Source organism: Amycolatopsis samaneae (genome assembly GCF_039541975.1).
Taxonomy (GTDB): domain Bacteria; phylum Actinomycetota; class Actinomycetes; order Mycobacteriales; family Pseudonocardiaceae; genus Amycolatopsis; species Amycolatopsis samaneae.
In genome coordinates this window covers 1-115,343 of record NZ_BAABHG010000008.1, presented here as the reverse complement: position 1 = coordinate 115,343, position 115,343 = coordinate 1, and the positions used below count along the sequence as shown (strand labels likewise).

General features: G+C 68.9%; 97 protein-coding genes and 4 tRNA genes (1 of these 101 running past the window's edge). 41 read left to right on the top strand and 60 right to left on the bottom strand.

Annotated features, from left to right (window positions below):
- The 3 genes from nusG to ABD987_RS21820 all read right to left on the bottom strand — a co-directional run.
- Positions 1-507 carry the 5' portion of a transcription termination/antitermination protein NusG gene (gene nusG, locus ABD987_RS21830; protein ID WP_345396531.1) on the bottom strand. 297 nt of this gene lie to the left of the window's left edge, so the window shows 507 of its 804 coding nt (coding positions 1-507); it begins with the start codon at positions 505-507; its stop codon lies off the left edge, out of view.
- A gap of 80 nt (positions 508-587) precedes the next feature.
- Positions 588-1,016 (bottom strand): preprotein translocase subunit SecE, encoded by a 429-nt coding sequence (gene secE / locus ABD987_RS21825; protein WP_345396528.1) that lies wholly within the window; start codon positions 1,014-1,016, stop codon positions 588-590.
- 32 nt (positions 1,017-1,048) lie between these two features.
- Positions 1,049-1,121: transfer RNA gene (locus ABD987_RS21820), tRNA-Trp, on the bottom strand.
- Positions 1,122-1,318: 197 nt separating this feature from the next.
- Here ABD987_RS21820 and ABD987_RS21815 point away from each other — a divergent pair.
- From ABD987_RS21815 to ABD987_RS21805, 3 genes are all read left to right on the top strand, one after another.
- Positions 1,319-2,548 carry a pyridoxal phosphate-dependent aminotransferase gene (locus tag ABD987_RS21815; RefSeq protein WP_345396525.1) on the top strand — a complete coding sequence of 410 codons (1,230 nt, stop codon included), beginning with the start codon at positions 1,319-1,321 and terminating at the stop codon, positions 2,546-2,548.
- Complete coding sequence (locus tag ABD987_RS21810) at positions 2,545-3,435, top strand: TIGR03619 family F420-dependent LLM class oxidoreductase (RefSeq protein WP_345396522.1); 891 nt, start codon at positions 2,545-2,547, stop codon at positions 3,433-3,435. Before ABD987_RS21815 ends, ABD987_RS21810 begins: the two co-directional genes overlap by 4 nt.
- A gap of 98 nt (positions 3,436-3,533) precedes the next feature.
- Positions 3,534-4,439, top strand: coding sequence for an SGNH/GDSL hydrolase family protein (locus tag ABD987_RS21805; RefSeq protein WP_345396519.1), 906 nt, complete (start codon positions 3,534-3,536; stop codon positions 4,437-4,439).
- Between the two features lie 15 nt (positions 4,440-4,454).
- Here ABD987_RS21805 and ABD987_RS21800 read toward each other — a convergent pair whose 3' ends face one another.
- The 6 genes from ABD987_RS21800 to ABD987_RS21775 all read right to left on the bottom strand — a co-directional run bounded on the left by ABD987_RS21800 (position 4,455) and on the right by ABD987_RS21775 (position 8,555).
- Positions 4,455-4,853, bottom strand: coding sequence for a MaoC family dehydratase (locus ABD987_RS21800; RefSeq protein ID WP_345396516.1), 399 nt, complete (start codon positions 4,851-4,853; stop codon positions 4,455-4,457).
- Positions 4,850-5,299: a MaoC family dehydratase N-terminal domain-containing protein gene (locus ABD987_RS21795; protein WP_345396513.1), complete on the bottom strand. Its 450-nt coding sequence runs from the start codon at positions 5,297-5,299 to the stop codon at positions 4,850-4,852. The genes ABD987_RS21800 and ABD987_RS21795 overlap by 4 nt, the downstream gene beginning before the upstream one ends.
- Before the next feature lie 90 nt (positions 5,300-5,389).
- Complete coding sequence (rpmG, locus tag ABD987_RS21790) at positions 5,390-5,554, bottom strand: 50S ribosomal protein L33 (RefSeq protein ID WP_005152047.1); 165 nt, start codon at positions 5,552-5,554, stop codon at positions 5,390-5,392.
- Positions 5,555-5,603: 49 nt separating this feature from the next.
- A tRNA-Met gene (locus ABD987_RS21785) sits at positions 5,604-5,676 on the bottom strand.
- A 50-nt stretch (positions 5,677-5,726) separates the two neighbouring features.
- Positions 5,727-5,799: transfer RNA gene (locus ABD987_RS21780), tRNA-Thr, on the bottom strand.
- 80 nt (positions 5,800-5,879) lie between these two features.
- A complete protein-coding gene (locus tag ABD987_RS21775) occupies positions 5,880-8,555 on the bottom strand; it encodes a putative bifunctional diguanylate cyclase/phosphodiesterase (protein ID WP_345396509.1) in 2,676 nt (891 codons plus the stop codon).
- A gap of 245 nt (positions 8,556-8,800) precedes the next feature.
- Between ABD987_RS21775 and ABD987_RS21770 the strand changes: the two genes are divergently transcribed.
- The 4 genes from ABD987_RS21770 (at position 8,801) to ABD987_RS21755 (ending at position 14,641) form a co-directional block, all read left to right on the top strand.
- Entirely contained in the window at positions 8,801-9,739 is a 939-nt protein-coding gene (locus ABD987_RS21770; RefSeq protein WP_345396506.1) for a GNAT family N-acetyltransferase, read from the top strand.
- Between the two features lie 79 nt (positions 9,740-9,818).
- The gene (locus ABD987_RS21765; RefSeq protein WP_345396503.1) at positions 9,819-10,673 is read left to right on the top strand and encodes an SAM-dependent methyltransferase; all 855 of its coding nucleotides are present in this window, start codon (positions 9,819-9,821) and stop codon (positions 10,671-10,673) included.
- Between the two features lie 253 nt (positions 10,674-10,926).
- Positions 10,927-13,329 carry an endopeptidase La gene (lon, locus tag ABD987_RS21760; RefSeq protein ID WP_345396500.1) on the top strand — a complete coding sequence of 801 codons (2,403 nt, stop codon included), beginning with the start codon at positions 10,927-10,929 and terminating at the stop codon, positions 13,327-13,329.
- A 151-nt stretch (positions 13,330-13,480) separates the two neighbouring features.
- A complete protein-coding gene (locus tag ABD987_RS21755; protein ID WP_345396497.1) occupies positions 13,481-14,641 on the top strand; it encodes an alkaline phosphatase PhoX in 1,161 nt (386 codons plus the stop codon).
- Between the two features lie 52 nt (positions 14,642-14,693).
- Here the strand turns inward: ABD987_RS21755 and ABD987_RS21750 are convergent, their stop codons facing one another.
- Positions 14,694-15,347, bottom strand: coding sequence for a DedA family protein (locus tag ABD987_RS21750; RefSeq protein ID WP_345396494.1), 654 nt, complete (start codon positions 15,345-15,347; stop codon positions 14,694-14,696).
- Positions 15,348-15,483: 136 nt separating this feature from the next.
- On the opposite strand from ABD987_RS21750, the gene ABD987_RS21745 reads away from it, so the two are divergent.
- A complete protein-coding gene (locus ABD987_RS21745) occupies positions 15,484-16,632 on the top strand; it encodes a sensor histidine kinase (protein ID WP_345396491.1) in 1,149 nt (382 codons plus the stop codon).
- Complete coding sequence (locus tag ABD987_RS21740) at positions 16,623-17,267, top strand: response regulator (protein WP_345396488.1); 645 nt, start codon at positions 16,623-16,625, stop codon at positions 17,265-17,267. Before ABD987_RS21745 ends, ABD987_RS21740 begins: the two co-directional genes overlap by 10 nt.
- A 51-nt stretch (positions 17,268-17,318) precedes the next feature.
- Here ABD987_RS21740 and ABD987_RS21735 read toward each other — a convergent pair whose 3' ends face one another.
- Both ABD987_RS21735 and ABD987_RS21730 read right to left on the bottom strand, forming a co-directional pair.
- Positions 17,319-18,182 (bottom strand): class I SAM-dependent methyltransferase, encoded by an 864-nt coding sequence (locus ABD987_RS21735; RefSeq protein WP_345396485.1) that lies wholly within the window; start codon positions 18,180-18,182, stop codon positions 17,319-17,321.
- Between the two features lie 371 nt (positions 18,183-18,553).
- A complete protein-coding gene (locus tag ABD987_RS21730; protein WP_345396482.1) occupies positions 18,554-19,831 on the bottom strand; it encodes a GGDEF domain-containing protein in 1,278 nt (425 codons plus the stop codon).
- A 128-nt stretch (positions 19,832-19,959) separates the two neighbouring features.
- Between ABD987_RS21730 and ABD987_RS21725 the strand changes: the two genes are divergently transcribed.
- Entirely contained in the window at positions 19,960-20,103 is a 144-nt protein-coding gene (locus ABD987_RS21725; protein WP_345396479.1) for a hypothetical protein, read from the top strand.
- On the opposite strand, the gene ABD987_RS21720 is transcribed toward ABD987_RS21725, so the two are convergent.
- Together ABD987_RS21720 and ABD987_RS21715 are read right to left on the bottom strand one after the other, a co-directional pair.
- Positions 20,100-21,335, bottom strand: coding sequence for an MFS transporter (locus ABD987_RS21720; RefSeq protein WP_345396476.1), 1,236 nt, complete (start codon positions 21,333-21,335; stop codon positions 20,100-20,102). The two genes, ABD987_RS21725 and ABD987_RS21720, sit on opposite strands and share 4 nt — an antisense overlap.
- 98 nt (positions 21,336-21,433) lie before the next feature.
- Positions 21,434-21,515, bottom strand: a tRNA-Tyr gene (locus ABD987_RS21715).
- A gap of 181 nt (positions 21,516-21,696) precedes the next feature.
- Between ABD987_RS21715 and ABD987_RS21710 the strand changes: the two genes are divergently transcribed.
- Positions 21,697-22,188: a YajQ family cyclic di-GMP-binding protein gene (locus tag ABD987_RS21710; RefSeq protein WP_345396473.1), complete on the top strand. Its 492-nt coding sequence runs from the start codon at positions 21,697-21,699 to the stop codon at positions 22,186-22,188.
- Between the two features lie 3 nt (positions 22,189-22,191).
- Here ABD987_RS21710 and ABD987_RS21705 read toward each other — a convergent pair whose 3' ends face one another.
- Positions 22,192-22,905: a hypothetical protein gene (locus ABD987_RS21705; RefSeq protein WP_345396470.1), complete on the bottom strand. Its 714-nt coding sequence runs from the start codon at positions 22,903-22,905 to the stop codon at positions 22,192-22,194.
- 227 nt (positions 22,906-23,132) lie between these two features.
- Here ABD987_RS21705 and ABD987_RS21700 point away from each other — a divergent pair, with 227 nt between their 5' ends.
- Together ABD987_RS21700 and rfbA are read left to right on the top strand one after the other, a co-directional pair.
- The gene (locus ABD987_RS21700; protein WP_345396467.1) at positions 23,133-24,281 is read left to right on the top strand and encodes a sialidase family protein; all 1,149 of its coding nucleotides are present in this window, start codon (positions 23,133-23,135) and stop codon (positions 24,279-24,281) included.
- A gap of 54 nt (positions 24,282-24,335) precedes the next feature.
- Positions 24,336-25,220: a glucose-1-phosphate thymidylyltransferase RfbA gene (gene rfbA / locus ABD987_RS21695; protein ID WP_345396464.1), complete on the top strand. Its 885-nt coding sequence runs from the start codon at positions 24,336-24,338 to the stop codon at positions 25,218-25,220.
- 328 nt (positions 25,221-25,548) lie between these two features.
- Here rfbA and htpX read toward each other — a convergent pair whose 3' ends face one another.
- Positions 25,549-26,400 carry a zinc metalloprotease HtpX gene (gene htpX / locus ABD987_RS21690; protein ID WP_345396461.1) on the bottom strand — a complete coding sequence of 284 codons (852 nt, stop codon included), beginning with the start codon at positions 26,398-26,400 and terminating at the stop codon, positions 25,549-25,551.
- Positions 26,401-26,545: 145 nt separating this feature from the next.
- Here htpX and ABD987_RS21685 point away from each other — a divergent pair, with 145 nt between their 5' ends.
- The 12 genes from ABD987_RS21685 (at position 26,546) to ABD987_RS21630 (ending at position 39,221) form a co-directional block, all read left to right on the top strand.
- The gene (locus tag ABD987_RS21685; protein WP_345396458.1) at positions 26,546-27,514 is read left to right on the top strand and encodes a YncE family protein; all 969 of its coding nucleotides are present in this window, start codon (positions 26,546-26,548) and stop codon (positions 27,512-27,514) included.
- A gap of 40 nt (positions 27,515-27,554) precedes the next feature.
- Positions 27,555-28,418: an LLM class F420-dependent oxidoreductase gene (locus tag ABD987_RS21680; protein WP_345396455.1), complete on the top strand. Its 864-nt coding sequence runs from the start codon at positions 27,555-27,557 to the stop codon at positions 28,416-28,418.
- 491 nt (positions 28,419-28,909) lie between these two features.
- A complete protein-coding gene (locus ABD987_RS21675) occupies positions 28,910-30,163 on the top strand; it encodes a class I SAM-dependent methyltransferase (protein WP_345396452.1) in 1,254 nt (417 codons plus the stop codon).
- The gene (locus tag ABD987_RS21670) at positions 30,160-30,984 is read left to right on the top strand and encodes a sugar phosphate nucleotidyltransferase (protein ID WP_345396449.1); all 825 of its coding nucleotides are present in this window, start codon (positions 30,160-30,162) and stop codon (positions 30,982-30,984) included. The genes ABD987_RS21675 and ABD987_RS21670 overlap by 4 nt, the downstream gene beginning before the upstream one ends.
- Positions 30,981-31,628, top strand: a complete 648-nt coding sequence (locus ABD987_RS21665; protein WP_345396446.1) for a PIG-L deacetylase family protein — start codon at positions 30,981-30,983, stop codon at positions 31,626-31,628. Before ABD987_RS21670 ends, ABD987_RS21665 begins: the two co-directional genes overlap by 4 nt.
- A 7-nt stretch (positions 31,629-31,635) precedes the next feature.
- Positions 31,636-32,658, top strand: coding sequence for an NAD-dependent epimerase/dehydratase family protein (locus tag ABD987_RS21660; protein ID WP_345396443.1), 1,023 nt, complete (start codon positions 31,636-31,638; stop codon positions 32,656-32,658).
- Positions 32,658-33,923, top strand: a complete 1,266-nt coding sequence (locus ABD987_RS21655) for a DUF4910 domain-containing protein (RefSeq protein WP_345396440.1) — start codon at positions 32,658-32,660, stop codon at positions 33,921-33,923. The genes ABD987_RS21660 and ABD987_RS21655 overlap by 1 nt, the downstream gene beginning before the upstream one ends.
- 64 nt (positions 33,924-33,987) lie before the next feature.
- Complete coding sequence (locus ABD987_RS21650; protein ID WP_345397489.1) at positions 33,988-35,232, top strand: MATE family efflux transporter; 1,245 nt, start codon at positions 33,988-33,990, stop codon at positions 35,230-35,232.
- A complete protein-coding gene (locus ABD987_RS21645; RefSeq protein WP_345396437.1) occupies positions 35,229-36,176 on the top strand; it encodes a glycosyltransferase family 2 protein in 948 nt (315 codons plus the stop codon). The genes ABD987_RS21650 and ABD987_RS21645 overlap by 4 nt, the downstream gene beginning before the upstream one ends.
- Positions 36,173-37,354 (top strand): polysaccharide pyruvyl transferase family protein, encoded by a 1,182-nt coding sequence (locus ABD987_RS21640; RefSeq protein WP_345396434.1) that lies wholly within the window; start codon positions 36,173-36,175, stop codon positions 37,352-37,354. The genes ABD987_RS21645 and ABD987_RS21640 overlap by 4 nt, the downstream gene beginning before the upstream one ends.
- The gene (gene rfbC, locus ABD987_RS21635) at positions 37,351-37,902 is read left to right on the top strand and encodes a dTDP-4-dehydrorhamnose 3,5-epimerase (RefSeq protein WP_345396431.1); all 552 of its coding nucleotides are present in this window, start codon (positions 37,351-37,353) and stop codon (positions 37,900-37,902) included. Before ABD987_RS21640 ends, rfbC begins: the two co-directional genes overlap by 4 nt.
- Entirely contained in the window at positions 37,899-39,221 is a 1,323-nt protein-coding gene (locus ABD987_RS21630; RefSeq protein ID WP_345396428.1) for a glutamate-1-semialdehyde 2,1-aminomutase, read from the top strand. The genes rfbC and ABD987_RS21630 overlap by 4 nt, the downstream gene beginning before the upstream one ends.
- A gap of 72 nt (positions 39,222-39,293) precedes the next feature.
- On the opposite strand, the gene ABD987_RS21625 is transcribed toward ABD987_RS21630, so the two are convergent.
- Positions 39,294-39,503 (bottom strand): hypothetical protein, encoded by a 210-nt coding sequence (locus ABD987_RS21625; RefSeq protein ID WP_345396425.1) that lies wholly within the window; start codon positions 39,501-39,503, stop codon positions 39,294-39,296.
- Positions 39,504-39,522: 19 nt separating this feature from the next.
- Between ABD987_RS21625 and ABD987_RS21620 the strand changes: the two genes are divergently transcribed.
- Together ABD987_RS21620 and ABD987_RS21615 are read left to right on the top strand one after the other, a co-directional pair.
- Positions 39,523-39,720: a PASTA domain-containing protein gene (locus tag ABD987_RS21620; RefSeq protein WP_345397486.1), complete on the top strand. Its 198-nt coding sequence runs from the start codon at positions 39,523-39,525 to the stop codon at positions 39,718-39,720.
- Between the two features lie 627 nt (positions 39,721-40,347).
- Positions 40,348-41,685, top strand: coding sequence for an HNH endonuclease signature motif containing protein (locus ABD987_RS21615; RefSeq protein WP_345396422.1), 1,338 nt, complete (start codon positions 40,348-40,350; stop codon positions 41,683-41,685).
- Here ABD987_RS21615 and ABD987_RS21610 read toward each other — a convergent pair.
- From ABD987_RS21610 to ddaH, 16 genes are all read right to left on the bottom strand, one after another.
- Entirely contained in the window at positions 41,610-42,428 is an 819-nt protein-coding gene (locus tag ABD987_RS21610) for a hypothetical protein (protein WP_345396419.1), read from the bottom strand. The genes ABD987_RS21615 and ABD987_RS21610 overlap by 76 nt on opposite strands.
- A 73-nt stretch (positions 42,429-42,501) precedes the next feature.
- A complete protein-coding gene (locus tag ABD987_RS21605; RefSeq protein ID WP_345396416.1) occupies positions 42,502-43,125 on the bottom strand; it encodes a phosphatase PAP2 family protein in 624 nt (207 codons plus the stop codon).
- A 59-nt stretch (positions 43,126-43,184) separates the two neighbouring features.
- Positions 43,185-44,402: a glycosyltransferase gene (locus ABD987_RS21600; protein ID WP_345396413.1), complete on the bottom strand. Its 1,218-nt coding sequence runs from the start codon at positions 44,400-44,402 to the stop codon at positions 43,185-43,187.
- The gene (locus tag ABD987_RS21595) at positions 44,399-45,598 is read right to left on the bottom strand and encodes an O-antigen ligase family protein (RefSeq protein ID WP_345397483.1); all 1,200 of its coding nucleotides are present in this window, start codon (positions 45,596-45,598) and stop codon (positions 44,399-44,401) included. Before ABD987_RS21595 ends, ABD987_RS21600 begins: the two co-directional genes overlap by 4 nt.
- A gap of 40 nt (positions 45,599-45,638) precedes the next feature.
- Positions 45,639-47,165, bottom strand: a complete 1,527-nt coding sequence (locus ABD987_RS21590; protein WP_378214157.1) for a right-handed parallel beta-helix repeat-containing protein — start codon at positions 47,163-47,165, stop codon at positions 45,639-45,641.
- A 20-nt stretch (positions 47,166-47,185) separates the two neighbouring features.
- Positions 47,186-49,111 (bottom strand): alginate lyase family protein, encoded by a 1,926-nt coding sequence (locus ABD987_RS21585; RefSeq protein WP_345396410.1) that lies wholly within the window; start codon positions 49,109-49,111, stop codon positions 47,186-47,188.
- On the bottom strand, positions 49,111-51,300 hold the full coding sequence (locus ABD987_RS21580) for a bi-domain-containing oxidoreductase (protein ID WP_345396407.1): 2,190 nt from the start codon (positions 51,298-51,300) through the stop codon (positions 49,111-49,113). Before ABD987_RS21580 ends, ABD987_RS21585 begins: the two co-directional genes overlap by 1 nt.
- A gap of 80 nt (positions 51,301-51,380) precedes the next feature.
- Positions 51,381-53,315 carry an asparagine synthase (glutamine-hydrolyzing) gene (gene asnB, locus ABD987_RS21575; protein WP_345396404.1) on the bottom strand — a complete coding sequence of 645 codons (1,935 nt, stop codon included), beginning with the start codon at positions 53,313-53,315 and terminating at the stop codon, positions 51,381-51,383.
- Positions 53,316-53,357: 42 nt separating this feature from the next.
- Positions 53,358-54,869, bottom strand: a complete 1,512-nt coding sequence (locus tag ABD987_RS21570) for a Wzz/FepE/Etk N-terminal domain-containing protein (protein ID WP_345396401.1) — start codon at positions 54,867-54,869, stop codon at positions 53,358-53,360.
- Between the two features lie 65 nt (positions 54,870-54,934).
- Positions 54,935-56,278, bottom strand: a complete 1,344-nt coding sequence (locus tag ABD987_RS21565) for a GumC domain-containing protein (RefSeq protein ID WP_345396398.1) — start codon at positions 56,276-56,278, stop codon at positions 54,935-54,937.
- A gap of 133 nt (positions 56,279-56,411) precedes the next feature.
- Positions 56,412-57,584 (bottom strand): glycosyltransferase family 4 protein, encoded by a 1,173-nt coding sequence (locus ABD987_RS21560; RefSeq protein WP_378214164.1) that lies wholly within the window; start codon positions 57,582-57,584, stop codon positions 56,412-56,414.
- A gap of 16 nt (positions 57,585-57,600) precedes the next feature.
- Entirely contained in the window at positions 57,601-58,917 is a 1,317-nt protein-coding gene (locus ABD987_RS21555; RefSeq protein ID WP_345396392.1) for a nucleotide sugar dehydrogenase, read from the bottom strand.
- Between the two features lie 442 nt (positions 58,918-59,359).
- Positions 59,360-59,731 (bottom strand): hypothetical protein, encoded by a 372-nt coding sequence (locus ABD987_RS21550; protein ID WP_345396389.1) that lies wholly within the window; start codon positions 59,729-59,731, stop codon positions 59,360-59,362.
- Between the two features lie 734 nt (positions 59,732-60,465).
- On the bottom strand, positions 60,466-61,179 hold the full coding sequence (locus ABD987_RS21545; RefSeq protein ID WP_345396386.1) for a glycoside hydrolase family 75 protein: 714 nt from the start codon (positions 61,177-61,179) through the stop codon (positions 60,466-60,468).
- Positions 61,180-61,314: 135 nt separating this feature from the next.
- Positions 61,315-61,974 carry a polysaccharide deacetylase family protein gene (locus tag ABD987_RS21540; protein ID WP_345396383.1) on the bottom strand — a complete coding sequence of 220 codons (660 nt, stop codon included), beginning with the start codon at positions 61,972-61,974 and terminating at the stop codon, positions 61,315-61,317.
- An 80-nt stretch (positions 61,975-62,054) separates the two neighbouring features.
- Positions 62,055-62,852 carry a dimethylargininase gene (gene ddaH / locus ABD987_RS21535; RefSeq protein WP_345397477.1) on the bottom strand — a complete coding sequence of 266 codons (798 nt, stop codon included), beginning with the start codon at positions 62,850-62,852 and terminating at the stop codon, positions 62,055-62,057.
- Positions 62,853-62,982: 130 nt separating this feature from the next.
- On the opposite strand from ddaH, the gene ABD987_RS21530 reads away from it, so the two are divergent.
- The 4 genes from ABD987_RS21530 (at position 62,983) to ABD987_RS21515 (ending at position 67,545) form a co-directional block, all read left to right on the top strand.
- Positions 62,983-63,429, top strand: a complete 447-nt coding sequence (locus ABD987_RS21530) for an Lrp/AsnC family transcriptional regulator (RefSeq protein ID WP_345396380.1) — start codon at positions 62,983-62,985, stop codon at positions 63,427-63,429.
- Positions 63,430-63,515: 86 nt separating this feature from the next.
- Positions 63,516-64,277 carry an enoyl-CoA hydratase gene (locus ABD987_RS21525; RefSeq protein WP_345396377.1) on the top strand — a complete coding sequence of 254 codons (762 nt, stop codon included), beginning with the start codon at positions 63,516-63,518 and terminating at the stop codon, positions 64,275-64,277.
- Positions 64,278-64,564: 287 nt separating this feature from the next.
- Positions 64,565-66,484: a 2-oxoacid:acceptor oxidoreductase subunit alpha gene (locus tag ABD987_RS21520; RefSeq protein ID WP_345396374.1), complete on the top strand. Its 1,920-nt coding sequence runs from the start codon at positions 64,565-64,567 to the stop codon at positions 66,482-66,484.
- The gene (locus ABD987_RS21515) at positions 66,481-67,545 is read left to right on the top strand and encodes a 2-oxoacid:ferredoxin oxidoreductase subunit beta (protein ID WP_345396371.1); all 1,065 of its coding nucleotides are present in this window, start codon (positions 66,481-66,483) and stop codon (positions 67,543-67,545) included. Before ABD987_RS21520 ends, ABD987_RS21515 begins: the two co-directional genes overlap by 4 nt.
- Positions 67,546-67,632: 87 nt before the next feature.
- On the opposite strand, the gene ABD987_RS21510 is transcribed toward ABD987_RS21515, so the two are convergent.
- From ABD987_RS21510 to ABD987_RS21500, 3 genes are all read right to left on the bottom strand, one after another.
- Positions 67,633-69,321 carry a sunset domain-containing protein gene (locus ABD987_RS21510; RefSeq protein ID WP_345396368.1) on the bottom strand — a complete coding sequence of 563 codons (1,689 nt, stop codon included), beginning with the start codon at positions 69,319-69,321 and terminating at the stop codon, positions 67,633-67,635.
- Positions 69,322-69,343: 22 nt separating this feature from the next.
- A complete protein-coding gene (locus ABD987_RS21505; RefSeq protein WP_345396365.1) occupies positions 69,344-70,396 on the bottom strand; it encodes a polyprenyl synthetase family protein in 1,053 nt (350 codons plus the stop codon).
- Positions 70,397-70,550: 154 nt separating this feature from the next.
- A complete protein-coding gene (locus ABD987_RS21500) occupies positions 70,551-71,273 on the bottom strand; it encodes a hypothetical protein (RefSeq protein ID WP_345396362.1) in 723 nt (240 codons plus the stop codon).
- Between the two features lie 364 nt (positions 71,274-71,637).
- Here ABD987_RS21500 and ABD987_RS21495 point away from each other — a divergent pair, with 364 nt between their 5' ends.
- Positions 71,638-72,156: a DUF4365 domain-containing protein gene (locus ABD987_RS21495; protein WP_345397474.1), complete on the top strand. Its 519-nt coding sequence runs from the start codon at positions 71,638-71,640 to the stop codon at positions 72,154-72,156.
- Positions 72,153-73,280, top strand: a complete 1,128-nt coding sequence (locus ABD987_RS21490) for a hypothetical protein (protein WP_345396359.1) — start codon at positions 72,153-72,155, stop codon at positions 73,278-73,280. Before ABD987_RS21495 ends, ABD987_RS21490 begins: the two co-directional genes overlap by 4 nt.
- Here ABD987_RS21490 and drmB read toward each other — a convergent pair.
- From drmB to drmD, 5 genes are read right to left on the bottom strand one after another with little or no spacing between them, the layout of a single operon-like run.
- Positions 73,274-75,127: a DrmB family protein gene (drmB, locus tag ABD987_RS21485; protein ID WP_345396356.1), complete on the bottom strand. Its 1,854-nt coding sequence runs from the start codon at positions 75,125-75,127 to the stop codon at positions 73,274-73,276. The genes ABD987_RS21490 and drmB overlap by 7 nt on opposite strands.
- Positions 75,124-78,687, bottom strand: a complete 3,564-nt coding sequence (gene drmA, locus ABD987_RS21480; RefSeq protein ID WP_345396353.1) for a DISARM system helicase DrmA — start codon at positions 78,685-78,687, stop codon at positions 75,124-75,126. The genes drmB and drmA overlap by 4 nt, the downstream gene beginning before the upstream one ends.
- A 42-nt stretch (positions 78,688-78,729) precedes the next feature.
- Entirely contained in the window at positions 78,730-81,060 is a 2,331-nt protein-coding gene (locus tag ABD987_RS21475; protein ID WP_345396350.1) for a GmrSD restriction endonuclease domain-containing protein, read from the bottom strand.
- 32 nt (positions 81,061-81,092) lie between these two features.
- Positions 81,093-85,106, bottom strand: coding sequence for an Eco57I restriction-modification methylase domain-containing protein (locus ABD987_RS21470; protein WP_345396347.1), 4,014 nt, complete (start codon positions 85,104-85,106; stop codon positions 81,093-81,095).
- Positions 85,106-88,267, bottom strand: a complete 3,162-nt coding sequence (gene drmD / locus ABD987_RS21465) for a DISARM system SNF2-like helicase DrmD (protein ID WP_345396344.1) — start codon at positions 88,265-88,267, stop codon at positions 85,106-85,108. Before drmD ends, ABD987_RS21470 begins: the two co-directional genes overlap by 1 nt.
- A gap of 119 nt (positions 88,268-88,386) precedes the next feature.
- Here drmD and ABD987_RS21460 point away from each other — a divergent pair, with 119 nt between their 5' ends.
- Positions 88,387-90,477, top strand: a complete 2,091-nt coding sequence (locus ABD987_RS21460; protein ID WP_345396341.1) for a UvrD-helicase domain-containing protein — start codon at positions 88,387-88,389, stop codon at positions 90,475-90,477.
- Positions 90,478-90,503: 26 nt separating this feature from the next.
- On the opposite strand, the gene ABD987_RS21455 is transcribed toward ABD987_RS21460, so the two are convergent.
- Entirely contained in the window at positions 90,504-90,818 is a 315-nt protein-coding gene (locus tag ABD987_RS21455; protein ID WP_345396338.1) for a DUF6204 family protein, read from the bottom strand.
- A 158-nt stretch (positions 90,819-90,976) separates the two neighbouring features.
- On the opposite strand from ABD987_RS21455, the gene ABD987_RS21450 reads away from it, so the two are divergent.
- A complete protein-coding gene (locus tag ABD987_RS21450; protein WP_345396335.1) occupies positions 90,977-91,633 on the top strand; it encodes a hypothetical protein in 657 nt (218 codons plus the stop codon).
- Here ABD987_RS21450 and ABD987_RS21445 read toward each other — a convergent pair.
- A complete protein-coding gene (locus tag ABD987_RS21445) occupies positions 91,607-92,773 on the bottom strand; it encodes a hypothetical protein (RefSeq protein ID WP_345396332.1) in 1,167 nt (388 codons plus the stop codon). The two genes, ABD987_RS21450 and ABD987_RS21445, sit on opposite strands and share 27 nt — an antisense overlap.
- Before the next feature lie 306 nt (positions 92,774-93,079).
- Here ABD987_RS21445 and ABD987_RS21440 point away from each other — a divergent pair, with 306 nt between their 5' ends.
- The 4 genes from ABD987_RS21440 to ABD987_RS21425 are packed head-to-tail and all read left to right on the top strand — an operon-like array spanning position 93,080 to position 96,257.
- Positions 93,080-93,526: a hypothetical protein gene (locus tag ABD987_RS21440; RefSeq protein WP_345396329.1), complete on the top strand. Its 447-nt coding sequence runs from the start codon at positions 93,080-93,082 to the stop codon at positions 93,524-93,526.
- Complete coding sequence (locus ABD987_RS21435; RefSeq protein WP_345396326.1) at positions 93,523-94,179, top strand: DUF3558 domain-containing protein; 657 nt, start codon at positions 93,523-93,525, stop codon at positions 94,177-94,179. The genes ABD987_RS21440 and ABD987_RS21435 overlap by 4 nt, the downstream gene beginning before the upstream one ends.
- Positions 94,179-95,477 (top strand): PPE domain-containing protein, encoded by a 1,299-nt coding sequence (locus ABD987_RS21430; protein WP_345396323.1) that lies wholly within the window; start codon positions 94,179-94,181, stop codon positions 95,475-95,477. The genes ABD987_RS21435 and ABD987_RS21430 overlap by 1 nt, the downstream gene beginning before the upstream one ends.
- Before the next feature lie 24 nt (positions 95,478-95,501).
- Positions 95,502-96,257, top strand: coding sequence for an ESX secretion-associated protein EspG (locus ABD987_RS21425; protein ID WP_345396320.1), 756 nt, complete (start codon positions 95,502-95,504; stop codon positions 96,255-96,257).
- Here ABD987_RS21425 and ABD987_RS21420 read toward each other — a convergent pair.
- On the bottom strand, positions 96,210-96,413 hold the full coding sequence (locus ABD987_RS21420) for a DUF397 domain-containing protein (protein ID WP_345396317.1): 204 nt from the start codon (positions 96,411-96,413) through the stop codon (positions 96,210-96,212). The genes ABD987_RS21425 and ABD987_RS21420 overlap by 48 nt on opposite strands.
- 14 nt (positions 96,414-96,427) lie before the next feature.
- Positions 96,428-97,270 carry a helix-turn-helix domain-containing protein gene (locus ABD987_RS21415; RefSeq protein WP_345396311.1) on the bottom strand — a complete coding sequence of 281 codons (843 nt, stop codon included), beginning with the start codon at positions 97,268-97,270 and terminating at the stop codon, positions 96,428-96,430.
- Positions 97,271-97,357: 87 nt separating this feature from the next.
- Here ABD987_RS21415 and ABD987_RS21410 point away from each other — a divergent pair, with 87 nt between their 5' ends.
- Both ABD987_RS21410 and ABD987_RS21405 read left to right on the top strand, forming a co-directional pair.
- On the top strand, positions 97,358-97,639 hold the full coding sequence (locus ABD987_RS21410) for a hypothetical protein (protein WP_345396308.1): 282 nt from the start codon (positions 97,358-97,360) through the stop codon (positions 97,637-97,639).
- A 31-nt stretch (positions 97,640-97,670) separates the two neighbouring features.
- Positions 97,671-98,048, top strand: a complete 378-nt coding sequence (locus ABD987_RS21405) for a hypothetical protein (RefSeq protein WP_345396305.1) — start codon at positions 97,671-97,673, stop codon at positions 98,046-98,048.
- Between the two features lie 353 nt (positions 98,049-98,401).
- Here ABD987_RS21405 and ABD987_RS21400 read toward each other — a convergent pair whose 3' ends face one another.
- The 15 genes from ABD987_RS21400 to ABD987_RS21330 form a co-directional block, all read right to left on the bottom strand.
- Complete coding sequence (locus ABD987_RS21400) at positions 98,402-98,566, bottom strand: hypothetical protein (RefSeq protein ID WP_345396302.1); 165 nt, start codon at positions 98,564-98,566, stop codon at positions 98,402-98,404.
- A 124-nt stretch (positions 98,567-98,690) separates the two neighbouring features.
- Positions 98,691-100,277, bottom strand: coding sequence for an NADH-quinone oxidoreductase subunit NuoN (gene nuoN, locus ABD987_RS21395; RefSeq protein WP_345396299.1), 1,587 nt, complete (start codon positions 100,275-100,277; stop codon positions 98,691-98,693).
- Positions 100,278-100,279: 2 nt separating this feature from the next.
- Positions 100,280-101,863, bottom strand: a complete 1,584-nt coding sequence (locus ABD987_RS21390; protein ID WP_345396297.1) for an NADH-quinone oxidoreductase subunit M — start codon at positions 101,861-101,863, stop codon at positions 100,280-100,282.
- Positions 101,863-103,764 (bottom strand): NADH-quinone oxidoreductase subunit L, encoded by a 1,902-nt coding sequence (gene nuoL, locus ABD987_RS21385; protein WP_345396294.1) that lies wholly within the window; start codon positions 103,762-103,764, stop codon positions 101,863-101,865. Before nuoL ends, ABD987_RS21390 begins: the two co-directional genes overlap by 1 nt.
- Positions 103,765-103,775: 11 nt before the next feature.
- On the bottom strand, positions 103,776-104,075 hold the full coding sequence (gene nuoK / locus ABD987_RS21380) for an NADH-quinone oxidoreductase subunit NuoK (RefSeq protein WP_345396291.1): 300 nt from the start codon (positions 104,073-104,075) through the stop codon (positions 103,776-103,778).
- Positions 104,072-104,959, bottom strand: coding sequence for an NADH-quinone oxidoreductase subunit J (locus tag ABD987_RS21375; RefSeq protein ID WP_345396288.1), 888 nt, complete (start codon positions 104,957-104,959; stop codon positions 104,072-104,074). The genes nuoK and ABD987_RS21375 overlap by 4 nt, the downstream gene beginning before the upstream one ends.
- Positions 104,956-105,489 (bottom strand): NADH-quinone oxidoreductase subunit NuoI, encoded by a 534-nt coding sequence (gene nuoI, locus ABD987_RS21370; RefSeq protein ID WP_345396285.1) that lies wholly within the window; start codon positions 105,487-105,489, stop codon positions 104,956-104,958. The genes ABD987_RS21375 and nuoI overlap by 4 nt, the downstream gene beginning before the upstream one ends.
- Positions 105,476-106,825: an NADH-quinone oxidoreductase subunit NuoH gene (gene nuoH / locus ABD987_RS21365; protein WP_378214165.1), complete on the bottom strand. Its 1,350-nt coding sequence runs from the start codon at positions 106,823-106,825 to the stop codon at positions 105,476-105,478. Before nuoH ends, nuoI begins: the two co-directional genes overlap by 14 nt.
- Before the next feature lie 5 nt (positions 106,826-106,830).
- Positions 106,831-109,302, bottom strand: coding sequence for an NADH-quinone oxidoreductase subunit G (locus tag ABD987_RS21360; RefSeq protein ID WP_345396279.1), 2,472 nt, complete (start codon positions 109,300-109,302; stop codon positions 106,831-106,833).
- Positions 109,299-110,597 (bottom strand): NADH-quinone oxidoreductase subunit NuoF, encoded by a 1,299-nt coding sequence (gene nuoF / locus ABD987_RS21355; protein ID WP_345396276.1) that lies wholly within the window; start codon positions 110,595-110,597, stop codon positions 109,299-109,301. The genes ABD987_RS21360 and nuoF overlap by 4 nt, the downstream gene beginning before the upstream one ends.
- Positions 110,597-111,334 (bottom strand): NADH-quinone oxidoreductase subunit NuoE, encoded by a 738-nt coding sequence (nuoE, locus tag ABD987_RS21350; protein WP_345396273.1) that lies wholly within the window; start codon positions 111,332-111,334, stop codon positions 110,597-110,599. Before nuoE ends, nuoF begins: the two co-directional genes overlap by 1 nt.
- The gene (locus ABD987_RS21345) at positions 111,331-112,710 is read right to left on the bottom strand and encodes an NADH-quinone oxidoreductase subunit D (protein ID WP_345396270.1); all 1,380 of its coding nucleotides are present in this window, start codon (positions 112,708-112,710) and stop codon (positions 111,331-111,333) included. Before ABD987_RS21345 ends, nuoE begins: the two co-directional genes overlap by 4 nt.
- Positions 112,707-113,459 (bottom strand): NADH-quinone oxidoreductase subunit C, encoded by a 753-nt coding sequence (locus ABD987_RS21340; protein WP_345396267.1) that lies wholly within the window; start codon positions 113,457-113,459, stop codon positions 112,707-112,709. The genes ABD987_RS21345 and ABD987_RS21340 overlap by 4 nt, the downstream gene beginning before the upstream one ends.
- A 5-nt stretch (positions 113,460-113,464) precedes the next feature.
- Positions 113,465-114,013, bottom strand: coding sequence for a NuoB/complex I 20 kDa subunit family protein (locus ABD987_RS21335; protein WP_345396263.1), 549 nt, complete (start codon positions 114,011-114,013; stop codon positions 113,465-113,467).
- Positions 114,014-114,017: 4 nt separating this feature from the next.
- Positions 114,018-114,434, bottom strand: coding sequence for an NADH-quinone oxidoreductase subunit A (locus tag ABD987_RS21330; RefSeq protein ID WP_345397471.1), 417 nt, complete (start codon positions 114,432-114,434; stop codon positions 114,018-114,020).
- Positions 114,435-115,343: the final 909 nt, after the last annotated feature.

Below are 115,343 nucleotides of genomic sequence, written 5' to 3'. Positions count from 1 at the left end.
CGGGCGCGAGGTGGCGCCGACGAATCCGGTGACACCCGGGGTGTTGCGGACCGCGCTCCACGACTGGTCGTTGAGGTCCATCCGGACCAGGATGTAGCCGGGCAGCACCTTGCGCTGGACCTGCTTGCGCTGGCCGTTCTTGATCTCGGTGACCTCTTCGGTCGGGACCTCGATCTGGAAGATGTAGTCCTCGACGTCCAGGGTCTGGGTACGGGTCTCGAGGTTGGTCTTCACCTTGTTCTCGTACCCGGCGTAGGAGTGCACGACGTACCACTCGCCCGGCAGCGAGTTCAGCTCCGCGCGCAGCGCCGCGACCGGGTCGTCCGCCTGCTCGGCAGCGGCGGGGGCTTCGTCAGCAGCGGCGGCTTCGTCGACCTCTTCGCTGGCGGCGGGCACGTCGGCGGCCTCGGTGTCCACGGTCTCCTCGTCACCGAGTGCCGCGGGCACCTGCTCGCCGTCAAGCTCGGTCAGGTCCTGACCGGCTGCTGTGCCGTTGTCGGAGGTCACGTTCCGTCCTCTCAGTTGATCACTTGCCGTGTCCGGGCAGGCTGGCGCGGCTGCCTCCAGGCGCCGCGCCCGGCCGCTCGCTAGCCGAACACGAGCCCGATGACCTGCTTGAATCCCAGGTCAAGACCGCTCACCAGCGCCACCATGAACACCACGAAGATCAGCACCACCGCGGTGTAGGTGACCATCTGCTTGCGGTTGGGCCAGATGACCTTGCGCAGCTCCGCCCACACCTCGCGGATGAAGCGCAGGATCCGGGCGAACACCGAGGCCTTCTTCGGCTTGCGGTCCCGCTTCGGGGTCGCCGTCCCCTTGGCGTCCTTCGCTTTTTCGGTCTTGTCCCCGGCCTTGGCCGCCGGGCGGGTCTTGCCGTCCGAGCGCGCCTCGGACTTCCCGGACGGACGAGTGGACGCACGGCGTTCACGCCGGGCAGCGGCGGTGACCGGGCGGGACTGGGCCTCTGGTGCCTTGTCCTGCTCGTTTTCGCCGCTGGCGTCGCTGTCGCTCACGACCACTCCTCCGCTCCACCAGTTCCGTTGCGCAGGGGTGACAGGACTTGAACCTGCAACCTGCGGTTTTGGAGACCGCTGCTCTGCCAATTGAGCTACACCCCTGTGGAACACCGATCACTCGGAGCTCCGGAGGACGCATTCCATCATCCCCACCAACCAGGCGGGGTTGACCGTAGTGCGTTCCAAGTCCGGAAGTCTACGGCAAGCCCTCGGGTGCCTCGCAACCGCGCCCCTCAACGATCCCGATCATCGGGGAAACCCGCACGCGAAACGTCGTACCGCCGTGCCACGATGACCGCATGACCAGCCCCGGCAACGCCCCACGGCAACACCCCCGCGTGTCCGCGCGGATCGGCGGGATCACCCCGTCGGCGACCCTCGCGGTCGACGCCAAGGCACGCGAGCTCAAGGCGCTCGGCCGCCCGGTGATCGGCTTCGGCGCCGGGCAGCCCGACTTCCCCACCCCGGCGCACGTCGTCGAGGCCGCCGCCGCGGCGGTGCGCGATCCGGCCAACCACGGCTACACCGGTGCCGCCGGGCTCCCCGAGCTGCGCGAGGCCATCGCCGCGAAGACCGCGCGCGACTCCGGGCTCGTCGTCGAGCCCGCGCAGACGCTGGTGACCAACGGCGGCAAGCAGGCGGTCTATTCCGCGTTCGCCACGCTGCTCGACCCCGGCGACGAGGTGCTGGTCCCCGCGCCGTACTGGACCACCTACCCGGAGTCGATCCGGCTCGCCGGCGGCGTCGCGGTGCCGGTCGTCGCGGACGAGACCACCGGGTACCTGGTCGACGTCGAGCAACTCGAGGCCGCGAGGACACCACGGACGAAGGTGCTGCTGTTCGTGTCGCCGTCGAACCCGACCGGCGCGGTGTACCCGCGTGAGCAGGTCGAGGCGATCGGGCGCTGGGCGCACGAGCACGGCCTGTGGGTGATCACCGACGAGATCTACGAGCACCTGGTCTACGACGGCGCCGAAGCGCCGTCGATGCCGGTCGTGGTGCCTGAGCTGGCGGACCGGACACTGGTGCTGAACGGCGTCGCGAAGACGTACTCGATGACCGGCTGGCGGGTCGGCTGGATGACCGGTCCCTCGGATGTGATCAAGGCGGCCGCCGGGTACCAGTCGCACCTGTGCGGCAACGTGTCCAACGTCGCCCAGCGCGCGGCGCTCGCCGCGGTCGCCGGCCCGCTCGACGTCGTGCACGAGATGCGGGCCGCGTTCGACGGCAGGCGCAAGCGGATGGTTTCGCTGCTCTCGGCGATTCCGGGCGTCGAGATTCCCGTGCCACAGGGGGCTTTCTACGTCTATCCGTCGATGAAGGCGTTGCTGGGCAAGGAAATTCGCGGCGAGCGTCCGGAGGACACCGTGGCACTGGCGGATTTGCTGCTGCGCGAGGCCGAGGTCGCCGTGGTACCCGGCGAGGCGTTCGGCACCCCGGGGTACTTCCGGCTCTCCTACGCGCTCGGTGAGGACGCGCTCGTCGAAGGCGTCACCCGGATGGGTGAGTTCCTGGCAGAGGCCCGATGAAGCTCGGGCTGGCGCTGCCGCAGTACGGGAACCTGGCCGAGCCCGGCTCGGTCGCGCGCTTCGCCTCGGCCGCGGAAGAACTCGGCTTCGCGTCGCTGTGGGTGGGCGACCGCGTGCTGACCCCGAAGAACCCGTCGGACTTCTACTCCGGTGGCACGCCGGATCGGCCGTACCCGCCGGAGTTCACCCGGTTCGCGGACCCGTTCCTGACACTGGCCGCGGCGGCGGGCGCGACCACCACCGCGCGGCTGGGCACCAGCACGCTCGTCGCGCCGGTGTACTCGCCGGTGCTGCTGGCGCGGACGCTGACGACGCTCGATCTGGCCAGCGACGGCAGGCTGGACGCCGGTTTCGGCATCGGCTGGATGCGGGACGAGTACGCCGCGGCAGGGGCGTCGTGGGCGGGGCGCGGCAAGCAGCTGGACGAACTCCTCGACGTACTCGGGGAATTCTGGTCCGGCGCGCCCGCCGAGCGGACGAGCGCGCGGTGGCGGATCCCGGAGTCCACAGTGGACCTCCGGCCGGTGCAGCGACCCGGCCCGCCGGTCCTGCTGGGCGGGTCCTCGGAGACGGCGCTGCGGCGGATCGGGCGGCGCGCCGACGGCTGGCTCCCGGTGTGGCGGCCGCCGGGCAGGCTCGACGCCTCGTGGGCGGTCGTGGCGGCGGCCGCCGAGGAGGCCGGGCGCGACCCCGGCACACTGCGGCGCGTGCTGCGGCTCAACCCGACGCCCGGCACCGCGACGGGCAGTGTCGCCGACGCCGCCGCCCGGCTGGCCGAGACCCGCGACGCCGGGTACGAGGAGGCGTTCGTCGATCTGCACTACCTCGCGCGCGACGTCACCCACGCCCTCGACCTCGCCGCCGAGTTGCACGATCTCCTGAAGTGACACATCTCTCAAACCGTGGGAACGCTACCGCTCGGTAGTCCGGCGCGTCACCCGGATCGGCGAGGCGCGGAAGCCCGCGAATCGGTAGAAACGAAGACGTGGCGAACAAGAGCGGTGGGGGTGGCTGCCTGGCGTTCCTTGTCGTCGTCGGGCTGGTGGCGTTCGGGTACTACTACTGGCATCGCGGCTCGTCCACGAGCCCGCCCGCGGGCGCCGAGACCGGCGGCGGCAGCGGGCGCTATGTCGCGCTCGGCGACTCCTACACCTCCGCGCCCCGCACCGGGCAGGCCGCCGGGACACCGCAGGGATGCGACCGGTCGACCAACAACTACCCGCACCTGGTGTCCGCGCGGCTCAAGCCCGCCGAGTTCGCCGACGTCAGCTGCGCCGGTGCCACGACGGCGAGCATCACCGAGCCCCAGCAGACCCGCAACGGCACCAACTCGGCCCAGCTGGACGCCGTCACCGCCGCGACGACGCTGGTGACGCTGGGCATCGGCGGAAACGACGTCGGGTTCGTCGGGCTCGCGAGCCAGTGCTCGACGACGCACGCCGACAGCGCGCAGTGCCGGGACCGGTTCACCGCCGGCGGCCGCGACCAGCTCGCCGAGCGCGTCGACGCCACCGCGGGCAAGGTCGCGTCGGTCCTGCAGAAGATCCACGAGAAGGCGCCGAAGGCGAGGGTCGTCGTCGTGGGTTACCCGACCGTGCTCCCGGACGGGAACGGCTGCTGGCCGACGCTGCCGGTGGGCTCGGGCGACGTGAAGTACCTGCGGGAGTCGCTGGGCAAGCTCAACACGATGCTCGCCGCGCAGGCGAAGGCGCACGGCGCGGGCTTCGCCGACACCGCGACGCCCGGCAAGGGCCACGACCTGTGCGCGGCGGCGGACAAACGCTGGGTGGAAGGACTCTTCCCCGCCTCGCCCGCCGCCCCGCTGCACCCGAACGCGCGTGGCGAACAGGGCATGGCCGAGGCCGTCGAGGGCCTCCTGAAGCTCCCGTAGCCCCCGTGGCCGGGCTCAGACGCGGACGCTGGCCTGTGGCCTGCCGAGCACGGTCTGACCGTCGAACCTGGCCACCAGGTCGATGCGCGCGATCCCGTCGTCGGAGATGGCGGCGACCTTGCCGGTGAACTCGACGAGCGCGCCCTGCCCGTCGTTCGGGACCACGACGGGACGGGTGAACCGCGTGGAGAGGTCGAGCAGGCGGCCGGGGTCGCCGAGCCAGTCGGTGACCACCCGGCCGGCCAGCGCCATCGTCAGCATGCCGTGCGCGATGACGTCGGGGAGCCCGACGTCCTTCGCGAAGGTCTCGTTCCAGTGGATGGGGTTGAAGTCCAGCGACGCGCCCGCGTAGCGGACCAGCTGGTCCCTGGTGATCCGCACGCTCAGCGGCGGCAGTTCGTCTCCGACGTTCACGCGTCCTCCCCTCGCACGACGAGCTGGGCCCGTGTGGTGCACACCGGCGCGCCCCCGGCGTCGGCGATCTCGGCGCGGAGGTCGATGAAGTCGTTGCCCGCGCGCGTCATGATCTTCTCGATGTGGGTGGTCAGTTCGAGCACGTCCCCCGCGTACACCGGGCGGCGGTGGCCGAACGACTGGCTGCCGTGCACCATGCGCGAATAGTCCAGCCCCAGTTCGGGGTCGGCGACGATGGTGTTGATCGCGGCGAGGTTGATGATGGTGACGAAGGTCGGCGGCGCGAGAACGTCGGGGTGGCCCGCCGCGCGGGCGGCCTCCCGGTCCCGGTAGAGCGGGTTCGGATCGCCGATCGCGTCGGCGAACTCCCGGATCTTCTCCCGGCTCACTTCATACTTGCTGGCCGACGGATAGCTCCGCCCGCTGAACGACTGATCCAAGGGCACCCGACGAGGCTACCGGGCGCCGGAAGCACCGAAGCCGCCCCGGGTGCCCGGGACGGCTTCGGTAAAGCTGGATAGAGGAACCGCTCGACGTCAGCGGGTCTCTTTGTGAGTCCGGTGCGTACCGCAGTTCGGGCAGAACTTCTTCATCTCCAGGCGATCCGGGTTGTTGCGCCGGTTCTTCTTGGTGATGTAGTTGCGGTGCTTGCACTCCTCGCACGCCAGCGTGATCTTGGGTCGCACGTCGGTGGCAGCCACAGCATTTCCTTCTCTCTCAGGTCTGGGGTCGCACCCCAGGGTTACCGCGTAGCGGTGGCCGGACTTGAACCGGCGACACAGCGATTATGAGCCGCTTGCTCTGCCAACTGAGCTACACCGCCCTTACATGACCCAAGCCGCGACACGCAGGCGTGACGCGGCTGAGGTCGAGAGCCCCTTTACGGAATCGAACCGTAGACCTTCTCCTTACCATGGAGACGCTCTGCCGACTGAGCTAAAGGGGCCTTGCCTCTCGCGAGGACTTGGAAAGATTAGCAAGAGGGTTCATCCCGCCGTGCAGGTGGGTCCCGCTAGCGGCAAAACCTCAGGTCAGCAGGGTCAGGACCGTCTCCGAGTGCCGCCCCGGCGAGCGGGCCGTCCTGGCCTGCAGCCACGCCTCCAGCCGGTCCTCCGGCAGCGGCCGCGAGATGAGGTAGCCCTGCGCGACGTCACAGCCCATCGCTTCGAGCTGGTCGCGGGCGACGTCCTCCTCGACGCCTTCGGCCACCACGGTGAGCCCCAGCGAGTGGCCGAGTTCGACGATCGAGCGCACCACGGCGAGGTCGCCGAGGTCGGTGCCCATGCCCAGCACGAAGCTCTTGTCGATCTTGACCTGGTCCACCGGGAGCTGCCGCAGGTAGGCCAGCGACGAGTACCCGGTGCCGAAGTCGTCGACGGCGAGCACGATGCCGAGCGAGTGCAGCTCCCGCAGGATCGGCAGCGCCTTCTGTGGGTCGGACATCACACCGGACTCGGTCAGCTCGAAGGTCAGCAGCTCCGGCGGGACGTCGAAGCGCTCCAGCTCGCGCGCGACCTTCGCCGGGAAGTCCTCGTCGGCCAGGTTGCGCACCGACAGGTTGACCGCGACCGAGATCCGCAGGCCCTCGTCGAGCCACTTGCGGGCGCGCCGGAGCGAGGCCTCCAGCACGAACGAGGTCAGCACGCCGATGAGCCCGGCCGCCTCGATCGCCGGGACGAACTCGTCGGGGCCGAGCCTGCCGAACTCCGGGTGCACCCAGCGCACCAGCGCCTCGACGCCCTGCACCTGACGGTTGGGCAGGGTGATCTTGGGCTGGTAGTGCACGGAGACCTGTTCGTCCTCCAGCGACTGGCGGAACTGGGTGACCAGCTGGAAGCGCCGCAGGAAGATCTGGCCCATGCTCGGCACGTAGCCGCGGACCTCCTCGCCGCCGCGGGTGGCGCGGACGGCGACGTCGGCGCGCTGGAGCAGGCCGTCGATGTCGACCGCGTCGCCGTTGTCCTCCGGCGAAGTCGTGGCGTAGCCGACCATCGCGTTCGCCTCGACCGACAGCCGGTCGACCGGGTACGGCGCGGAAAGCTCGGTGCGCAGCCGCTCCGCGGCGTGGTGCGCGTTCTCGGGCGCGCAGCCGACGAGCAGCGCCGCGAAGGACGCGCCTTCGAGCCGGGCGAGCGGGACCTCCTCGCCGAGCGCGTCACGGATGCGGCGGCCCGCGGCGATCACCATCCGGTCGGCCCAGGCGTAGCCCAGCGCGTCGCTGACGGTCGAGAAGACGTCGAGGTCGATGCGCAGCACCACGGCGTTCGCGAAGTCCCGCAACGGTTCCTTCGCGACCTGCCGGAAGCCCGGCCGGTTGAGGTGTCCGGTCAGCGGGTCGTGGTAGGCGTCGTGCCGCAGCGTGGCGAGCAGGCGCCGGTTGTCGAGCGACGTCGCGAGGTGGCTGGCCATCGTGCCGAGCAGCTGGACGTCGTACTTGCCGAAGCCGCGCCAACGCGAAAGCCGGTCATGGGCCTCGACGACGCCGAGCAGCTGGCTGGCGCTGCGCAGCGGGACGACGAGCGCCTCCTGCGCGCCGCGGTCGATCAGCGCGGAGCGGACGTCCGGGTTCGCCTCGGTGATCCGGAAGTGCCGCACGTGCGCGCCGGGCAGCCGCAGCAACGGGTCGTCGGCGGCGGGATCGGCGAGCGGCAGCTCGTCGCCCGCGACGACCACGCGCATGGCGTCCTTGGGTTCCAGCCGCAGCCGCAGCACCACCCGTCCGGCGGCGAGCTGGTCCTTGATCCGTTCGGCGATGGTGGCCCACTCGCGGACGTCGACGCCGCCGACGAGCTCGTCCGCACGGTTCGCGGGCCGGGCGGCGGCCTGCTGGCCGGAGCGGGCGACCATCAGGCTGACGTCGGAGAGCGCCTCCATGTCGCGTTGTTCGCGCAGCAGGTCGGAGTAGGCCCAGTACAGGGCGGTCAGCCCGAGGAAGACGGCGAGCACCAGCGGCCACGCCTTGGGCGTGCTGGCGATGACCAGGTAGCCGGAGAGGCCGACCGAGGCGTTGACGAAGCCGACGACGAGGATGCGCCCGGTGAGCCGGACCGCGGTGCTGACGCGCATCCGGCGGCGCAGCACCCGCACCGCGGCGAGCGCGAGCAGCGTGCTGACCAGCGGCGCGGCCAGGGTGCCGGCGAGCGCGGCCACCCACGTCATGTCCACGGCGCCGGTGGCCTGCTTGACCAGGCCCGCGACGGCGAAGGCGCCGGTGATCTCCAGCAGGAACGCGCCCGCGTTGTAGAGGACGCGCCCGACGACCTTGCGGGCGAGCAGCGTCCCGATGCCCGCGACCAGGTGCGCGGCGAGCACGACCTCGAACGGGGCGACGAAGAAACCGATTACCAGCGGTATTTCAGTGAACGAAATCGTCCAGGAGATGCCGCTTCGGACGTCGACGTTGATGCCGAGCTGCTCGGCGAGCAGGAAGGCGACCGTGAGGACGAGGCCGATCCACCAGAGGTCGGCGTTGCCCTTGAACGGGAGCCACGCGCTGACCGCGAAGGCCGCGACGAGGCCCAGGGTGAGGACCACGAAGGTATAGGTGCGGAAGCGGCGTTCGTCGGTCCGTGCCTCCGATGACGACACAGCGGCTACAGACGACGCAGAGCGCACGGCCGCCCCAGCGGCCGCGGTCCCGGCTCCACCCGTACCCCGTTTCGCCTGCGCCGAGGCTGGGGTGTGGGCGTTGCTGTCCGGCATCCGACCTTCCTTCCCGGCTGCCCAACCGGTTGTTCATCCGTGACGTCAGGTGTGGACAAGGGCCATACCGTACCCCGTAGGGCGTACCCGTGTCCCTTTCGAGACACTAGGAGATCACCCCAGGGTTAACAATGACCAAGCCGCACTGACCTGCGTGGACCAAGGAGTGAAACATCCGGGGACGAAAGGGCCCCGGCCGCGCGGTGCGGTACGCGCGCCCGGCCGGGTAACGCTTGAATGGGCCCATGCACAGCGATGTGATTGCCACCGACCACACGAGCAGGCTCGCGGCGGTGGACCCGCTGCTCCCCGGCTCGATTCCCTTCGGGACCACCGAAAACGCCGCGGTGCTGACGGCAGGGGCCGGCGATTCCGCCGCGTCGGGCCTCGCCTCCCGCGTCCAGGTGGACCGGGACGCCCCGAACGCGCCGTGGCGCGCGCTGACCGAACACCGCCTCGACCTCCAGCTCGCCGGCCCGCGCCCGGCCGCGGCACTCGACGCCCTGCTCACCCGATGGGACGAACATCTGCGCGCGGTCGCCGAACCGGGTGACACCGAGACGGCCGCGATCGTGCCGCGCGCGAGCCGGGACGCGGCGGGGGCGCGCGAGATGCTGCACCACGGGTTCGCGCCCCTGCGCGTGATCGCGGTGCGGCCCGCCGAGCGGCTGGTCCCGGCCGGTCCGCGCGGGACGCCGGGCGTCAAGATCCGCCGCGCCGAGCCCGACGACCTCGACACCGCCGTAGCGCTGGGCATGGAGCTGCACTCCTACGACGCCCAGTTCGGCACGGTCAACCTGCGCGCGGGCGTCGAGGAGATCCTCGCCAAGGACCTCGCCGAGCAGCTGAAACGGCCGGAGCCGCCGCTGTGGATCGCCGAGCTGTACGGCCGTCCGCTCGGCATGGTGAACGTCCAGCACCCCGGCGAGACCGGCTGGATCAGCGACCGCGTCGCCGCGACCCGCGTCGGCTACCTGTCGTCACTGGCCGTCGCGGAGGCCGCCCGGTCCTCCGGCGTCGGCACCGCGCTGGCGGTCCACGCGCACCAGGTCCTCGACCAGGAGGGCGCCGACGTCGTGCTGCTGCACCACGCGGCGGCGAACCCGCGCTCGACGCCGTTCTGGTACGCGCAGGGCTATCGCCCGCTGTGGACGTACTGGCAGCGTCGCCCCGCGGTGCGCTGACCACGCGCGCGGCGGCTCCTCGCGGGGCCCGCCGTCGCTACTCTGAGCACGGGGGATGGTGCGAGGGAGGGGAAGCGACGTGAGTGAACAGGGGGATGCCGCGCCCACCGCGCCGGAGGGCGTGGACACCGAGAAGCCGTCCGCGGCACGCGTCTACGACTGGTATCTCGGGGGAAACCAGAACTGGGCCGTCGACCGCGAGTTCGGGCGCCGGATGGAACGGCAGTGGCCCTACGTCAAGCCGGGCGCGCGGCACAACCGGGAGTTCATGAACCGCGCGGTGCGCAGCGCGCTCGACGCCGGGATCCGGCAGTTCGTCGACCTCGGCTCGGGAGTGCCGACGGCCGGGAACGTGCACGAGGTGATCGCGGCCGAACTGCCCGAGGACGACACGGCGAAAGTGGTCTACGTCGATTACGAGCCGGTGGCCGTGGCACACGCGACGGTCATCCTCGAAGAGGAGGCCGCGACCGACTGGGCCGGGATCGTCCACGCCGACCTGCGGTCCCCGAAGACGGTCCTGCGGGACCGGCGGACGCGGGAACTGATCGACTTCGGCCGGCCGGTCTGCCTGATGCTGGTCGCCGTGCTGCACTTCGCCGGGCCGGACGACGACCCCGCCGGGATCGTGCGCGCCTACCAGGACGCGCTCGCTCCCGGCAGCCGCCTGGTGATCTCGCACATGAGCGAGGGCGACGGCGGGCCGGGCGAGGCCCTCGAAGGGCTGCGCTGGCTGGTCGGGCAGTACCGGAACACGAGCAACCCGATGTGGCTGCGCGAGCGCGACGAGATCGCGGCGCTGTTCGGGGACTGGCCGCTGTTGGACCCCGGCATCGTGCACCTTCCCGACTGGCGGCCGGACCGTTCGCTGAACGCCATCGAGGCCGAGGCACGCTCCTTCGCGTGGTGCGGCGTCGCCGAGAAACCCGCCTGACCCACCCCCATACCTCCGATGTCCGCGCCGCCCCCTGCCGCCGCCCGGTGCATTTAGCGGGCTAAACGCGCTCCGGGCCGCCTCGGCGAGTGCGTTTAGCCCGCTAAATGCACTCGGGGGCGCGATGGGGCGTGGGTGGGGGTCGGATGTTTGGGGGTGGACGGGGTGATCGCTGCGGGCGAACACTCCATCGGAAACAAACCCACCCATCGGAGAGTTGAGCTAGGCAGACTCAACTAACCGAGGAGTGCACATGACCGACACCCGCCTCCTGCCCGTGCTCCCGCTGGACGACGACGTCGTGCTGCCGGGCATGGTGGTCCCGCTCGATCTGACCGACAGCGAGACCCGGGCCGCGGTGGAGTCCGCCCAGGCCAAGACGCCAGCGCAGGCGTCCTTCCCCGGCATCCGCTCCGCCGCGGCGGCGAAGGCCGAGGTCCTGATCGTCCCCCGCGTCCACGGCGAGTACGCCGAGTTCGGCACCGTCGCGACTGTCGAGCGCGTCGGCCGGATCCCCGGCGGGAAGGCCGCGGTACTGCTGCGTGGCACCCGCCGCGCCACCGTCGGCCGTATCGCCGACGGCCCCGGCGCCGCCCGCTGGGTCCACGCCGAAGACGCCGCCGAAGTGACCGACGACCGCACGGCCCAGCTCGCCACCGAGTACAAGGCCGTCGTCATCTCCGTTCTGCAACAGCGCGGCGGCTGGCAGCTGATCGACGCCGTCCAGCAGGTCGAGGAGCCCGCCGCGGTCGCCGACCTGTCCGGCAACGCGCCGTACCTCAAGACCGAGCAGAAGCTCGAACTGCTCACCACGCTCGACGTCTCGACGCGTCTGGAGAAGGCGCTCGAGTGGAGCCGGGAGTACCTCGCCGAACTGGAGGTCACCGACACCATCCGCAAGGACGTCGCCGACGGGATGGAGAAGCAGCAGAAGGAGTTCCTGCTGCGGCGTCAGCTCGAAGCGATCCGCAAGGAACTGGGCGAGCTGGACGGGACCGCGGCCGACGACGACTACCGCGCGCGGGTCGAGGCCGCCGAGCTGCCCGAGCACGTCAAGAAGGCCGCACTGTCCGAAGTGGACAAATTGGAGCGGACGTCCGAGCAGTCACCGGAGGGCGGCTGGATCCGGACCTGGCTCGACACGGTGCTGGAGCTGCCGTGGAACGAGCGGACCACCGACGTCCACGACATCGCCGGCGCGCGGGCGATCCTCGACGCCGACCACGCGGGCCTCGACGACGTCAAGGAACGCATCATCGAGTACCTGGCCGTGCGCAAGCGCCGCGCGGAGTCCGGACTCGGGCCCGTCGGCGGACGGCGGTCCGGCGCGATGCTCGCGCTCGCGGGCCCTCCCGGCGTCGGCAAGACGTCGCTGGGCGAGTCGGTGGCGAAGGCGATGGGCCGCGAGTTCGTCCGCGTCGCGCTCGGCGGCATCCGCGACGAGGCCGAGATCCGCGGGCACCGGCGGACCTACGTCGGCGCGCTGCCGGGACGGATCGTCCGTGCGATCAAGGAAGCGGGCTCGATGAACCCGGTCGTGCTGCTCGACGAGATCGACAAGGTCGGCGCCGACTACCGGGGCGACCCGACCGCGGCGCTGCTGGAGGTCCTCGACCCGGAGCAGAACCACACCTTCCGCGATCACTACCTCGAGGTCGAGCTGGACCTTTCGGACGTGGTGTTCCTGGCGACGGCGAACGCGCTGGAGACCATCCCCGGCCCGCTGCTGGACCGCATGGAGCTGGTCACGCTCGACGGCTACACCGAGCACGAGAAGGTGACCATCGCCCGCGACCACCTGCTCCCCCGTGAGCTGGAACGCGCCGGGCTCGGCGAGGGCGACGTGGTGCTCACCGACGGCGCGTTCAGCCGGATCGCCGCCGAGTACACCCGCGAGGCGGGCGTGCGCGACGCGAACCGGACGATCGCGAAGGTGTTGCGCAAGATCACCACCAAGGTCGCGCTCGACGAGGTCACCCTGCCGGTCGAGGTCGACGCCGAGGGCCTGGAGACCTACCTCGGACGCCCACGGCACCTGCCGGAGTCGTCGCTGCCCGCGTCGACCCAGCGGACCGCGACCCCGGGCGTGGCCACGGGCCTCGCGGTGACCGGCGCGGGCGGCGACGTGCTCTACATCGAGGCGTCGCTGGCCGATCCGGAGTCCGGCGCGACCGGGCTGCAGCTCACCGGCCAGCTCGGCGACGTGATGAAGGAGTCGGTGCAGATCGCGCTGTCCTACCTGCGCTCCCACGGGGCGGAGCTGGAGCTGCCGGTCGGTGACCTGAAGGAGCGTGGCATCCACGTCCACGTGCCCGCGGGCGCGGTGCCGAAGGACGGCCCGAGCGCCGGGATCACGATGACGACGGCGCTGGCCTCGCTGCTGTCCGGCCGGGTCGTGCGCGCGGACGTCGCGATGACCGGCGAGGTGTCGCTGACCGGGCGGGTGCTGCCCATCGGCGGGGTCAAGCAGAAGCTCCTCGCCGCGCACCGGGCCGGGATGAAGACCGTGATCATCCCGCAGCGCAACGAACCGGACCTGGACGACGTGCCCGCCGAGGTGCTCGATCACCTGGAGGTGCACGCGGTGGCGAACGTCCGCGAGGTGCTCGACCTCGCGCTGGCCCCGGCGTCGGCGCCGCTGCCCCAGGCGGCGTAGCCGGTTGGTCCGAAGGGGACTTCCGGTGCGGTGGACGCACCGAAAGTCCCCTTCGGCTGCATCGCGCGTTCATCTCTTTGTCCCGTTTCGCCCGTAACCTCCGATCCGCTCCTTTACCGCCCCACCACGAAGCGGATCCTTGGAGGCTCGAGTGAAGCGACGGAACTTCCTGCGCGCGGCCGTGATCGGCGCCGGTGTCACCGCGTTCGGCAACACCCTGAGCTCGTCCGCGCTGGCCGCGCCCGCGCAGAACGGCCCCAGCCCCTACGGCCCGCTGGGAGCGGCCGACGCCAACGGGATCCAGCTGCCCGCCGGATTCACCAGCCGGGTCATCGCGCGATCGGGCAAGCAGGTCGCGAGCACCGGCTACATCTGGCACAGCGCCCCGGACGGCGGCGCGGTGTTCCCCGACGGCACCGGCTGGCTCTACGTGTCGAACTCCGAGATCACCCCCGGCGGCGGCGCGAGCGCGGTCCGCTTCGACGCGAACGCCGACATCGTCGGCGCGCACCGGATACTGAGCAACACCCGCCAGAACTGTGCGGGCGGCGCGATGCCCTGGGGCACTTGGCTTTCCTGCGAGGAGATCGATCGGGGGTTCGTCTACGAATGCGCACCGGCGGGCCCCGACTCCGCCGCCGTCCAGCGACTCGCGATGGGCCGGTTCAAGCACGAGGCCGCCGCGGCCGACCCGGTGCGCAAGGCCGTCTACCTGACCGAGGACGTCCCTGACGGCTGCTTCTACCGATTCGTCCCGACGACCTGGGGCAGCCTCGCGGCGGGGACGCTCCAGGTGCTCAAAGCGGGCACGGCGACATCGGGCAGCTTCACCTGGGCGACCGTCCCCGACCCCGGCGGCTCCCCGACCGCGACACGTAACCAGGTGTCCGGCGCGAAACGGTTCAACGGCGGCGAGGGTCTGCACTACGCCAACGACACCGCGTGGTTCACCACCAAGGGCGACAACCGCGTCTGGCAGCTCGACCTCGCGAACAACACGTACGAACTGGCCTACGACGACTCGCTGGTCACGAACGGCACGGCACCGCTGACCGGTGTCGACAACGTCACCGGCTCGGCCTCGGGCGATCTGTTCGTCGCCGAGGACGGCGGGAACATGGAGATCTGCCTCATCACCCCGGACGACATCGTCGCGCCGTTCCTGCGGGTCACCGGGCAGAGCGCGTCGGAGATCACCGGGCCCGCGTTCACCCCGGCCGGGAACCGGCTGTACTTCTCCTCGCAGCGCGGCACTTCCGGCTCCTCCTCGGACGGGATCACCTACGAGGTCACCGGACCGTTCCGCTCCTGACACCGCCGCCTCCCCGACGGACCCGGAGCCGGTCGTGGAGGCCCTGCGGATCTCAGCGGGCATCGGCTCGGCTCCGTTCACGCAGGCGGAAGAAGACGAACAGGCCCAGTGCGAGCGCGACGGCCGCGATCACCAGGTACTGGAACACCTCGGCGTAGCGGTCGACCAGGTGCCAGCTCTCCCCGAGCAGGTATCCGGCGACGACGAACGCGGTGTTCCACAGCAGGCTGCCCGCCGTGGTCAGCAGCAGGAACCGGCCGAACGGCATCCGTTCGATCCCGGCGGGCAGCGAGATCAGGCTGCGGAAGATCGGCACCATCCGGCCGAGGAACACGGCTTTGCCGCCGTGGCGGGCGAACCAGGCTTCGGTGCGGTCGAAGTCGGACGTCTTGACCAGCGGGATACGCCCCAGCAGCCGTCTCGTGCGGTCGCGGCCGAGCAGCAGCCCGAGGTAGTAGACGACCACCGCGCCCGCGACCGAGCCCAGCGTCGTCCAGCACAGCGCCCCGAAGAGGCTGAACGTGCCGCGGCTCGCGGAGAACCCGGCGAGCGGGAGCACGAGCTCGCTCGGGATGGGCGGGAACAGGTTGTCCAGCCCGACGATCACCGCGGCCCCCAAGCCGCCGAGCGAGTCCATCAGGCCGACGGCCCAGCCGGCGAGACCGCCCATCGGTTCGGTGGCGGCTTCGGCGAGTGTGAGATTCATGGCGGCCCTTCGTGGTCGTCTGCGGATGTCACCGAACGTACGAACCGCCGGGAGCCCACACACTGGGGTGAACCGGCAAGGATCACTGCGGAAAACCTCAGTACCGGACGCCGCCGCCCTCGCTAGCCTGGGCGTTGTGTCCGAATCCGCCACCTTCCGCACCCGGCTGCGCACCCTCGCGCGGACGACGCTGGGCCTCGTGCTCGGCGCGTTGACCGCCTGGGTGGAGTTCGCCTACGTCGTCGTAGGCGGCCTCGCGCTCGCGCTGCCCGTCGCGCGCGAGCCCGTGTTCGGTGGCGCCCGCTGGCTGTCCGAATGGGAAAGGCGACGTATCGAACGGTTCTTCCACACGGAAAACGCGACCGACTACACCGGCCGGCGGGCACTGAGCTACCTCGCCGTGCGCTGTGTCCTCGGGATGCTGAGCGCGGGAATCATCCTGCTGATCCTCTACGGCGCGGTGTCCGGCGTGATCGTCCTCGTGCAGTACAGCCACGGGAAGTCGCCACTCGGCACCGCCGTGCCCGCCCGGTGGTACGACCTCCTCCCGGTCGGGGCCCTCGGCATCCTGCTGCTGTTCGTGGCCCTCCAGGGGCTGGCCGGGACGGTGTCGCTGGACCGCAAGTTCGCCCGGCGCTTCCTCGGCCCGAGCAGCCAGGAGATGTTGCGCCGCCGGGTTTCCGAGCTGTCCGTCAGCCGGGCCGAGGTGGTCGAGGCGGTCAACGGCGAACGGCGGCGGATCGAGCGGGATCTGCACGACGGCGTCCAGCAGCGGCTCGTCGCGCTCGGGATGCTGCTCGGGCGCGCCCGCCGCGCCACCGGAGTACACGCGGCGGAGCTGCTGCGGCAGGCACACGAGGAATCCCAGGAGGCCCTGCGTGACCTGCGCGAGGTCACCTGGCGCGTGTATCCGATCGCGCTCGACGAGGGCGGGCTGCACACCGCCCTCGAAGCGCTCGCCGAACGCAGCGCCGTCCCGGTCCGGCTGCGCTACACGCTGCCGGAGCGCCCGCCCGCCGCGCTCGAGACGGTCGCCTACTTCGTCGCCTCGGAGGCGGTCACCAACACGGTGAAACACGCGGCGGCGGGCCGGATCGAGCTCGACGTCCGGCGGGAAGGGGGATCGGTGCTGATCGAGATCTCCGACGACGGCATCGGCGGGGCCAGACCCGGCGGCGGGCTCTCCGGCCTCGCCCGGCGCGTCGCCGCCGCGGACGGGAAGTTCACTGTGGACAGTCCGGACGGCGGGCCGACAGTGGTGCGGGCGGTGCTGCCGTGCGGGTGATCCTCGCCGAGGACTCGACGTTGCTGCGCGAAGGCCTGGTCCGGCTGCTCACCGAGGAGGGCCACGAGGTGGTCGCGGCCGTCGGGGACGGCGGCGCGCTGGTGTCGGCCACCGCCGCCTACCAGCCGGACGTCGTCGTCACCGACGTCCGGATGCCGCCGACGCACACCGACGAGGGACTGCGTGCCGCGCTGGAGATCCGGCGCCGCTGGCCGGGGATCGGGGTGCTGGTGCTGTCCCAGTACGTCGAAAAGCGTTACGCCGCCGAGCTGATCACCGGCGACGAGGAGCGGGTGGGCTACCTGCTCAAGGACCGCGTCGTCCAGGTCGGCGAGTTCCTCGACGCGCTCGCCAGAGTCGCGGCGGGCGGCGCGGCCTTCGACCCCGAGGTGGTGCGGCGGCTCCTCGCGCGCACCACGCACGGCGACCCGCTCGCCCGGCTGACCCCGCGTGAGCACGAGGTGCTGGCGAAAATGGCCGAGGGCCACACGAACGCGGGCATCTCCCAGACCTTGTTCGTGTCGCAGAGCGCGGTCGAGAAGCACGTCAACGCCATCTTCGACAAGCTGGAGCTGACCGGTACCGCGGGCTACAGCCGCCGGGTACTGGCGATCCTGCGCTACCTCGGTTCCTGAGCCATGGCCGGGCGGCCGGGCCACGGTCGCGCCCGGCCGCCCGGACACCGATCAGGCTCCCGCGGCGGAGTGCCGCGCGGTCATCAGGTACGCCGTGCCGAGCCAGCGCCGGGCGCCGCGGCTGACCGTGGTCTCCGGCGCGTCGCGCCACCCCCGCGCCCACCGGCGGGCGACGCGGTCGAACGGCGGCACCAGCGCCGTCACGTCGTAGAACGCGACGTCCTCCGGCCACAGCCCGGACTGCCACAGCATCCGCCGCAGCCGAGCCGGGCGGACCGCGTGGATCCCGGTTCTCCTGGCGGCGTGCCGCCGATCCGGCGGCACGCCGCACAGCCGTTCCGCGAAGCCCGCCGCCCGCCGGGCAGGCCAGAACACGCCCCACTCGAACAGCCGGTACGGACTGAGCGGGTTGAGCATCGTCGCGACGGCGAGCCCGCCCGGCCGCAACACCCGGGCGATCTCCCGCAGCGCGCTGCCCGCGTCGACGTATTCGAGCACTCCCATCGCGAGAACCACGTCGAAGCTCCCGTCGCCGAACGGCATGTGCTCGATGTCCGCCACCGAAAGCCGGACACCGGCGGTCGCGCCGACCCGTTCGGCGGCGGCCTCGACCATCGCGGGCGACTGGTCGCACGCGGTGATGCGGAAGTCGCCGGGTCGCTCGTCGAGCAGATTTCTGACCTGCATACCGGGCCCGCATCCGACGTCGAGCAGCGTGCCGCCGGGGCAGTCCTTCAGGACCTCGCCGACGATGTGCCGCCGTGACCGGTGGTAGCGGGCGGTGGGGCCCCAGTCCTCGAACGCCGCCGCGTAGTCCGCGGCCGCGGCCGTGGTCTCGTACTGCGCCTTCACCAAGGTCTTCCGCGCCGGGCCCCGCTGCCCGCGGGTCCGCTTTTCCGCCTCGGAAAACGACATACGCACCTCCTGAGGATTTCGGCCGTGAACCGCCCGCGCGACGCACGGGCCTGAATGCAGTCGAGTCGACCAATAAGGTTGTTACCGGACCGACACACCGGCATTACGAGTCACTTCTGGCCACCTCCGGAAGCAGGAGACAATTGTGCTCCAAAACGCCGAACTGGGGCGTCCAACTTCCGTCTACCGCTCAGTACCCGACGACCCAACCAGTGAGTTCGTCAGTTTGAAACACCTGTTACACATCGGAAAACAGCACATCGAAGACAAAAAGGAAAATGATCTGAACAGGACGGGAAACCACGAGAAAGCAGTCCTGACGAAACGATGACATTCACCGTCACCAGGCCCGGGAAATCGCAGCGGACGGCCTAGCGGCGGGTCGCGGAAACGGACTGATTGCGGCCGTTGCGCTTCGCGTCCAGTAGCGCGCTGTCGGCGGCCAGCACCAGCTGGTCGGCATCGACGCCGTCACCGGGGAAGGAGGCCAGCCCCATGGAGGTGGCCACGCCGGGGAGGACCTGCGCCGTCCCGGACTTGGTGCGGGTGAGCGTGATCGGGGTCGCCGCGAGGCGGAGGCGGATCCGTTCCGCGACGGCGTGCAGCTGCGCGCGCCCGAGACCGGGCAGCACGATCGCCAGCTCGTCCCCGCCCCAGCGGGACACCAGGTCGGCGCCGCGGACCTCGCCGCGCACGGTGTCGGCCACCGCCCGGATCGCCTCATCCCCGGCGGGATGTCCGTGGGTGTCGTTGATCCGCTTGAACCGGTCCAGGTCGAGGAAGATCACGCCGACGCTGGTGCCCGCGAGCCGGGCGCGGTCGAGCTCGGCGTTGACGACCTCGGTCCAGAAGGTCGCCGCGGCCAGCCCGGTCTTCGCGTCCGTGCGGGCCGCGCGCAGGTACTGCGGGAGCAGCAGGTCCCGGTGGACGGCGAGCACGGCCACCATCGGCGCGGGCAGTGCCCACGGCATCGTCACCAGCAGGGCCGCGACGGTGACGCCGAGCCCGAGCGCCGCGGCGACCACCAGCTGGTCGGCGGGGTCGCCGAGGGCCCGGCGAAGCGAGGCGTCCGCCGAGGACAGCACGATCGCGAACACCACGAGCGCGTAGTTGACCAGCCACCAGATCGCCGCGGCCGCGGCGATGACCAGCAGGGACACCGCGCTTTTCGGCAGCCTCGGCACCTGGTCGAGACCGCCCGCGTGCAGCACGACGCTCGCCGCCGCCGAGGCGAGCACGAACGTCGCGGCCGAGTAGGCCTTGCGGTGCGCGACCGACGGCCCGTACACGCGCGCCCAGCAGTAGCCGTAGGAAACCGCCGTCAGCACGACGACCAGGGGAAGCGGCACCAGCAGCACGGCCGCGAACACCCACAGCGACTTCAGGTTCGTGTACGGCACACCCTTGCTGGACTGCTCACGGCGTCGCTCGATGCTCCTGGCGATCTCCAGATGCGCCACCGAGCCGCAGACCAGCGCCGCGAACCACCACCACTGCGTGCCCGCTACCGTGAGCGACGTCGCCGTGACCACGGCGACCCCGATGGCGAGCAGGTCGACGGCCAGAATCAGCGCCAGCGCCCTGCCCGGCAGCGACCACAGCTGCCATCCGCCGGCGCCCGGTCTGTGTCCGTTCCGATCCACCTTCACGCTGTATCCATCCCCCGGATCGTGGTGAGCGAAGAAGGAGCATCCACGGTAACCGCATCGTCACCGGCTGTCGATAGCGTCAATCGGGAAACCCTCCAATGCACGAATCCTCCGGAAGGCAGCCCCTCATGAACACGACGATTTCCTCGCACCCGGCCTCGCGCGGCAACGAGTGGACCCGGCGGCACGGCAACGAATGGACCCGGTTCCATGGCAACGAGTGGGGCCCCGGAAACGAATGGAACCGGCACGGGAACGAGTGGGGCCGCTAGGCCGCCTCACGCTCGGCACTGCCGATCAGCGGCGCGCGGCGGGCCCGGTCCCACGCACCGCCCGCCGCGACGGCCGCGAGCACACCGAGCCCGCCGCACACCGCGACGACGGCCGAGGCGGGCAGCAGGGTCGCGGCCAGCCCGGCCAGCGCGATGCCGAGTCCCTGGCTGGTCTGCAGCGCGGTCGCCGCGAGCCCGTAGGCCTGGCCACGGTGCGCGTCGGGCACCGCGCGCACGAACGCCGCCGACGCCGGAAGGTGGTAGGCGCTGGCCAGGCCGGACACCGCCCACAGCAGCGCGGTCACCGCCAGCCCCGGTTCGGCCGCGCAGACGAGCAGCGGCGCGCAGGCCGCGATCGCCAGCGGGGTCAGCAGGCGTGGCCGCAGCGCGGTGGGGAGCCGCCGCACGATCAGCATGCCCACCACGGCCCCGGCTGGTCCCGCCGCGAGCAGCACCCCCACCGCCCGCGCCGTGCCGCCGACCTGCGCGGCGTAGGGGGCGGCCAGGCCCTCCACGGTGATGTAGAGGCCCGCCACGCACGCGAGGCCGACGAGCGCCCGCAGCCGAGGAGTCTCGGCGACCAGCCGGGCCCCCGCGGTCAGGTCGCCCCACCACCGGCGCGGCCCGGGGCCGGTCGCGGAGCGGGCCGCGGGCGCGGGCCGGGCCAGTAGCCCGGCGCGGAGCACGACGGCGGACACCACGAACGACGCGGCGTCGGCGAGCAGTGCCTGTGACGGTCCGAGCGCCGCGGTCAGGGTGCCACCCATGGCGAACCCGGCGACCTGCGCGAGCTGCACGACGATGTCGACGATCCCCTTGCCGAGCACGTATTCGTCCTCGCCGGGGAGCACCGCCGCCAGCGTCGCGGCCCGCGCGGCGTTGCCGGGTGCCCCCGCGGCCTGCACCAGCACCAGCAGCGCCGCGACGACGACGAGCGGCAGCCCCGGGATCGCCATCGCGACGAGCAGCGCCGCCCGGAGCAGGTCGGCGACGATCATCACCGCGCGGCGGGGCCACCGGTCGGCGAGCCCGGACAGCAGCGGCCCGGCCAGCACGTTCGGCACGTACGTCAGCGCGTACGCCGCCGCGGTCCACCCGGCGCTGCGGGTGCGCTCGAAGACCAGGACGCTGAGCCCGACCCTGGCGACCTGGTCCCCGGCGACGGAAACCACCACCGCCAGGAACAGCGCCCGGAACTCGGCGCGCGCGAACACCCGCCCCTTGTCTGTCATGTCTCCAGTGTGACCATCCGCCCACCGAGAGCAACCAAGCCGGGGAGACCAGACACGAAAAAGCCCCGGTGCGTGGGCACCGGGGCTTTCCGTCAGCGTGGCGAGTGAGGGATTCGAACCCCCGAAGGCAGTGCCGTCTGATTTACAGTCAGATCCCTTTGGCCGCTCGGGCAACTCGCCATGGCCGGACGAACCGGCCGAGGGAAAGCATACCCAACCGGTACCGGCGTCCCCTACCCGGGGTACACCCGGCGACGGGCGTCCGAACCCGCGTATACCCCGTCGCGTCGGGCGGCCGGGACGCGGCCGGGTGGGGCTAGGCTGGTGGCCCCTGACAAGCGAGCACGAGGTGTGAGAACACGTGGCGGATCCCTCTTTCGACGTGGTGAGCAAGGTCGATCGCCAGGAGGTGGACAACGCGCTGAACCAGGCGGGCAAGGAGTTGTCGACCCGGTTCGACTTCCGCGGCACCGGGACCTCGATCAACTGGGCGGGCGAGGAGGCCGTCGCGATCGAGTCGGAGACCGAGGAGCGCGCGCTGGCGGCGGTCGAGGTGTTCAAGGAGAAGCTGATCAAGCGCGGCATCTCGCTCAAGGCGTTCGAGGCGGACGAGCCCGCGCTGTCGGGCAAGATCTACAAGATCAGCGGGAAGATCCTGCAGGGCATCGCTTCGGACAAGGCCAAGCAGATCGCCAAGTTCATCCGCGACGAGGCGCCCAAGGGTGTGCAGGCGCAGATCCAGGGCGACCAGCTGCGGGTGTCGGGCAAGAAGAAGGATCACCTGCAGGAGGTCATCAGCCTGCTCAAGGGCAAGGACTTCGAGATCGCGCTGCAGTTCACCAACTACCGGTGAGCTTCAGGACGCGGTGAACGTCCACTTGGCGGCGGCCTCGATCTGGACGTAGCAGGGGCCCTCGACCGGGATGGTGTCCCGGAACGGCGGGCGCTGGTTGACCGCGAGCCTGCTACTGGAGTCGGTGGTGACCCAGACCGCGAGGTGGAAGTCACCGGTCGCGTCGAGCGCGGCCCTGTGCACGCCGCCGGGGATTTTGAGCACCGATTCGGCCTTGCCGGACAGCGCCTTGCCCGGCTCGGCGACCGGCAGGCTCCGCGCGTCGGCGATGGTCAGTGTCCACGCGGAGTTCGCCCGGATCGTGAGTGTCCTGGTCGGCCGGTGGGCGTGCGGCGACATGTTGATCCAGTGCGTGCCCCGGTACGAGCCGATGGCGTTGACCAGCGAATATTCGTCACCGTCGGTGTTCACGAAGACGTTGCTCACGCAGTTCGGGCACTCGAAGGTGACGAATCCCGGCTGGTCGCCCGGCCAGGAGATCGGGACGCTCGCGTTGCCCTTGCCGCTGTGGGTTTCGGGCGGCAGGTCCGCGGGCGCCGGCCGGGCGGGCGAGGGCGGCGGGGACGGCGGCATCGGCGGCGGCGTGGCGATCGCGCCCGAGCCACGCCCGCCGATGAGGTGACCGAAGCCGGTGGGGCCGTCCGCGCAGGCGGCCGTCGTCCCGAGCGCGAAGAGGGTCAGCACGCATCCAGCCCAGCGGCGGACGTTCCTGGTCAAGACGGTGTTTCCCCCTCATGAGCCGCCGGTCGGCCCGTGAGATCTTTCGCCGGGTCCCGGTCCCGCGTTACCCGCACGGACCGTGTCCCCGTTCACCCTTTCGAATCACGTGGTTTCCTCGGACGAGCGAAATCCCGCGACCCGTGTAGCTGCGCCAAACGCGGTGTCGATGTCTTTCCCGAAGTGCGTGGTGTAATCACGCCGCTACTGCGTGGAGAGGGTTCGAGATGCGCCGGTTCAGACTTCTGTTCGCTCTCCTGTTGTCACTGTCAGTGAGTGCGGCGACGCTCAGCCCGGCGGGGGCGGCGGAGCGCAAACAGCTCATCCCCGGCTTCGGCAACTACGCGCGGCTCATCCGGCTGGACCATTCGCCGGTCGGCCGCGGGCACATCCTCGCGTCGCTGAGCAGCGAGGACGCGAACGGCAAGTTCACCCCGATCATGGAAAGCACCGACGAGGGCACGACCTTCCACAAGCTCAGCGAGATCCGCGATCCCGACGGCCGGTCCGGCATGTGCTGCGGCACCCTGTACGAACTGCCGCAGCGCGTGGGGCATCTGCGCGCGGGCACTGTGCTGTGGGCGGCCAGCTACCGGCACGACGCCGGGCCGCAGCGCCGGATCGGCATCAAGATCTGGGCCAGCCGCGACGGCGGGCGCAGCTGGAACTTCCTGTCCGAGGCCGCGCGCTCGCACAACCACGACGGCATCTGGGAACCCGAGTTCACCATCGACGCCGGTGGCACGCTGTGGATGCACTACGCCGACGAGACGCAGGCGCCGCAGTACGCGCAGGTACTCAACCGGGTCGCCTCGACCGACGGCGTGAACTGGGGCACCAAGCAGCTGACCATGGCGATCCCGCCGCACCGCGTCCGGCCCGGCATGCCGATCATCCGGCGGCTGCCCGACGGGCGGTACTACTTCGCCTACGAGATCTGCAACTACGGCGACCGCTACTGCGACCCGTACTACAAGATCTCCGCCGACGGCGCGAACTGGGGCGATCCGGCCGACCCCGGCACCAGGGTGGTGACCGCGAACGGCAACTACTTCCAGCACGCGCAGACGATCACGCTGTTCCCCGGCGGCCCGCGCGGGGTGCGGATCGTCATGGTCGGGCAGATCTACACCAACGCCCAGGGCGCCCCGCAGTCCGGCAACGGCCAGGTACTGCTCGCGAACGACAACCTCGGCGCCGGCACCTGGTACGAACTGCCCGCACCGGTGCACATCACCGGCATCCACAACAACTTCTGCCCCAACTACAGCTCGACCCTGCTGCCGGTGGACAACGGGAAGAACGTGCTGGAGATCGCCACCGAGAACAACGACGGCTGCAAGGCGTACTTCGGCAAAGGCCCAGCGTTTCCCTAGCCGCGGCCAGTAGGGTCTGGCCTCGGCCCTACAGGTGTCGAGCGGAGGAGCGGGATGAAGGGGATCGTGCTGGCGGGGGGCAGCGGGACACGGCTGCATCCGATCACCCAGGCAGTCTCGAAGCAGCTGTTGCCGGTGTACGACAAGCCGATGATCTACTACCCGATCTCGGTGCTGATGCTGGCCGGGATCCGCGAGATCCTGATCATCTCCACCCCGGCCGACCTGCCGAACTTCCGCAGGCTGCTCGGCGACGGCAGCCAGTACGGGCTGGCGCTCTCCTACGCCGAGCAGCCCAGCCCCAACGGGCTCGCCGAGGCGTTCGTGATCGGCGCGGACTTCATCGGCGGCGACGAGGTCGCGCTGGTGCTCGGGGACAACATCTTCTACGGCCAGGGGTTCCGGGGCAGGCTGTACGAGGCGGTCTCCACACTGGACGGCTGCGTGCTGTTCGGGTACCCGGTCAAGGACCCCGAGCGCTACGGCGTCGGCGAGGTCGACGCGGACGACAAGCTGGTGTCCATCGAGGAGAAGCCGGAGAAGCCCCGGTCGAACAAGGCGATCACCGGGCTGTACTTCTACGACAACCAGGTCGTGGACATCGCGCGCGGGCTCCGGCCGTCACCGCGCGGGGAGCTGGAGATCACCGACGTCAACCTCGCCTACCTGCGGCAGGACCGGGCGCGGCTGGTCGATCTCGGCCGGGGTTTCGCCTGGCTGGACACCGGGACGCACGACTCGCTGCTGGAGGCGGGCCAGTTCGTACAGGTGCTGGAACACCGGACCGGGGTGCGGATCGCGTGTCTGGAGGAGATCGCGCTGCGGATGGGCTTCATCGACGCCGACCAGTGCTACGCGCTGGGCTCGAAGCTGGCGAAGTCCGGCTACGGCGAGTACGTGATGAACGTCGCCCGGACCGCGGGGGCCACCGGCGGCTGAGCTACTGGTGACAGTGCTCCGGAACGGGCCTTTCGGGCGGCAAGCACGCTCCCCGCATGAGCGAGGCTGATCCCGCCTGGCGGTCGGGCGCCGACCAGTGGACGGAGACGTTCCGGACAGCGGGGCCCGAACGCCCCAACGTGGCATTGGGTGCGTTGGACGCACCGAACGCCACATTGGGGCGCACGACCGCCGGGCTTCGTGAACCGCGGGGCGACCAGCGCCTGAAGTAGCGAACTCGCGTACCTGGACGGTCGACTCGCGTACCTGGACGGTCGGCTCGTCGGCCGACCCTCTGGGTACGCGAGTTCGCCGGAACGCGCGCGGGTCAGTAGGGGCGCTTCGCCATTTCTTCGAGGCGGCGGATGCGGTCCTGGATGGGCGGGTGGGTCGAGAACATCTTCGACAGGCCCTCCCCCGGACGGAACGGGTTCGCGATCATCAGGTGGGACTGCGAGACGACGGCGGGCTCGGGGGCGAGCGGCGCCGCGCGAGTCCCGCGTTCGAGCTTCCGCAGCGCGGAGGCGAGGCCGAGCGGGTCTCCGGTCAGCTCGGCGCCGGAGGCGTCGGCCTGATATTCGCGGGAGCGGCTGACGCCCATCTTGACGATCGCGGCGGCGATCGGGCCGATGAGGACCAGCAGCAGCGAGACGAGCGGGTTGCCGTCGCGGTTGTTGCCGCCGAAGAACAGCGCGATGTTCGCGATCACGGTGATGACACTGGCCAGCGCGCCCGCGACGCACGAGATGAGGATGTCGCGGTTGTAGACGTGGGACAGCTCGTGCCCGAGCACGGCCCGTAGCTCCCGCTCGTCGAGCAGGTCGAGGATGCCGGTGGTGCAGCAGACCGCCGCGTGCCGGGGGCTGCGGCCGGTGGCGAACGCGTTGGGTGCCTGCGTGGGGCTGAGGTAGAGCCGCGGCATCGGCTGTCGCGCGGTGGTCGCCAACTCGCGCACGATGCGGTACATCGCGGGCTGCTCGGCCTGGGAGACCGGCCGCGCGTGCATGGCGCGCAGGGCGAGCCGGTCGGAGTTGTAGTAGGCGAAGGCGTTCATGCCCAGTGCCAGTACGAGCCCGATGATCAACGCGCCGCGGCCGAAGAACCCGCTGATCACGATGATGATCGCGGAGAGCAGGCCGAGCAGGAGCGCGGTCTTCAGCCCGTTGTGGTGTTTGTGCACGAAGCTCGCCTCCTTCCCCGCGAACTCGCCGGTTACTCACCGGAAACAACGCGATCGGGCGATCCGAAGTTCCTTCGCGTGCTCCTCGCCCGGGTTAGGGTCGAACGGCAAGGCGAGGGTTCCACCCTTCTTCGCGGAGGCGCCGGTGCGTGGTCGGGAACTGAGCAGGCGCGGCCTGTTCACGCTGGTCGCGGCGGGCGCGGGCGCCGTGGCCGGGGCGGTCCCCGCACGGGCCGGGCAGGCCGTGGCGGTCGACGTCGGGGGCGCGCCGGCGGCGGTCGCGGTGAATCCGCTCACCGGCCTCGCCTACGTCTCCGACCCGGCCACCGGCTCGGTCGCGGTCATCGACGGTTTCAGCGCGACGCTCACCGCGGTCGTGCGCACCGGCGGCTCCCCCGGCGAGGTCGCCGTGGACCCGGTGGCCGACCGGGTCTACGTCGCCAATCCCCCGGCGGGCACCGTGCTGGTACTCGACGGGCGCACGCTCGAGGTGGTCAGCGTGATCGGCGCGGGCGCCGGGACGTCGTCGCTCGCGCTGGACGAGCACACCGGCCGGATCTACGCGGTCAGCGGCACGACCGGCGCGCTCGCGGTGCTCGACGGGAACAGCGCCACCCTGCGCGCCACGGTGGACGGCCCGGTGGGCGGGCTCGCCGGTATCGCCGTCGACAGCGGGCGCGAGCTCGCCTACTGCACCAGCGCGGAGACCGGCTCGGTGGAGGTCTTCGACATCGGCCGGACGAGGTTCACCGGGAGTGTCCGGGTCGGGCCGTCGCCGACCGGGGTGGCCGTGCACCAGGCCAGCGGCACCGTGTACGTGGCGAACTCGGCCATCCACCACATGTCCATTGTGGACTCGTCGACGCGGAGCGAGCGCGCGACCGTGTTGCTGCGCAGCGAGTCCTCCGCGGTCGCCGTGCACCAGGGGACGAACACCGTCTACAGCAACGGCGGCAGCAACGGGCTGGTCAGGATCGACGGCACGGCGGGTGTGCTCAGCGGCGAGCTCACGCTCGGTGTCAACCCCGGTGACGTCGCCGTCGACCAGCGGACGCGGACGGTGTTCGTGACCGATCCCCTGCACGGCCGGGTCTCGGTGATCCGCGACTTCTGAGCGCCACGAATGGTGCTACTCCAGGTATACGGTCGGCGAAATGGAACTGGGACTACACGTACCGAACTTCACCTGGGCGAACGGGCCCGCCGCGCTCGGCGCGGATCTGGCCACCCTCGCCCGCACCGCGGACCAGGCCGGTTTCGGCTACCTCTCCGTGATGGACCACTTCTTCCAGATCCCGTCCGTCGGCCCGGCCGAGCACGAAATGCTGGAGGCGTACACCACGCTCGGCTTCCTGGCCGCGCACACCGAACGCGTCAAGCTGCTGACCCTGGTCACCGGCGTGATCTACCGCCACCCCGGCGTGCTGGCGAAGGCGATCACCACGCTGGACGTGCTCTCCGGCGGCCGCGCGGTGTTCGGCGTCGGCGCGGGCTGGAACGAAGAGGAGTCGCGCGCCCTCGGCTTCGAGTTCCCCTCCACCAAGGAGCGCTTCGAGCTGCTGGAGGAGAACCTCCGGTACGTCCGGCAGATGTGGGACGAGGGCGACGCGCCGTTCACGGGCAAGCACTTCGAGGCACAGCGGTTGCTCAACGTGCCGCAGCCGCTGACCCGGCCGCGCCCGCCGATCCTGATCGGGGGCGGCGGCGAGAAGAAGACCCTGCGGTTCGTCGCCCAGTACGGTGACGCCTGCAATCTCGGCGACAGCCCGGAGCTGGAACACAAGCTGACCGTGCTCAAGCAGCACTGCGAGGACGTCGGCCGGGACTACGCGGAGATCACGAAGACCGTCGCCCGCGTCCTCGACCTCACCGCCAAGCCCGCCGACCTGCTCGGACATCTCGAACGGCTGCACGGTCTCGGCATCGACGCCGTCTTCGGCGTGCTCACCGGGGAGCCCGATCTGGCGGCGCTGGAACGGCTCGGCAGCGACGTCATCCCCGCCGCCGGAAAGTTCTGAGAAAAATCCGCCGAACCATGTATCTCCCGGGCCGGGCCCCCCTCCTGTCTTGCATAGAGGGGTGAGGCTGGGGGTGCGCTGAAGGGGACCTTCCCCGCAAGGGGGATCGAGGAAGGTCCCCTTCAGTACGTCCGCGGCCCGGTGGCCAGGGGGGCCGGGCCGCGGGCCCGCCCGGTCCGGCGCGAAGGGGGAGCTCGCGTCGCCGGTGCGGGGAGGGGGGCTTCTGTCGTGGGGACGCGACGGGAGTCCCCCTTCTTCATCTCCGGGAACGCGGCCGTTACCGGGCCGGAACCGGACCGTTGCGCTGCCGGGTGAACAGGCCCCGACGACGCGGTTCGGCCGACGCCGGCTACGGCAAGCGGCGGTATCCGGGGCCCCCACGTACGAAACGCGGGTGATGCGCCCGAACCCCTTGTAACGGGTACGCCGAGGGCAGCGAACCTATGGGCGACGCGGCCGGTTCCGGCGGCGAAAACGGGAGTTGCCCACTCATGACGAATTGCAGGTTGTGCGGATCGGCCGGAATGGCCAGTGTCGTCGATCTGGGCGCCACGCCCCCCTGTGAACGGTTTCTCACCGCGGCACAACTGGATGAACCCGAGGCGACCTATCCGCTGCATCTGCGTGTCTGCACGGAGTGCTGGCTCGCGCAGCTGCCGCCGTTGATCACCCCGGAAGAGACCTTCACCGAATACGCCTATTTTTCGTCGTTTTCCACCTCGTGGGTGGAACACGCGCGCCGGTTCGTCGAGGGCGCGCTGCCGCGGATCGACCGCGCCACACCGTTCGTGGTCGAGGTCGCGAGCAACGACGGCTATCTGCTCCAGCACGTCGTCGAGCGCGGGATCCGCTGCCTCGGCGTCGAACCCTCGGCGAACGTCGGGCAGGCCGCGCGGGACAAGGGCGTGCCGACGGTCACCGAGTTCCTCGGGCCGGACACCGCGGCCGCGATCCGCGCCGAGCACGGCCCGGCCGATCTCGTGGTGGCGAACAACGTGTACGCGCACATCCCCGACGTCCTCGGCTTCACCCAGGGCCTGCGCACGCTCGTCGCGGACGACGGCTGGGTCTCGATCGAGGTGCAGCATCTGCTCACGCTGATCGAACTCAACCAGTACGACACGATCTACCACGAGCATTTCCAGTACTACACCGTGGAATCCGCGCGCCGGGCGCTGGCCACCGGCGGGCTCACCGTGACCGATGTCGAACTCCTGCCCACCCACGGCGGTTCGATCCGGTTGTGGGCCCGTCCGGAGGCGGTCGCGGGCGGGCCGAGCGCGCGGATGACCGACGTGCTGGCCAGGGAGAAGGCCGCCGGGCTGCACGAACTGTCCGGGTACACCGAGTTCGCCGAGCGCGTCGCGCGCGTCCGGCTCGATCTCCTCCACTTCCTCATCGAGGCCGCGCGCGCGGGCAAGACCGTCGTGGGGTACGGCGCGCCGGGCAAGGGGAACACCCTGCTCAACCACTGCGGTATCCGTCCCGATCTGCTGGCCTACACGGTCGACCGCAACCCGTACAAGCACGGCCGGTTCACCCCTGGCACGCGGATCCCGGTGCTCCCGCCGGACCGCATCGACGCGGACCGGCCGGACTACGTCCTGGTCCTGCCCTGGAACCTGCGGGCGGAGCTGACCGCCCAGCTGTCCTATGTGGACGAATGGGGCGGGAAACTGGTCTTCCCCGTTCCTTCCCTGGAAATCGTCGAGCCACGGCTCGCAAACGTCGAGGTGACGTCGTGAAGGTAGTGCTCTTCTGCGGCGGGTACGGGATGCGGATGCGTAACGGCACCGCGTCCGACGTGCCCAAGCCGATGGCGATGGTCGGACCGAGACCCCTGATCTGGCACGTGATGCGGTACTACGCGCATTTCGGGCACACCGAGTTCGTTCTCTGCCTCGGTTACGGGGCACACCACATCAAGGAGTTCTTCCTCCACTACGAGGAAACCGCGTCGAACGACTTCGTGCTGCGCAACGGGAAACCCGAGCTGCTCTCCACCGACATCTCCGACTGGTCGGTCACCTTCGTGCAGACCGGCATCGAGTCCGCGATCGGGGAACGCCTGCGCCGCGTGCGCCCGTATCTCGGCGACGACGAGATGTTCCTCGCCAACTACGCTGACGTGCTCACCGACGCGCCGCTGCCCGAGATGATCGAGCGGTTCTCGCGCTCCGACGCCGGTGCGTCGATGATGGTCGTGCCGCCGCAGTCCTCGTTCCACTGCGTCGAGATGAACGAGGCCGGGATGGTCGGCGCGATCACCGCGGTCAGCGAGATGCCGCTGTGGGAGAACGGCGGCTACTTCGTGCTGCGCCAGGAGGTCTTCGACCACATCCCCGAGGGCGGCGACCTCGTCGCCGACGGCTGTGGGGAGCTGGCCAAGCGCGGCAGGCTGCTCGCCTACCCCTACCGCGGGTTCTGGAAACCGACCGACACGGTGAAGGAACGGTACGCGCTCGACGACGGCTACTCGCGCGGCGTGCGGCCGTGGGCGCTCTGGGAAACCACCAAGCGGGAATCCACCACCTGGGAAAACCGCGAACGGGAGCGCACGGCGTGATCCGGCTCGGGGCCGGACGGCTCGACGGCATCGTCGCGCTCGGCGCGCACTGCGACGACATCGCGATCGGCGCGGGCGGCACGCTGCTGGCGTTGTGCGCCGCCCGGCCCGGCCTGCGGGTCGACGCGCTCGTGCTCTCCGGCGGCGGCACCGAACGCGAGGACGAGGAGCGGGCCGCGCTCGCCGCGTTCTGTCCCGGCGCGGACCTCGGTGTCACGGTGCTGAAGCTCCCGGACGGGCGGCTGCCCACCCACTGGGAAGAGGCGAAGAACGCGCTCGAAGAACTGCGGCGCCGCACCGACCCCGGCCTCGTTCTCGCGCCGAGAACCGAAGACGCGCACCAGGATCACCAAGGGCTCGCGAAGCTCGTCCCGACGGCGTTCCGCGATCACTTCACGCTCGGCTACGAGATCGTCAAATGGGACGGCGACCTGGGCAGGCCGTCGGTGTACCAGCCGCTCTCGCCGGAGCTGGCCGAGCGGAAAGTCCTTTTGCTGCAAGAACACTACGCCTCCCAGCGGCATCGGCCCTGGTACGACCGGGAGGCGTTCCTCGGGCTGGCCCGTATCCGCGGCATCGAATGCGGCGCGCGGTACGCGGAAGCCTTCGACGCCAAGAAGCTGCTCCTCGACCTGGAGGGTTAGAAAAGCCATGCGTGTACTGCTGACCGGGCACCAGGGTTACCTGGGCACGGTGATGGCGCCGGTGCTGACCGCCGCCGGACACCAGGTCGTCGGCCTGGACTCCGGGCTGTTCGCGGGATGCCTGCTGGGCCCCGCGCCCGGGGACCCCGCCGGGTTCGAGGTCGATCTGCGCGACGTCACCGCGCAGCACGTGTCCGAAGTGGACGCCGTGATCCACCTGGCCGCACTGTCCAACGACCCGCTGGGCTCGCTCGCGCCGGAGCTGACCTACGACATCAACCACCACGCGTCCGTCCGGCTCGCCCAGCTCGCCAAGGAGGCCGGGGCGCGACGGTTCCTGTACGCCTCGACGTGCTCGGTCTACGGCGCTTCCGGTGGCGACGGCCTGGTGGACGAGGACGCCCCGCTACGCCCGGTGACGCCGTACGCGGAGTCGAAGGTCCGCGTCGAGGACGACGTCCGCGAGCTCGCCGACGACGACTTCTCCCCGGTCTTCATGCGCAACGCGACCGCGTTCGGCTACTCGCCCCGGCTGCGCGCCGACATCGTGCTGAACAACCTGACCGCGCACGCCCACCTGTCCGGCGAGGTGCTGGTGCTCTCGGACGGGACGCCGTGGCGGCCGCTGGTGCACGCCGCGGACATCGCCCGCGCGTTCACCGCCGCGCTGGACGCGCCGCGGGAGGCCGTGCACGCCAAGGCGTTCAACATCGGGACCGAGCGGAACAACGTCACCGTCGCCGAGATCGCGCGGGAGGTCGCCGAGGCCGTGCCCGGCTCGACGCTGCGGATCACCGGCGAGGCGGGCGCCGACCCGCGTTCCTACCGGGTGGACTTCTCGCGCTTCCGCGCGGCGGTCCCCGGCTTCGACTGCGACTGGTCGGTCAAGGACGGCGCGGTCGAGCTGATCGGCGCCTACCGGAGGTTCGGACTGTCCAAAGCGGACTTCGAGCGGAAGTTCACCCGGCTCGCGTGGCTGAAGGACCGGGGCGAAGAGGGACTCGTCGACGACACGCTGCGGCGCCGGTGATGAGAACCGGGGCGGAGATGCACGCGCTCGTCGAGCGCCTGTACCCGATCTGCCGGAGCATCACCGGCGACGGGGTGCGCCGCACCCTGGACGTCATCGGCGAGCACCTCGCGCTCGAACGGCACGAGGTGCCGACCGGAACGCCGGTGCTGGACTGGACGATTCCGCGGGAATGGAACATCCGCGACGCCTACGTCGCCGACGGCACCGGCCGCCGGGTGGTGGACTTCGCCGAGCACAACCTGCACGTCGTCGGCTACAGCGTCCCGGTGAACCGGCGGATGCCGCTGGCCGAGCTGCGCGAGCACCTGCACACGCTGCCCGACCATCCACAGTGGATTCCCTACCGGACGAGCTACTACGCACCCACGTGGGGTTTCTGCCTGTCCCAGGAGAAGCTCGACGCGCTGCCGGAGGCGGAGTACGAGGTCGTCATCGATTCGACCCTGGCGGACGGCGGTCTCAGCTACGCCGAGCACGTAGTGCCGGGCACGGTGACCGACGAGGTGATCGTCTCCTGCCACGTCTGCCATCCGTCGCTGGCCAACGACAACCTGGCCGGGATCGCCGTCGCGATCTCACTGGCCCAGGCACTGGCCGAGACGAAACCCCGGTACACCTACCGGTTCCTGTTCGCGCCCGGCACCATCGGCTCGATCACCTGGCTCGCCCGCAACGCCGAGCGCATCGACAGGGTCAAGCACGGGCTGGTACTGGCCTGCGCGGGTGACCCCGGCCCGCTGACCTACAAGGAGAGCAGGCGCGGGGACGCCGAGATCGACGAGGTCATGCGGTACGTGCTGCGTGAACGTCCACATCGGACGGTCGAATTCTCGCCGTACGGCTACGACGAGCGTCAGTTCTGCTCGCCGGGCTTCAACCTCGGCGTCGGCTCGCTCACGAGGACGCCGTACGCGGGCTATCCCGAGTACCACACGTCGGCGGACAACCCGGGCTTCGTCTCCCCGGAGGCGATGGAAGACACCCTGGCCGCGCTCCAGGACGCCGTCGGCGTGCTGGAGCGCAACCGCCGCTACGTCAACCTGAGCCCGTACGGCGAACCGCAACTGGGCAGACGTGGCCTGTACGACTCGCTCGGCGGGCGCAGCGACGCGAAACAGGCGCAACTGGCGATGTTGTGGGTGCTCAACCTCTCCGACGGCGAACACAGCCTGCTCGACATCGCCGAGCGTTCCGGGCTGTCGTTCGACGTCGTCGCCGTCGCGGCCCGTGCCCTGCACGACGCCGGCCTGGTCAAGGAGTGAGCCGGTGACCGCCGTCGGGGAGCGGCCGAAGCGTTCGCTGCTGCGGTCCGGTGCCGTCCGCGCCATGGCCGGGCGGCTGAGCTGGGGGCTGGGCGATCAGGCCGTGTCCAGCCTGACCAACTTCGTGGTGGGCATGTTCGTGGCCCGCTCGCTGGGCCCGCACGCGTTCGGCGTGTTCAGCATCGCCTGGGTGACCTACGGCGTGCTGCTCAACGTCTCGCGCGGGCTGGCCACCGACCCGCTGATGGTGCGCTACAGCGGGGTGTCCACATCGGACTGGCGGGCGGCGGTCGGCCGGTCCTCGGGCACCGCGCTCGCGGTCGGATGCGTGTCGGGAGTCGGCAGTCTCCTGGCCGGGCTCGCCATCGGGGGCGCGGTCGGGCACGCGTTCCTCGCGCTCGCGCTGGCGCTGCCCGCGTTGCTGCTCCAGGACAGCTGGCGGTTCGCCTTCTTCGCCGCGGGCGAAGGACGCCGGGCGTTCACCGCCGACGCCATCGCCGCGGTCGCGCTGATCCCGTCGATGTTCGTGGCGGCGCATTTCCGCAGCGTCGTCGCTTTTCTGCTGGCCTGGGGCGTGGCGAGCGCGGTGGCGGCCTGCTTCGGCCTGCTCCGCACCGGAATCGTCCCCCGGCTGGGCGCCGTCCGCGGCTGGGTCGGCGAGCACCGCGACCTCGGGCCGCGGTACCTGATCGAGAACGTCAGCAACAGCGGTGCCTCGCAGCTGCGCGCGTACGGGCTCGGCGCGATCGCCGGGCTCGCCGCCGTCGGCACCGTGCGCGGCGCGGAACAGCTGCTCGGGCCGTTCCTCGCGCTGCTGATGGGGCTTTCGCTGGTCACCGTCGCCGAAGGGGCGCGGGTGCTGCGCCGCTCCCCGCACCGGCTGCGGCTGTTCTGCGCGCTGCTCGGCACCGGCCAGGCCGCCGCCGCGTTCGCCTGGGGACTCGGGCTGCTGTTCCTGCTGCCGGATTCCTGGGGCCGCTTCGCGCTCGGCGAGGTCTGGACGACGTCCTCGCAGCTGATCCTGCCGGTGACCTTCTCGGTCGTCGGGGCGAGCCTCAGCACGGGCGCGGCGGCGGGCCTGCGCGCGCTCGGCGCCGCGCCGCGAAGCCTGCGTTCCCAGCTCGTCGCGTCGACCTTCTACCTGGGCGGCGGACTCGTCGGCGCCTTCCTCGGCGGCGCGGTCGGCTCGGCATGGGGTGTCGCCACGGCCACGCTCACCGGGTCGGTCGTCTGGTGGTACCAGCTGCACGCCGGGCTGCGTGAGTACGTCCCGCCGAAGACTTCTTCTGAGGAGATGACCTCGTCATGACCGCTCTTCCCCGGCTGAGCCTCGGCCTTCCCGTGTACAACGGCGAGGAGTACCTGGCCGAGTCGCTCGACGCGCTGCTCGGACAGTCCTACGGCGACTTCGAACTCGTCATCTCCGACAACGCCTCGTCCGACGGGACCGAGGAGATCTGCCGTCAGTACGCGGAGAAGGACACGCGGATCCGGTACGTCCGGCAGCCGGTCAACATCGGCGCGACCCCGAACCACAACTACCTGTTCGAGGTGTGCCGGACCGAGCTGTTCAAGTGGGTCTCGCACGACGACCTGTACGGCAGGGACCTGCTGCTGCGCTGCGTCGAGGCGCTCGACGAGCGGCCACACATGGTCGTGGCGCACTGCGGCACCGCGATCATCGACGGCGCCGGGGAGGTGACCCAGGTCTTCGACTACCGCATCAGAACGGACTCGCCGTATCCGCCGGACCGGTTCCTGAGCCTGCTGTTCGAGCCCGGCGGGGACGACTTCTACGGCGTGATCCGCTCGGACGTGCTGCGCCGCGTCACGCCGATGAACAGCTACCACCACGCGGACCGGACCTACGTCGCGGAACTGGCCCTGCACGGCCCGTTCCACCAGGTACCCGAGCTGTTGTACTTCCGCCGCGACCACCCGCACCGGGCAGAGCGGGCCAACCCGACCATCCGGAGCCGGTGTGCGAATCTGGACCCGCGGCGCGCGGACCGGCTCCGGAATCCCGCCGTCCGCCTGCTCGGCGAGTACGTGCTGGGCTTCGTCACGGCGATCCAGCGCGCCCCACTGTCCACTTCGGAGCGTCGGCAGTGCTACCGGCACCTGTGGACGTGGGCGTCGAGCCGGGCCCGCGCCCGCGGCGAGCGGATCGAGGACCGGGCGCCCACGGCGACCCCCGAGGAAGCGCTGACGGTGGGCGCGCTCGTCGCCGGGCAGGAAGGGCGGATCGCGTGACCACCCGCGTCGGTGTGTTCGGGCTGCTGGGCTCGGGCAACCTCGGCAACGACGGCTCGGCGGACGCGGTGCTCGCCTACCTGCGCGCCGAGCATCCCGACGCCGTCGTCAGCGCGTTGTGCGGCGGGCCCGAGTGGGTCGGCGCCCGGTACGGGATCGCGGCCACCCGGCTGAACTGGTACCGCGACGAGTACCGGACCGCGTCCGGGGTCCGCTCGATCGCGGTGAAGGGCTTCGGCAAGCTCGTCGACATAGTCCGTACCGCACGGTGGGTCCGCCGCCAGGACGCGGTGATCGTGCCGGGCATGGGCGTGCTCGAAGCCACCCTTCCCCTGCGGCCCTGGGGCTTCCCGTACGCACTGCTGTTGCTCTGCGCGTCCGGGCGGCTGCTCGGCACCCGCGTGGCGCTGGTCGGCGTCGGTGCGAACGTGATCGGCCACCGGGCCACCCGCGTGATCGTGCGGACGGCGGCGCGGCTGGCGGCCTACCGGTCCTACCGGGACGAACTGTCGCGGGACGCGATGCGGACCATGGGCGTCGACGTCGCGCGCGACCAGGTGTACCCGGACCTCGCCTTCGCGCTGCCCGTACCGGAGGTGACCACCGAGTTCGGGACCGTGGGTGTCGGGGTGATGGCGTACTCCGGCGGGAACGACGACCGGGCCCGCGGCGAGGAGATCCACCGCGACTACGTCGGCAAGCTGACCCGGTTCGTCCGGTGGCTGGCCGGCAACGGACGGTCCGTGCGGCTGTTCATCGGCGACCAGGCGGACACCGAGGTCGTGGACGCGATCCTCGCCGCGGTGGACTCGCCGCTGGTCACCACGAGTCCGATGTCCACTTTGGATGAACTGATGGCCGCGATGGCGAGCGTGGACACCGTGGTGGCGACGCGCTACCACAACGTCCTGTGCGCGCTGAAGCTCGCCAAGCCGACCGTCGCGATCGGCTACGCGAAGAAGAACGACGTGCTCATGGCGGAACTGGGACTCGGCGAGTTCTGCCAGTCCGCCCGCGCCATCGACCTCGACCGGCTGATCGCGCAGTTCACCGAGCTGGAAAACCGGTCCGCCGAGCTGCGGGCCACACTGGCCGAACGCAACGCCGCGCTGACCGAGCGGCTCAAGCACCAGTTCACCGCACTGTCCACTGTGGTGCTCCGAAAGGACCGCCGATGAAGGTTTCCATGGTCAGCACGATCGCCGGCGCCTGCCTCTTCGAGCCGACGCCCCATGCCGACGAACGCGGCTTCTTCAGCCGGACCTTCGACGCCGAGGTCACGCGGTCCGCCGGGATCGACCCGGACGCCTTCGTCCAGGACAGCGTGTCGCGCTCCCGCAGGGGGGTACTGCGCGGCCTGCACCTGCGCTCGGGGCGGGGCGAGGCGAAGCTCGTGCGCTGTTCGTACGGGGAGATCTTCGACGTCGTGGTGGACCTGCGGCCCGATTCGCCGACCTACCGCAACCAGGAGTACTTCCGGCTGTCCGGGGACACCCAGGTTTCGCTCTACATCCCCGCGGGATGCGCGCACGGGTTCCAGGCGCTGACCGACCCCGCCGACGTGTCGTACCGGATCGACCGGGAACACGACCCGGCGGAAGACGTCACCATCGCCTTCGACGATCCCGAACTCGCCATCCCCTGGCCGCTTCCGGTGACCATGGCGTCATCGCGCGACCGCAAGGCACCGAAACTCATCGACGTGATCGGGGGAAAACAGACATGACCGAGCACCGTCCGCTGCCGCGCTCAGCGGAGGCGAACGAACGGCTGCACGCGGCGATTCCCGGCGGCGCGCACACCTACGCCAAGGGGGACGACCAGTATCCCGAGAACCTGGCGCCGGTGATCTCGCACGGCGAGGGCGCCCACGTCTGGGACGTGGACGGGAACGAGTACATCGAATACGGGTCGGGATTGCGCTCGGTGAGCCTCGGGCACGCGCACCCTCGCGTGGTCGAGGCGGTGCGGCGCGAGATCGGCCGCGGCGGCAACTTCGTCCGTCCGTCCATTGTGGAGGCAGAGGCCGCGGAGCGGTTCCTCGCCGCGGTGCCGACCGCGGAGATGGTGAAGTTCGCGAAGAACGGATCCGACGCCACCACCGCCGCCGTCCGGCTGGCGCGCGCGGCCACCGGCAGGCCGCTGGTGGCCGTCTGCGCCGACCACGCGTTCTTCTCGGTGGACGACTGGTTCATCGGGACCACCGCGATGCCGGCCGGGATCCCGGCCGAGACGACCGCGATGACAGTGTCGTTCCCCTACGGCGACCTCGACGCCACCGAGGAGGTGCTGCGGGCGCACGAGGGCCGGATCGCCTGTCTGATCCTCGAACCCGCGACGCGGACCGAGCCGGCGCCGGGCTATCTCGCCGGGCTGCGCGAGCTGGCGCACCGGCACGGCTGCGTGCTGGTCTTCGACGAGATGATCACCGGCTTCCGCTGGTCGGATGCTGGCGCGCAAGGGCTTTACGGTGTCCAGCCCGACCTTTCGACGTTCGGGAAGGCACTGGGCAACGGGTTCGCCGTCTCGGCGCTGGCGGGACGGCGCGAGCTGATGGAACTGGGCGGGCTGCGTGACCAGCGCGAGCGCGTCTTCCTGCTCTCGACCACCCATGGCGCGGAAACCCACTCGCTGGCCGCCGCGATGGCGGTGTTCGACACCTACGCCGAGGAAGGCGTCACCGCGCGGCTGCACACCCTCGGCGGGCGGCTCGCCGCCGGGGTGCGCGAGGTGGCCGAGGGCGCGGGGGTCGGTGAGCACGTCCTCGTCCTGGGGCGGGCGAGCAACCTCGTGTTCGCGACGCTGGACGAACAGGGCGAGCCATCGCAGCCGTATCGGACCCTGTTCCTGCGGCAACTGCTCACCGGCGGCGTGATCGGACCGTCCTTTGTGGTCAGCAGCGCGCTGACCGAGGCCGACATCGACCGCACCGTAGACGTCGTGGCGCAGGCGTGCACCGTGTACCGGAAGGCACTCGACGACGGCGACCCGGCGGCGTTCACCGGCGGGCGCTCGGTGAAACCGGTGTTCCGGCGCTTCGCCTGAGGCCGCGTCACCGGTTTCCCTGGCAGACGTACTCACTCGTCCGGGCGGTAACGCTTGTCACCTCGAAGCCGACTACGGAAAGAGGAAAACGCCGCCAGGAGGGGACACCGTGGGATTCTCGTCCGCAGCCCGGAAAGCCGTGCCGGTGATCGCCCTCGCCGCCGTCGTGTCCGGCTGCACCATGCCCGGACCGCCGCGCTCTCCGGCGAGCACGACCCCGGCGGCACCGACCGCCCCGGCGAGTCCGGCGAGCACGCCCAGCGCGTCGGCCAGGTTGATCACCGTTCCCGACGTGTCCGGGATGAACCACCAGCAGGCGCAGGACGCCATGCAGGCGGCCGGGCTCTACAACCTCCGCGAGGTGGACGGTAAGGGGCTGGGACGCGCGCTCGTCGTGGACCGGAACTGGGTGCAGGTCGGACAGGATCCGGCGGCGGGCACGAAAGTCCCGCCCGGCACGGTGATCACCCTGACCGCGGTGAAGTACACGGATCGCTGATCCGTCCGACGCACGTCACCGGCCGGGTCAATGTCCGCGTCCTGGCGGGTTCTCTCGCTCCGTCTTCTCCTTCTTGCCCAGAACGCCATCCCGATGCCGACGGCCAGGCAGACCGCCCCGGAAACGCCGAGGACGAGCACAACGGTCCGAAGGAAGTTCAAACCCTCCGGACACGGACTCAGGCGCGCGACCGGCGACTTGCCAGGGCTGAAGACAATTCCGCAGCGAGGGGCGTCGCGACCGCGGGGGCCGGCGGGAAGAATCCCGGCCACCACCGCGCCCACCAGTAACGTACATCCGAAGCCGATAAGACGGCCAGAAGCTGTCCACTCGTCCGCGGGCTTCGGCTGCTCAGACTGATCGCGGTGCGGTCTGCTCATCCCGGCTACACACCTTCCCCGTTCGCCGCACACCTGATACCCCTCAGATGTCAGGCGCGGGCCCCAGAACCCGCATACCGGCGCGATAGGAACCTTAGCCCTCCAGAGCGGTCCTCTTCGAGAGCGTGAACCAGCTCACGTCAGATGTTCCAGCCTCCTGGGCCGGCGCGACCAGGTGAGATACCAGAACTTCAATTCACTCATTCGTGTCGAACGTATGTGCGAGTGTCTGCGGTAAGCTGGGGGTGTGTCCAGGAACCTGTCCACCCAGGAACCGCCACCACTGTGGCGGTTGTCCGGTCGCGAACTCGCCGATGAGGTGCGTACGCGACTGGAAGCCCTGTGGCGTCTGGACGCCGAACTCGGTCAGCTACTGATGGAGGTCGATTCTCGCGGGGTGTCCGAGCTGTACGGCTACGGATCCACCGCGGCATGGTTCGCACACATGGGGCGGATGTCGCGTGGTGAAGCCAAGAAGCATCTTGATCGTGCGCGTGGACTGAATCCTGGTCGTCACGTCGACGGTACCGAAACACCCGCCGCCGCGCCAGCAACCGGAGCAGCCGCACTCGCCGGAGAGATCGGACCACACCACACCAACCGGGTTCTCCTTTTCCTGAAGAAGATCCCAGTAGGTATGTCCGAAGAGGACAGAAACAACGCGGAGAAGATCCTGGTGGAGCTGGCACGTCAGGCGACACCACACGAGGTCGACAAAGCCGCCGACGAGATCCTGGCCCGCATGGACCAGGACGGGAAAGAACCGAAGGACCCAGACCCCTCCGAACGCAAACCCGAACTGCGGATGCGGCAACGGAAGGACGGCTGGTTCGATATCGACGGACAGCTCGACCCGATCACCGGGACCCGGCTGAGCACCATCCTCGACCCGCTGGCAACTCCTCGGCCTGCAGGGGAAGACAAGTGGCCCGACCTACGGACCACGTCCCAGCGCTACGGGGAAGCCTTCGGCGAAGCGATCGCGATGCTGGCCAACGTCCCGGACGTACCCGGCGGCGACCGCGCCCACCTGGTAGTCACTGTCGGCCTGAACGACCTCAAGACCAAGCTCGGCACCGCCTGCCTGGACATGGTCAGCGAACTCACCGCCACCGAGACACGCATGCTCGCCTGCGACTGCCAGATCATCCCAGCGGTACTGGGCTCGAAGGGTGAGCCACTCGACCTGGGCAGGGCCAAGCGTTTGGTCATCCCGGCACTGCGCAAAGCACTGATCATCCGAGACGGCGGCTGCTCCTTCCCCGGCTGCCACCGAAAACCCAGACACTGCGACGCCCACCACCTGATCGCCTGGGCACACGGCGGACACACGGTGCTCCGCAACCTCGTGCTGCTCTGCTCAGCGCATCATCGACTACAGCACAGTTCACCGTGGACAGTCCACATCGCCGAAGACGGACTACCCACCTTCATCCCGCCCGACTACGTGGACCCCTTACGCAAGCCCAGACGCAACAACCTTCACGTCGCGGGCCAGCCGATCCCGGCTCAGCAGACGTACCAGTCGCCGCGTGCCGCCGGTTTCCCGGAACCGGCCGGGGCCGCGGTGAAGGTGAGGCAGTAGCGCTTCGAGTCGGTGGCGAGGAACCGGAGATACCCCGAGTTCCCGTCCCGGGCATAGGTGAAGAAGAGGCCGCCGCCACCCGAGGCGGCGACCTTGCCCAGCGAGCTGAACGGCCCGTCGTTGTCCGCGACATACAGCTCGTAGCCCCAGCCGATCACCAGCAAGGTCTTTCCCCGGTCACCCCAGCCCGCCGTGAAATGAGTCTTCTCCCCCATGTTCCCGTTCTTGATCTCGCAACCCCGGTAGGAGCCGCTGTAGACGGGGTGCGCGGTGGGGCCGCAGTCGCCGAGCCCGCTCTCCTCGGAGGCGGGCGGGGCCACCGGAGACGACCGGGCCGGGGGCTGGCTCACCTGCGCGGTCGCCGAGCGCGACGGTTGCGCGGGTGGGGCTGACGACGGTGCAGGAGTCGGCGTGACCGGAGACGGCGAACTGGCCGCCTCCGGTCGTTCGGCCACCGGCTGCCGCGCGGACAGCCGCTCGTGTTCCAGGGAGACGAGAACGGCCGCGGCCACGAGGACGACGAGGAGAATCGTGCCCAGCAGCCACATCGGGCCCGAGCCGGACCTGCCCGCCGGCTGGTGGATGTGCACGTCCGACTTTTCCACCGGACCGTGATAGGCGGGCCCCACGGTGGTGTCGCCGTGCTGCTTCTCGATCTGCACCACGGCGCCCTTCACCCTGGACGCGCTGTTGCCCACCCCCACCGTGCGGGTATCCGCCCCGGTGTTCCTCTCCTCCGACATGTCTCCCCCTGAGCATTCGGCGCAAGACTTTGGACCCAACGGCCGTGTCTCGATGCTCAAGGTTAGCGACTGATCATCCAGCGTGACGGCGAGGCTGGTCCGCGACACGGTCCACGGCCCACGCCACCGTGAGCATGACGGTCAGTGCCACGAAGAACCCGCCCAGCGCGTCCGTCGGGTAGTGCGCGCCGAGCGCGACCTGCGCCCAGCCCATCAGCAGCCCGGCGAACAGCGCGAATCCCAGCAGCAGCGCCACGGCCGCGGTCCGGCCCAGGCGCTCGGCGAACAGCAGCGCGATCACCACCGCCAGCGCCGTCGCGAAGGCGGTGTGCCCGCTCGGGAAGGACAGGTAGTGCTCGTGGATCATCCGTCCGGCAACGGGTTTCAGCACGCTGGTCACCCCGACCGTCACGATCACCCCGGCGACCGCGGCCACCGCGAGCCGGGACCGGCGCCGCCACAGGCACACCGCGACCACGACGGCCACCAGCAACGGAGCGCCCCATGGCTCGCCGCCGAAGTCGAACACCAGCGCCACGTACCGCAACGGCGGTTCGACACCGTCGACGACGGGCAGGATCGCCGCGTCCACGCCACCGGCCGAGGTCTCGCCCGCGAAGACCACGGCGAGCACGAAAACCACGAGTACCCCGAGAACCGCCAGCACGAGCGCCGGAGTACGCAGCAAGGGCGGCAACGCCGCGGGTGTGGACGCGACAGCGTCGAAAGCCCTGCGGGCACCGTCTCGTAGCTCGGTCAGCGGAAGCTCCTCGCCCGGCCCGCACCGCCGGACGAGGCGTGCGCGGCGATCGCGGCGGCGTACCCGGCGACCAGCCGGTCCAGTCCGACCGACGGCGTGAAGCCCTTCTCGTAGCGCAGCCTCGCCGCTTCGCCCATCGTGCGGTTGCCCGCCGAGACGATCCGCCGCAGGCACTCCGCGAGCGACGCCGGGTCGTCCGGGCGGTGCAGCAGGCCCGTCTCCCCATCATCGACCAGTTCGGTGAAGGCACCGTGAGCCGACGCCACCGCCGGCACGCCCGCGGCCATCGCCTCGACCACGACCAGCCCGAACGCCTCCAGCCAGGACGACGGCGCGACCACCGCGGCGGCGTCCGCGGTCAGCGCCCGACAGTCCTCTTTGGACTTCAGGCCGACGTATCGGACGTCGTCGCGGCCCGCGGCCCAGCGCGAGACGTCGTCGGCCAGCGGGCCGGTGCCCGCGAGGACCAGCGGCAGCCCGAGGCCACCGTCGGCCGCCACGAGATCCCACGCGGACATCAGCGTCCGGACACCCTTCTCGGCGGTGATCCGGCCGAGGAACAGGAGGTGCGAGCCCGTGCCGGACCGGCGGACGCCGGGATCCGGGACGAAGTTGTGCTTCACGGCCAGCCGCTCGGCGGGCATCCCCGCCGCCACCAGTGTGGCGCGCTGCGCGGCCGAGATGCAGAAGAACCGGTCGACCCCGGACCACCAGCGCCGCCGGTTCACCACCGCGCTCACCGCCATCGGCGCCGTCGCGACCGCCGAGCCCCGGTAGCAGCCGTGCCGCACGGCGGGCAGTGGCGGGCCGCCGACGCAGTCGGTGCAGACGCGCCCGTCGCGGTAGAGCGTCCCCGGCGGGCAGACCATCGCGTAGTTGTGCAGCGTCGCGACCACCGGCACCCGCGCGTCCGCGCACGCGGCCACCACCGACGGCGAGAACAGCGGGAACGTGTTGTGCAGGTGCACCACGTCCGGGCGCTCGACCCGCAGCCGCGTCCGCAGGTCCCGCCGCGCGGCCGGGTTCCACGGCACCAGCAGCGGCACCGCGGCCTTGCGCGGCAGGGACATCGCCGCGATGTCGTCGCTGCGGCGTTCGGCGAGCGCGACCCGGTGCCCGCCCTCGGCCAGCAGCGCCACCTCCTGGTCGACGACGGCGTTCTCGCCGCTCGGCTGTTCGGACCGGTAGCGGTTGTGCACCACCAGGACCTTCATCGTGCCTCTCCCCCGGGAACGAACTCGTCCCTGTCGATGTCCGGGCCACGCGCCAGCAGGGACGCCGCGACCGCGAGGTGCAGCAGATACGGCGAGGCGTCGCCCAGCCCGGCCTCGGTGTAGGAGGCGCTCAGGCAGTAGGTGATCAGGAACAGCGCGCACGCCCGCTGCGGCGACGGCGGACGCAGCATCGCGACGACCACCAGCACCAGCAGGAACAGCGCGACCAGTGCGATCCCGATGAAGCCCTGCTCGTGGTAGACCGCGAGCCAGCTGCTGTCGATCGGCAGACCGGCGTAGGACTTGTCGGTCAGCCCGACGCCGAAGAGGTAACCGAAGGCCGAGCGCGGCGCGTCCAGCAGCGCGTCCCACACCTTCGCGCGGCCGGTCAGGCTGGAGAAGTTGTCCGCGCTCTGCCCGCGCAGGAACCACGCCTCCAGCGCCGAGGCCAGCACGACCGCCGCGAACCCGACCACCAGCGTGCTCCAGGCGAACACCTTCCGCGCGCGGACGCTGGTGAGCAGCAGCGAGCCGAGCGCGACCGCCAGCCCGGCGACCAGGCCGAGCGTCGCCGTGCGGGTGTGGGTCAGCAGCAGCAGGCCGAGGGACGGGACGACGACGGCGAGCGCGCTCCACCGGTCGGTGCGGCGGGCGAGCCAGAGCAGCAGCGAAAGCCCGGCGATGACCGCCGCGTACTGGCCGACCTGCGGCGGGGTGAGCGGCCACACCGCGCCGGAGAGCCTGCCACCGTAGATGTCCGGGAACGCCTTGCCCGGCGCGACGACGAGCCCGATCGCGACGGTCACCAGCACGGCGCCGTACGCGCGGATGTGGTGCCGGACGAACGCGACACCGCCGTCCCACCACCGCGTCAGCAGCCACAGCGTGGCGAGGAAGACCGAAAACCGGAAGCAGCGGAACAGCGCGCCGAGGCCCGACTGGAGATCGGCGCTCGCCACGACGCTGGTGACCAGCAGGAACGTGAGCAGCAGCAGATAGGCGCTGGGCCGGATCCGGATGCGCGGGTTGAGCAGCAGCGCCAGCACGAACGCCGTCATCAGCGAGCCCATGGTGACCAGCTGGCTCACCGAACGCGGCAGCGGGATCACCGTCTGCGCCCCGGTCGAGCCGAGGGTGTTGACGATCAGCAGCGTCCACGCGGCGCCCACCAGCTTCGGCGGCCTCGGCTCGTCCACAGTGGACTCCGGAGCGCGCGCGGCGGTCGCTTCGGTCACCTCAGCCACCCCCGCCGAAGGTGCTGTCCCTGTCCTGCCCGTACGGCGCGCCCCGCCACTCCCCGAACTCGACGACATGGCCGGGTTCGTGGGCCACGAACGTCCACGGGCCGGTGTAGGTGTTGTGGTACCAGCGGTTTCCCTGGCCGAACGTGATCGCGTCCTGCACCGTGCCGCCCCGGTAGGGCGACCAGTCCGGGTAGGTGCCGTAGTTCGACAGCAGCGCCATCCGGCCGCAGGCCGTGGTGCAGCCGACGACGGCGGGATCGAGCAGGAACCGGTTGTCGTGGATCTCGACGCGCGCGGTCTTCCAGCGGCAGTCGGCACGCAACGGCGCCACGTCGATGCCGGGCGCCGCGCACCGGGCGCGGTCGGGGACCAGGCGGGTGCAGGAGTCGGTGGAGGTGTTCGCCGGGCTGTTGCAGAAGCGGTCGGCGTTCTCCCACAGCGTCACCCCGGACCAGTTGTCCTGCAGCACGTTGCCGGAGAAGTCGATCCTGTCGGTGCGGGCGGGCACCCTCGGCTCGCCGCCCGCCTCGGACAGGTAGACCGTGCCCGCCGGGAAGTTGTCGCCGCCGTCGGCGCGTTTGCGGCCCTCCACCCAGTTGTTCCGGCGGATCGTGTTGTCCCGGATGATCGCGTTGTAGCTGATCTCGTAGAAGATCGCCGGGCCGTCGTTGCCCTCGATGACGTTGCCCTCGATGACGAAGTCGTTGTTGTTCGTGTCCGCCCACAGCGCGGTGCCCCGGTTGTCGTGCACCCAGTTCCCGCGCACGTCGGCGCCGTTGACCGACCAGAACTTGACCCCGCCGGTGCAGCCGCAGCCATCGACGCGCTTCTCCCAGTCGCCGGTGTTGTTCCCGGCGATCTCGTTGCCCTCGACGACGAGCCCGGTGATCCGGTTGCCCTCGGCGAACGCGTTCATCCCGTACTGGCCGTTGCGCCGCAGGCAGTCGCCCCTGACCTGCTGACCGGCGCCCGCCATCAGCCCGGCGCCGTCGTTGTCCTGGATCGCGCTGTGCTCGATCACCCAGCCGTCGCCGGAGTCGTGGTTGACCACGCCCTCGTCACGCGGCGCGGTGAATCCCTGGACCGTCAGGTACTGGATCCTGACGTTCTTCGCGTGTCCGGTGAACGCGTAGTTGTTGGTCTTCCTGCCGTCCACGACGGCCCCCGGTGCGCCGAGGTAGACGTCCCCGTCCTTCGGCTCGACCTGGTGGTACCGGTCGTCGCCGAGCAGGTGCGTGCCCGGCGCGAGCCAGAACGTCGTGCCCGGCGGGCTCGCCTTGGTCTTCTCTCGCAGGTCGCCCTTGACCGCCGGGTCGACCGCCACCGCGCCCGCCGGCGCGGTGGCCGGGCCGGGCGGCAGCCGGTCGCACATCGCGGCGACCTGCCCGGACGGCGCCGCCGATGGCGGCCGGTTCGCGGCGTCGCCGTCCTGCCCGGCACACGCGCCCGACACCAGCGCGACGGTACCGAGCGCCACCGCCAGGCTCCTCGTCCGGAACACCGCGAACCTCCTTTCCATCGTGGACTGTCCGTTGTGGACTAAGCGTCGAACGTCAGGCGCGTCGTCACACCGCCCACACCGCCACTGCCGACGAGCGTCGTCGTGGGCTCACGGCGGCCGAAACCCGCCGAGTACCAGCCCAGCGGCGGATCCTCCTGCCCCCGGTGCGCCGTCCAGGCGAGCTGTTCCGGCAGTGCCAGCACCGCGGTGTGGTCCGTCCACTTCAGACGTGCCGTGCGGCCGTCGAGATCGACGTCGACGGCGGGGCCGAGGTGGAAGGCGAGCCGCCCCCAGCGCCCCGCCGCGCCGTCCACCTCGTCGCGGATGGTGAGTGTCCCGCCGTCGAGGGTCACCGAGCGCCGGTGGACCGCCGGGCGGTAGCCGTCGTGCTCGGCGCTCCACCGCGACGGGCCGCCCTCGGGGGTGTGCACGTCGAGGACCGTGGTGTGCGCGTGCCGGACCCACAGGAACGGGCCGCCCGAGGCGGACTGGTCGGCCCCGTCCAGTTCCAGGGTGTTGTGCCCGAGGGTGGACCGGAAGTACGACCGCCAACGGGGTTCCCCGTGGTAGCAGTACGTTCCCGGGTCGACGAGGATCTCGACGCCGTCGTGGCGGACCTCCACCGACAGCGCGTCGGCGTGGGCGTGCGCGGCGATCGAGCCGAACCCGTGCGGTCCGGCGTCGCACCGGCACCAGACCTCGCCCGAGTCGGCCCGCGAGCGCAGGATCGTCATCCCGGCGTCGGCGAGGTGCGCGGCGCGGCGTGCCGGCCGCGCGGACGTCGGCCGGGGAGCCGGGCCGAGCGCGGTGAGCAGCGGGGTCCGAACATCCTTTTCGGACACTTCGGGCCACCAGTCGCGACGACCGAACAGCACGTCCCCGGTGGCAAGCAGCGACGCCCAGCGGCTGGTGCCCGCGCCATCGACGACCAGGCCGAACCCGTCGTCGGCGTCGCCCTGTCTCGGCGGGCGCAACGATGAGTCCACAATGGATGCCAGGGCGTCGCACATCCGCCGCAGCACCAGCCAGGTCGAGTCCGGGACGTGCACGCCCGCCGCCTGCGCTTCCACCGCGGCCGCGAGGCCCAGCTCCATGACGAGGCCGTGGTACTCGGTGGCCAGCTCGCGGTTGAGGCCGGAGTCGAAGGTGTTGGCGCGCAGGTGCCCGTCGAGCGACCGCAGCGCGTCCGCCCGCCACTCCGGCGATTCCGGGAACCAGCCGAACGCGGACGCGGCGGCCAGCCGCCCGGCCGCCTCGGCGACGGCGTGGTTGTTCGCCGAGGATCCCCGGCTCGGGAAGTCAGCCAGCCAGCGCTGGTGGTACCAGATCTGGCGCAGCGCCTCGGGGTTGTCCTCGAACAGCTCGCGCACACCGGGCCAGCCGTCGAGCAGGCGGCGGACCCAGACCCAGGACAGCAGCCGGATGCCCAGTTCGATCCCGCTCACCCAGTGCACGCCGCGCATCGGCGGGTTCGCCGACCACCACGACCGCAGGTGCTCGGCGACGCGCCGGGCGTAGCGCTGTTCCCCGGTCAGCGCGAACGCCGCGGCGAGCACGGTCAGGTGCTGGTGGCGGGAGGGCTCCCAGATCTGCTTGATGTCCCCGACCGTTTCCTCACTGCGGTAGTCGATACCGAAGGAGTACACATCGGACGGTGCACGCCGGCCGGTCTTCGGATCGGCCGACCAGTCCGGCGCGACCAGATCCGTCCGTGCGACACCGAAGTACTCGCCGTGCCCGGCCAGCAGCCGGTCCGCGGTCGCGACGAGGCGGGCGACGGCGTCCTCGGCGACGTTCTTCAGCACGTCGTCGCCGAGCACCGTCGCGAAGGTACGCCGGGGCAGCGGCGGGGACTGGGCGGGCGGTTCGCGCCACTGCCGCTTGCGGACGACGTCGGTGACGCGCCCGGCGATCTCGGCCGGTCCCATCCGGGACAGCCGGCGCAGGTACCACGCGGGATCCATCACACACCCTCGATCCGCACCGGGGCGCCGGTGGTGAGGCTGCGCTGCACGGCGAGGGTGGCCAGCGTCGTCGCGACCAGCGAGCCGAGCGAAACCGGCATCGGTGAACCGCGCCGGACCGCACGGACGAACGCCTCCAGCTGGGCGCGCTGTCCCTTGTCGCGTCCCTTCGGGATCCGCGAGCTGGCCCACTTCTTCCGCGCGAACACCGAGGCGCGGACGAAGTCGTCGAACTTCAGCACCTTCCCGTCCGCCACGACGTCGAGCGTCTCCTTCGGAAACCCGCTCGACCCGCTGGTGGTGTAGCCGATCGAAGCCGTCGAGCCGCCCGGGTAACGCAGGAGGATCTGGAGGTCGGCACCACCCGGCGTCGCGCACGCGTACACCGACTCCGGATCGGCGCCGAGCAGCCAGCTGACCGTGTCGACGAAGTGCCCGCCCTCGCCGGCGAACCGCGAGCCCTCGGTGTCGGCCTGGTTGTACCAGCTCTTGTGGTCGAGCTGCCCGGCGTTGACGAGGTAGCGGACCGAGGCCGCGCCGACCCGCGGGCCGAACCGGCCCCGCGCCTCGGTCAGCAACGGCGCGAAGCGGCGGTTGAAGCCGACCTGGAGCCGGTCGTTGCCCGACTCTTCGATCGCTTCGAGCACAGTGGACAGTTCTTTTTCGGACAGTGCGAGGGGTTTCTCGACGAACACCGCCTTGCCCGCGAGCAGCGCGCGCCGGGTCAGCTCGGCGTGCGAGCTGTGCCGGGTCACCACGAACACCGCGTCGATCGCCGGGTCCTCCAGCACGTTGCCGACGTCGGTGGACGCCTCGGCGAACCCGAACTTGCGCTGGGCGTTCGCGCCGGAAAGCGCCGAGGTGGTGGCGACCTGCGCGAGCCGGACGTCGGTCATCTCGGCCAGGTGCGGCAGGAGCATCGAGGACGCGTAGTTCCCCGCGCCGACGAACCCGACCCGCAGCGGCTGTCCCAGCGGAAGTGCCTTCGCGGCCTTGGCCGCCGGTACCGCGCGCGGTGCCGCGAGCACCGGCTTTCCGACGCGGGTAGCTCCGAGCGCCGGGTGCTCGACGGGATAGCGGAAGAGCACCGCCACCGCCTTCAGCTCGCCCTCGTCGAGACTGCGGTACGTCTCGACGGCGGTGTCGAAGTCCGCGACGTGCGAGATCAACGGCTCGACGTCGATGCGCTTCCTGGCGATCAGGTCGAGAACGCTTTCGAGGTTGCGGCGTTCCGTCCACCGCACCTGACCGATCGGGTAGTCGCGGCCGCCCAGTTCGTAGTCCGGGTCGTACCGGCCGGGACCGTACGAGCGGGAGAACCGGACCTCGAGTTCCTTTTCGTAGTAGGCGTTCCACGGCAGGTCGAGCTTGCACTTGCCGATGTCGACGATCCGGCCGCGGTCACGCGCGAGCTTCGCGGCCAGCTCGACCGGCTCGTTCGTGCCGCCGCCCGCGGCGAGGTAGACCTGGTCGACGCCGTGACCCGCGGTGATCTCGGCGACCGCGGCCTCGATCTGCTCGGACGCCGGGTTCCCGCACGCCAGCGCGCCGAGCCGCTCGCCGAGTTCGCAGCGGGCCGGGTCCGGGTCGACACCGACCACGCGGGCACCGGCCGCGGTCAGCAACTGCACCACGAGCTGGCCGATCAGGCCGAGCCCGATGACCAGCGCGACGTCGCCGAGCTGCGGTTCGCCGCGCCGGACCCCCTGCATCGCGATCGCCCCGACCGTGCCGAACGCCGCGTGCCGCGGATCGACCCCGGCGGGCACCCGGCGGTAGAGGTTCTTCGGCACCCAGTTCAGTTCGGCGTGCAGCGCTTGCTCGTTGCCCGCGCACGCCACCAGGTCACCGACGGCGACGTCCTCGATCCCGTCGCCGACCTGTTCCACCACCCCGCACAGCGAATAGCCGAGCGGGGTGTAGGAGTCGAGCTTGTTGATGGCCTTGCGGTAGGTGGCGGCGAGACCGTTGGTGGCCACGCTCTGCACGACCTTCGCGACCTGGTCCGGCCGGGCGCGGGCCTTGCCCACCAGCGAAAGGCTCGCCTCGGAGACCTTCATCATCTCGGTGCCGGTGGAGATCAGCGAGAACAGCGTCCGCACGAGCACCCCGCCCGCCTTGCACGCCGGCGCGGCGACTTCGAGAAGGGCCAGCTCACCGCTCTTGTAGTTCTGCACTACCTGTTTCACGTCGCTCCTACAGTGCCAGTAGATACCAAACCGATCGAAAGTAAGCGGCTTCGCAAGTCCGCCTGCCTTCTGTGGTTGGCTTACTTTCGGTCTCCTTGGTATGTGCCGCTGCCCGCGCCCGCGGCGATGGCGCCGCGGTACCAGTGTTCGAGAGTCAGTACGTGCCAAAGGTGTTTCGACCGGTCCTGCTGCCCGGACGCGTCCTGGTCGACCAGCCGCCGCAACGCCTCGCGCCGCAGGAACCCGGACTTCACCAGTTCGCCGGACTCGACGACCTCCCGCACCATCGGCGCGAGGTCCCGGCTCATCCACGCCCGCAGCGGCGCGCTGAACAACCCCTTGGGCCGGTGCACGATCTCACCGGGCACCAGGGACAGCGCGGCCTGTTTGAGGGCCATCTTCCCCTTCCGCCCCACGATCTTGCGGTTGCCGGGGATCCGGAAGGCGGCCCGGACGACCTCGACGTCCACGAACGGCACCCGCACCTCGGTGGAGGCGGCCATGCTGGCGCGGTCGGTGTAGGCCAGGTTCAGGCCGGGCAGGAACATCCGGGAATCGGCGAGGCACATCCGGTTGACGAAGTCGTCGAGGACGGTGTCGTGGTAGGTGTCGGCGTGCTCGGTCAGCACGTCGTCCACAGTGGACGCGAGGTCCGGGTCGAGGAGGTCGAGCAGCTCGGCCCGGTCATACATCGTGTAGCTGCGCCGGAACGCCGTCTCCTCCGGCAGCTCGGCGAAGGAGAGGAACCGCTTCGCGAACCGCACCGAACGGAACCCGCGCTTCGCCGTCGCGACCGGCATTCTGTCCACAAGGGACTGGACCGGCCGTCTCAGCATGCCGGGAACGCGCTGGTAGCGCAGCGCCAGTACGTTCGCGAGGTGCTTGCGGTACCCGGCGAACAGCTCGTCGGCGCCCATCCCGGACAGCATGACCTTGATCCCCGCCTCCCGCGCGGCGGTGCAGATCAGGACCGTGTTGATCGCCGCCGGGTCGCCGATCGGCTCGTCGAGGTGATAGGTCATCCTCGGCAGCAGGTCTAGGACCTTCGGCGCGATCTCGATCTCGTGCAGGTCGACGCCGAACTTCGCGGCGACCTGCCGGGCGTAGCGCAGATCGTCGGGCATGGCCTCGAACTTCGCGTCCTCGGCGCGGAAACCGATGGTGTAGGCCGAAATCCCCGGACGCTCGCGCGCGGCGAGCGCGGTCAGGTAGCTCGAATCGAGCCCACCCGACAGGAACGTCGCGACCGGGACGTCGGCGAGCAGGTGTTTCCTTGTCGACTCGGCGACAACGGCGTGCAGGTCGACGTCGCCCTCGTACTCGGCGCCTTCGGCCGCGACCTCGCGCAGGGACCAGAACCGGCCCTGCTCGGTACGGCCGTCGGGGCGGAAGCGCAGCCAGCTGCCGGGCGGGAGCTTTTCGGCCTCGCGGAACGCACACCGGCTGTCCGGCACCCAGTAGTAGAGCAGCGAGGCCACCAGCGCGGCCTCGTCGACGCGCAGCGAGCCGCCGAGTTCGGACGCGAGCGCCTTCAACTCCGAGGAAAACACCACCCCGCCGCCCCGGCGCACCAGGAACAGCGGTTTGACGCCCAGCTGGTCGCGGGCCAGCACGAGCTCACCGGTGCGCTCGTCGAACACCGCGAACGCGAACATGCCCCGCAGCCGGGGCAGGCAGTCGACGCCCCACGCCCGCCACGCCCACAGCAGCACCTCGGTGTCGGAGGTGCCGCGGAACCGCGCGCCCGCCGCCGCCAGCTCGGCACGCAGCTCCGGCGCGTTGTACAGCTCGCCGTTGTAGGTCAGCGCGAGACCGTCGGAGACCATCGGCTGCGCGCCGGTCTCCGACAGGTCGATGATCGCCAATCGTCTGTGTCCGAAGTGGACTTCTCCGGGGCCGGCGGGGTGTTCGTAGTGCCCCGTTCCGTCCGGGCCCCGGTGGGCCAGCGCCTTCGTGAGCCGCTGCGTCAGCGGGCCGCCGTCGGGCCACTGGTAGGTGCCTGCGATGCCGCACATCTGCGTGGCGTCCCCTTCACATCGTGGAGCGCGGCGCGGTCGTCACGAGACTTCCGCGTTGACCGGTGCCAGGAACCGGGTCGGTGCTTCGGAATTCGAGAGGTCGCGAGACCGCGCGCCCGCCCGCCCGCGCAGCGCGGTGTGCAGGCCGTCCCACAGGGTGCCGTCGGTGCGGTCGCGGGGATCGGGGTCGACGAGCACGACACCGATGATCGGGATGGCGCGGTCGGCCAGCTGCCGCGCCACGGTGTGCAGCCACAACGTGCTTTCCCGCCCGGCCCGCACGACGAGCACGGTCTCCTCGCCGAGCGCGTCGAGGTCGGTCCACGCCGCCCCCGGCGAGACCGAGCCGACCCCGACGCGGCGCACCCCGGACCCGTCCGGTATCTCACCGACCGCCACGATTTCGGCCGTGCTGCCCGAGGCGGCGGCGAGCGCGCGCAGTTCGCCGCCCGGCAGGTCGTCGACGAGCACCACGGGAGTGCCGGGTTCGCCGAGTTCGGCGGCGATGTCGAGCGCGAGCGCCGCGGTGACCTTCGCGCAGCCGAGTTCCAGCAGCGACACGGATTCGTTGTCGGTCCGGATCGCGCGCACGAGCGTGGTCGCGATTCTCTTCCGATCGGTGACCCCGCGCGTCCGCCGCCAGAGTTTGACCGGCCCTCGCGGCGGCGAGGAAAGCTGGGCGATGACCGACGCGCCGAGGTGTTCGGAGATCTCGCGGCGCAGCACCGGCCGGTCCCGTACGACGCCGCGGACCATGGCGAGCGCGAGCCCGAGTGCCAGGCCCAGCGCGAGGCCGATGCCGCTGTCGAGCGCACCGGTCTTGAGCAGCGAAACGGGCAGTGCGCGTGGCGTCTCGATGATCTGGGTGCCCGCGGCGACCTGCGGCGTCCCGATCCCGGCCTGTTGCGCGCGCTGTTCGAAGTCGGAGATCTGCGCGGTGAGCGCGGCCCGTCTGCCATACAGCGTCTCGAGTTCCGTCGCGTCGCCCGCGGTGCGGCCCCTCGCGTTCGTCTTCTCCTTTTCGGTGATCTGCGCGTCGACGGAGTTGAGCTGTGCCTGGACCTGGCCGCGCTGGTCGCTCAGCGCCTTGGCCTGCGCGGACGCGGCGGCCTGGTTGCGTTGCGCGTGATCGGCGATGAACGCGTCCGCGAGCGCCTTCGCCCGCGCGGTCGCGTCGCCGGGGCTGGTGCCCTTGACCGTCACCTGGAGGACGTTGTTCGTCAGGCCGAGACCCTGGTAGTCCTTCAGGAAGTCTTCCGGTTTCTGCGTGCTGTTGACGGCTTTCAGCGCGGCGGCGGCGATCTGCGTCGTCTGCAGCAGGGCGACGTCGGTGCGGATCAGGGTGCCGCTGTCGGTCGGGGAATCGTCCTTGTGCAGCACGATGATCTTGGTGACCGCGGTCGGCGGGGCGGGCAGCACGACCGCGACCGCGCCACCGATCAGGAAGCCGAGCAGGGCGAGCGACAACCACAGCCCGCGGCCCCTGCGGACCGAGGAGATCAGCCGCGGCAGGTCGAGCAGCGGCTGTGAGGAGGTCTGAGACGGGGGCATGCGACGCTTTTCCCGCATGTCCCCGTCGATCGGGTGCGGGTGTCCCGCAGGACTCTGCCGGGCCGTCACGCCGAACCCACCATCGCGTCCGCCGCCTTCACCGTTCCGGCGTGCGGCCGCACCGGGCGGGCCAGCAGCGCGCCGACGATCTCGTGCCCGGCGTCCGCGCAGGCCCCGGCGATCCCGACCAGGTCCCACGCGGTCCGCGAGCCCGCGCTGAGCGCGACGAGCACACCCGTCACGCCCTCTTCGTCCGGGACGATCGGCCGCGTGGCGTCGATCTCGGCGCGCAGCAGCGCCGATGACGGGACGGACTCCGCTTCGGCCGTGCCGGTGAGCCGGTCGACAGCCCCGCTCGCGGGCCCGTCGCCGGCCGCGGTGAGCACAAGGATCCGCTCGCGGGTACGGCCGGAAAGCCCCAGCCGGGACAGGACACGCCGGTAGCGGACGTCGCGATCGAGGTCGTCCGCGGGAATCCCGAGGCGCGGGACGTCCCACGGCCGGTCGCCGCCCACCGCCCGGCGCAGGGTGCCGCGCAGCCCACGCCCGGAGTCCGGCGCCGCGGTGCCGGGAACCTCGACCCCGGCGAGGATCGGCGCGCCGAGCGCGGCGGCGATCTCCCGCTCGCCGCGGAGCCTGCGATCGGCGCGGGCGGCGAACAGGTGCCCGAGGACACCGGCGAGGAAGAACAGCAGGGCACCGCCCGCGACGAGCTGGGGCAGGGTCGGCGCGGCCGGGGCACTCGGCAGCGCGGCCGGGCCCATCACGACCATGTTGCCCTGCGCGGTGGCGGCGTCGGCCTGGTTGAGGTTGTTGATCGCCTGTTCCAGCGAGGTGCGCAGCCCCTCCAGCTGGGTCCTGGCCTGGACGCTTTCCACGGTCAGGTCCCGGCCGGTGACCGCGCGCGCCAGGTCGGAGATCTTCTGGTTCGTCTGCGTGACCTGCTGGCGCAGCGTCTCCCGCTGTTCCCGCGCGAGCTGGCCCGCTGGGTCCATGCTGTTGGCCAGCAGCTGGGTCGAGTACTTCACGAACTGGTCCGCGACCTGGTCGGCGAGCTGCCGCGCGTGCTCGGCGGTGTCCCCGGAGACCTCCAGGTTCACCACGTTGCCCTGGGAGGCCGACGCGGCGACCCGCTTGCGGAGCTCGTCGGAGGAGACGTGCCAGCCGAGGTTGGCCGCGGCCCGGTCGAGCACCACGGAACTGGTCGCGACCTGCGCCTGGGTCAGCAGTTCGTCGGCCTGCCGGGGGCCCTGCATGAGGACGCTCGCGGTGGTCTTGTACCCGGGGGAGAACAACAGGGACGCCCCGGCCCCGGCCAGGGCCCCCGCCACGACGAGCACGGCGAGCAGCCGCCATCGCCCGCGGAGGACCTGCCCGACCTTGGCCAGGCGCACCGTATCGTCACGCACCGCCGGGTTCTCCCGTCCTGAGAAGGCATTTCGCCGCCAGCAGCGCGGCTTTCCACCACACCCGTCGTCGTGTTCACGACATTGGTTACAGCTATGCCGGAGATTTGTTCAAAGCTTTGTCGAGCCGCCGGTTTCAGGCGGTGGCACGGTCGTAAGCGGCCAGCAGCGCGATACGGGAGTTGTCCCAGGAAAGGGGTCCGTTCACCCGCGCCTTGCCCAGTTCGCCCATGCGGGCGCGCTCGGCGGGATCGTCGAGCAGTTTCGCGATGAGCTTCGCGAACTCCCCGACGTCGTTGGCGGGCGCGTAAAGCGCCGCGTCGCCCGCGGAAACCCGCGCCTCACGCAGGTCGAACGAGACGAGCGGACGGCTCATGGCCATGTACTCCATGATCTTGTTCATCGTCGACACGTCGTTGAGCGGGTTCATCGGGTCCGGCGCGAGGCAGACGTCGGCGGCGGACAGGTACCGCACCAGGTCGGCGTCCGGGATGCGTCCGGTGAACTCGACCCGCTCGGCAAGGCCCAGCCGCTTCGCCAGCGCGACCATTTCGTCGAAGGTGTCGCCGGAGCCGACGAACGCGGCGTGCCAGTCGTCGCGGCCGTGCTCGTCACGCAGCGAAGCCAGCGCGCGCAGGGCGTAGTCGACGCCGTCCTGCGGTCCCATGACCCCGAGGTAGCAGAGCAGATGTGGCTTGCCGCGCTTGAGTTCCGGCTCGGCGGGGACCTGCCGGAAGCGGTCGATCACCGGCGCGCTGCGCACCACGAAGACGTCGTCCGGGGACTTCCGTCCTCGGGTCAGTGCCGCTTCGCGGTAGCTTTCGTTGGTGGCGATCACGACGTCGGCGGCGCGGTAGGTGGCGCGTTCGAGCGCGCACACGCCCCGGTAGAGCAGGTCCTCGCCGCGGTCGAAGCGGGACAGGTACAGCTCGGGGCACAGGTCGTGCTGGTCGAAGACGAACCGCGTGCCACGGCGCTTGAGCAGCAACGCGACGAGGAACAGCAGGTCCGGCGGGTTGCAGGCGTGCACGACGTCGATGTGGCCCAGCCGCGCGACCTTTCTGGCGAGCCGGATCGTGTGCCACAGCGCGGATCCGTACTCCTGGAGATATCCGGCGGGGCCACCCGTCGCGGCCTTCAGCGGATAGCGGTGGACACGGACGCCGTCGATTTCCGCGTAGGGCTCGGTGTCCCGTTTCGTGCCCTGTGGGCAGATGACGTGCACCTCCCACCCGGCGTCGCGCAGGGTGGTGCTTTCCTGCCACACCCGGCGATCGAACGGGACCGAAAGATTCTCGACGAGGATCAGAGCTCTCTTACCGTTTTCACCAGGCAAGGCCGACGTATCCCTTTTCGTTCCGACGCGTGGCCGCGTCGGGGAGGCGGACGAGATCGATGAGTACCTGGTCGCCGCCACGCGGGAGCGCAGCGGAAACCGCGGCGTCGGTGCAGCCGACGAGGCACACGTCGGCGTGGGCGAGCACCTCGCCGATGGAGCCCGCGAGCAGCTGGCCGAGGTGCGGAAGCCTGCTCTCGATGTATTCGCGATTGGCGCCCATCAGCCGGGACAGGCTGACGTTGGCGTCGTAGATCTTGAGGTCGTAGCCCTTGCCAAGCAGGCGTTCCGCCAATTCGACGAGCGGGCTTTCGCGGAGGTCGTCGGTCCCGGGCTTGAACGACAGCCCGAACAGGCCGATCTTGCGTTTCCCGGTGCGGGCGACGAGTTCGTACGCGCGCTGCAGGTGCTCGTCGTTCGACGGCAGCACGTGCGCGAGGATCGGCACCGACACGTCGGCGCGGTGCGCGGCGTAGACGAGACCGCGCAGGTCCTTCGGCAGGCAGGATCCGCCGAAGGCGAAGCCCGGCCGGAGGTAGGCGGGGCTGATGTTGAGCTTGCGGTCGGCGAGGAAGACGTCGACGACCTGGTGCGAATCAAGCCCGAGCGCGCGGCAGACGGCGCCGAGTTCGTTCGCGAAGCCGATCTTCAAGCCGTGGAAGGCGTTGTCGGCGTACTTGGTCATTTCGGCGACCGGGATCGGCACACGGAACACGTCACCCGGCAGGCCCTCGTACAGTTTCGCCACGGCGTCGCCGCTTTGCGTGTCGAATTCACCGATGACGGTTTTGGGCGGGTCGAAGAAGTCGCGGACACTGCTGCCCTCACGCAGGAACTCCGGGTTCACTGCGACGCCGAAGTCGACCCCGGCGGTACCGCCGGAAGCCTTTTCCAGAATGGGAACCAGCAGGTCGAGGCAGGTGCCGGGCAGCATGGTGCTGCGGAAAACGACCGTGTGGCGGGTGTCCTTCGCGCTCAGCGCGCCGCCGATCTCCTCCGCGACGCGTTCGAGAAACGCGGTGGAGAGGCTGCCGTTGGGCGCCGACGGCGTGCCGACGCAGACGAGGGAGATTTCGCTGCCCGCCACGGCTTCCGCGACGTCGGTGGTGGCGCGCAGGGCACCGGACGCCACCACCTCCTCGGTCAGTTCGCCGATGCGTTCCTCGACCACCGGCGCCTTTCCGCGGGTGACGAGATCGATTTTGATCGGGTTGACGTCCACCCCGACAACCTGATGGCCACGACTGGCGAGGCACGCGGCGGACACGCAGCCCACGTAGCCCAGCCCGAAGACGCTGATCTGCACGACACACCCTCCAGCCGGAATCGCTGCACCCTTGGTCGGCGACCGCACGCGGTTCGTTACCGCTTCTCGCGCGTCGATTCGGCGAAGGCGCGTGTCGTTACGCTTCCTTGACTCTCAATACGGCTGTTCGGCCCATTCCCCTTGGCGCGCAACGGAACAACCGGCTCCGGGAAACGCCCGGCCCGGTGTCGGCCCCCCAGGGTTCCGGTAAAGTTGTTATGCTGGTCAGGTGGGGATTCCGTAGAGTTTGCATGATCGGGTGGTGTCGCGGCCGCGGTGGCGGAGTGCTCTTGCCGTGTGCGAAGCAGCCGATGCCAACCACCGCAGCCGGAAACCCGGGAACCACAACAGAGAAGGGCACCGGCGTCATGCCGGTGCCCTTCTCTTGTTACCACGCCGTTCGTGACGCGGGCGTCCGCGAACCCGCGTCAGAACTGACGCCTCAGCACTGCGGAATGTAGCCCGCAGTCGTGCGGAGCAGTTCGTAGTACATGTAGCCCGTACGACCGCCCCACAGGTTGCCGTAGTACCAGACCCACCCGTTCGGGTTTAGATCCTGATGAGTCCAGCAGTAGACGGTGAAACCGTTGCCCTTGTTCGCGGAGTCGATGATCCTGCCGTGCGTGGTGCTCGGGGCGTCGCGCAGCCGTGCGCCGTTGACGGTGACCCAGTAGGTCGGGGATGCGGCGGCCGAGGCAGCCGGCGCCGTCGCCGCCAGGGTTCCGGCCGTCGCGGCGCCCGCGAGGGCCACAGCCGCCAGCATGCGCGGTGCCCGTCCCTTGGCGATCCCGCGGATCTTGGTCCGAATCTTCACTGAATGTACCTTTCGTCGGTGTTGTTGTGGTGCAGGGTTGCCCGGGACCGCGTGACATGTGTTCCGGGCAGGGCGGCGCCGTCGATGCGACGGTCCGCTCGTCGGGGTGCGGACCGGTCCCGCTCGAACCGGTCCTGGTCGACCACGGAGAACGCGAGCCGCGCCAGGCCGACGGTCTTGTAGCCGTCGTGCCGTGCGGTCGGCCGCGATCGGGCCGGAACTCAGGTGAGAACTCGGCCACCACCGCGGCAGTGCCGGTATGGGCATCGCCCAGGATGCTTACGAATGCTGATCATCTTTCCCCCTGGCCCCCCAGTGCCGTCGCCGCCCCGAATCGTCCCTTCCCGGTCCCGCGCGCCGTCGTGCGTCACGGACGCGTACGGGCGCGATCCCCTTGACGACCGGGGAGACCCGGCATGACGGCTGACGCCCGCCTGCCATGTCCCATTGATCCCGATCGGCCGACAGGGACCGAATGGGCGATTCGGCACAGCGTGTCGACTCGCGGTCTGACACTAGTCCAAAGAGGATCGAATGCCAACCGCTGGGCCGCTTCGTCAACGCCCCGAACGCCACGTTCGAGGCACTCAACGTCCCCAACGCCACTTTCGGGACATCAAGCCCCTCAGCGAGAAGAATGTCCACAGTAGACGAGTGAAGTCCCGGGCACACAAAGAAAGGCCGTTTCACGAGTTCGAAAGAACCCGCGAAACGGCCTTCGCCGAAAGAAAGAATCAGTTGCTCTGCACGAACTTCGTGGCGAGCCCCTCGCCGACCGAGGTCGCCTTGCCGTGGTTCTCGATCGGGGAAACCTTGGACCCCTTGAAGCAGATGTAGGTCACGCCGGAGTCGACGCCGCCGTTCTTCGGGTCGGGGTTGATGCCCAGCGCCTTCGCGGTGGCGTAGGAAGCTTCGCCGATGATGGACTTCGGCCCCGTGTCACCGATGACCGCGTAGACCACCTTGTTGTTGTAGATCACCGCGCACGACCCGGCGCCCTGCAACTTCGACGCCGCGTAGTTCCAGATCCCGCTCGACTGCGGCACGACGATGTACGGCAACGCCGCCGCGTTCAGCGGTTTCCCGTCGGACTGCGGGAAAGCGGTGTCCGGCTGGAAACAGCAGTCGGTGTTCTCGTTGCACTGCGCGGTCCGCTGGCCGTCGCAGTCGATGTCCATGTCGGCCTTCCAGAACACGGCGCCGTTCGCGTCGCACACCGGGATCGTGGCGCCGGTTTCCTCGTCGGTCTTGTACTTGCCCTTCGAGATCTGCTTGCAGTTGCCGGTCTTCGCCAGCAGTTCCGCGGCGCTCGGCCCCGCCTGGACCGACGCCCCGGCGGCGGAGCCGGCGGCAACAGGAGCGGCGGACGACGGCGACGCCGCGGCCAGCGCCGAGGGGGTGACCGCCGCGGCGAACAGGAGGATCGCGAGCAGGATGAGTTTCCGCATGGCCTGGCTCCCAATTGTTAGGAAGACTTCCTTACGTGTGCGGCGGATCCTCAGAATGCACCGCACCGTCACCGAACTCAAGAGCCGGAGGCCGGTAGTTTCCCCACTGTTCGCGGACCTGGGCGGAAGTTCCCGCTAGCGGGTGACGCGCCGGACCCAGCGCGCGGCCCAGCGTCCCGCTCGACGGTACACCGAGCCCGCACCGGCCACGACGTCGTCGAGCCACCGCTGGTCGAGGTCGTGCCGCACCTCGGTCCGCGCCTGCAGCCAGCTGTCCGACCGCGCGGGCACACCGTCGCTTGTGTACACCCGGCTCGCCCCGGCGGCGCGAAGCCGCCCGAGCACCCGGCGGTCATAAGCGCCGTAGGGCAGCGAGAACCGTCGCACCGGCGTGCCACTCAGCTCGCCGAGCCTGCGCGGCGCCGCTTCCAGCTCCCGCTGGGCGCGCCGGTCGTCGAGCCGCCGCCAGTCGCTGTGCTCCCAGCCGTGCGAACCGATGGTCATCCCCGCGCGCACCAGCTCGCGGACCCCGTCGGAGTCGACATATCCCCGTTCGCCGAGCTTGCCGGCGAGCGGGAAGAACTCCGCGCTCAGGCCGCGCTCGACCAGCTTGGGCAGCGCGATCTCGACGTCCGAGGAGTTGCCGTCGTCGAAGCTCAGGTGCACGTCGTCCCGCCCGGCGACCGTGTCGAGCAGCTGCTCGAACTGCTCCACGGTCACCCAGCGCTCGTTTTCGCCGGGGTCGAGCTGCCGCTCCGGCCGCCCGATCCCATGTACGGCCAGATTGACCGCCATCGCTCGCCTCGCTAGATCATCCAGGGGTTCTGCCGAAGTATCGAATGACCAGCGTGAGAGTTACAGCTTTTTACCCACTCTTAGCCTTTGCGAATCTCCATCGTGCAGCATTTCGGCCCGCCGCCCGCCTTGCGCAGCTCCGAAATGTCCACGAAGACGGGCGCGTAACCCTGCTTTTCCAGGCGCGCGGCCAATCCGGTCGCCTCCACCGGCAGGACGACGTTGCGGCCGTCGGACACGCCGTTGAGCCCGAAGCACTCCGCGTCGGCCGCGTCGGCGAGCACCGCGTCCGGGAAGAGGCGCTCCAGCACCCGGCGGGAACCCGGCGAGAACGCGTCCGGGTAGTACGCGATCTGCGCGCGCCGGGTGTCGGTGGCCTCGGAAAGCACGAACAACGCGGTGTCGAGGTGGTAGTAGCGCGCGTCGACCAGGTGCAGGGAGATCACCGGGACGCCGAGGACCTCCTGCGCCTCGGCGTGCGCCGCCGGGTCGGTACGGAAGCCGGTGCCCGCCAGCAGCAGCGTGCCGGTCCAGGCGAAATCGCCCTCGGCCTCGTTGATCTTCTCCGGCATCGTGATGTCGCGGTAGCCGTGCTCGACGAACCAGCGGCGGAAGTACTCGGCCTCGGCGGTCCGCTGCGGCGCGCGGAACCGCGAGCCGAGGACGCGACCGGCGACGACGGTGCCCGAGTTGGCGGCGAAGACCATGTCCGGCAGGCCGGGTTCGGGGTCGATCTCCTCGACGGTGTGACCGAGCCTGCGGTAGGTGTCGCGCAGCACGGTCCACTGCTCCATCGCGACCTCGGCGCTGGCCGGTTGGGTCGGGTCCATCCAGGGGTTGATCGCGTAGTCCACCGCGAAGAAGCGCGGCGGGCACATCAGGTATCGGCGCGTGGTGGGCACGCGCGGCTGCTCCAGCGGTCGGGATCCCTGCATAAGTGCAGGGTAAAGCGCCCTCATACCGCAATCAATCGCTGTTCACTGCGCATATACATGCTAAGTATTGCGTGTGAACACCATCGACCAGCGAATCGTTTCGTGCCTCGTCGCGAACGCCCGCGCCAGCTACGCCGAGATCGGCAAGGTCGTCGGGCTGTCCGCCCCGGCGGTGAAACGCCGGGTCGACCGGCTGCTCGAAACCGGCGTCCTGCGGGGCTTCACCGCCGTCGTCGACCCCGAGGCGCTCGGCTGGGGCACCGAGGCGTTCGTCGAGGTCACCTGCAACGGGAACATCACCCCGGCGCGCATCCGGGCCCGGCTCGAACCGCTGCCCGAGGTCGTCGCCGCCTACACGGTGTCCGGCGCCGCGGACGCCATCGTGCACCTGCGCGCGAGCGACATCCACCACCTGGAGACGGCATTGGAACGGCTGCGCGGTCTGGAAATCGTCGACCGGACGGTGTCCACGGTCGTGTTGTCCCGCCTGTTGGAACGGCCGCCCTCTCCCGAATCTTGAATGGACAGAGCCTGAGACAGCCCGGAAAAGCGCGGCGTGCGCCACATTCCGGGAACCCGTCGCGTGTTCCGTGTCACGCTCAATGAATGAGCGACACCATCCGCAGCGAACACGACAAGGGCGTCGCGCTGCTGACCGTCGACGCCCCCGGCACCCGCAACGCGCTCACGCTCGACCTGTCCGCCGAGCTGGCCGCGTCCGTGGCGAGAGCCGAAGCCGACCCGGCCGTGCACGCGGTCGTCGTCACCGGCGCTCCCCCGGCGTTCTGCGCGGGTGCCGACCTGACCGCGCTGGGCACCGCGGACGAAGCCGGTCTCCGCGCGATCTACGACGGCTTCCTCGCCGTGGCCCGATGTCGGCTGCCCACGATCGCCGCGGTCGGCGGCGCGGCCGTCGGCGCCGGGCTCAACCTCGCGCTCGCCGCGGACGTGCGACTGGCGGGCCCCCGCGCCAAGTTCGTCGCCCGCTTCCTCGAACTGGGCCTGCACCCCGGCGGCGGGATGACCTGGATGGTCCAGAAGGCCGTCGGCAGCCAGCAGGCGGCGGCGATGACGTTGTTCGGCGAGGCGCTCGACGCCGAGGCCGCCGTGCGGGCCGGGCTCGCGCTACGGGTCGTCGACGGCGACCACGACGCGCTGGTCACCGCCGCGCTCGACCTCGCCGCCCCGGCCGTGGCCGCGCCCCGCGACGTCGTCCTCGCGACGAAGCGGTCGCTGGGGACCAGTCGGGGCCTCACCGAACACGCCGACGCGGTCGACGCCGAGATCACGCCACAGCTCGCTTCCCTGGCCTCACCGGCCTTCGCCGAGCGGTTGGCGGCGATGAAGGCACGCATCAGCGGGCGTTGAACGGGCCCGGAAGCGCGGCCACTACGGTCGTCGCGGAGACGCGGGTCACACCGGCCCACACGCTCTGACCGTTACCATCGGTTACAGGTAAATGGGACGACCGGCGGCGCTGCCGGAACGGCACTCCGAGAGTCGTCCACCGAACGGACGCCGGGCCACCCTGAGGTCCGGTACGAGCTAACCTCGTGGAAGGCCGGGTGGCCGGAGCCGACACCACCGGGCGGGCGTCCACCCCGGGAGCCGACCCGGGTCACGCAGCATGTCGGGAGAGAGGGATTCCCTGACCCATGAGCACGAGTGCGAACGGCAACGGAGCGGCCGCGCAACTGGCCGCCTCCAGGCCCACCGAGGTCAGCAAGCTGGACCGGGTGGTGATCCGGTTCGCCGGCGACTCCGGCGACGGAATGCAGCTGACCGGTGACCGCTTCACGTCGGAGGCCGCGGCGTTCGGCAACGACCTGTCGACGATGCCGAACTTCCCCGCCGAGATCCGGGCGCCCCAGGGCACCATCCCCGGCGTCTCCTCGTTCCAGGTGCACTTCGCCGACTACGACATCCTGACCCCCGGCGACCGCCCCGACGTCCTCGTCGCGATGAACCCCGCGGCGCTGAAGGCGAACCTCGGCGATGTCCCGTCGGGCGGGACCATCATCCTGAACACCGACGAGTTCTCCAAGCGGAACCTGGTCAAGGTCGGCTACGACAAGGACCCGCTCGACGACGACACGCTGGCCTCGTTCCAGGTGCACCGGGTCGCCATGTCGACACTGACCCAGGGCGCGCTCGCGGACACCGGGCTCGGCAAGAAGGACGCCGAGCGCTGCAAGAACATGTTCGCGCTCGGCCTGCTGTCGTGGATGTACCACCGGCCGACCGAGGGCACCGAGCGGTTCCTGCGCGAGAAGTTCGCGAAGAAGCCCGAAATCGCCGAGGCGAACATCCTCGCCTTCCGCGCGGGCTGGAACTACGGCGAGACCACCGAATCGTTCGCGACGACGTTCGAGGTCGCCCCGGCGAAGCTGGACAAGGGCACCTACCGCCAGATCACCGGCAACACCGCGCTGGCCTACGGGCTGGTGGCCGCCGGGCAGCGGTCCGGGCTGCCGATCCTGCTCGGCACGTACCCGATCACCCCGGCCTCGGACATCCTGCACGAACTGAGCAAGCACAAGAACTTCGGCATCATCACCTTCCAGGCCGAGGACGAGATCGCCGGCATCGGCGCCGCGCTCGGCGCGTCCTACGGCGGCGCGCTCGGCGTCACCTCGACCTCGGGTCCCGGCGTCGCGCTGAAGTCGGAGGCCGTCGGGCTCGGCGTGATGACCGAGCTGCCGCTGGTCGTCATCGACGTCCAGCGCGGCGGGCCCTCCACCGGCCTGCCGACCAAGACCGAGCAGGCCGACCTGCTGCAGGCGATGTTCGGCCGCAACGGCGAATCCCCGGTGCCGATCGTCGCGCCGCTCTCGCCCGCGGACTGCTTCGACGCCGCGCTCGAGGCCACCCGCATCGCGCTCAAGTACCGCACGCCGGTGCTGCTGCTTTCGGACGGCGCGATCGCGAACGGCAGCGAGCCGTGGCTCATCCCGGACGTCGCCGAGCTGCCGGACCTGCGCGTCGAGTTCGCCTCGGAACCCAACGCGGACAACGGATCCGGCGAGTTCTGGCCGTACGTGCGCGATCCGGAGACCCTGGCCCGCGCGTGGGCGATCCCCGGCACCGCCGGGCTCCAGCACCGCATCGGCGGGCTGGAGAAGGCCGACCGGACCGGGCACATCTCCTACGACCCGGACAACCACGACAGGATGGTCCGGCTGCGGCAGGCGAAGATCGACCGCATCGACGTCCCGGACCTCGTCGTCGACGATCCCAGCGGCGAAGCGCGCGTGCTCGCGCTCGGCTGGGGATCCTCGTTCGGCCCGATCGGCGCCGCGTGCCGCCGGGTGCGCAAGCTCGGGATGCCGATCGCGCAGGCCCACCTGCGGCACCTGAACCCGTTGCCGGGCAACCTCGGCGAGGTGCTGGCGCGCTACGACAAGGTCGTCGTGCCGGAGATGAACCTCGGCCAGCTCGCGCTGCTGCTGCGCGCGAAGTACCTCGTGGACGTCCACTCGCACACCAAGGTCGCCGGCCTGCCGTTCAAGGCCGAGGAACTGCAGAACGTGTTCGCCGACATCATCACCAACCTCGTTCCGGAGGGCGTCAAGTGACCGCGATCGACCTCGGGCTTCCCCAGTTGGGCGGCGTCGACCTGGTACCCACCACCGACGAACCGCAGAAGGCCAAGGACTACAAGTCGGACCAGGAGGTCCGCTGGTGTCCCGGCTGCGGCGACTACGTGGTGCTCAACGCCGTCCAGTCGTTCCTGCCCACGCTCGGCCTCAAGCGCGAGAACATCGTCTTCATCTCGGGGATCGGCTGCTCCTCGCGGTTCCCGTACTACCTCAACACTTACGGCATGCACTCGATCCACGGCCGCGCGCCGTCGATCGCGACCGGGCTCGCCACCACCCGCCCGGACCTGTCGGTGTGGGTCGTCACCGGGGACGGCGACGCGCTGTCCATCGGCGGCAACCACCTGATCCACGCGTTGCGGCGCAACGTGAACATCAAGATCCTGCTGTTCAACAACCGGATCTACGGACTGACCAAGGGGCAGTACTCGCCGACCTCCGGGCAGGGCATGGTCACCAAGTCCACCCCGATGGGCTCGGTCGACACCCCGTTCAACCCGCTTTCGCTGGCCATCGGCGCCGAGGCGTCGTTCGTCGGGCGCGCGATGGACTCCGACCGCAAGGGCCTCACCGAGGTGCTGCAGGCCGCGGCCCAGCATCGGGGGTCGGCGCTGGTGGAGATCTACCAGAACTGCCCGATCTTCAACGACGGCGCGTTCGACGTGCTGAAGGACAAGGACGAGGCGGCGCAGCGGCTGATCCCGCTGAAGGCCGGTGAGCCGATCCGCTTCGGCGCGGAGGGCGAGTTCGGGGTCCGGCGCGGCGACTGGGGTGGCCTGGACGTCGGCAAGGTCGCCGACATCGGCGAGGACAACCTCGTCGTGCACGACCCGGCGATCGCGGACACGTCGTACGCCTTCGCGTTGTCGCGGCTGGGCGACCAGAACCTCAACCACGTGCCGACCGGCATCCTGCGCCAGGTCGAGCGGCCCACCTACGACGACGGCGCCCGCGCCCAGGTCGAGCAGGCCCGCGCCGCGCGCACCCCCGATCTGCAGGGTCTGTTGCGCGGCAAGGACACCTGGACGGTCGTGTAACCCCGGTTTCCGAGGTCCGTGGGGGCCTCCTTGAGGGACCTAGAGTCCCTCAAGGAGGCCCCCACGGACCTTTCCGGGCGGTAAACCTCAGGTCAGCGGGCGGAAGCCGACGCGTTCGGCGTCGCTGGGCGTCCGGAACCAGACCTCGGCGACCATGCGCGGGAACTGCGGCGATTCCTCGGTGCAGTACCGCAACGCCGTCACGCTGGCCTTGACCGCGAACCCCTCGGCGGGACGTCCGCCGCCCGGCCGCGGCATCGCCGAACCGGGGCCGAACGGGCCCGGCGGCACCGCGTCCTCGGCGACCTCGCGCGCGGGCGGCGGTTCGGGCGCGGCCTGCTGCGCCATCGAGGCCGCGACCTGGTTCGGCTGTACCGACGGCTCGAACAGCGATCCGCTGTGCGCGCCCGCGCCCTCCGGTTCACGCCGTTCGACCGGCCGCATCGACGGCTGGATCGGCCGCGGTGGCTCGAATCCGCCGCGCGGCGCTTCCCTCGGCTGACGTTTCGGCAGCATCTGCGTCGTCTCCGCCGGGGTCTCCTCGGGAACCTCGTCGAGCACGCCGCCCGTCGCGGTCTCTTCCCCGCCGCCGAAGGCGTACGCGGGTTCGTCCGAGGCCGTGGCCGGGTGCGACGGCGAAGCCACGTGTTCGGTCGCCTCGTGCTCGCCGAGATACGCCGCCTCGGGTTCCTCGAACGGCGAACGCTCCGGTAGCGGTTCCTGGTCGAACCAGTCGGGCGCCGGGTGCGGCTCGGTACGGGACGACGGCTGGAAGAGGGAAACCGGCTCACTGCCCGGATCGAGCTTCTGCTCCAGCATCGAACGCGGCGGCGTCTCGGCGACGGGCTCGGACCGGAACAGCGACCCCGCGGGCGCTTCCTCCTGCTCCGGCGTCTCCGACACGACCGGCTCGGCCTCGACGGGCTCCGGTTCGTCCTGTTCGGACACACTGTGCTCGGGCGCGAAGTGCTCGGACGCGAAGTGTTCGTGCGCACCGTGTTCGAGCCCGGCGTAGACGGATTCCGTGGTGTCGTAAGCGGATTCCACGTCGTCGCCGTGCTCGGGTCCGTCCGGGGCGGAGCTGAACAGCGATCCCGACGGGGCGGGCTCCTCCGCCCGCGGCGGCTCGACCGGGCGCAGGTACTCGGTTTCCTCCGCCGGCACGCTGAGGTACTGGGTCGCCGCGGCGCGGTAGTCCGGCTCGACCGCCCGCTCGGCTTCCTCGTACGCGGATTCCGGCTCCGGCAAGGATTCGTGCGGGACCTCGGGTTCCGGCTCGGGGAGCACCAGCTCCCCGGCTTCGTGCTCGACGGTCGGGTAACCCGGCTCCGGCGAGAAGACCTGTGTCGCCGCAAGCGCTTCCTCGTCAGACACTGCCTCGTCCGGCACTGCCTTGTCCGGCTCCCGCTCGGCGGGGACGTCGAGGAACCCCTCGGCGATGTGCTCGCGCTCCGGGACTTCCGGCGTCTTCGGGTCCGCGACCGGCTCCTGCTCCACGATCGTGGCGGGATAGGCCGGTGCGGGCGGCTCCTCGTCGGCACCCGGCCGCGCGAAGATCGCCGTCCCGGTCGCGGCGGCGCCCACCACACCCGCGCCCGCCGCGAGCGCGCCCGCGTTCACCGGGGTCCGCGCGGCGTCGGCACGAGCGTCGGTCAGCGCGCCCTCCAGCTCACGGACGCGCTTGCGCGCGGGCAGCACCAGCAACAGCCAGGTCAGCAGCACGCCGATGAAGAACGCCAGCAGGCTCCACAACCACACCTGTCCGAAAATGGACATCTTTCCTGCCCCTTTAGTGCCCTTAGTGCGTGCGCTCGACCAGGTAGTCGGCGACCGACTCGCACGCGTCCCGCGCGGGGGACGCGGGCAGCGCCGCGAGCTCGGCACGTGCTCGCTGAGCGTAGTCGGAAAGGGTCACCCGTGCGCGTTCAAGGCCACTGGACCGGCGGAGGAGTTCGAGCGCCTCGGACACCAGGGCGTCGTCGGCGATCGGGCCGGACAGCAGCTCGACGAGCCTCGGATCGGTGCCCGGATCGGCCAGCGCGTAGAGCATCGGCAACGTGCGGACGCCCTCGCGCAGGTCAGTGCCCTGCAGCTTGCCCAGCTCGGCCGAGGGCGAGGCGATGTCGATGATGTCGTCGGAGATCTGGAACGCGGTGCCGATGATGTCGCCGAAGCGGCGCAGCGCCTGGATGTGCTCCTCGGCGGCGCCGGACATCATCCCGCCGAACCGGCCGGAGGTGGCGATCAGCGAACCGGTCTTCTGCGCGATGACCGTCAGGTAGTGCTCGACCGGGTCGTCCCCCTCGCCGGGGCCGACGGTCTCGCGCATCTGCCCGGTGACGAGTTCGCCGAAGGTCTCGGCGATGATCCGCGCGGCGTCGGTGCCGAGGTCCGCGACGAGCCGTGAGGCGTGCGCGAAGAGGAAGTCGCCGGTCAGGATGGCGACGGTGTTGTCCCAACGCGCGTTGACGCTCTCCGCGCCGCGCCGCATGGTCGCCTCGTCCATGACGTCGTCGTGGTAGAGCGTCGCGAGGTGCACCAGCTCGACCGCGGCCGCCGCGATGACGACGTGCTCGTCCTGCTTGGGCCCGAACTGCGCGGACAGCAGCGTGAACAGCGGACGGAAACGTTTGCCCCCCGCCTCCACCAGGTGCGACGCCGCGTCGTTGACGGCCTGGACGTCGCTGCGCACGACGTCGCGCAGCAGCTTCTCGACCTCGGCCAGGCCACCCGCGATCGAGCGGAGCAGGGGTTCGTCGGAGATCTGGAGCCCAACGGTCGCGCGCAGGTCCGCGAGGGCGTCACCGGGCGCAGCGGGGCTGGTTCCCGCCCCGGGGGCTGGTGAAGGCACAGACACGTCGGCTCCGCTCTCTCATGCACCAAGTCGAGTCGTGCCCCAGCGTAGTAGTAGGCCCGGCATCGCCGTTTACCCGCTGTCCTGCGGAAACGGTGACGAACATGACATCCGCCTCTCGGCGACGGCCTGCACGGCCGCCGCGCAGGGCTCATCTGACCAGAGCCGCGACCAAGGCCGCGGCTACTGTCGCGATAGGTCCGATCACCGTAGGTACGAACATGCTCACGATTGAGACGACATGGTCGCCAAATCTCGGCCTGACCAGCACAGCCTCCCTTGCGACCGGCTTCATGGCAAGTTCGAGCCACGGGTCCGGCCGAACGACATGCGCCACGACGACCACACAACGCCTTGTCACGATTTCCCTGCGTCCGATGTCATCGATGTCTTCCGCAGCCCACAGCAGCCACGTGCCGAGGCCCTTAACCCTGTCGCGACGACGTCGCGGACGGCCGCTCAGCACCGCAAGGTCCCCACTGAGCTGCCACGCCAAGGTAACCAGCCGTCGGCGGCGCCGTGCACGCATTCGACTCATGCTGTACCACTCGTCCCAATGCCAGCCGTGTGCCACCCGAACTCGCGGCTGGACCGGATTCAAGACGGCCACCGCACGCTCGACCCGCTGGAGCAGCCGGTACGGGGTAGAACGCCACGCAGCCAGCTTCGCCACGAAGACCACCATCCACGGCACCGCGACGAGGACCAGTAGCGTCTCCAGCAGAAATATCCATACTGGGTACGCCCGACCAAGCAACTCGTCCAGCACCAGCGTTCCGGCTGCCAGCATCATGAAGATAGCCCAGGAGTGGATGGTGGACGCCAACAACAACGCCGCGCCCTCCCGGCCACGCCGTGCCTCATCGGCCGTCATGCCATGCCGTACCAGAACCGTCCAAGGGCGAACCGACGACGAACGATGAACCGCTCGCGCTCCCCAACCACTCAGGTGCCACAACGGACGAAACGGTCGCCTCGAGGATCCAGCCCGGTTTACTACCGTCAAGTCACGTCCTCCGTCCTGCACAGTCACCATCGACATAGCACCCTCCCATTGACGCGCGTTGCCTCCCCAGCCTCGACAGGAGGGGCAGGGGACGCAATCAACCGGCACAGCGATCAACGCAACTCACCTCATCGTGTGCGTACCGGCAAGCGACAGGTCAGTCGACGAACTACGCCCATACACCTCGAACATCGTCTACGATCGACTCAAACTCTCTCTCGAAGCGGTGAACATGGGGCTGAGCAAGAGCGAGCATCAGGGTGCGTTCGGCGAGTCATTCGTCCAGGTGCTGGCGTCCGCTGCGGGGCTTACAGTGGCTAAGGAGAATATCGACACCCGGGGAATCGATCTGACTCTCGGTTACAAAGGTTTTCTGGGTGGATGGCGCCACCCCAGTATCGAGGTTCAGGTCAAAACCTGGATCCGGCATCGAGCAACGCACCGGAACGGGTTCTGGAAGTACCGGATGAACGCCAAGCACTTCAACGAACTCGCCGGCCAGAACTTTCGGATGCCCCGCTTTCTCGTCCTGGTCATCGTGCCGGACGATTGGCCGGAGTACGCGACCCCTACCCAGGAGCACACCGAGCTGAGACACGCGGCCTACTGGGTATCCCTCCTCGACCAGCACCCTGTGGATCCAGAGCAAGTCAGTACTGTGGCCGTCGACGTGCCTGTCCGCAATCTACTCACCGTTCCAGCTCTGCAACAGCTGCTGGCCCCGTCCGAACCGATACGGGCAGAAGCATGACGCGGCCCCAGTTCTCCTATGAGCTTCTGGCGACCATCCAGCTCGCGGACATCGTCACGTATCTCCATGCGGCGGGGTGGCGGGAAGGTGGGCCTTATAGCCGTTCCGTGGTGTGGCGGTTGACGGTCGATGGCGACGAGGCGGAACTGCTCGTGCCAGCGGATCCAAAACTCCGCGATTACGCCAATGGCGTCTCGGACATCGTGGAAACCCTTGCTCTGGTGGAAAACCGGACGCCCCAAGAGATCGTCCGTGACCTCCGTTCGGCCAGGGTCGACGTACACTACGTCCGCACCATTCCCGATGGCCCGAGCGGAACCATTGCCCTGTCGGAGGGCCTACGGGCGGTGCAGGGAACCCACGATCTGCTCATGGCCGCAGCAACGTCGACCGTGTCGCCCATCCGGCCGAGTGTGCTACCCAGCAGCAAACCCGATGCCGCCAAGGCGATCATCAGCAACATCCGGCTAGGGCAGACCGGCGAAGGGAGTTACGTCTTCCGTATTGAAAGCCCCCTTCCTGAGGCCGGTGTCACCCCGCTGTATTCCTCGCGTGACGCCTTGCTCCACCTCCACCAGGCGGCGACGTCCGCCCTCGAAGCCGCCGAACTCGTGCGTGGAGACGACTACACCGCGTTTGCCGAACGGATTGGCGACGGTGTTTCGGCAAACCTTTGCGAAGCTCTCACGAATTTGGGCGGGCAACGGCAGAGCACCTTCGAACTGTCATTCTCCTGGGCGCCGGCGTCTCCCGTTGCCATCGATACGCCGTTACTCCGGTTCGACTCACGGACCATTCCCGTGATCAAGCGAGGCGGCAAGTTCCTCCGCAAGTACCCCACGGTGGCTGCAGCGACAGTCACCGGCCGGGTGGTCGACCTGCACCGCACCCCGACCGACAAGCTGGGCAAGGTCCAACTGTCCGGAATAGTCGATGCCGAAGGCAAACGACGTGCCGAGGAACGCATCGTGCTACGGCTCGGGCTTCGCGACTACGAAACGGCTGTCACCGCACACCGGGACGGAAACGAACTCCGGGTCACCGGGCCGCTGCGGCACACCGGACGGCAGTCTGAGGTCATCCAAGCGGAAAGTGTCGAGGTCCTGCCCGCGTCTCCTCAGTGATCGGTGAAGAAGCTGTGCCCGGTGGCACCGAGTGTATCTACCAGCAACGCCCGGTCCAGGTACTGGTTCCCCCGCTCGCAGGTCGTTTCGGCCGCGAACAGGCACGCGTGACAGGCCGCGCCGTACAAACGACCGTGTTCCCGGGGATCATGTTCCGAACACAACGGGTCCGAGCTGCACATCTGAGCAGCCTCCAGCGCACGGTCGATGAGCTGGCCGAGCCGTTCGGCGCGACCAAGGGAAACTAAGCCACCGAGAGTGCCCTCACTGTCCGGTGCGGCGGTGTACAACAGAACACCGGCCATCGGCGCCTCGCCAGAGCGCGGGCTTCGCGCATAGATCCGCTCGCCGATGCCTGCCGCACTGTACCCGGACTCGAGCGCCAGCTCGCGGATGAGTACATGCGCGAAGGTATGGAGCAGTACGTAGCGCATCCCCGGCCAGCCGCCTGGATCGACCTCCCGCTGCGCGCACCACTTCCGGTGCGCGGGCAACAGGTGATCCAATTCCCTTTGGCGAACGGCGTCAGTACGCTCCCACTGGGCGATCCGGTCCTCATCGAAGCGGAGGAAGAAGCCCTCGCCACGCATTTCGGCACACGGTACCCACGTCGGGTCGCCCGCCGACAGCGGAGCCTGGCGTTGGTCCTCGGTGTCCTGTACTTCCCACTCCGGCGCGTCGATCCGGGTGAACCCGTACAAGGCGGCGACCTCCCGCAGCCTCGGTATCAGGACGAGCCGCCGAAGCCAGGAACGTGCGTTACGCGGAACTTTCTCGTGCACGGTGGTGAAATCGGCGACATCTACCTGGTCGTTCGCGGTGAACGCGTCCCATTCCGGTTTCTGGAGATCGGCGGGATCGGCGCTCCGGTGCTCTTTTCCACTGTGCGCGGCATGTTCTTTCATGGATTTCCAAACCCGATCGATCCCATAGGGTTCGAGCTCCAGCCAGCACTGCAGGTTCTGGATCATTTCTTTGGCAGTCGCTTCCGGCACCTGTGTGTACAGCGCGAGTGTCGTCCAGAACTCGGCGACCAGATGCGCCAGCGTGTTGTCCGCCTTGGGCACGGTGAACGCCCGCAGCTGCATGGGAAACCAGCTGTTGGTGGCGCCGAGCACCAAGGTCCGCACTGGTAACCCACAGGCCTCGAAGACACCTGGCAGATGCGGGTGCCGCCCACGACAGACGGGGAGGCTGGCCGCGGCCGCTTCGCCGAACGCCTCCGACATCGTCCTGCCAGTCCCGCAAGCACAGGACACAAGAACGCTTGCCGCCTCGCCGGTACTGCCGGACTCGGTCATCTTGAGCGGGTGCCCGGTCTCCGGTGGTAGACCGCGATGGGTGTAGTAGTGCCAAGGAAAATCATCGAGGTGGCCGTGCTCGCACGCGAGTACGAACCTGGCCGGGAGGGCAGTCGGACGTTTCCGTCCGTTTCCGAAACATCTGTGCACGTAGCGAACCGCGTCCGGTCGGAACGGATCCGGATCGAGTTCAAACAGACCGCCCTCGGCCTCACCGAGCTGGTTGCACCGAGAACATCGAAGCCAGCGCGGGAAGAGGGCGACCGGCACGCCGACCTTGGTCCACTGGCCGAAGGGGTCAGCCGAGTTTTCCGGCAGATAGGGTGGGAGTCGCAGATGGCTCACCTGATGTCCGAGCTTGGCGCGCACCGCGGCCAGCAGACGATCTTCCTGAATCGGAGTGCTCGACTGGTCGAGGTTCCAGTAGTCCAGGCCGAGCATGATCACGGACAGGCTGGGCAAATCGGCCATGGCGCCGACGCCGTAGGTGTGCAGCAGCTGGTTGGGGCGCAGCGCGCCAACCCGATGCTGAACTGGGGAAGTCATGATGCGTCGTCACCCGATTCCCCGGCCTCCGCGTCCGGTTCGCTCGGCGGCAGGTAGGGAGGTTCCTCGGCGCGGACACCGTCGACGCCCTGAAGCAGCAGCTGAACACCTGGCTCCACATCGCGAAGCGAGGTAGGGCAGGTCATCTGCCGCCACCGCCCTTCGTTGGGCTTGTACAGCAGACCCACAACATCCTCAGTTCTCCTCGGCTGCTTATAGGCCAGCAGACGGCCTGGAACATCACGTTGGCGCGCCCAGTTGGCCAGCCGCTCGTCGAGTGCTGACTCGACCCGCACCGCGGTCGGCTTGTCACTGACTTCGAGCGCCCGGCGGCGCAGGTAGCGAACCACATGATCGGCCAGCTGCGAGTCCTTGGCGAAATTGAGCGCCTCCAGGTTGCCGTTGTAGGTGAGTTCGAGCTCGCGGACCAGCGCCACCAGCACCCCGGTCAAGCCGCGATCGACAGCGCGCTCGGCGAAGGGCGTCACCGACAGCGCCTCGACGTGCCGGTACACCGTCGCGTGGAAGTGTTCGAAGCTCTCGTAGTGGGACAGGTCCCTCGGCCGTGCCCAGTTGTACACGGTGAACACCAGGCCGGGAGCTTCCCGGGTACGGCCGACGCGGCTGGTCGCCTGGATGTATTCGGCCGTCGACTTGGGTTGACTGCACACCACCATCGCGCCGAGCCGGGAGACATCGACACCGACCGCGATCATGTTGGTGGCCAGCAGCACGTCGATGGGCGTGGGAGCCCCCTTCTCCTTGCGGCGGGGGAAGGTGATCTCAAGCTTGTCGAGCAGTGGCCGGATCTCATCCGAGGACAGCCGCGAGGTGAGCTCTTTGATCCCGTCGTCGGAGACGAAGCGCCTGGCCAGCCCTCGTTCGTTGGCACGCTGCAACCTGCTACGGACGTCATCCTCGGCGATCCGGCGCATACCCCCGAGATCGCGCAGGCTGTTGAAGTACCCGACCAAGGTCATGTACGGGTCGGTGACTTCGTTCCGGCCATACTGCTCGTGCAGCTTCTGCGCCGCCCCCAGCACCGACACGTACACCCGGATCAGCGTCGACTTGATCCGGGCACCATGGGCGCAGATACCGATATAGCGCCGACCTGGCTGCTTCCGCTGATCCCGTTGCCGGGCGAAGAAGTTATCCTCGACCGACAGCCCAGGCGGTGGAAAGATCGCCGTTTCCCGGTTGAACAACGAGCCGATCTGGCTGTCGGCCCGCCGGACGGTCGCGGTGGAGGCGATCACCTTCGGACGCACTGTGCGCGAAGTCGCCGGATCCTGCCAGGTGGCCAGCTTGTCCACCGCGTTCTCGTACAATCCGACCAACGTACCCAGCGGTCCCGAAATCAGGTGCAGCTCGTCCTGGATGATGAGGTCCGGCGGCCTCAGCTGAGCGATGCGGACGATCTGTGCGGCCGGCGCGTGCGGTGTCGGCCGATGGAAATCGCTGTCACAGTCGGTGTTCGCCCGCAGGTCGTCGGTCACCAGCCCATGTCGCTGACAACGCCGGTTGACCCTGCCGAACAGTGTGATCGTCTCGCCACGCCACGGCAGCTGAGCGAACTTGTCCACTGTCCCGATCAGCAGGGACGGTGGGTGGCGGTAGATCTCCTCGTCCACCACCAGCACCGGCAGGCCCTTGCGATCCACCTCCAGGTCTTGGGTCTCCTCGGCAACGCTGCCGAACGGGCAGCTGAGCCCCGGACACACGACCAGTGTCCGCTGGTAGGGCTTGTTCACCTCGATGTCGCGTCCCGCGTCGATTTTGGTGCCACACCACGGACAGCTGGAGAGCTGGTGTGGGGAACCCTGTGCGCGGACCACGGAGCCGCGAATATTCCGGCGTTGTTTGAGCCACTCCTCCGCGTGCTCGGTCTTGTTCGGCGTGACCCGGCCACCGACCCACATACCGATCCGGAACGGCTCGTCACCCCAGGTCCGTTCGTCACCCCGGCGCAGGGTCTCGGCCGCACAGATCAACGTCGCCGCCCGTTCGAACTGCTGGATGGTGAGCAACCGGAGCGTGTATCGCATGAGCACCGCGACACCTGCCCTGGCGTTGTACTCGCCGAAGACCGGCTGCAGGCGGCGGACTGCGATGGCGAACGCCGTCAGGCCGAGATAGGCCTCGGTCTTTCCGCCGCCGGTAGGGAACCACAACAGGTCGGCCACGGCCCGCTCACGATCCTCGGATCGCTCCGGATGCCGGGGGTCGGCCAGCGACGGCAGGTTGAGCAGGATGAAGGCCAGCTGGAACGGTCGCCACCGCTGTGCGGTCCCCGCGTCGACCTCGGCAACGACCTCGTCGAAGTCGCTGAGCTGGTCCTGGCGGCGCCGGGCCGCCACCTGGGTGTGCAGGCGCTGCAGGTACATGGCCCGGTTGGCGAAGGCGAAGGCACGCCGGGCGTTCGCGTCCGTGGTCAGTGCCTCGATACCCGCTTCGACACGCTCCGCGGCACGGGTCGCCGCCGCCAACCCTTTATCCGCCTCGTCGCGGTAGTCCTCGAGATGCCGAGCGGGGTCCTCGATGTCCGCGCGCCGGCGCTCGATCCAGGCCCGATAGCCGAACGCCAGTGGCCGAAGCGCGGTACTCACTGCGTCAGCAGACTGCTCGGCCAGCTCGGCAAGCTGCTTCATGTCGAGCACGACGTCGTCGAGTTCGGGCAGATCTTCGTCGTTTTCAGCGGTGGGCACATCGGTGAACGGGATTTCGTACTCCGGCACAGTCCGGGTGCTGATCCGGATGGCCCGCATCGGGCTGTCAGCAGCGGTCGTCGCATGCACCGCCGTGCCGCTGCCGAACGCGAACTCGGGCTGAAAGCGATACGCCATCGCCAAGCGCCGGCGCTCGGTCTTGTCCTGGCTGTCCCCGCCACGAGCACGCTCGAACCGTGGGAGGAACACTGGGCGCTCCCCTGCCGCGGCCGCAGTGAGTTCGACCTGGAAGATCCACAGTTCCGGATGCCGCTTGCGGTCGGGTGCGGGCTGGCCGTTCTCGAGGAACACCGAGACCAGCCAGTTGCCCGCGTGCTTACGCACCCGGCCGCGGATCACGACCGCGGGCTCACGCTCATCGGGCACCAAGCCGGTGAACTTGCCCTGCTTTAGTGGGACGATGACATCTCCACCCATCGGAACACGCCGCCAGACCAGTGTGCCCGCGGTGTCCTCCAGCTCCGACTTCACCCGCTCGTAACGACCCCATGAAGCGGTTACGAGCAGTTTGCTCTCCTGACCGTCCACATGCGCGGTGAAGCCGAGAGACGAAGGCGTCAGGCTCGTGACATTCGGCGCACTCGGCTCCGGATCCGGGTCGGCGGCTTCGCCGGCCTCGGCGGTGGAGAAGCTATCCTGCGTCTCCGGCTCTACAACCTCACCTCGGGAGGCGAGTCTGCCCAGCGGGTATCGATCGATGGGGTTCTCCGCCCCGGTGAACTCTTCTTCAGCGCCATCCAGCGGGCCGAGGAGATCGTTCACCACGAGCCGTTGCAGCTCGTCGCGGATCTCGCCCGGCTCGGGCGCCTTCAGCACTGACAGTTGGTTCATGAGACGTACCGTAGCGGTCCTCACCGACAATCATGGGAGCATTCAGTCAGTCCAGTGCCCCTTCTGATAGTCCACCGCCTCCCGGCCGTGCAGCTCACGTGTGTTGTTGTTGGTACGGACATAGAAGTGCGGCCTCTTCTCCCCCTTCGCCGGCGTGGCGAACTGTGGCCTCGCCGCCGGAGCGACATCAATGCGCGCGACGGTTCGCCCGTCGATGACCGCCACCCGGACATCGAGGCCGGCAGCGGCGACAGTGCCTATCGTCCGGACCACCAGCTCGGTGAGCCACAGCATCCAGCCGTCCAGATTCTTCTTCGCGACGAACGGGAAATCCTCTTCGATTCCAACGATCGAGCCGTCGTCGGCCACGCCCACCAGCAAGGTGCCGCCATCGGCGTTCATGAACGCGGTGATCGATTTGACGATCACCCATTCGACGCCGTCGTCTTTTTCTCCGGTTTTCAGGCTCTTCCGGCCGGTTGACTTGAATTCGACAACTTTGCTCTCGTCCGCCTTGATCAACGCTTGGATGCCCTCGCGCACCCGCTCGGCATCCCGGCTCGTGCCCGCGAATGGACTTTCCGAGCGGTCGGCGGACCGGTTGACCGGCTTCCCCATCGCCTCCTCGATCTGCTTGAGCAACCGCTCGAAGCGGGCGTTGAAGAACGTCGAAAAGTCGTCCGCGCGCACCGCGACCGTGTCGACGCCGTGCGAACGCAGGATCGCGTCCAGGTAGGCGGCGTCCACCTGGTCCTGGCTCTCGATCCGGGCCAGGTACTTGCTGGGCGCGTCACCGCGGACACGGTGGTTGGTCCGGGCATCGAACGCGGTCTTGTTGACGATGCTGTCGGCGACACTCATCGGGATATCGTGCGCGGCGCACCATCGCTGGGGAAAGATGTGATAAATGTCGATAGCGTCGTCCAGATAGGCGGTGACGTCGATCGTTTTGCCGGTCCGGAAATCCCGCCCGCCCCGCTTCATCAGGAGCGCGTAAATACCCTTGTAGGCGGCGCTGTTGCGCGTGCGGAGCGTGAGCAGACGGGCGGCCTGGAACTGGGCTTCCCGTACCGTGCCCGGCTCCGGTCCGTCCTGGCCGATCCACGCAGTGACGTCCTGCAGATCGTTGGCGAACCTCGTCTCGGTCGAACCGCCGTACATCTCGCCGAGCACACCGCACCAGTACCACTGTTGCAACATCTGCTGGACGTGCGGCCGGTCGACAGCGTCACCGAGCGCGACAAAAATCGCGGTCAGCGGCACCAGCTGGGTGGCGTAGGGCACGTCGTTCGCGCGATACACATGTTCGCCATGCAGGAAACGCACGACCCGCCGCAAGGCCTCGGTCGCCTCGTCAGCCCACTTCCGGTAGTCGGCAAGCTCCAGCCGCAAGACGTCTCGCCGCTTGCAGGACACAGCGGATGCCTTGTCATCACCGGGTTTGTCCGCGAGCTCCCGCTTGCGCCGGTCGAAGGTGGCCAGCAAAGTCAGAATCTGCAGGAAGTCGGTGGCCTCGAACCTGCGCAACAGCCGCTCCGCGCCGAGCAGCCGTTTGCGTTCATCCCAGTCGGCCCGCAGATTGAAGTCGTCGGCCGCGTAGGTGGCGGTGAGCAGCTCGAACACAGTCAGCGAGACGCCGCCGGTGTTAACCTTCTCGAAGACCTGACAGACCGCTTCCTTGGGGGTGGACCGGATGAGCGCAATCGTCGGAACTTGGTACTGGTAGAAGGCGTTGATAACCGACTCGTGGAATGTGCGCCAGATCTGGAGGCGCTCATCGCGTTCCCCCGGACCGTTGTCAACGTAGGCGTAATGCCATGACATCGTCTCGGAGTAGTCCATGACTCTGTCCAGCGGGAATATCCCCGCGGCGACCTGAGCCTCAGTCGTCGACACGTCCAGGGTTACGTCGCCACGGAATGTCTTCACTAGACCGTCGCCGGGCACACCTTTGATGGCGTCCTCGCGATCGCACGCCGGGTCGATGCAGGCCTTGATGTCGGCGAAGTAGCGGCGCTCCAGGGGATTGTTTCGTGCATCCGTGGTCGGCACCGGCGCACCGGAACGCAACGCGAGGTAGAGCGAGGTGATCCGCTGCTGGCCGTCCAGCAAGAGGAACTCCGGCTCGACCGAGCCGCGCAGTTCGACGCCCTGGAGCGGCCGGGGCCGGAACCGGACGTCGGGGTTTCCGGTCTGGAGCGTCATGACCGCACCGATCGGGTAGGACAGCGACAGCGACGCCAACAGGCTGGAGATGTGATTGTCGTCCCACACCCAGCCCCGCTGAAAGTCCGGCAGCTGGAGCTTGCCCGACTTGGCCTGGTCGAGCAGCTGCGCGAGCGGCACCTCGTCGCTGGTGAACTTCTTTTCCATGATCCCTCTCCTGCCTCCCCCGCCGGGCTCGCTCAGAAGAGCGAACCATCCGGCGCGAAGAGGCCATCCAACGGTTGCTGCTGCTCGACGGTTTTCTTGGTGCGCTTGGGTTTGGTCTTCTTCTTGCGGTGCAGACCCTGACGCTCCTCCTCGGCGTGGCGCTCGAAGTTGAGTTCGAGCAGCCTGTCAAGGATCTCGGTCTGGGCATCCGGGGCGATGGTGAATCGCTGGCCCTGACGGGTCTGATGGAAGCTGTGGCCGAGGTCGAGGTCCGTCCAGCCGTAGGCCTCGGCGGTGGAGAGGTCGACCTCGGTGTGGATCTCCCGCAACCGGATGATGTCACTGTCCTGGTTGGACTCGTTGTGCACCAGGTTGTACAGCTTGGTCAGGCCGAGCTGTCGTTCCAGCATCACTGACCGCCGGAACGTGTCCAGTTCCTCCCCAACCCGATCCATCCGCTCCGTCAACACCGGCTGCGGAAACGTCTCGAAGACATCGGAGAGCGAGTAGTTCAGACGAGTCTCCAAAGTGGACGACCGCCTCCATGCCCAGAAACTATGCAGCGCGCTGGACAATAGGGTCAAGTGTGCCGACTTGCCGACTGCGAAGATGCCGAGCTTATGCGAGAAGACTTGCCTCCTCGGCACCCACATCGGAAGTGCGGTCTTTCCAACTAACGCGACAGCTAGAACCCGATCGAGTCCAGCGATTGCATCATAAAGCTCTTTGCGAATTCTCCAATACTGCCACCAGCGATCCGCTAGGCCCGGGTATGAATTGTTCGACCTTTTAGCGCGCACAGGCTTGACAGTTACTTCAGCATACTCGAACACCCGTCGATAAGACTGGGCATCCCTCAGGCTTCGATCATGAAAGTTAATTACCCATCTACTTGCAGAGCAATCCGGGGAAGAGTTTAGATCTTCGCCGTTCAAATATGGAAACAGGATCTCGTGATTACGGGAATCTGCGGCAATAAAATTGCGAGCAGAGTCTGATGTCAAGGCAAAATAGTCACTATCCAGAACCAGTGAACCCTGGAACGACTGATCCGCATTGGCGACCAACCGGTAAGGGTTACCAGACACCCGTGACCTAGGATCGAGCGAGGGGGTGATGGCGTGGACCTGGCGGCCGTCGAGCAGGATAACTTCGCCAAGCTTGGTTTCCCCCACCCAGACCAAGGAAACCTCCAGTGATGCCGTCCCCGGCCATGGCTGGGATTTCACCGCGCGATAGACGCTCCGACCCCGTTCCACGATCTGATCGAGACCGACTTCGCGAGTGTCACCCTGCGCAATCGTGTTCGTGGCGATGATGCCAATCCTGCCCTCGGACGCAACCTCGACATTCCGCAGCAGGAAATACGAGCAAAGATCGGCATTCCCCGGCTTGTCCCTGCCGACGTACGTCTTCAGGTACTCCCGGACATCCTTGCCTACCGCACCACTGACCCGCTTACCGCCGATGAACGGTGGGTTGCCCACGACAGCATCGAAGCAGCCACCGTTGCCCATCACCTCGGGAAACTCCAGCGGCCAGTGCAGCGGCCGGATCGGCTCAGGTCGCGGCCCACGCAACCACTCGCCGATGATCCTCTTTAGCTCCCGTTCGACCGCGGAATCCGAATCCTCCTCGTGCAGCAACGCATCGACGCTGTCGGCGATGCCGTCGAGCCGGCGTTCGTAGGCAATCTCCTCGGCCGGATCATCCTCATACCACGGCCCACTCTTGACCACAGTGGACAGTGCCGCGCCCACCACCGCATCGGCGGCGATCCGCAGCTTCCGCGTCAGCCACTCCGCGTTAGCCAGCAGCTCCGCCTTCTCGGCCGCGTCCCGCGCGTCCTGCACAACGCTGGCCTCGATTTCCTGGCGCAGGGAAACAACGTCCGAGAGCACGAGATCGATTCGTTCGTTGAGGTACCGGAACAGGTCCGTCCCCGCGCTCTGCCCACTCGACGCGTCGAGGTGAAACGACACGAGCTGCCGCTCGTTGAGCAAGCCGATCAGCGAATCCCCACACCGCAACGCGTGATCCAGGAAGCCGAACGGCTTGTCCTTGGCCAGCGTGACCAGCCACAACGACAGCTTCGCCAGCTCGACGGCCATGTCATCACGATCGACGCCATACAGGCAACGCGCCGCGACGAGCCGCCGCGCACCGAGCAACAGCCCCTCGCGATCGTCCTTGTCGTCGAGCAACGTGGCGACCTCGTCGGGTACGCCATCCCGATCCCACGCTTGCACGAGCCGTTCGGCGAGATAGCGACAAGCCGAGACGAGAAAGGCACCGGACCCCATCGCCGGGTCCACCACGTTGAGCTTCAAGAGGTCCGCGGCGGGCTTCACCCGCCAGTCGGCGGGCTCGGCACCCTGCGCCGGCCCAGGATCGAAACACAGCGGTGCCAAGGTGTGCTCGACGACCTCTTCTGCGAGCTTCCGCGGCGTGTAGTGCGTGCCCGTCGACCGTCGATCGCCGACCTGGGTGAACAGCACGGACCCCGCCGGGAACACGGTCGGCTTGCCACGCAGGTCCTCGCGCAAGAGCCCCCAGAACGGACGCGCGCGCTCGGCGAGCGCGTCGTCGTTGTCGAACGCCGCTCGAAGGTCGGCCATCTGATCCAGCGTCGGTTCCGCCGCCAGCCACTTGTCGAACTGCTTCGGCGTCGCATCGCATCGAGTCCGCAGCTGATCCTGTCCGAGAAGAGCTTCCACCTCGCTCAGCGGCAGCTCCGGCTCCAGCTTGCCTCGCAACCCGATGTACGGCTCAGCGACCTTCTTGCACGAGAACTCCAACAAGCCCTCGTACACGTGCCCGATCTGTTCGACCCCGAGCCGGGCATAGCTCAGCTGCTCGGGTGCTTTGCCTCGATGCTTGAGCACCAGCAGCGCGTCCAGAATCTCGTGCATCACCTGATCACTGACCTCGACCGCGGCCAGCCACGGGTAGCGGCGCGGGTCGAACAGCGAACCACCGTACGCAGGAATCCGCAGATCCGGATGCTCACAGCCCCCGTGGATCGCGACGAAGAGTGCTAACAGCCGTGGCCATGCCGCCCGGCTACGGTCGGCCACCTCGTCGCCGTACCGGCTCCGATCGGCCGTCAGCTGCTCGTGCAGCGTCGAAACCGCATAGCCGAGCGCGTAAATCGGGTCCGTGACCGGCAGCAGCCGCTGTTCCTCGGCGGACAGCAGGAACACGAGACGCATCAACACCGTCAACGCGCCGCGGTAGATCTCCCGTTCCGGCACATCGGCCAGCAGGGCTCCACCGCTTTCCCGGTCCCGGAAGGCGATCTCGGCGACGAGCAGCTCGACGGCCTGCCGCACCTGGTTGCCCAGCGTCGTCGTGACGTGCGCGTGTTCCTCAGCGCTGCGGGCGAAAAGGCCGGCCAGACTGGTGGAGTGCGTACCGTCCGCGTGGGTTGGCGCGGGCAACACTCGGGTTGCCGCACAGAGCGAAGCCAACGCTCGCGGCAAGGCCGGTTCTTCCGACCACAGGTCCGCGTCGAACACCGCGGTACTGGTGGTCTCACCGGGCCGGGCGTGCACCAGCACCCACAGGCGGCCGTTGGTGAGCAGCGCGAGCGGCACCCGCGCATCACGACAGACCTGCGCCGCTCGCTCCGACAACGCGGGTCGGCCGTGTACAGCGGTCGTCAGCGGCTCGTCGAAGGAGCGCCGGTAGAGATGCATCCTGGTCGCCCCGCCCTGACTGAGCAGCGCGTCGGGCCGAAGCCCGCGAAAGTCCGCGGACGACACCGCATTGTCCTGGATCATCGCTTTCGGGTAGCGAAGGACTTCGGTCAGGATCAGCTCCTGCCAGCGCGGTCCGAGGAGGTCCGGCGCCGCGGCCAGTTCCGCCCAGCCCTGCCGTACCCGGGCGCGAGTCTCCTTCGGGATTTCCTCAAGCCCTTGCGGAAGCGCGTCCGCGAGCACGGGGAGGGCGAGGAACGGACCTTCCGGGCGTACCAGGGAAAGCCATTCCGCGTGCTGTTCCGCCACGCTCGGCGGACGCGGAATCCTCGGCTTCGCGGCGGCCATCAACGCATACCCTTCACGATCGACTCGGGGACGAGGAATTCGACCGCGGCGGGGAACCAGCGCGCCACCGGGTCGGCGTACCGTCGCCGCAACGCCGCGATCTCGTCCTCCCGCTGGTCGGGGATGGCCTCCAAACGGGCCAGCAGCGCCTCGTGGTCCGCGTGCAGCTGATCCCGCTCGTCGTCGAGGTTGAACAGGCTGCCCTGCTGCCAATGGTCGGTGGCATCGAGCGCTTCACGGATCGACTGTACGAGCTCGTCGAGTACGACACCGATCCCGGTGACCTCCTCGTCGCACCGCTTGCGCAGCAACGCCTCCATGCTCCTCGTCCGATCCGCCGCGCGCCGGGCGAGAAGCTTCGCGAGCGGATCGCTCAGCTCGGGCCAGAGCTCGTCGAAGCGGGCATGCAGCTCGTCAGGCACCGCTTCGGTCGACGCCGCGGCAAGCCAGCCCGTCAGTTCGTCGGCCGTGGCCCGACGCAACTTCCCTTGATCGATCACGCCCCCCGCGGCCATGACCTCTTCGTGCAACCGGGTTCCCTCCGCGCCGGTGACGACGACCCGGCCATGCGCCACCACCGCGGGCAGCAGCAGGCGATCGCCGGGCACGACCCTGGCTGTCACCCGGCTGAGCTTGCCCCTCGGACCGCCGTCGGCGCGCGCCTGGGCCCACAGCTCCGCGCGGAGCAACCGCAGGCACATCTGCACCAGCTGATGGCCGAGATGCAGCAACACGACGTCGTGCCGGCCAGCGACCGCGTCCTGGTCGAAGGTCACCAGCCGTTCTTTGCCGGTCAAGGCGTGATAAAGCCCGGAGTTCCGCGCCGAAGCCCAGGCCCCTGGCAACTCCGGCAAGCGGAAGACCGGTGCGGAAAAGCCCTTTGGCGGGGTCGCGGGCTCCAGCTCGCGGCGATGGGCCAGTCGCAGCGCCGTCCGCACCACCTGCTCCACTGTCTCCGGCGTCAAGTCCAGCTCGGTACGGCTTCCGGCCAAGGTCTCGGTCAGTCGCTGGAGGTCGCGGGCCAGGTCGCGTTCCACCTTCAGCCGCGCCCGCGACGCGCGTTTCCTGATCTCGGTGTCCGCCATCACCCAGCCGGACTGCTCGCCGAGCATCTTGCGCTCAACCTGCGCGGAGATGACCTCACCCGCGCTCCCGAGGTCCTCCCGGATCTGCTCGACCTTCTCCACCGCGATGCGCAGAAAGTCCAGCTCGTCTTCGAGGGACCCCTCCCCGAAACTCGCGGTTTCCCAGCCCGCGGGCACGAAGTGCCGCACCTCCACCTCGTCCGCTCGCTGTCCGTGCCGATCGACCCGGCCGTTGCGCTGTTCGAGCCGGTTCGGGTTCCAGGGGATTTCCCAGTGCAGGATCCGGTGGCACTGGTCCTGGAGGTTGATGCCCTCGCTCGCGGCGTCGGTGGCGATCAGGACTCGTACGTCGTCGAGTTCAGGCTCCGCAGTGAACCTGGTCTTGACCTCTTCGCGTTTCTTCTCGTCCTGGCCGCCGTAGAGCAGTTCCAGCCGCTCCTTCGGGTATCCCGCCTGAATCAGCTGCTGATACAGCCAGCGCTGGGTGTCGCGATACTCGGTGAACACGATGACGCGCTCCGGCCCCCACTCGCCATCGGGCCGCACGATCGGGTCCAGCCAGCCTCGAAGCTGGTGGATCTTGGCGTCCGGCCGGTCGATCGCGGCTTCGGCCCAGTTCTGGAGCTCGTCCAGCATCCCCCGTTCGGCGGAAGTCAGCGGTGGTGCGCAGCCACGCACCGCGCTGAGCGCGGCCGCCTCCGCCTCGGCGTAGGCGGCGTCGTCCTCGGCAGTCTCGTCGAGGCGCTCGATCAGCGGCAGCAGTACCTGCCTGCCCCCGGTTCGTTCCTCCCGGCCGGCCATGGTTTCGAGATGTTTCTTCACCGTCTCGGCAAGCGCTTTCGGCGAGGAGAACATGCGACGCTTCAGCAGCGTGGTGACGAAGTCCGCCGCGGACCTCGACGCCTTGTCCATCGCCGCGGTGGCCTTCCGGCTCTCGGCATACCGGGCGAGCAGGGCGTGCGCCGCCCGGTCCTCCGGTGAATAGTCCAGTTCCAGGTACCGGATCTCACGACGAGGAAATCGGTTCGTACCGTCCCAGTTTTTCGGCAGCGTGCTCTTCAGTCGCCGGATCATGATCTTGGCGAGCTGATCGTCGGCCGGCTTCACCCCGCGGGCGAACCGCTGGTCATCCAGCATCTCCAGCAACGCGGTGAAGGACTCCAGGTACCCGTTGTGCGGCGTCGCCGACAGGAACAGCCGATGCTCGCAATGCGGCGCGAGCGCGCGGATCGCCTTGGTCCGCAACGAATCCACCGCATACTTGCCCCGCCCTGATGGCGCACAGTTGTGCACCTCGTCGACCAGCAGCAGGTCGAAGGCGCGCGGATAACGCGGCGTGGGCGGCAGCACCTCCCGGAGCAGCCGCATCGGCCGTTCCCTCTTGAGCCAGTCGACGCTGACGATCAACCGCGGATAGTGCGTCCACGGATTGACGTACAGCCCGCGCTGGCGGCGGAGCTGCTTCAGCAGTCCGGCGTCGACGATTCGGAAGTCGAGCCCGAACTTGTCCCGCATTTCGTCACGCCACTGGAATGTCAGCCCGGCTGGGCAGACGATCAGCATAGTGCGTGCTCGGTGCCGGAGGAAGAGCTCCTGGATGACCAAGCCCGCTTCAACGGTCTTCCCCAGCCCTACGTCGTCGGCGATGAGCAGGTTCGTCCTCGGCATGGACAGGGCACGAACAACCGGATCGAGCTGGTAGTCCTCGATCTGAATGCCGGATCGGAACGGTGCCTGCAAGGCAGTGGTGTCCGCGGAAGCGATGGCGCCCCAGCGCACAGCGTGCAGGAACGCGGCCAGCTCGGTGGGATCGTCGAAGCCATGTTCTGGACTAGGCAGCACCGTAGAGTCGTGGATCAACGTGCCGGGCTCCAGCTCCCAGACTACGCGGAGTTCCTCGTCGTGTGCATCGTCCTCGATGCTGGCCAGCGTCACCAGATGCGACGCGCGGGCGGAGAGAACATGCGGATCACTGCTGGTGACTGCGCCTCTCGCAACATCCGCCGCCACCCACTGCCGATTTCGTACCGTCACCAGCTGCCCCGGTGCGGGAACAGCAACCGCCCGGTCGCTCATACTCACTCCGCCCTCCCCGAACCGCCCACACAATTCTCATACCTGGATACCATGCGTGACTGAGAGGTCGTAACGTCAACCCAGGCCGTTACGAGATCGAGGGGACGCAAGGGGACACTGTGGCACGTCTGAACATCGCCAAGGACTTTCTGGCGGCCTACGTCAAGCTGGAGAAGCCCGTACAGCGTTTGGTCGACAACGCGTTGAGCCGCTTCCCCTTCCACACGCACGCTGGGCTGCACCTCGAGAAGCTGCAAGGCTCGATCGACCCGCTCGTACGCACGATCAGGATCAACGACTTCTGGCGTGGCATCGTCCTCGCCCCGGAGACGGGCGACGAGTACACCCTGCTCACGGTGTTGCCGCACGACAAGGCCAACCGTTACGCGACCAGTAAGCGGTTCAGCGTGAACCAAGCTTTCGGAGTCTTCGAAGTACGGGATCAAGCGGCGATCGACCAGCTCGAACCCGCTATCAGGAACTCCTCGCAGGAGACTGAGACCCGGCTGTTCGACCACGTCAAGGACAGCCAGCTGGTCAGGCTCGGTATCGATGCCGAGGTGCTGCCGCTGGTCCGCATCATGGTGTCCGACGAGCACCTCGATCCGTTGGCCACCTTGCTCCCCGAACCGCAGTACAACGCGCTGTTCCTCTTGGCGGCGGGGTATTCCCCGGACGAAGTCTGGCAGCAGTTGTGCAGCCAGCTCGTCGACGAGAAGCCGGAACCCGGGATCGATCCGACGGATCTGACCGCCGCGATTCACCGCACCCCGGACCGGTTCGCCCCGGTCACCGGGCCGGAGGATCTGGCCGGGATGCTGGCAAATCCGTTCGCGCTGTGGCGGATCTTCCTGCACGAACGGCAGGGGAACATCGCTCATCGGGACTTCTACAGCGGTCCGGCGCTGGTCACCGGCGGTGCCGGCACGGGCAAAACCGTCACCGCGCTGCACCGGGCGGTGTTCCTCGCGAAGAAGCTGCCGCCTGGTGAAGGCCCGGCCATCCTGATGACCACCTTCACGAACAATCTGGTCGACGCGCTAAAGGAGCAGCTCGGCCGACTCATTGACGACGAATCGATCCTGTCGCGGATCAGGGTCTCGACGGTGCACAAGGTCGCCTACGACATCGTGCGGGAGGAGGAGGGCAGCCCACCGGACATCATTCACGATCATGCCAAGACCCGGCTGTGGCACAACGCGGCGAAGCACATCAACGAAGCCGTCTCCGGGAAGTTCCTGGAAAGCGAATGGGAACAGGTCGTCATGGCGCAGGACCTCGCGGATCGCGACGCCTACCTGACCTGCGTACGCAAGGGACGGTCGAAGCGGCTCAGCGTTCCCAAGGAAACGGTGTGGAAAGGGATCGCCCACGCGCTGGACCAGCTCAAGAGCGTCGGCCAGCGTCTGCACACCCAGGTGGTCGCCGACGCGGCCAGGATTCTCGCCGGACAGAACCGGCCGCCATACCTGCACGTGCTCGTCGACGAAGGCCAGGACCTGCACCCCACCCAGTGGCGGCTGCTGCGGAATCTGGTCGGTGATCAGCCAGACAACCTGTTCATCGTCAGCGACCCCAATCAGCGCATCTACGACAACCGGGTCTCTCTGGGCAGCCTCGGCATCAACGTCAGAGGCCGCAGCAAGCGGCTGACGGTCGGCTACCGGACGACGCAGGAGATCCTCCAGTGGTCGGTCGGCGTGCTGAACGCCAAGGACGTCATGGGTCTCGACGACGAACCCGACACACTCGACGGCTATCAGTCGTCCTTGCACGGACGACGCCCCGTGATCCACCCCTACCCCGACCGCGACGCCGAGCTGGACGGGCTCGTCCAGCAGGTCAACGGGTGGCTCGACCAAGGCATCGAAGCACACGCCATCGGCGTCGCCGCCCGGACGAAAGCGATGCGGAAAACCGTCCGCGACGCGCTCAAGGCGGCTGGCATAGCGACTTCAGGCAAGAATGGCGTGCGGGTGGAGACCATGGCCGGCATGAAGGGGCTGGAATTCCAATGCGGCGCCGTCGTCGGCGTCGACCGGGACACCGTCCCCCACCCAGCCGCCGTCACCACTGTGGAGGAGGACGCGGCTACCCACGCTCAGGACACCCAGCGTGAGCGCTGCCTGCTGTTCGTGGCGTCCACTCGTGCCCGGGATGCGCTTTACGTGTCCCATACCGGCGAACCCAGCCCCTTTATCGCGAGCTGACCTGAAATGGCGCCGATCACCCGGCGTCAGCGGCGCCGCTTGATCTTGATGTCGTCCATGCAGGTCGCGGTGGATTCGAGATCCCGGTACGGGTAGCGGTGTTCCTCCAGCACTTCCATGGCCCTGAGCTCGGCCTGGTCCCGCGCCTCGCGCTCGGCCTCCTCCCCCGGCCCGACGTGCACGGTGATCCGGAAGCCGAAGCTCGCGAGGTGGTGGTTGTAGGACAGCGAACCCGCTTCGGTGAACGCCATTTCGGGCTGTTCGGCGGCGAGCAGCCGGGCACGGGTCGGCTCGTCCGGCCGGTCGAATTTGCCCCGGACGATCACGCGGTAGGTCGGCATGCCGTCAAGATACAGACCTGTATCTGAATACACGACCGCATTTGCGATCGGGTGGACGTCCCGCACGAACGAGTGACACATCACGCCGAAACGCAACAGCCGCGGCGAGCGCGTGGATATTCACCTCGTACGCGCAGGGCGAACGAGGAGGACACGACATGCGCAGCACGATCACGAAGCGGGCAGGCGCACTCACCGCGTTGCTGGTGGCCGGACTGGCCGCCGGCACCCTCCCCGCCCACGCGCAGAACCCGGCGGGCGTCGCCTCGCTGGGCTCGGCCGGGTTCACCAAGGCCGGGACCACGAGCACGATCCCGGCACTGGCCCCCTGCGCCGTCGAAGGCCCGACGAGCGCGTCGTCCGGACTGGTGACCAAGCCCGGCGTCAGCTTCGGCGGCGGTACCTCGTCGTGCACCACCACGGTCACCGATCCCGCGAACGACGTCACGACCACGACGTCGAAGGCCACCGGGACGAACTTCGAACTGTCCGCGCTGGTCAGCCTCGGCGGCCCGCGGATCAGGATCCGCAACTACGAGGTGACCTGCACGGCCACCCAGACGCAGACGAACGCGAACTGGACCTTCGGCGGCCTCAGCGGCATCACCGGCCTGCCGTCGCCGATGCCGGCCAACTACACGAAGCCGCTGACGAAGTCCGGCGGCACCGTGCTCGCGAACGCGGTGTTCAACACCCAGACCCTGCCCGGCGACGGCAGCATCAGCCTGACCATGCTGCGCATCGAGTTCACGCCGGAGTCAGGGATCAGCGGCAGCGTCACCGTCGGCTCAACAGCCTGCTCCCCCACTCCGTGAGCACCAGGTGAAGTGCTGGTCGAGCACCCGCACCATGGTCTCGACCGCCCGCACCTTGTCCACTTCGGACACTGTGTTCACCAGGCCCGCCAAGGTGATCCCGCGTTCGGGTTCGGCCTTGACCCGGAGCCTGAGATGTGCGCGCGACGCGAGGTCGTTGTGCGGCGAGGTGTAGACGGAGAACTCGTCGCCGCGCTGGGACTCGAAGGTCACCGTGGCCATGTCGTGCAGCGAGGTGACCTTTCGCTCCCTCCACTCCGCCGGATCCACCCCGAACATCTCCGGCGGATCGGCGGGCGCAAGGGCCCCCACCTCGATCTGCACCCGGTGCGGCGGCTCGACGAAGTAGCACGCGCCCGGCGTCGCCACCGGCCGGAGGCCGGGCCCGAACACCCGGGCGACGGCGTCGGCGAACACCGCGCACTCGACCTGGGAATCGGTGGCGCCCGCCGCGAGAATCTTGTCGGGCTCCTGGGGAACGGGGACCGGAACGGCCGGATCGCAGTCCTCGCCACGACTCGGGACCAGCCAGTCCGCACAGGCACCGACCGCTCCGGTGTCCTGCCCGTCCGGTGAATAGACCAGATTCTTCGGCAGTTTCGCCGCCGCCGCTGCCGCGAAGTCGTTGACCTTGTCGCACCCGCCCGGCTGCTCCGCCCTGCCGAAATACGGGTCGATCCGGATCGCGCGCCGGAAACTGACCGGAATGCGGTAAACACAGTCGACGGTCTTCTGGTCGCGCCATTGTTCCTGCCGGTACCCCTTGATCCCGCCCAGATCGGCCACCGCGCTGTACCGCCGTTCCCTGTCGTCGGCGGATTCCTCGTCGGTCACCGTGAGCAGTGGCGAGCCACCACGCATCAACCGGCACTCGCGGCGGTTTTCGTGCTTCCAGGGCACGAGACTGATCGGCTGGTCGTTCGCCTCGCGCTTCGCGTAGATGCCCGGGTCGACCAGCGCGCACAGGTCCAGTTTGTCCAGTTCCGCCAGCGCGGCCGGGTCACGGTCGGCCGGACGAGGCTGCCGGGGCGACCATTTCACTGGCTGCGGCGCGGGTTTCAGCGCCGTTTCGGTCGCACAACCGGAAACGACGAGCGGGAGAACCAGAGCTGCGGCGAGCGTCACTTTACGCGTAATCATCACGCTGAGTGTGCACATTGACGTGGTCTCTCACCAGGGAAAATCGACCATTCCGCGACACATTCACCCGAATGGACATTACGTTTAGTCACGACATTCCCGAGCGCTATTCACCCCGGTACGGATCTTCTTGCGGACTGCGCGACGCCGCCCGGGAACTCCGGTAGAGTCTCCCGCGTCGGACTACGCAGGGTGCCGGGGAGACAGCGCCCTGCTGCTACGGGGAGAGCACAGTGATGACGACGGCTTCAGGGCGCCCTCGCCCATGCACGCGGTGCACGTTGGTGGCGAGGAGGGTGCAACACCATGACTGACCAGCCACCGGTCTACACGCCGGGCAGCGATGCCCCCTGGTTCGCACCGGAGGCGCCACCCGACGGCGGCAACTACGGCGGCGTGCCCCTGGAGCGGCAGTTCGACCTCACCGGCAGCGCCCCCGGCTTCAAGTACGACGAGGCCACCCTCCACTCCCTGGTCAAGGACTGGACCGACCTCGCCAACGAGTTCCAGGAAGACGTGCGAAATCTCGAGTTTCAACTGCTCAAAGTGAAAGGCCCTGGCAACGAGTACGCCAGCGCCGGACACGCGGACCGAGTCAACGACTCCATCAAGGCGCTCATGGAAACTCACAAGGACCGAGAGAAGTACTGCCGGGCCATGACCGAGAAGTATGTGACCGCCCTGGGCAAGTACGCCACCGCTGAAGAAACTGGCTCGCACGAGGTCAAGCAGGCGAGCGGAGGAATCCTGTGAACAGGACCACCCGTTGGTTGATACCCGTACTTGGCGCGGGAGCCCTGGCGCTCAGCGCCTGCTCAACGACTACTCCGGGGAGCGCCCAACCCTCACAGGCAGGTGAGACAGGCGGCAAACCGCCCTCGGGCGCGATCGATGATGTTCCTGGGCCGGGGGTACCCAAAGTCGCCGCCCCGATCGACTTCACCAACTACCTGACGAAGCCCTGTGAGTCTCTGCATAGCAATCAGGTTGACGAACTTCTTGGCGAAAACGCCACGCCGAAACCAGATCTCAAGGCTGGGGCTGGGCCAACCTGCGTCTGGCGCAAAGGCTCCTCGCAGGCAGCAGTGACAGTTAACTTTTTAACCCTGGTCCCTATCGGCGCAACGAAACCCATGGGCCTTACCGGTTACTACAATAACCGCGAAAAGGACTTCAAATTCTTTGAAGTCCTTCCATCAATCGATGGCTACCCGGCAATCGCCTACGGCGTGAAGGACGAACGCAAAACCGAAGGAGTATGCACCGTCGCCACCGGAACAAGTGACAGGTACGCTTTTAACGTAGCCATAAACTTGTCACCCGGAAATATCGCCACGAAGGATCCTTGTGAGTACGCAAAAAAGGTCGCCGGTGAGGTGCTGGCCAACATCAAGGGAGGGCATTGATGGTCATCGAAGGACCTTTGACACCCGCCCAGATCTACGAACAGATCACCGGCGGCCCAGGAACCGATTCTCTATCTGAAGCGCAGAAACTCATCGGTGACCTCGGGGGAAAGTTGGCCGACAGGTCGATGAAGGTCGCGGCGCTTCAACAGAAGGTGCGCTCTGGGTGGCAGGGTGGGGCCGGGCAGGCGGCGGCTGATTCGACCACACCGTTGGTCGAGGCTTCGATGGATGACTCGACGCATCTTTCCAATGCGCAGCAGGCTATCGGGGATCAGATGACGGCGTTTCAGAGCGCCAAGAACAGTGTGAAGCCGGTTCCGGCGCAGCCGCCGCAAATGGTGTCCGACGACCTTATCCATATGCTTGACGGCAGCCGGGCCGACTATCTCACCAAGTCGATGCAGTGGCAGGCGGACAGTCAGCACAATATCGACACGTTCAGCAGTTACCATTCGGCCAGCGGCGACAACAACCTTCGTATTCCGGAACGGTATTCCGAGCTGAAGGACACCGGGGAATCGATCGGCATGGCGCAGCCGGGCACGGGCGGCCAGGACACCAAGCCGCCGGTGCGTGGATTCGGCACGGACACCCGCACCGGAAACGGGACGGACACCGGAACGGGACAGCAGACCTGGCAGCCCGGCAACACGGGAAACACCGGGAACACGGGTAACACTGGGAACACCGGGACGACCGGGGGCGATCAGCACGGGCAGCCGGGGCAGCAGCCTCGCCAGCCGGGCGGGTGGCAGCCGCCGGGGTCCTCATCGTCCATTCCGGACGGTACGCACGCGAATTCCTACGTGCCCAAGCCGATTGTGCCGCCTGCGGCGTCGAACAACTATCAGTTCGGGCCGACCGGGCAGCCGCCCAATCCCTTCACCTCGGGCGGTGGTGGCGGCGAGTTCGGGCCGTACGGGTCCGGGTACACGCCGGGCGGCGGTAGCGGCAGTGGCAGCGGTGGCTATCGCGGCGGGAGTGGGACCGGGAGCGGTTCGGGCGGTGTGAACGAGCCGGGCCGGGGGCCGGGTGGCGCCGGGCGTGGTACCGGGGCCGCGGTGCCGAACGAGCGGGTGCCGGGTGGGCGTCCGGGCGCGGTGCCGGGTGGTCCGTCGGGTGCCAAGGGCGCGAACGGGATGCCGATGGGCGCGGGCGCCGGCGGCAAGGGCAAGAAGGAGGAGGACAAGGAGCACAAGACTCCGGCCTACCTGCTCGAACCCGATCCCGACGCGACCTTCGGCGGCAGTGACGTCAAGCCGACGCCGCCGGTCATCGGCGAGCAGCGCAGGTAGCACCACGGCCAAGGGGAGGGTGACGTGGTGCTCACGCGCGCAGTGGAGCTCACGCTGAATACCGTGTTGACCGCGATGCGTAACGCCGGGTGCGGCGATCCGCCTCAGATCTTCGCGGGCGGGCTGCGGTACATCCCGCCGTCCGCGGCGAACCAGGTCAACCGGGAGGCACTGGAGGAACTCGGGCAGTTCGGGTTCGCCAGGGGTGATCGGCTGACCGGTGAGTTCGAGGACATACTGCATACAATCGACCGGCCGGAGTCGGAGTACTTCGCCGTCGCCCGCGACATGGACGAGCAGATCGGGATCCTGGTCGCCGTCGCGGGCGGCGTCACGGTCACCGCGCTGTGCTCGGGCGAGCGGGTGTGGCTCAAGGAGGTCACCGACCGGCAGCAGCCGCCGGAGGTGCTGGTCGCCAATCTGCCGGAGTACGCCCCTGCCCGCTTCCCGGCGTTCTCCTTGCCGCAGGACGAGTTCCGCGCGGACGGCGGCGACGGGCGGTACGAACGCTCCGAAGATCGCACCCGCACGGCCCGCATGCTGGACGACGTCTTCAACCAGCCGTACTACGGGCTGGGCCAGTTCACGGTGGCGAAGCGGACACGGGGCGGGCAGCGCGAGGTGGCCCGCGACCAGCTGAGCTATATCGACATCGACTCGGGCCGGGTCGTCATGGAGCTGTCCGGGGCGCCCGGCAACCGGTACATCACCGTGTTGCCGGGCGAACCCGGACTACTCGCGCAGAAGATCGCTTCGCTGCGCGCCAGCCTGGACGACTAGCGCGGCGAAGGCGGCCCGGCCGAGGACGAGCGCACCCCCGGCCGGGTCCTTCGAGTCCCGGACGGCCGCCGCCGAGCCCTCGAACGCGACCTCGACGCAATCCGACGTGGTGCCGCTGTAGCTGGATTTGCGCCAGTTCTCCGAGGTGAAGTCCATGACACCCAGTCTACTCACCCGTACCTTGCAAGGAGGTGCTCAATCATCTGCACCGACTGCATAGAATCCAGCGCCGCCATAGTCAGGCTCGCCGTGGCCCGGAGATACGGCGCCACGTCGGCGGGCTGATCGAGAAACAAGCCAGAGTCCCGATGCTCCAGGTGAACCACGGGGCGGTCGTCACCGAAATCCAGCAGCACATAGGCACCATCGACCGCAGCGTGTCCACCGATCTCAAAAGGAACTACTCGCAGTTCTACGGACGGGCGTTCGGCCATCGCGAGCAACCATCGAAGCTGATCCGCCATGACCCTTGCCCCACCAACCCGACGATGCAGAACGGCCTCGTCCATGAAGGCCACGTACGCCGGTGGCTTCCCACCCCCTAGCACTTTCTGCCGTTCCATCCGCAGTTCAACCCGTGCTTGGATGTCGCCGGGAGCAACCCCAGCAGCACTCATCAGCGATCGTGTATAGGTCGGGGTCTGCATCAGCCCCGGGATCAGTGTCACCGCAGCACCGACGATCCTGGTGGCGTCAGCTTCCAACGCAGCCAGGGTTTTCGCCTGCTCAGGTACCTCCGCGTATCGGGTTTCCAGCCAGGCTGACCGATCGATATCGCGAGCGAGAACCATGAGACGTTCTTTCTGATCGCCTGTGACGTTGTAAACCGCGAGAAGCGCTGAAACCTCTTCAGGCGAAGCGTTGCGTAAGCCGGTTTCGATGCGGCTAAGCGTGGACTGGGACCATCCAAGCTTTTCAGCCACTTCGACCATTGCGAGCTTGCAGGCCCTACGCGCGTTTCGTAACCCCTCTGCAAGTCCTTGTGCCTGCGGTTTCGACTTTTGTCTCGGCATGGGACCTCCTTTCAGGTGAAGCACCTTGGCACGACGGCCGCGATCACCCATAGAGTTGCGGCAACAAGCACACCATTAGGGGACGAGATGCGGTACGGCTATTTCGCCTACGAACAACGAAAGACCTCGATCAAAGACATGGCCTTCGAATTCATCGGTTTCGCCGAGGTCAATCCCGAATCCCCCGAGTACGACAGGTCCGCGGAACGGCTGCACGACTGGGCACTCGGGCTGCTCACCACCTGCAACCACGAGGCGGGGTACTTCGTCTTCAACTACGGCCAGGTCGGTGAGGACGGCGAACCCGAGGACATCCTGGCCACACTGGACGTCGCGTGGAACGGAGACCGCGAACTGGCCGCCACCTGAGGCAGACGCGGGCGCGGCGTATCGTCGGGGGATGGACGGCGACACCACCCCGGCACCGCCCCATCCGGACGCCGATTCGCTGCGCCGCGCGGTCGCCGCGGCGATGAGCATCGCGGAGTCCCATCAGGACATCGAGCGCCGTCTGGACAAGTTGGAGCGTCGCGGTGTCGACGTCAGCGAGCTGCGTGCGCAGACCCAGCGGACCGGACGGTTCGTGCGGCAGCTCGCCGACGTCAGTGCCGCCCAGGCGCTCGAGTTCGACGGGTACATGGCCGCGGGCGGCCCGGACAATCCGGTGGCGCACGCCGAATACCTCGCCGCCACCGAACGCGCCACCGCCCTGCTCCCCCAGGACGATCTCACCTGGACCCCGCCGCCCCCGCCCGGCCACCACCCCGACGCCGAGTGATCCGTGGGGGCCTCCTTGAGGGAGCCCAGGTCCCTCAAGGAGGCCCCCACGGACCTTCCCGAAATCGGTGCCGCCCTCGCGGGTGCCCAAACGCCCCAATGTGGCATTGGGTGCGCTCAACGCACCCAATGTGGCGTTCGGTGCGTTGGACGCACCGAACGCCACATTGGGGCGCATGACCGCGCCAGTCCCGAACCGGAAGCTGTGAAGGCCCCCTTACCGGCATTGGGCGCTGGTAAGGGGACCTTCACTGCCCTTCACCCCGCGCAATACGGCCTGCGGAGACGATTCTTGTCGGTCCCTGCCCGTACCGTGTTCGGCAAGGGGGCCTCGGGGTGTCCTGAATCTTCCATTCATTCCTTCAGCGCCGCCACGCACCGCCGCTGTTGTGCGGGCCGGGTGCTGAAGGACGCTTTCAGTGCGTTGGGCGCGCTGAAGGACGCCTTCAGTGCATCGAGCGCACCGAAGGCGTCCTTCAGCACATCCCGGCCACCGGAGGAGCAGTCCGTGAATGCCACATTGACGGACTCTGAGTCCCTCAATGTGGCATTCACGGACCACGACGAGGCCCAAATGCGCTGAAGGCCACCTTGAGGGAATTCAATGCCCTCAAGGTGGCCTTCAGAGACCTGACGGGAGTTACTACGAAGCGAAGCCGCCGGTGCCCGCCCAGTCGAGGGCGAACGCCGGGACCAGGCCCAGCACCAGCGTCACCAGGACGCCCAGGGTGATCGCGGTCGTGGTGAACGCGCCGGGCACGGTCACCGTCGGGCCGTCCTTGGCGGGTTCGGAGAAGTACATCAGCACGATCACCCGCAGGTAGAAGAACGCCGCGACCGCGCTGAACACCAGTGCCACCACCACGAGCGGGGCCATGCCGTCGGACAGCGCGGCGGAGAACACCACGAACTTCCCGACGAACCCGCTCGTCAACGGTATGCCCGCCAAGGCCAACAGCAAGAACGTGAACACCGCGGCCAGCACCGGTGAGCGTTTCGCCAGCCCGGCCCACGCCGAAAGGTGCGTGGCCTCGCCGCTGGAATCGCGCACCAGGCTGATCACGCCGAACGCCGCCAGCGTGGTGAAACCGTAGGCCAGCAAGTAGAACAGCGTGCTCGACAGGCCCTTCTCGGTCATCGCGATCGCACCGACAAGCAGGAAGCCGGCGTGCGCGACCGAGGAGTAGGCGACCATGCGCTTGACGTCGGTCTGGGTCAGGCCCAGCACCGCGCCGATCGCCATCGAGATGATCGCGACCGCCCACAGCACCCCGCGCCATTCCCAGCTCGTCGAGGAGAACGCGACCGAGAGCACCCGCAGGATCCCGCCGAACGCGGCGACCTTCGTGCACGCCGCCATGAACGCGGTCACCGGGGTCGGCGCGCCCTGGTAGACGTCCGGGGTCCAGGTGTGGAACGGGCCGACCGAACCCTTGAACAGCAGGCCGACCACGAGCAGCCCGAGCCCGGCGAACAGCAGCGTGTCCGAACGGTCCGAGCCGGCGGCGGCGTTCGCGATGTCGGCCAGCTTCACCGAGTTCGCGTAGCCGTAGAGCAGCGCGAGTCCATAAAGGAAGAACGCCGAGGAGAACGCGCCGAGCAGGAAGTACTTGACCGCCGACTCCTGCGAAAGCAGCCGACGCCGCCGGGCGAGACCGCACATCAGGTAGAGCGGCAGCGAAAGCACTTCGAGCGCGATGAACATGGTGAGCAGGTCGTTGGCCGCGCAGAACGCCATCATGCCGCCGAGCGCGAACAGCGTCAGCGGGAACACCTCGGTCTGCATGCCGGTCGACCCGGCCTGCGCGCGGTCCTGCACAGTGCCCGGCCGGATCGCGGCCTGCGCCACGAACGCGCCGCCCGGTTCGACCGAGCGGTCCGCGATCAGCAGGATCGAGCCGAGCCCGAGCAGCAGCAGCGTGCCCCACAGGAACAACGCGGGACGGTCCACCGAGATGGCCTTGCTGAACGTCGTCACGCCGTTCTTCGGCGCGGACGAACTGGCGTAGATCACCAGCGAGATCCCGGCCGCCGCGATGCCCACAATGGACAGGAACACCTGCGCGGGCCAGCGCATGTGCCGGGGCAGGAACGCCTCGAACAACACGCTCACGCAGGCGGCCCCGAGAATGATCAGGATCGGCAGCACGGCCGCGTAGTCGATCGCGGGCGTCGGCAGCTGTTGCGGCGCCTGCGCCAGGACAGCTTGTGACAGGACGATGTCGAGCACGGTTACTTGCCTCCGTTAACCGCAGACATGGTCTGCTGCACCGACGGGGTGATCGTGTCGAGCACCGGCTTCGGGTAGAAACCCAGGCCGATGATCAGCACGACCAGCGGCGCCAGGATCGCGATCTCCCGGCCGCCGAGGTCCTTGATGGTCTTCTTCGCGACCGGCTCCGCGGCGACCGCGGTGACCGCGCCACCGCCCGCGGGGGTGTCGGACTCGACCGGGGCCGGGCCGGGCTTGAGCAGGGCGTCCCCGCTCAGCGGGCCGGTCATGACGCGCTGGTAGAGCCAGAGCACGTACGCTGCGGCGAGCACCATGCCGACGGTGGCGATGATCGCGTACACCGGGTGGTCCACAAAGGACCCCAGCAGGACGAGGAACTCGCTGACGAACGAGTTCGTGCCCGGCAGGGACAAGGTGGACAGACCGGCCAGCAGCAGCATCCCGGCCAGCAGCGGGGTCACCTTCGACATACCGCCGTAGTCCGAGATCTTCGTCGAACCGCCGCGCACCACGATCATGCCGACGACCACGATCAGCATCCCGGTCGCGAGGCTGTGGTTGAGCATGTACGAGACCGACCCGGCCATCGCCTGCTCGTTGAAGGTGAAGATGCCCAGCGCGATGAAGCCGAAGTGGGCGATCGACACGTAGGCGATGAAGCGCTTCATGTCCCGCTGCCCCGCGGCGAGTATCGATCCATAAAGGACACCCGCGACGGCGAGGACGAGCACCAGCGGGGCGAGTTGTTTGCTCGCCTCCGGGAACATCGGCAGGCAGTAGCGCAGGAACCCGAACGTGCCGACCTTGTCGAGCACGCCGACCAGCAGCACCGCGACGCCGATCGGTGCCTGGCCCGCCGCGTCGGGCAGCCAGGTGTGGAACGGCACCAGCGGCGCCTTGATCGCGAACGCCAGGAAGAACCCGAGGAACAGCCAGATCTGCGTGCCGGTCGGCGCGTCGCGGACCACGGTGACCAGCGTCGCCCAGTCGAAGGTGCCCTTGCCGAGCTTGTCCTCGGCCAGCGAGTACGCCCCGATCGCCGAGGCCAGCATGATCAGGCCGCCGAGGAACGAGTACAGGAAGAACTTCACCGCCGCGTACTGCCGGTTCGGGCCGCCGTAGCCGCCGATGAGGAAGTACATCGGAATCAGCATGATCTCGAACAGCACGTAGAACAGGAAGACGTCGGTCGCGGCGAACACGCCGATCGTCAGCGCCTCCTGCAGCAGGATCAGCGACAGGAACCCGCCCGCGCTGCGCCCCGGCGGGAGCTTGTCGGTGACGCCCAGCGCGCCGACCACGATCGGCACCAGCAGTGCGATGACCGCGATCATGATCAGCGAGACGCCGTCGGTGCCGAACGAGATGTGGATGCCGAAGCCCGGGATCCAGTCCATCGAGGACGTCTGCTGAAGCCGCGCCCCCGAGGGCGAATAACTCGCCCAGAACGGGATGATCAGCAGGAATTCCACAATGGACAGCACGAGCGCGGTGCGCAGCGCGAGCCGGTCGTTGGCCTTCATCGTGGCCACGACCACCGCCCCGACGACCGGCAGCAGGATGAGTGCGAGGAGCCAAGTCATCAGGAGAACCTCACCAGCAGGAGAGCCACGAGAAGCAGGAACGTGCCGCCGAGCATGGACAGCGCGTAGGACCGGACGAACCCGGTCTGGAGCCGCCGCAGCCGCCCGGAACCGCCACCGAGCGCGGCGGCCAGTCCGTTGACCGCGCCGTCCACGCCGCGGTTGTCGACGTAGACCAGCGCGCGGGCCAGCCAGGTGCCGGGCCGGGCCACCACGGCTTCGTTGAGCGCGTTGCCGTAGAGGTCCTTGCGCGCGGCCTTGGTGACGAACGAGACCCGCTCGGGCCGCTCGACCGGGACGTCGCGGCGGAAGACCAGCCACGCGATCAGGACACCGAGGAGCGAGATCACGACCGCGGCCACCGAGATGACCCAGGCCTCGACCGGAAGGTGGTGTGCCTCGACGGTCTCACCGACGGACGGAGCGAGCCATTCGGTGAACCGGTGGCCCAGCGCGAAGAACGCGCCCGCGCCGATCGACCCGACCGCCAGGATCGCCATCGGGACCCACATGATCGGCTTCGACTCGTGCGGGTGGAAGTCGCGGCCGTCCTCGCTCTTCAGGTCCTTCCAGCGTTCCTTGCCGTGGAAGGTCATCACCATCAGGCGAGTCATGTAGAACGCGGTGAGCCCGGCGCCGAGCAGCGCCGCGCCGCCCATCACCCAGCCGCGCCAGCCGCCCTGGCCCAGCGCCGCCTCGATGATCGCGTCCTTGGTGAAGAAGCCGGACAGCGGCGGGATGCCGATCAGCGCGAGGTAGCCGAGGCCGAAGGTCACGTAGGTGATCGGCATCTTCCGCCGCAGGCCGCCGAACTTGCGCATGTCGACCTCGTCGTTCATGCCGTGCATGACCGAACCGGCCCCGAGGAAGAGCCCGGCCTTGAAGAAGCCGTGCGCGACCAGGTGCATGATGCCCAGCGCGTACGCGACGGGCCCGAGGCCGACCGCCAGCATCATGTAGCCGATCTGGCTGACCGTGGAATACGCGAGGACCTTCTTGATGTCGTCGTAGGCACAGCCGACGACGCACCCGAGCAGCAGCGTCACCGTGCCGACGAGGGTGACAATGAGCCGCCCGTCCTCGGTGGCGTTGAAGATCTCCCGCGAGCGGGCGACCAGGTAGACCCCGGCGGTGACCATGGTCGCCGCGTGGATCAGGGCCGAGACCGGGGTCGGGCCCTCCATCGCGTCCGGCAGCCACGCCTGGAGCGGGAACTGGCCGGACTTACCGCAGGCCCCGAGCAGCAGCAGGATCGCCATCGCGGTGATCGCCGCCGGCGGGAACTTGCCCGCGGCCACCGCGTCGAAGACCTGCGCGTAGCCGGTGGAGCCGGAGTACTTGAACATGATGAAGATCGCCAGCGCGAGCCCGACGTCACCGACGCGGTTCATCAGGAACGCCTTCTTCGCCGCGGTGGCGGCGGAGTTGCGGCCCTGGTACCAGCCGATGAGCAGGTAGGACGCGAGACCGACGCCCTCCCAGCCGAGGTACAGCGTCACGAAGCTGTTGCCCAGCACCAGAACCAGCATCGAGGCGACGAAGAGGTTCAGGTACGCGAAGAAGCGGTACCGGCCTTCGTCGTTCTCCATGTAGCCGATCGAGTAGAAGTGGATCAGCATGCCGACGCCGGTGATGAGCAGCACGAACGTCAGCGAGAGCGCGTCGATCCGCAGCCCGAAGTCGACCTGCAACGCCGACACCGGGATCCACGAGAACAGCTTGGTGTCCACAGTGGACTTGGTGTCGGCGGCGAAGAACAGGATGACGCCGTAGACGAAGGCGAGCGTGACGGTGGCACAGCCGAGCAGATGCCCCCATGCCTTCGCGCGCTTGCCCGCCAGCAGCAGGATCAGCGCGCCGAGGGCAGGAAAGGCCACCAGCAGCCACGATGATGCGGTCACTCGGTGTCTCCCTAGTACTTCAGCAGGTTGGTGTCGTCGACCGAGGCCGAGCGGCGGGTGCGGAAGATCGCCATGATGATCGCCAGCCCCACCACGACCTCGGCGGCGGCCACGACCATCACGAAGAACGCCATCACCTGGCCGTCGAGCCCGCCGTTGATGCGGGCGAAGGTGACCAGGGTGAGGTTCACCGAGTTCAGCATCAGCTCGATGCACATGAACACGACGATCGCGTTGCGCCGCACCAGGACGCCGACCGCGCCGATGGCGAACAGCAGTGCCGAGAGCAGCAGGTAGTAGGTCGGAGTCACTTCTTCTCCTCCCCCTCGGTTCCTTCGGACACAGTGGCCGCTGTCTCGGCGGACTCGGCACCGACGAGCGCGTGCGCGTCCGCCTTCGGTTCCGTGTCGGCGACCTGCCTGCGTTCCTCGGTCAGCTGGACCGCCGAGGTCGATTCGATCAGCGCCGACAGGGATTCGGGGGCGACCGAGCCGTCGGGCAGCAGCGCCGGGGTGGCCACCGAGTTGGCGGTGGCGAACACGCCGGGGCCGGGCAGCGGCGACGGGCGGTCGTGCTCGCCGCGGAAGCGGTCGACGACCAGTTCGCGCTGCGACTTCTTGGCGCCCTTGCGGTGGCGGTCGGTGAAGGCCAGCACCATCGCGCCCATCGCGGCGGTGATCAGCAGCGCCGAGGTCAGCTCGAACGGGAACAGGTACTGGGTGAAGATCAGCCGCCCGAGCCCGCCCGCGCCGCCGCCGTTCTGGCTGTACGGGTCGAGCGGGGTGGCCGGGGTGACGTTCACCAGCGAACGGAACAGGCCCGCCGCGATCAGCCCGGCGAGCCCGATACCGAGCAGCCCGGCCATGAGCCGTTGCCCGCGCAGGACCTCGACCACCGAGTCGGAGCTTTCCCTGCCGACCATCATCAGCACGAACAGGAACAGCATCATGATCGCGCCGGTGTAGACGATGATCTGGGTGAAGCCGAGGAACGGCGCCGACTGGAGCATGTACAGCGCGCCCAGCGACAGCATCGTCAGCACCAGCCACAGCGCCGAGTGCACGGCGTTGCGCGAGAAGATCATGCCCAGCGCGCCGAGCACGCAGACCGGGCCGAGGATCCAGAACGCGATGGCCTCGCCGGTGGACACCCCGGCGTTGGTCACGGGTGCCTGCGCGAGGATTTCCGTGATCACTGCGCGGCCTCCTTGCCTTCGGCGCGCGCGAGTTCGGGGCCGTTGACGTAGTAGTCCTGCTCGTTGTCGCCCAGCCGCATCGGGTGCGGCGGCTGCTCCATGCCGGGCAGCAGCGGCGCGAGCAGGTCTTCCTTGGTGTAGATGAGCCGCTGCCGGTCGTCGTCGGCGAGCTCGTAGAAGTTGATCATCGTCAGGGACCGGGTCGGGCAGGCCTCGACGCACAACCCGCAGCCGATGCAGCGCAGGTAGTTGATCTGGTAGTCCGCGCCGTAGCGCTCACCGGGCGAGTACCGCGCTTCCTCGGTGTTGTTCCCGCCCTCGACGAAGATCGCGTCCGCCGGGCAGGCCCACGCGCACAGCTCGCAGCCGACGCACTTCTCCAGCCCGTCCGGATGCCGGTTGAGCTGGTGCCGTCCGTGGTAGCGGGGCGCCGCGGGGGCGCCCGCCTCCGGGTACTCCTCGGTGGCGACCTTCTTGAACATCATGCCGAAGGTGACGCCGAAGCCCTTGATCGGATCAAAGATCCCCATCGCCGGCCTCCCTTCCGGTGGATACGGCGGCGGGCTTGCGCTTGGCCGCCTTCGCCTCAGCCTTGGCCAGTGCCTTCTGGCGCGGGGTCTGCTCGGGGACCTTCAGGTCCAGCGGCGGCAGCGGGTGCCCGCCGCCGGTGATCGGCACGTAGTCCTCGTCCGGGATCTTCTTGTCCGGCAGCAGCAGGCTCAGCAGCACGACCGCGACGATGATCACGCCGCCGCCGATGAGGATCTGCGGGGTGGACAGGCCGCCGCTGTGCCGGACCGCGCGGACCGCGGTGATCACGACGATCCAGACCAGGTTGGCCGGAACGAGGACCTTCCAGCCCAGCCGCATGAACTGGTCGTAGCGCAGCCGGGGCAGCGTGCCTCGCAGCCAGATGAAGCCGAACAGCAGCAGGAACGTCTTCGCGAAGAACCAGAGCAGCGGCCACCAGTTCTGGTTCAGCGGCGAGTCAGCGCCGACGAACGGGAACTTCCAGCCACCAAGGAACAACGTCGTCGCGAACGCGGAGACGATGACCATGTTGACGTACTCGGCGAGGAAGAACATCGCGAACTTCATCGAGCTGTACTCGGTGTGGAACCCGCCGACCAGCTCGGATTCGGCCTCGGGGAGGTCGAAGGGCGCGCGGTTGGTCTCGCCGACCATGGAGATCGCGTAGATCACGAAACTCGGCAGCAGCAGGTAGAAGTACCAACCGCTTTGCTGAGCCTCGACGATCCCCGAGGTGGACAGCGTCCCCGAGTAGAGGATGACGGCCACAATGGACAGTCCCATCGCGATCTCGTACGAGATCACCTGGGCGGCGCTGCGCAGACCGCCGAGCAGCGGGTACGGCGAGCCGGAAGACCAGCCCGCCAGCACGATGCCGTAAACGCCGATCGAGGAGCAGGCCAGGATCACCAGCACGCCGACCGGGAGGTCGACCAGCTGGAGCACGGTCCGCTCGCCGAAGATCGAGACCACCGGGCCGAACGGGATGGCCGCCAGCGCGATCAGCGAGGGCACCACGGCGATCACCGGCGCGAGGAAGTACACCTTGCGGTCGGCGGTGTCCGGGATGATCTGCTCCTTGAACGGGAGCTTGATCGCGTCCGCGAGGGACTGGAGGTAGCCGTTCGGGCCGACCCGGTTGGGGCCGGGCCGGTTCTGCATCCGGCCGACCGCCTTGCGCTCCCAGACGATCAGCAGGATCGTCAGGATCGGGCCGATCAGCAGGATCACGACGGCCTTGATGAGGATCAGCCACCACGGGTCGTCGGCGAGCAGCGCCGCGCGCTCCGCCGCGTCCGGGATGCCGCCCACCGCGGTGTCCGCGTGGGTGAGGATCGCGCTCACTGCTCACCTCCGGTGATGCTGACGACCGCGCCGTGCCCCGCGCCGAGGGTGGCGCGGACGGCGGAGCCGTCGGAGTTGCCCGGGAGCCAGACCACGCCGTCGGGCAGGTCGGCGACCTCGACCGGCAGGGTGATCGCGCCGCGTTCGGTGGAGACCTTGACGGTCTTTCCCAGCCCTTCGGCGGTTTTCGCCGAGAGCCGGGCCACCGGGGTGCGCTGGGTGCCCTTGAGGTGCGGTTCGTCGTCCTGCAGCGAGCCGTTGTCGATCAGCTGCCGCCAGGTCGCGAGCACCGCCTTGCCGTTCTCCGGCGTCGACGGTGTCTCGGTGGCTGTCGCGATATAGCCCCAGTTCCGGCTCTCCGGGGTACCAAGCCGCGCGAAGTCGGCGTAGGCGGCGGCCGGGGTCTGGGTGAACAGGTCGGCGTCCATCTCGACGGCGAGGGTGTCCAGAACGCGGCAGTCGGGCAGCGCGCCGGTGCCTTCGAGCGTGACGTCGAAGTCGCGGCGGCGGCCCTCCCAGTTGAGGTAGCTGCCCGCCTTCTCGACCGCCGGGGCGATCGGGAGGACGACGTCGGCGCGTTCGGTGACCTCGCTCGGCCGCAGTTCCAGGCTCACCACGAACCCGGCGTTGTCCAGCGCGCGGCGTGCGAGGTCCGGATCCGGCAGGTCGTCCGGGTCGACACCGCCGACCAGCAGACCGTCGAGTTCCTGGCCGGAAGCGGCCTGGAGGATGCCGGTGGTGTCCCGGCCCGCCTCGGCGGGAACCGAGACGCCCCAAGCCTTTTCGACCTCGGCACGGGCCGCGTCGTCGGTGACGGACCGGCCGCCCGGCAGCAGTGTCGGCACCGCGCCCGCCTCCAGCGCGCCGCGGTCGCCCGCCCGGCGCGGGATCCACGCCAGCCGCGCGCCGGTGCGCCCGGAAAGCCGGTGCAGCGCCGAGAACAGGCCCGGCACCTCGGCGGCGCGTTCGCCGACGAGCACGACCGCGCCCTCTCCGGACAGCGCCTCGTCGAGGTCGGCGGCGTGCGAGGCGATGCCGTCGATCGCGGCGGCCTCCCCGCCGGGGACGCAGGCCAGCAGCTCGCCGAAGGTCTTGCGCACCGAGGACGTCGTCCACTGTCCCAAGTGGACGACCCGGGTGCGGTTCTTGCGGGCCGCCTTGCGCAGCCGCAGGAACACGATCGGCGCCTCGTCCTCGGGCTCGAACGCGACGCACAACACCGTGCGGGCCCGTTCGATCTCGCCGAAGGTCACACCGTTCTCGGGCGTCGTCCCGACCACCGCCGCGCTCAGGAAGGCCAGTTCCTCGGCGGAGTGGGCACGGGCGCGGAAGTCGATGTCGTTGGTGCGCAAGGCGATCCGGGCGAACTTCGAGTACGCGTAGGCGTCCTCGACGGTCAGCCTGCCGCCGGTCAGCACGCCGACGCCCTTGCCGTCACGGGCCTTGAGCAGGCCCTCGGCGGCGGTGCGCAGCGCGTCGGTCCAGGACGCCTCTTCCAGCACGCCGGTCTCGCGGTTGCGGACCTGCGGGCGGCGAAGGCGATCGGCGGCCTGCGGGTACCGGAAGGCGAACCGGCCCTTGTCGCAGATCCACTCCTCGTTGACCTCCGGGTCGTCCCCGGCGAGCTTGCGCATCACCTTGCCGCGCCGGAAGTCGGAGCGCTCGGCGCAGCCGGACGAGCAGTGCTCGCACACGCTCGGCGCGGACACCAGGTCGAACGGCCGGGACCGGAACCGGTACGCGGCGCTCGTCAGGGCACCCACCGGGCAGATCTGGATGACGTTGCCGGAGAAGTACGACTGGAACGGGTCACCGCTGGAAGTCCGCGACGCCAGGTCAAGCACGTCCGCGGTCTCGGCGGTGCCGATCTGCTGGTGCGCACCGCGTTCGAGGAGTTCGATGAACGGGTCGCCGGCGATCTGCGCGGAGAACCGGGTGCAGCGCTGGCAGAGCACGCAGCGTTCGCGGTCGAGCAGCACCTGCGAGGAGATCGGCAGCGGCTTGGGGAACGTCCGCTTGGTGTCGACGAACCGGGATTCCGGGCGGCCGTGCGCCATCGCCTGGTTCTGCAGCGGGCACTCGCCGCCCTTGTCGCAGATCGGGCAGTCCAGCGGGTGGTTGATGAGCAGGAGTTCCATCACGCCCTGCTGGGCCTTGTCCGCGACGCCCGAGGTCAGCTGCGTCTTGACGACCATGCCGTCGGCGACGGTCATGGTGCAGGACGCCTGCGGCTTCGGCATCGGGCGCCCGCCCATTTCGACCTCGACGAGGCACTGGCGGCAGGCGCCCGCCGGGTCGAGCAGCGGGTGGTCGCAGAAGCGCGGGATGACCGTGCCGAGCCGTTCGGCGGTGCGGATCAGCAGCTCGCCCTTGGGCGCGATGACCTCTTCACCGTCGATGGTCAGCTTGACGTGCCCTTCGGGGACCGGGGTCTCCGTGGTCGCGGGCTTGTCGGGCGCGATCGTCATGCCTGCGCTCCCACCAGTTCGGGCTTGGCTTCGTTGGCGGCCGTGTTCTGCTCGCACAGCGCGAGGAACTCGTCCCGGAAGTACTTGATGCCACTGGTGATCGGCGAGACGGCGCCGTCACCGAGTGCGCAGAAGGACCGGCCGAAGATGTTGTCGCAGACGTCGAGGAGGGTGTCGATGTCCTCGGGCGTGCCGTGGCCCTCGACCATCCGCTCCAGGATCTGCGCGAGCCAGTACGTGCCCTCGCGGCACGGGGTGCACTTGCCGCAGGACTCGTGCTCGTAGAACTGCGTCCACTTCATCACGGCCCACGGCACGGACACCGTCTCGTTGAACACCTGGACAGCCGTCGTGCCGAGCATGGAACCCGCCTCGGCAGCCCCTTCGAAGTCCAGCGGGACGTCGAGGTGTTCGGCGGTGAACATCGGGGTCGACGAGCCGCCCGGCGTCCAGAACTTGAGCGGGATGCCGTCCTTCATGCCGCCCGCCATGTCCAGCAGCTCGCGCAGCGTCGTCCCGAGTGGACACTCGTACTGGCCGGGCTTCTCGACGTGGCCGGAGATCGAGTAGATCTTCGGGCCCGGCGACTTCTCCCGGCCCATCTCGCGGAACCAGGCGGATCCGGCGTTGACGATGTAGGGCGCGCTGGCGATGGTCTCGACGTTGTTGACCGTGGTCGGCGCGGCGTAGAGCCCGGCGGCCGCGGGGAACGGCGGCTTGAGCCGGGGCTGGCCGCGACGGCCCTCCAGGGAGTCGAGCAGCGCCGTTTCCTCGCCACAGATGTAGGCCCCGGCGCCCGCGTGCACGGTGAGGTCGAGGTCGAATCCGGAGTCGAGGATGTTCTTGCCGAGGTAGCCGGCCTGGTAGGCCTCGCGCACGGCGGCGTTGAGGCGGCGGATGCAGTGCAGCGCCTCGCCGCGGACGTAGATGAAGCAGTGGTGCGACCGCATCGCGTACGAGGCGATGACGCACCCCTCGATGAGCGAGTGCGGGTCGGCCATCATCAGCGGGATGTCCTTGCAGGTCCCCGGTTCGCCCTCGTCGGCATTGATCACCAGGTAGTGCGGCTTGTCCTCGTTCGGCGGCATGAAGGACCACTTCACGCCGGCCGGGAAGCCTGCGCCGCCCCGGCCGCGCAGGCCGGAGTCCTTGACCAGCTGGACGAGCTGCTCGGGCGTGCCCTTGAGCGCCTTGCGGATCGCGGTGTAGCCCTCGAGCTGTTCGTAGGTCGCCAGACGCCAGGAGTTCGGGGAGAGCCAGCGTTTGGTCAACACCGGCGTAATCGGGTCAGCCATTACTTTTTCTCCACTTCTGGGAGCGGAACGTCGTTCGCGACCGGCGCCGTCCAGCCCCGTTCCTGCGCGATCTTCGCGCCCCGCAGCGTTTCCACGGCCTGCGACGGGCCGTCGACGTCGCCGTTGTAGGTCGCCTCGTCCTCCGGGAAGAACCCGGCGAGCTGGAGTTCGGCGCCCTTGAAGTCGGTCAGCGGCGCGCCACGCGTCGGGCCCGGCTTCTTGCCCGCCCGCAGCGCGTCCACCAGCGCGACCGCCTTCTCCGGTGTCTGGTTGTCGAAGTACTCGTAGTTGACCTGGAGCACCGGGGCGAGGTCGCAGGCCGCGAGGCATTCCGCGTGCTCCAGGGTGATCGAGCCCTGCTCGCCCGGGGTGCCCGCGGTTTCCTCGTGCCCCAGCGGTTCCTCGTCGGAACCCAGGTGCGTCTGGAGCTTCTTGTAGATGGCGTCGCCGCCGAGCGCCGCGCACAGCGTGTTGGTGCAGACGCTCACCAGGTGCTCGCCGCAGGGGCGGCGCTTGTACATGGTGTAGAACGTCGCGACCGCGCTGACCTCGGCGTCGGTGAGCCCGAGCTGCGTGGCGCAGAAGGAAATTCCCTCCTGGGACACGTATCCCTGCACCGACTGCACGAGGTGCAGCATCGGCAGCAGTGCCGAGCGCGACATCGGATACCGCTCGATCAGGTTCTTCGCCTTGGCGACGATGTCGTCGTCGAAGATCACTTCAGGCGCTTGGGTCATCGGTCCACTCCCCCCATGACGGGGTCGATCGAAGCGATGGCGGCGATCACGTCCGCCACCAGCCCGCCCTCGGCCATCGCGGGCATCGACTGCAGGTTCACGAAGCTCGGTTCGCGGATGTGGACGCGCAGCGGCCGCGTGCCGCCGTCGGAGACGAGGTGCGCGCCGAGCTCGCCGCGCGGCGACTCCACCGGCGAGTACACCTGGCCCGGCGGGACCTTGAAGCCCTCGGTGACGAGCTTGAAGTGGTGGATCAGCGATTCCATCGACTGGCCCATGATCTTGCGGACGTGTTCGAGCGAGTTGCCGAGGCCGTCGCTGCCCAGCGACAGCTGCGCGGGCCACGCGACCTTCTTGTCCTCGACCATGACCGGGCCGGGTTCGAGCTTCTGGAGGACCTGCTTGATGATCCGGAGGCTCTGGTGCATCTCCTCGACGCGGATCAGGTAGCGCGCCCAGCAGTCCGCGTCGGTCGAGGTCGGGATGTCGAACTCGAACTCGTCGTAGCGGGAGTAGGGCTCGGTCTTGCGCAGGTCCCACGGCAGCCCGGCCGAGCGCAGCACCGGGCCGGTGACGCCGAGCGCGAGGCAGGCGTCCACCGGCAGGTAGCCGACGCCCTTGAGCCGGTTGCGCCAGATCGGCTGACCGGTGAAAAGCTTGTCGTACAGGGGAAGGCGCTTGTCCATCGTCTCGACGAACTCGGTGACCTTCTCGTGGTAGTCCTCGGGCATGTCCTGCGCGAGGCCGCCGGGGCGGATGAACGCGTGGTTCATCCGGAGACCGGTGAGGTGCTCCAGCAGGTGCAGCACGACCTCGCGCTCGCGGAACCCGAGCGTCATCGCGGTGGTGGCGCCGAGCTCCATGCCGCCGGTGGCGATGTAGACCAGGTGCGAGCCGATGCGGTTGATCTCCAGCAGCATCACGCGCAGCAGCTCGGCGCGGCGGGGCGCCTGGATGCCGAGCAGCTTCTCGACGCCGAGGCAGTAGGCCATCTCGGTGGACAGCGGCGCGAGGTAGTCCATGCGCGTCACGAAGGTGACGCCCTGGGTCCACGTCCGGTACTCGCAGTTCTTCTCGATCCCGGTGTGCAGGTAGCCGATGACCGAGCGGAGCTGGGTGACGGTCTCGCCCTCCATCTCCAGCACGAGCCGGAGCACGCCGTGCGTCGACGGGTGCTGCGGGCCCATGTTGATGACCATGCGCTCGTCGTGCTTGGCGTCCTCGATGAGGTCGTCCCAGTCACCACCGGACACCGTGTAGACGGGGCCTTCGGTGGTTTCACGGGCTTCGGCGTAGTCGACGTCGCCGGTGCTGTCGGAGCCCTTGGCGGTGGTGTCGGTGCCGGTGCTGACGTCGGCGATGTTCTCGGTGCTCACGAGTACGACCTCCGCTGATCGGGCGGGGGGATCTCCGCGCCCTTGTATTCCACCGGGATCCCGCCGAGCGGGTAGTCCTTGCGCTGGGGGTGGCCGTCCCAGTCGTCCGGCATGAGGATGCGGGTCAGCGCGGGGTGCCCGTCGAAGACGATCCCGAACATGTCCCAGGTCTCGCGCTCGTGCCAGTCGGCCGTCGGGTAGAGCTCGACGAGCGACGGGACGTGCGCGTCCTCGACCTCCACCGCGACTTCGAGCCGGATGCGGCGGCGGTAGGTCATCGAGGTCAGGTGGTACACCGCGTGCAGCCGTTGCGGGACGTCGACGCCGTAGTCCACACCGGACACCGAGCTGCACAGCTCGAACCGCAGCCCGGCGTCGTCGCGCAGGGTCCGCGCGACGGCGACGAGGTGCTCGCGGGCGACGTAGAAGGTGATCTCGCCGCGGTCGACGGTGGTCTGGAGGATCGCGTCGGCCGGAATCCTGTTGTCCGCCAAGGCGGCGTAGAACTCGTCGGCGAACTCGTCGAACCAGCCGCCGTAGGGCCGCTCGGCCGGGGGCGGGCTGTAGGCCGGGAGCCGGACGCCGCCGTAGCCGGAGGTGTCCCCGGTGCCGGAGACGCCGAACATCCCCTGGCGTTCTTTCCCGGCGACGACGGGTGCGGCCGGGCGGGTGCCCTGCGGCTCGAGCCCGGTCTCGGCGCGCTCGGCGGACGACTGCTCGCCGCCCGTCTCTGGTTTCTCTTCAGGCACTTCGATCACTTCTTCGCGTACTTGATCGACGAGGGCACGAGTTCGGTGCGGGCGCCACTGGCCGCGCGGATCGCGGCGCGGCGCGCGTTGATCGGCTCGTCCTGGATCTTGGCGTGCAGCTTGAGGATCGCGTCGAGCAGCATCTCCGGGCGCGGCGGGCAGCCGGGCAGGTACATGTCGACCGGGACGATGTGGTCGACGCCCTGCACGACGGCGTAGTTGTTGAACATGCCGCCGGAGGAGGCGCAGACGCCCATGGCCAGTACCCAGCGCGGCTCGGCCATCTGGTCGTAGATCTGGCGCAGGACCGGGGCCATCTTCTGCGTGACGCGGCCCGCGACGATCATCAGGTCGGCCTGGCGCGGGGTGGCGCTGAAGCGCTCCATGCCGAAGCGGGCGATGTCGTAGCGGGAGCCGCCGACGGTCATCATCTCGATCGCGCAGCAGGCGAGGCCGAAGGTGGCGGGCCACAGGGAGTTCTTGCGTGCCCAGTTGACCAGGCCCTCGAGGCTGGCCAGCAGGATGCCGTTGGGGAGTTTTTCTTCCAGGCCCATGGTTCTAGTTCCAATCCAGGCCGCCGCGCCGCCACACGTAGGCGTACGCGAAGCCGACCGTCGCGATGAACAGCACGATCTCCACCAGGCCGAACATGCCCAGCGCGTCCGCCGAGACCGCGAACGGGTAGAGGAAGACCATCTCGATGTCGAACAGGATGAACAGCATCGCGGTGATGTAGTAGGCCACCGGCATGCGCCCCGCGCCGACCAGCGGCTGCGGGGACGGTTCGATCCCGCACTCGTAGGCGGACAGCTTGGCCTTGTTGTAGCGGCTCGGGCCGACGAGCGGGCCGAGCAGCACCGAGAGCACCGCGAACGCGAGCGCCAGCACGAACAACAGGACCAGGGGGAGATAGACCTTGAGGCCGGGCGCCTGAGCGACCTGCTCGGTGCTCGCCTGCGTCAGCACGGGCAACATCAGCACGGGGTTTCGCCATCCTTTCCGCGCCGCTGCGGTTTGCGTGTGGTGGTACGCACGTCACCTCGTCGGCTTCGTCGGCACCCTAAGGGGGCTGGGTCACACCGCCGAGGGTCAGGGCACCCTTACGGGCCGTGAGGCCACGAAGGCCTGCTTGTGAAATAGTTCACAAGCCACTCGTCGTGGATGTGAAGGGATTCACAAAGCATGGCCCGACTATAGGACGTGACTCACATTCTTGTCCCTAGGGGCTGCGGTATAAGGGTCGCCTAACCTGCCGGACAAACCGGACGGCGACACTCCCGGCCGCAAAGCTGAGACCAGCACGAAGCCCGGCGAAGATCGATTCGGCACCCGGACAAACCATGTCCGGCCTGTGACTTATCACACTGACCGGCCGGGCAACCACTGCTCCACCCGGGTGTCCGGCGCCCCGCTCGCCCGTGGGAGCGGAACCTGCCGGGCGGTGGGTGTCGCGCCGGTATCCCGTGGGCATTCCCCCACCCTCCCGGGGGCACCCCTGCAACCAGCGTATCGCGTTTGACCTGGGGAAACGGGGGTCGAGGTGAATCTGTGGACAACCGGAGTGGTTGTGGACAACGCGGGCGGGTGCCGACGTGCCGATGTGGTGGGGTCGTGGGCTGGTCGGGTGGCTGGAGACGCGCCGCTGTGGTTGGTCGTGAGCGGGCCGGGTGACTGGCTCCGGCGCGGGTCTGGTTGTGCTGAAGGACGCTTTCAGTGCGCTCGGTGCACTGAAAGCGTCCTTCAGTGCGGCCACTGCACTGAAGGACGCAGTGATGATGATGTGTGTGGATGGAGGTTGTGGAGGGTCTGGCCCGGAAGGATGCTGACGCTCTCGGTTGGGGGTTGTCCTGTGAAGGATCTGCCGGCCTTGCGCGATCTCTGTTC

What these genes read in the sequence shown, in the direction of transcription:
- ABD987_RS21815 (WP_345396525.1), top strand. Translation starts at nt 1,319, where the DNA reads ATGACCAGCCCCGGCAACGCCCCACGGCAACACCCCCGCGTGTCCGCG.
- ABD987_RS21810 (WP_345396522.1), top strand. Translation starts at nt 2,545, where the DNA reads ATGAAGCTCGGGCTGGCGCTGCCGCAGTACGGGAACCTGGCCGAGCCC.
- ABD987_RS21775 (WP_345396509.1), bottom strand. Translation starts at nt 8,555, where the DNA reads ATGCCGGACAGCAACGCCCACACCCCAGCCTCGGCGCAGGCGAAACGG.
- ABD987_RS21770 (WP_345396506.1), top strand. Translation starts at nt 8,801, where the DNA reads ATGCACAGCGATGTGATTGCCACCGACCACACGAGCAGGCTCGCGGCG.
- lon (WP_345396500.1), top strand. Translation starts at nt 10,927, where the DNA reads ATGACCGACACCCGCCTCCTGCCCGTGCTCCCGCTGGACGACGACGTC.
- ABD987_RS21750 (WP_345396494.1), bottom strand. Translation starts at nt 15,347, where the DNA reads ATGAATCTCACACTCGCCGAAGCCGCCACCGAACCGATGGGCGGTCTC.
- ABD987_RS21735 (WP_345396485.1), bottom strand. Translation starts at nt 18,182, where the DNA reads ATGTCGTTTTCCGAGGCGGAAAAGCGGACCCGCGGGCAGCGGGGCCCG.
- ABD987_RS21725 (WP_345396479.1), top strand. Translation starts at nt 19,960, where the DNA reads ATGAACACGACGATTTCCTCGCACCCGGCCTCGCGCGGCAACGAGTGG.
- ABD987_RS21720 (WP_345396476.1), bottom strand. Translation starts at nt 21,335, where the DNA reads ATGACAGACAAGGGGCGGGTGTTCGCGCGCGCCGAGTTCCGGGCGCTG.
- ABD987_RS21700 (WP_345396467.1), top strand. Translation starts at nt 23,133, where the DNA reads ATGCGCCGGTTCAGACTTCTGTTCGCTCTCCTGTTGTCACTGTCAGTG.
- rfbA (WP_345396464.1), top strand. Translation starts at nt 24,336, where the DNA reads ATGAAGGGGATCGTGCTGGCGGGGGGCAGCGGGACACGGCTGCATCCG.
- ABD987_RS21680 (WP_345396455.1), top strand. Translation starts at nt 27,555, where the DNA reads ATGGAACTGGGACTACACGTACCGAACTTCACCTGGGCGAACGGGCCC.
- ABD987_RS21675 (WP_345396452.1), top strand. Translation starts at nt 28,910, where the DNA reads ATGACGAATTGCAGGTTGTGCGGATCGGCCGGAATGGCCAGTGTCGTC.
- ABD987_RS21660 (WP_345396443.1), top strand. Translation starts at nt 31,636, where the DNA reads ATGCGTGTACTGCTGACCGGGCACCAGGGTTACCTGGGCACGGTGATG.
- ABD987_RS21655 (WP_345396440.1), top strand. Translation starts at nt 32,658, where the DNA reads ATGAGAACCGGGGCGGAGATGCACGCGCTCGTCGAGCGCCTGTACCCG.
- ABD987_RS21650 (WP_345397489.1), top strand. Translation starts at nt 33,988, where the DNA reads ATGGCCGGGCGGCTGAGCTGGGGGCTGGGCGATCAGGCCGTGTCCAGC.
- ABD987_RS21645 (WP_345396437.1), top strand. Translation starts at nt 35,229, where the DNA reads ATGACCGCTCTTCCCCGGCTGAGCCTCGGCCTTCCCGTGTACAACGGC.
- rfbC (WP_345396431.1), top strand. Translation starts at nt 37,351, where the DNA reads ATGAAGGTTTCCATGGTCAGCACGATCGCCGGCGCCTGCCTCTTCGAG.
- ABD987_RS21630 (WP_345396428.1), top strand. Translation starts at nt 37,899, where the DNA reads ATGACCGAGCACCGTCCGCTGCCGCGCTCAGCGGAGGCGAACGAACGG.
- ABD987_RS21620 (WP_345397486.1), top strand. Translation starts at nt 39,523, where the DNA reads ATGAACCACCAGCAGGCGCAGGACGCCATGCAGGCGGCCGGGCTCTAC.
- ABD987_RS21610 (WP_345396419.1), bottom strand. Translation starts at nt 42,428, where the DNA reads ATGTCGGAGGAGAGGAACACCGGGGCGGATACCCGCACGGTGGGGGTG.
- ABD987_RS21600 (WP_345396413.1), bottom strand. Translation starts at nt 44,402, where the DNA reads ATGAAGGTCCTGGTGGTGCACAACCGCTACCGGTCCGAACAGCCGAGC.
- ABD987_RS21590 (WP_378214157.1), bottom strand. Translation starts at nt 47,165, where the DNA reads ATGGAAAGGAGGTTCGCGGTGTTCCGGACGAGGAGCCTGGCGGTGGCG.
- ABD987_RS21585 (WP_345396410.1), bottom strand. Translation starts at nt 49,111, where the DNA reads ATGGATCCCGCGTGGTACCTGCGCCGGCTGTCCCGGATGGGACCGGCC.
- asnB (WP_345396404.1), bottom strand. Translation starts at nt 53,315, where the DNA reads ATGTGCGGCATCGCAGGCACCTACCAGTGGCCCGACGGCGGCCCGCTG.
- ABD987_RS21570 (WP_345396401.1), bottom strand. Translation starts at nt 54,869, where the DNA reads ATGCCCCCGTCTCAGACCTCCTCACAGCCGCTGCTCGACCTGCCGCGG.
- ABD987_RS21545 (WP_345396386.1), bottom strand. Translation starts at nt 61,179, where the DNA reads ATGCGGAAACTCATCCTGCTCGCGATCCTCCTGTTCGCCGCGGCGGTC.
- ABD987_RS21540 (WP_345396383.1), bottom strand. Translation starts at nt 61,974, where the DNA reads ATGGCGGTCAATCTGGCCGTACATGGGATCGGGCGGCCGGAGCGGCAG.
- ddaH (WP_345397477.1), bottom strand. Translation starts at nt 62,852, where the DNA reads ATGTGCCCGCCGCGCTTCTTCGCGGTGGACTACGCGATCAACCCCTGG.
- ABD987_RS21525 (WP_345396377.1), top strand. Translation starts at nt 63,516, where the DNA reads ATGAGCGACACCATCCGCAGCGAACACGACAAGGGCGTCGCGCTGCTG.
- ABD987_RS21520 (WP_345396374.1), top strand. Translation starts at nt 64,565, where the DNA reads ATGAGCACGAGTGCGAACGGCAACGGAGCGGCCGCGCAACTGGCCGCC.
- ABD987_RS21510 (WP_345396368.1), bottom strand. Translation starts at nt 69,321, where the DNA reads ATGTCCATTTTCGGACAGGTGTGGTTGTGGAGCCTGCTGGCGTTCTTC.
- ABD987_RS21500 (WP_345396362.1), bottom strand. Translation starts at nt 71,273, where the DNA reads ATGACGGCCGATGAGGCACGGCGTGGCCGGGAGGGCGCGGCGTTGTTG.
- ABD987_RS21495 (WP_345397474.1), top strand. Translation starts at nt 71,638, where the DNA reads ATGGGGCTGAGCAAGAGCGAGCATCAGGGTGCGTTCGGCGAGTCATTC.
- ABD987_RS21490 (WP_345396359.1), top strand. Translation starts at nt 72,153, where the DNA reads ATGACGCGGCCCCAGTTCTCCTATGAGCTTCTGGCGACCATCCAGCTC.
- drmB (WP_345396356.1), bottom strand. Translation starts at nt 75,127, where the DNA reads ATGACTTCCCCAGTTCAGCATCGGGTTGGCGCGCTGCGCCCCAACCAG.
- drmA (WP_345396353.1), bottom strand. Translation starts at nt 78,687, where the DNA reads ATGAACCAACTGTCAGTGCTGAAGGCGCCCGAGCCGGGCGAGATCCGC.
- ABD987_RS21475 (WP_345396350.1), bottom strand. Translation starts at nt 81,060, where the DNA reads ATGGAAAAGAAGTTCACCAGCGACGAGGTGCCGCTCGCGCAGCTGCTC.
- ABD987_RS21470 (WP_345396347.1), bottom strand. Translation starts at nt 85,106, where the DNA reads ATGGCCGCCGCGAAGCCGAGGATTCCGCGTCCGCCGAGCGTGGCGGAA.
- drmD (WP_345396344.1), bottom strand. Translation starts at nt 88,267, where the DNA reads ATGAGCGACCGGGCGGTTGCTGTTCCCGCACCGGGGCAGCTGGTGACG.
- ABD987_RS21455 (WP_345396338.1), bottom strand. Translation starts at nt 90,818, where the DNA reads ATGCCGACCTACCGCGTGATCGTCCGGGGCAAATTCGACCGGCCGGAC.
- ABD987_RS21450 (WP_345396335.1), top strand. Translation starts at nt 90,977, where the DNA reads ATGCGCAGCACGATCACGAAGCGGGCAGGCGCACTCACCGCGTTGCTG.
- ABD987_RS21445 (WP_345396332.1), bottom strand. Translation starts at nt 92,773, where the DNA reads ATGATTACGCGTAAAGTGACGCTCGCCGCAGCTCTGGTTCTCCCGCTC.
- ABD987_RS21440 (WP_345396329.1), top strand. Translation starts at nt 93,080, where the DNA reads ATGACTGACCAGCCACCGGTCTACACGCCGGGCAGCGATGCCCCCTGG.
- ABD987_RS21430 (WP_345396323.1), top strand. Translation starts at nt 94,179, where the DNA reads ATGGTCATCGAAGGACCTTTGACACCCGCCCAGATCTACGAACAGATC.
- ABD987_RS21420 (WP_345396317.1), bottom strand. Translation starts at nt 96,413, where the DNA reads ATGGACTTCACCTCGGAGAACTGGCGCAAATCCAGCTACAGCGGCACC.
- ABD987_RS21415 (WP_345396311.1), bottom strand. Translation starts at nt 97,270, where the DNA reads ATGCCGAGACAAAAGTCGAAACCGCAGGCACAAGGACTTGCAGAGGGG.
- ABD987_RS21410 (WP_345396308.1), top strand. Translation starts at nt 97,358, where the DNA reads ATGCGGTACGGCTATTTCGCCTACGAACAACGAAAGACCTCGATCAAA.
- ABD987_RS21405 (WP_345396305.1), top strand. Translation starts at nt 97,671, where the DNA reads ATGGACGGCGACACCACCCCGGCACCGCCCCATCCGGACGCCGATTCG.
- ABD987_RS21390 (WP_345396297.1), bottom strand. Translation starts at nt 101,863, where the DNA reads ATGACTTGGCTCCTCGCACTCATCCTGCTGCCGGTCGTCGGGGCGGTG.
- nuoI (WP_345396285.1), bottom strand. Translation starts at nt 105,489, where the DNA reads ATGGGGATCTTTGATCCGATCAAGGGCTTCGGCGTCACCTTCGGCATG.
- ABD987_RS21360 (WP_345396279.1), bottom strand. Translation starts at nt 109,302, where the DNA reads ATGACGATCGCGCCCGACAAGCCCGCGACCACGGAGACCCCGGTCCCC.
- nuoF (WP_345396276.1), bottom strand. Translation starts at nt 110,597, where the DNA reads ATGGCTGACCCGATTACGCCGGTGTTGACCAAACGCTGGCTCTCCCCG.
- nuoE (WP_345396273.1), bottom strand. Translation starts at nt 111,334, where the DNA reads ATGACCCAAGCGCCTGAAGTGATCTTCGACGACGACATCGTCGCCAAG.
- ABD987_RS21335 (WP_345396263.1), bottom strand. Translation starts at nt 114,013, where the DNA reads ATGGGCCTGGAAGAAAAACTCCCCAACGGCATCCTGCTGGCCAGCCTC.
- ABD987_RS21330 (WP_345397471.1), bottom strand. Translation starts at nt 114,434, where the DNA reads ATGTTGCCCGTGCTGACGCAGGCGAGCACCGAGCAGGTCGCTCAGGCG.